We start from the raw sequence: 112,295 nt of genomic DNA, 5'->3' as shown, positions 1-112,295 counted from the left end.
TGCATACATGGCCGTACCATTGCCCTTGATTTCGCTATCCAGACGACGCACCTGCGGATTGCCGATCAGACGCCATTGCTCAGGAGTCTTGAGCACCGGTTCCGCCGGGGCCTCAAGCTGCGCTGCCGCTGCGACAAAGTCGCCCAGAGGCGCGGATTGCCCGCCGCCAGTGACCATGCCGTCAACAATGTCCAAGCTTCCTGCCTCAACGCCCCAGGCTTGGGCCGCGGCCTCAAGGATCACGGTACGAGCCGCCGCTCCGGCCTGGCGGTATTGCATGAAGGAGTTCGCCATGGCGGTCGACCCGCCGGTGCCCTGGAACCCGCCAAAGAACAGGTTGGCATATAGCTCGGCATTGGAAGGGGCGAACTCGTAATCGATCTGATCCATGGTCACGCCGATTTCTTCGGCAATCAGGGTGCTCAGACCGGTTGCAGGGCCCTGGCCCTTTTCGAAATGCTTAATGATGGCAACGACGCGGCCCTGATCGTTGATCTTCACAAACGGGTTCAACTGGGCGGTCTCAGACCCGGCAGCCAAAGCGCCATCGGGGCGCAGCCCCACCATCAGAACGGCACCAGCAGCGGCGGCGGATTTCAGGAAACCACGGCGAGATGTTTTGAGTGTCATGATCAAGCCTCCAGGATTTCGGATGCGCGCTGAATACCGGCGCGGATGCGTTGATAGGTGGCACAGCGGCAGGCATTGCCATTCATATAATCGTTGATCTCTTCAACCGATGGCTTTGGGTTTTCCTGCAAAAGACCAACGGCGGACATGATCTGACCGGACTGGCAATAGCCACATTGTACGACGTCCAGCTCTTTCCAGGCTTGCTGAATCGCGGCCCCTTCGGGTGTATCGCCAATGGTTTCGATGGTGGTGATTTCGGCCCCTTCGACATCTTCGATAAAGGTCTGGCAAGAGCGAGCCGGTTCGCCGTCAACATGGACGGTGCACGCGCCACAAGACGCAACACCGCAGCCAAATTTGGTGCCGGTCAGTTTCAGTTCGTCCCGGATAACCCACAAAAGCGGGGTCCCTGGCTCGGCGTCGACGGAATGCTCGACGCCATTTAGCTTGAGATTAATTGTCATGAGTGATGCCCTGTTAGATTAGCGCGCGTTTGGCGGTGTAAACCATGTAGTTTACACTAAGCGGTAATCAAGCGGGGTGTAAACCCTTGCGTTTACCCCAGCATGACCCATATTAAGGTGTTTGACAAAATCCAAGAGCAGAACCCGGACCCGTGTCGGAAAAGAGAGAAGACATATACAGGGCGGCTGTTGCCGAATTTCAGGAGCGCGGATTTCATGCCACCAGCATGGATGGGATTTCTGCGCGCGCCGGTGCATCCAAAAGAACGGTCTATAAGCACTTTGAAAGCAAAGAGAATTTGTTTCGTGAATTGATGCGCCGTCACTGGGCGCGTTTCGTCGAAGTCTATGACGTGCGCTATGATCCCAGCCGCGATATTCGCGATCAATTGCGGGAATTTGGCCGCGAAGAAGGGCGGCTTTTGACCTCACCCGAAGTGATGGCGACGACTCGGCTGGTGATGAGCGAAGTGTTGCGCAGCCCGGAACTGGTCGAGCAGAACGAAGAAAAAACCAACTACCGCGCGGGGATCGAAGCCATGCTGCGCGCGGCCAGTGCGGATGGAAAGTTGCAGGTTGTCGATGCCGAACAGGCAGCGGAAGAGTTCATTTCACTGATCAAGGGCAAAGCGTTTTGGCCTGTTGTTTTCGGCGCGCCTGTTTTGTCTCAGGACGACATGAGCGCGCTGATTGAAAGCAGTGTCGAGATGATCATGGCGCGCTATGGGGTTTGACCCAGGGTCTAGGCCCTAGTCTTCAAACTGCCGCGCTAGGGCGCAGAAGGCTTCCAATGGCACCTGTTCAGCGCGTTCGGTTGGTTTGATCCCGGCAGCGATCAGACGGTCTTCGACATCGGTGCCCAGCGGTTTCAACGCGGAACGCAGCATCTTGCGTCGTTGGTTGAATGCGGTGGCGACGACCTTTTCCAACAGATCTGCACGGGCCGGAAAGCGCGGTTCGAGCAGGGCGGTCAGATGCACAACGGCGGAGTGGATTTTAGGGGGCGGCGAAAACGCCTCGGGCGGTAGTGTGAGCGCGATGCGCGGGTTGGCGCGCCATTGCGACAGGATGGCAAGGCGACCATAGGCTTTGGAGCCGGGCTGCGCTGTGATGCGCTCGGCCACTTCTTTTTGGAACATCAGCGTGAGCGACGACCAGAAAGGCGGCCAGTCCTTTGGGGTCAACCAGCGCACCAGCAATTCGGTGCCGACATTATAGGGCAGGTTGGCGCAGATCGCGATTGGCGGTGTCAGATGGGCCAAAGGGTCAATCTGAAGAGCGTCGCCTTCGACAAAGGAAAACCGGTCAGGATAGAGGTCCTGGATTTGCTGGAGGGCCGGAAGGCAGCGGCTGTCTTTTTCGATGGCGAGCACTTTGCGCGCCCCTTCGGCCAGCAAGCCACGGGTAAGACCACCGGGGCCCGGGCCGACTTCGATCACATCGGTGTTGGAAAGATCACCGGCGATGCGGGCAATGCGTGAGGTCAGGTTCAGGTCGAGCAGAAAATTCTGCCCCAGCGCCTTTTTCGCCTTGAGCTGATGGGTTGCGATGACGTCGCGCAGAGGCGGCAGTGAATCGATTTGGCTCATGTCAGTCCCTTGCGGCGGTCGGTCCAAATTTCGTTGACGAAATTTGCAAATTCCAAGGATGGAATTTGGTCACGCTTCGTTCGACCCGTTTTGCGCCAGATGATGGGCCAGTTTCAAGGCCTCAACCGTTGAGGTTGGATTGGCCAGCCCTTTGCCTGCGATGTCAAAGGCGGTGCCATGGTCAGGCGAGGTGCGGATAAAGGGCAGGCCAAGCGTCACGTTTACACCGCGGTCAAAATCCAGCGTCTTGATCGGGATCAGCGCCTGATCGTGATACATGCAGATCGCCACATCGTAATTGGCACGGGCGCGGGCGTGGAACATCGTATCAGCGGGCAGGGGACCGGAGAGGTGCAGCCCCTCGGCCCGCAACCTGTCCACGACCGGAGAGATCAGGGTGGCGTCCTCGTGCCCCATACGGCCACCTTCGCCCGCATGCGGGTTCAGACCGGCCACGGCGATGCGCGGTGTGGCAATGCCGAATTGCTCTTTCAGAGCGGTGGCCGTGATACGAATGCGCTTTTCCAGCAACGCCTCGGTTAGTGCTTCGGGCACTTCGGAAATGGCAATGTGGATTGTGGCAGGCACAACGCGCAATTGCTCAGAGGCCAGCATCATCACAACCTCATCCGCCCCAGCCAGATGCGCCAGAAACTCGGTATGACCGGGAAAGCGGAAATTGGCCCCTTCGGCCAAAGCCTGTTTGTGGATGGGCAGGGTGCAGAGCGCTGAGGCCAAGCCGTGCATCACCAGATCGACACCGCTTTCGATCGACGCGATCACCCCTTGGGCATGGCGCGGCTGCGCCTGCCCAGCCACACGCGGGCCGTTGAAGGGCATGGGCAGGATTGGCAGGCCGGTTGCGCAGGCCTGGAGCGCGTCGCGGGGATCATCCAGGACGGCATGGGGCACGAAGCCCGGCAAATGCGCCGGGTCACCGATCCAGAAAAATGGCACATCCTGCCCTACAGCCTGCCAGGCGGCTTCGATCAGTTCCGGTCCAATGCCTGCCGGTTCGCCGCAGCTGACGGCGACCGGCAAAACAGGTGTTTTCTGGATCATTTCTCGATGATGCGTGCATCAGCGCGCAATTGCGCGAGGTAACCATCCGCCAGATTGGCCACGCGTTTGTTGCGCAAGCCAAGTGTGACCTGATCGCGATCCGCATCCTCGGAAATTGTGTTGGTGCGTCCGCAGAGCATCAGGAAAACCAAAGTCTGACCATCGGCGCGTGTCAAAGCGGTAGACACCTCGCCGGGATCGAGTTTGGACAATTCATATGCCACATCAGTGGGAATTTCCGATGGGGGCAGGGTGTCGCGTTGCAGAACCTCTTCTGGCTGGCCTTTGGCAATGCCGTAGAGATCATCGCAGCGATCCACCTTGCTTTTCAGCACACGCGCCTTGGCCAATGTGTCATCCGAGCGACCGCCGGGCATGTAATAGGCCGCATATTCGACCGAGGCGATTTCTGGCGCGGAATAGGACCCTTCTTCGATATCACGCAGTTGGAACAAGGCAATCGCGCCCTGCAATGGGATTGGGTCGGTGACTTCACCCGGTTTCAGCCCCAGAAGCAAAGGGCGCAGGGGCGCGGGGAGTTCAGACAGGTCGCGCCAGGGCATCCGACCGCCATTGCCACGGGTCGAAGTCGCCGAAAAACGCCGCGCTTGCGCCGAAAAGGCTGACGGCGAAGTCAGTTCCGAAATACGACGTGCACGTTCCTGAATCTGCGCCTCTTGCCGGGGGGGCACAGGCATGATGATTTCGGAAATCAACACTCGCACATTGTTCGATCCGCCTGAGGACAAGGCGCGATCCACTTCGGCCTCGGACACGGTGGAACGACCGGCAAAACGCTGTTGCACCAGCATCCGCCAGGACAACCCGGCCAAAACAAAATCACGGAATGTCTGCTCTTCGACACCGGCGGACCCGAGGGCTTGAATAAACTCTTCGCGGCTGAGATTGGCGCGCCCGGCGAATTCTTCCATACCGTCGAGTATTTCCTCACGGGTTGGACGGATCCCGGCGTCGCTGGCTGCTTGCAGGCGCAGGCGGTCGTCAATCAATTGTTCACGCGCCAGTTTCTGCGGGTCACCGGGCGCGCGCAGCAGCTTCAGCATCGTGGCGCGCTGCTGGAGTTCGTAGCCGGTCACCACTTGCTCATTCACGATAATCGCGGGGGAAAACAATCCTTGTGCAGGCAAAGTGGCCGGTGTCAGGGACATGGCCGCTGCAAAGGCAATAGGGGCAAAAGAGCTGAGAAAACGGGTCAATGGGCGCATGTGCGTCGATACTCCTTGGCGCTGCCGCCGGTGCTGAACCCTTTCAGCGCGACAGTCAGGTCGAAATCGGTTGACGGTTCCAGGTTGGTTGCCGAAGCATATTTCCGCGTGGCCTTGAAATCCACCTGAACACATTCATTCCGGTATTGCAGCCCAAGCCCGAGACGGTCAAGCCGTTGATCGGCAAGATCATACCGAGCCTCATAGGAACTGCTCCAGTGTTGGGTCATGCGAATGGTGCTGTCAAAGGTCCATTCGGACTGGGCGCGGTCGCGTTCTTCGGCGGAATCCGCGACCAGCAACAGGTAGGAGGCGGTCAGGTCGAGGCGGTCATTGCTCCAGGCGGCGCTGGCTTCGGCCTTGTTGGTGCGCCCGGTATCGTCCAGCAATCCTCGCGCGCTGAGCGTCAGCCCGGAGGGATGGGTAAATTGCCCAGAAACCAACCAATCGGAATCCTTGCCCTGCAAGCCAGAGGAGCGGCTGAAATCAGGGTCTTGGTCCTGTCGCCAAACCCGGCCCAAGGTCAACGCCGCGTCCCATCCCTGGGGCGAAATGTGTCGCCAACGCAGACCAGCAGCCAGTTGATGGCCGTGTTCACGCCGATCTGCCGCCGGAAAGCGCGACAGGGAGAGCAAATTACCCTCGTCAAATTCGACACGAGTGCTTTCGTCATTCGGGTTTTTCGGGCGATCACCGCCAACCCAGCCATATTGCACAATGGGTTCCAGCAAGGTGCGGCCGCCATTGCCGGATCGGCTTTGGAAGGGCCACCGCAGATCAACCGCGACACCGGGGGTCAGACGAGTGACGTTGTCGTCGGACGTATTGTCCTGGCGGGTGACATAGTGGTCCAGCCAGAGATGCGTTGAAACGCCTGCCTGAAGCCCAAAGCCTGAGGTCCAACGGTCACGCCAACTGATCTCGCCATTGAAACGCGCGACATCGCGGCCATCGACGACCAGATCGAGATCGGCGCTGTCAATCGGGATGGAGGAATAGCGGTAATGGCCATGCACCTCAGCGCCGACGCGAAGCTCGCCGCCCAACATGCTGGGAAAGAAACGCTTTTCCCGACCAAAGCTAAGCGCAATCGCCGGTTGGGTGTCGTTATCCTCCAGCGCACGGAGCGTTTCGAAATGCGTGAGCTCGGCCCAGCTATATTCCAACGGTTTCACGCGTTCGACGCCAATTCGGCTTTGGAGCCTGTCCTGATCGGAGATGTTATAATCATTCAGGTAAGATGCATCGAGAACGGCATTGGCGCTAAAGGAGAGTTTATAATCTTTGGGCAGGTTGAATTGCCCATCGGCAAACACATAGCCGCGCAAAACATTGGAAATCAGCGTGTCATAAGACGCGGCACCGGCAATATTGATGTCGCCATTGGCAAAGGCCTGGCGATAGCGAAATTCCAAAGTCCGGGTTTTGGGCGACAGGTAGGGCGTCAGCGTCAGGTCTTTGTGATCGCCAAATGGAATGAAATAGGGGACGCGGATACCAGCGCCAAGCAATGTGGAACTGCGCAAAGAGGGGACAAGAAAGCCGCGCGCGCGTTTCAGGGTTGGATCAGGCAAGCGCAGGTGTGGCAGATACATGATCGGCACATCCAGCACACGCAATTGCGCCTCGTCAAAATAGAGCTGACGTTCTTGTTGATCATGGACAACCTGCTTGGCGCGAATTTGCCAAAGCGGTACGGCCTGATCCCCGCAGACCTGGCATGAGGTCACGGCGACCTTGCTCAGCTGGGTATAGCGACCGTTGGCGCGCCGCGCTTCGACGGCAGCCAGTTGCAACTGCTGGTCCAGCACCATGCGCGCGCCTTTCAGCAGTCCGTTTTTGAACTCCTGATCCAGAGTGGCGTAATCCGCAACAAGGATCGTGCCCTGGGGATCGACGATGCGAATGGGGCCGATGATTTCTAAGGTATCCGTGGCGCGATCATAGATGATCTGCGTTGCCGTCAGATGGGTGCCGTCATGCAGAGCTTCGACATTGCCCGTGGCGACAAGCCTGTCCTGGCTTTCCACAAACACACTATCGGCCACCAAAAGCGCAGGCGCGGCGGTGCTTGCCTCTTGCGCGTTAGGCAGCGAAGGCAAGGCCAACAGGGCACAAAGGGCGAGGGTGGAAAGGCGCATCATCCGTCCTCCATATGCAGGACCAGCCCGAGCGCAAGCAATATCGACGCGATAGGGGGAACCCAAGCCGCCAGAATTGGCGATAACTGACCACTTTCACCCATGATCTGAGCGAAATTTCGAACATAATACAGGCCAAAGCCCAAAAGAACCGCTGACAAAACCGCCAGGCCGGTGCGCCCCAATCGGGCTGGGCGCATGGTAAAGGCGGCTCCGACAAGCACCATAGCCACAAGAAACAGCGGGCGAGCCAGCTCCATATTGAACCAGACCACATGGCGGCGCGCCGAGAAACCTGCCTGATCCAGATCCGAGATAAAGCTGGGCAAATCCCAAATGGCAACCGAAGAGGGTTTGCCAAATCGGTCGCGAATGCTGTCGCGGGTCAGGGTGGATGTCAGCTCAAGAGTCTCATGCTGGCGCGCTCCGGCCTCTGGGTTCAGCCCGGCGGATAGCGGCCAGGCCTTGGCACCGCGCAAATGCCAGGCCCCTTCGCGCAGGCTGGCGGATTTGGCGCTGATCCGCTGCATTGGCCCACCTTCCGGCGCATAGGCCACGATGGAAACGTCATAAAGCTCGGTTGCTTCGGGATTGGCACGGGCGGCGCGGATGACCGCTTGGCCCTGTGGTCCGCCTTGGCGCAGCCACAGTCCCTCGGGGCCGATGGAAATCGCCGAGGTGCCACCATTTTCAAAGGACTCGGCCATATCGACATAGCGCTTGCCCGTGGCAGCCACGATTGGGTTCATCACGGCGACGATCAGCGCACCGATCAACAGCGCCACGATCAATGGCGCTACCAACAGCGACAACCCTGACCGCCCCACAGCCCGCGTTACCACCAGCTCTGAGGATCGGGACATGCTGACAAACATCGCAATGGTGGACAGGATCACCACCAGCGGCATGATTTGATACATGCCGTCAGGCAGTTTCAGCCCGACCATTTGCACGACCTGGGCAAAGTTGGCCCCCTTGTCGAGAAAGCGAAGCTGCTCGATCAGATCCAGCAGCGCCTGAAACAGCGCCAGAACGGCCAGAACCGACAGGAAGATCACCAAAAACCGCCGCGCATAGTAGAGGTGAAGCGTCATGCCGGCACCTCCTGTCCTTTGGGGCGACGGGGACGAAACGGCCTTGCCGCGCGCCACAGCATGAACAGAACCATGGCAAGGCCGACCAGGCTGGGCAGGTAGACCAGCGGCCACAGCGCAGTGTCATTGCGGGCGGGTTCGGTGATCCCGCTTTCGACCAGTTTGACGACCACAAGCAAGAGGATGGCCATGATGATCTGACGGGTCACCCCAAAGCGCGAAAACCCGCCAACAATCAGGGCAGAAAACCCGATCAATGAGGCCACAAGGGCCAACAAAGGTTGCTGAAAGCGCGAATGGCCTTTTTCGAGGACTTCGGCGCGTGGTTTTCCAGTTTCCTGCGCGACCGCTTCGCTGTCAAAAAGCAGCTCTTGAGTTGGAACAAAATTCAATTTGCGTCTTTTGGCTGACGCGCCGCTGATCAAACCGGAGATATCATAGGTCAGGTCGCTGAAATTGGTGGTGGACAGACGTTGTTCTACCAGATCCATTGTTTGCGCCATACCCGACAGCATCACCAGTTTGGGACCTGCATCATCACGCACCAAATAGGCCGTGTCGGCGGTGTAAATGGTTTCGCTGCCCGCCTGACGGCGGTCTGACAAAAACACATCGCGCAGCTCTCCATCAGGAGAAATGTCGCGAATATAGAAGGTTACGCCCTTGGAGGGGTGCAGAAAGCTGCCCTCGCGCAGCAGGCGCGCGGTGACCGAGCTTGAGATCTCTTGCTGGCGCAATTGCAGCTGTTCTAGGGAACGCGGCACCAGGAAATTTGTCAGCACACCCATCATCAGACAGACGATCAGCCCAAAGAAAAAGAACGGGCGCACCAAACGCCAGGGCGAATAGCCGGTGGATTGAACTACGGTCAATTCACTATCGCCCGACATGCGATTGGTGACATAAACCGCCGCCGCAAAGGCGGACATAGGCAGGACCAGGGCGATCACAGCAGGTAGGCTGAGTGCGGAAAATTCCAGGAAAATACCGGCGGAATGACCGTCAGCAATAAGCTGGTCAAACAGATCCACTGCCTTATTGACCCAGTAAACTGACACCAGCACTAGGGCAAAAAAGCCGAACAACACCATAAGTTGCGACAGGACATATCTGTCGAATCTCTGCAAGCTCGCCATACCCCCACGATGTGACACTTGCGAACACTCTAGTGGGGATTGGCCTCGGGGGAAAGGTGGCTCTGGTCAATCGGGGCGCACAAGGCTAGGTCATAAGCAAGGTTTAGCCAAAGGATATGATGATGACCGAGCTGCGCGCTTTTTCTTTCGCTTCTGTTGATCTGGACGCATTGGCCGAGGCCGAGGGCCGGGTGGCGGTTTTGATCCCGTCCGAAGGCACGATGAGCCCCGGTGCGCGCCGTTTGAATCGCCTGACCAAGGGGGCCGTGGCACGTGTGGTCGAGGATGAGGCCTGGGGTGACAAGAAGTCCGGCGATGTGGTGAGCTTGGCCTATCCCGTTGGCATGAAGGCTGAGGCGGTTGATATCATCTGTCTGGAACGCCGCCCCTCAACGGTCGAGGCGCGCAAGGCGGGGGCCAAGCTGGCCAAGGCAGCGGGCAAAGCGGCGCTGACCGTGCTGGCCGAGAATGTGAAACACCCGGCAGAGTTTGCCATGGGATTGGCGCTGCGCGGCTATGCTTTTGACGCACGCAAGACCGCCGAAAAGAAAGAGAGCAAGCCTGCGCTGGTGATGTGCAAAGAGCCCGAGGCCGCAGAAGAGGCCGCCGTGGCAACCCGCGCTGTGGCCGAAGGCGTGACATTCACCCGCGATCTCGTGTCCGAGCCTGCCAATGTGCTGAGCACAACAGAATTTGCAGATCGTCTTGTGGCGTTGAAAGAGCTTGGCGTTGAGGTCGAGGTTCTCGAAGAGGACAAGCTGACCGAACTGGGCATGGGCGCATTGCTGGGCGTTGGGCAGGGCTCGGCCATGCCGTCCAAGGTTGTGGTCATGCGCTGGAAAGGCGGCGAGGGCGCGCCTTTGGCCCTGATCGGCAAGGGTGTTGTGTTTGACACGGGGGGAATCAGCCTGAAACCGGCCCCCGGCATGGAAGACATGACCATGGATATGGGCGGGGCTGGCGTGGTGTCTGGTGTGATGAAAACTCTGGCCCTGCGCAAGGCCAAGGCCAATGTGGTTGGTCTGGTCGGCCTCGTTGAAAACATGCCCTCCAGCACCGCGCAGCGCCCCGGCGATATCGTCACATCGATGAAGGGCGACACGATTGAGGTTCTCAACACCGATGCCGAAGGGCGTTTGGTGCTGGCTGATGTCATGTGGCACGCGCAACTCTCCGAGGAACCGGCGGCGATGATCGACCTCGCCACTCTGACCGGTGCGATCATCATTGCGCTGGGTCATGACAATGCCGGCGTGTTTTCCAATGATGACAGCTTTGCCAATGACTTCCTCAAGGCCGCCAAGGCCGAAGGCGAGGGCGCGTGGCAAATGCCGCTGGCCCCGGTTTATGACAAGCTGCTGGATGGCGGCAAAGCTGATATCAAGAATATCGGTGGCCGCGCGGCGGGTTCGATCACAGCGGCGCAGTTCCTGCAACGTTTTGTCAAAGACGGGCTGCCTTGGATCCATCTCGACATTGCGGGCGTGGCCCAGGACACCAAAGAGACCGCGCTGGCCCCCAAGGGCGCGACCGGCTGGGGCGTCATGGCGCTTGACCGCCTTGTGCGCGACAAGTTCGAAACCGAGTAAACCGCTATGGGGGCCGTCTTTTTCTACCATCTGACCCGCGCCTCGCTTGAGGACACCTTGCCCATGTTGCTGGGCAAGGCTTTGGGGGCAGGGTGGAAAGTGGCTGTACGCGGAACCGATCCGGGTCGCATGGACTGGCTGGATCAGAAACTTTGGCTGGGGCAGGAAGACGGATTTCTGCCCCATGGCCAAATCGGCGGGGCGCATGACGCGCTGCAACCGGTGCTTTTGACGTGCGGCCCGGAAAGCCCGAACAATCCCGCCTGCCTGATGAGCGTGGATGGAGCTGCGGTCACTGCGGACGAGGTTCAGGATCTGGAACGGGTCTGCATCCTGTTTGATGGCCATGACCAAGAGGCGGTGCAACACGCCCGCACGCAATGGAAATCCCTGACCGGAGCGGGCTGTTCAGCCCAATATTGGTCCGAGGAATCCGGGCGTTGGGAAAAGAAAGCCGAAGCGTGAGCCATCCAGGGTGTTTTTGGGCAAGGTTTCTTTGGGCTAAAAGTATCCCGGGGAGTCCCAAGCAAGCTTGGGACGGGGCAGCGCCCCTAATCCCCTTACCTCTCAAGCACCATCTTTTGTCCTGAAATCTGAATGCTCTCAAAGCGATCCAGATAGGTCATCCCCAGTAAAGACGTGTCCATCTCGCCGCCATTCACATAGGCGGGCAGGTTTTTGTCAGTGAATGGCCCCAACTCCACAATGTCCAGAGAAACAGGGGCTGTATCCACTGCGCCATTGGCGGTCATTGCCTGCGTGAGAAACACCAGATTGTTCAAATCCAGCCCGATACGCGCTGCGTCGCGCTGTGTCAGCACAACCGATGTTGCCCCGGTGTCCACGACGAAAGGCACCGTCCGACCATTGATCTCAAGGTCAACATAGTAATGCCCATCTTCGGCGCGAGGCAGTTCTACACGGCCCTGATCCTCGAAAACGGTTTGGCGGGGCATGAGATCGTGTTTCAGATCCCCCCAAAGCCCGATGGCCGCCATGACAGCAATGAAAATGAACACCCAAGCGGCGGCGTCGCGCACCAGTTTGCTCAACCCGCCATGGTTTTGTACCACATACCAGCTGACCAGCACCGCACCGAGTGCGCCAAGATAGATCATATTGCCGAGATCATCGCCCTGCATGGCAAACTCCTACTCAATCACATATTACATAGGGAGCCCCGGCATGCGATGACAGGGTTCAGGACAACCCAATGCCAAAATCGCGCAGCCCGTCCAACACGAATTGCACCGACAAAGCCGCCAACAACATGCCCAAAAGCCGCGTTGTCACGACAATGCCCGTGCGGCCCAAGGCGCGCTCAATACTGCCCGCCAAAAGAAAGAACACGAGGCCAATCACCAATACGCCGACCATGATCGCAAGAATGCCTGCCATTTCCGCAGCGCCATTGGCCTGCCCGGCCAAAAGGATCATCGTCGCGATAGACCCCGGGCCTGCCAGCAAAGGGATCGCGATGGGAAAGACAGACGGGTCGGGAAACTCTTCTTCGTCGGCGCGGTCTTCGCGGCGTTTGGTGCGGCGTTCGAACAACATATCGAGCGCGGTCAGAAACAACAGGATGCCACCGGAAATGCGAAAGGCCGGCATGGAAATGCCAATAAAGCCCAGCACGTTTTCGCCCAGAAACGCAAACAACGTCAGGATCGCCGCCGCCACCAGACAGGCGCGAATGGCCACTGAACGGCGGTGAGCGACACTCGTACCTTGGGTCAGCGCAATAAATACCGTCGTCAACCCAATCGGGTCGATCACCACAAACAGTGTGGCAAAGACGGTGATGAGAAAGGTGGTGTCCATTGGGTCAGCCTAGAAGAATACGCATCACGATCAAGTCTTTAACCGGCCTCAGCCGTCTCAAGCTTTTCCACGGCCTTTTCCCAAAGCTCCTCGGCACGGGACAAGCCGTCGCGAACTTCGGCATATTTCTTGTTCCAAACCGCCAGATCCCCGGCGCGACCGTCTTCATAGAGTTCCGGATCGGCCAGTTTCGCGGACAGCTTTTCGGCCATCTCCTCAAGCTTGCCGATACGGTCCTCGCATTTGCGCACGTCAGACCGCAGCGCGAGGAGTTCATCGCGAGAGGCGCGTTTGGGTTTGGGTGTCTCTTTCTTATTGGGCTTCGCAGGCTTGTCCTGGGTCAGCAGCAGGCTGCGATAGGCATCCAGATCATCCTCATAGGGTTTCACTGTGCCATCGCCAACCAGCCACAGCCGGTCTGCCACCATGCCGAGCAGGTGCATATCGTGGCTGACCAGGATCACCGCGCCGCAATAGGCGGTGAGCGCCTCGACCAGTGCTTCGCGGCTTTCGATATCGAGGTGGTTGGTCGGTTCGTCCAGGATCAGCAGATGTGGCGCGTCCAAGGTGGCGAGCAACAGAGACAGGCGGGCCTTTTGCCCCCCCGACAGGCGGGCGACTTCGGTGTCTGCCTGATCCGCGCCAAGGCCAAACCCGGCCAGAAGCGCACGCAATTTGGGGGGCAATGTATCGGGGCGTTCGCGCTGAACATGCTGTAACGGGGTTTCGTCCAGATGCAGTTCATCCACCTGATGTTGGGCAAAATAGCCGATGCGCAGCTTGGAGCTTTTGCTCATCCGACCCGCTTGCAGGGGCAGGCGGTCGGAAAGCAGCTTTGACAGGGTCGATTTGCCCTGACCATTGCGCCCCAGCAGCGCGATACGGTCATCCTGGTCAATGCGCAGGTTGAGCTTTTTAAGGATAGTGACGTCTCCGTAACCGGTCGCGCCGTTTTCAATATTGATGATCGGCGGCGATAGCTCATCCGGTTGTGGGAAATTGAACACGCGCTTGGCCGCCTCTTCGGGGGCGGCGATCATGTCCATGCGTTCGATCATTTTCAGACGTGATTGTGCCTGTTTGGCCTTGGTAGCCTTGGCGCGGAAACGGTCGACAAAGCTTTGCAGATGGGCGCGGCGTTCTTCTTGTTTCTTGGCCTGCGCGGCGGCCTGGGCACGCTTTTCGGCCCGCAGCTTAGTGAAACCGTCATAGGGCGTGCCGTAATAGGTGAGCCGCTTGTCTTCGAGATGCAGGATCGAGCCGACCGCGCGGTTCAACAGCCCACGGTCATGGCTGATGACGATGACCGTATGGGGATATTTGGTCAGGTAGGATTCCAGCCAAAGCGCGCCTTCGAGGTCGAGATAGTTGGTCGGTTCGTCCAGCAGCAGCAGGTCGGGCTGGGCAAAGAGCACACCCGCCAAGGCAACGCGCATCCGCCAACCGCCGGAGAAATCGGAGCAGGGGCGTTTTTGGGCCTCAGCGTCAAATCCAAGGCCTTTGAGGATAGAAGAGGCGCGGCTCTCGGCGCTCCATGCATCAATATCGGCCAGTCGGGTTTGGATTTCAGCAATGCGGTTGCTGTCCGTAGCAGTCTCAGATTCGGCCATGAGCGCGGCGCGTTCGGTATCGGCCTCAAGCACGGTGTCGATTAGGGAGGTGTCGGATGAGGGCACTTCCTGCGCGATGCCGCCAATGCGCGCGCGGGGTGGCAAAGAGATGTCGCCATTGTCCAGCGTCAGCTCGCCCTTGATCAGGCGAAACAGGGTGGTTTTCCCGGCACCATTGGGCCCGACCAGACCAACTTTGTGGCCCGCAGGAATGGTGGCGCTGGCCCCTTCGAAAAGAGGGCGACCTTCGACGGAATAGGCGATATCTTGGATACGTAACATGAGGGCCGCAGTGCCAGTGCGCGTGCATGGTGTCAATCGGGAGTGATTGGGTTGAGAGTAATATTGACGTCGCAACATCTGAGCAAAACTGTTTTGACCGGTGAATGGCCAGATCTCAATGTGTTTTGTTTTCTGGACGATCTGAGCACAGGGCCGGTTTCAAAATGGGATAAAGCACGCGGCTTTGCTGAGCAACGTCACACCCATTGGGCCGCACTATGGGGAGAGGAACTGGATATGGAGGTCGAGTTCACCGGCTTATGGGCAACGCCGTTTCCAGTGTTCCGTTTGGAAGAGTTGTCAAATGTGTCAGAGGCCGACCTACCGGAGATTCCAGAGTTTGAGGAGGCGGTAACCCGAGCTGAGCGCGTTTCAATTTGGTTTGATGACAGCGTTCAGAGCCAGATTTGGCGACATTTCGCTGTGATGGAATTGCAGAGGCTTGGCGTTGATAAAAGGCGCGTCTTTCAAAGACGTTTTGATGTGTTTGAGATCATGTCACTGCAGAAGCGAGCGTTTAGATCCGCGATTTCTGAAGCTGTCGTGACCAAGTTAGAGCACCGCGTTGACGTAGCGCGTTCAACCGAACTTTGGCAGGCGCGGGTCTCGCTGCCAACTTGGATTGAGGGGATTGCGCTGGAACCAGAAATGGAAAAGGTTTTCCGGACAATCTGCGGACGATTTCCCGATGCACAAACAGGTTTGTCCAATTTGCAGGCGAGAGTGCTTTGCGAGATTGGCGAGGTGTGGATCCCAATGGCGAGGCCGGTGGGGAACGCTATGGCTGCAGGTCTAGAAGAGAATGATCATGTCGGCGACATGGTATTGAAAGCAGAGTTGGTCCAGATGGCAAATCACCCTACAGCTTTGGTACAGATAACCGGCACGAGCCCAAAATGAGTGACTGCAAGGTTCGACTGACCGAGGCAGGCAAGGAAATGAAGGCGCGGTTGGTTTGAGGGGTTTTCAAAAAATCCGGCCCGTGCTAACGCCCGCGCAATAGAAACAGCCGGGCAGGGTGCCCGGAATTTGACGGAGCAAGACAATGGCCCTTGAGCGCACATTTTCGATCATCAAACCTGATGCCACCCGCCGCAACCTGACTGGCGCGATCAACGCCAAGTTCGAAGAAGCTGGCCTGCGCATCGTTGCGCAAAAGCGTATCCACCTGACCAAAGCGCAAGCGGGTGAGTTCTATGCAGTGCACAAAGAGCGTCCTTTCTATGACGAACTGTGCGAATTCATGGCTTCCGCGCCAATCGTTGCTCAGGTCTTGGAAGGCGAAGGTGCCATCCTGAAAAACCGCGAAGTTATGGGCGCAACCAACCCAGCCGACGCCGCACCGGGCACCATCCGCGCTGAGTTTGCTGAATCTGTTGGCGAAAACTCTGTCCACGGTTCCGACGCACCGGAAACCGCAGCCGTAGAAATCGCATATTTCTTCTCGGGTCTGGAACTGGTGGGCTAAGCCCATTCGGTTTCATGAGACGTGAAAAGGGGCCGTTGGGCCCCTTTTTGTTTTTTTAAGCGACGTTTTGCATTGGGGCGTTTTGTTTTTGCCCAGCACGATCACCCAGCTCAAATTCGTCCAACAGGCTGGTGAGGCGTTTCGCCATGGTCGCCATATCTCCGCTAACCGTGCGACCGTCTGAGACCATATGCGTGTTGGCGTCGGTCAGGTCCCGCAGCAGCGACATGGATTGATTGACCTGGGTCAGGTCATCAGCCTGACGTTGGGCTGAGCGAGAGACCGATTGCAGAGCATCATCCACGGATTGCACGCGGGTGATGATATCTTCGAGCGCGGAGCCAGCGCTGTGGACGAGCTTGACGCCCTCATCTACTTGCTGGCCGCTTTCATTGATCAGCGATTTGATGTCCATGGCGGCCTGCGAGGATCGTTTGGCCAATTCGCGCACCTCTTGCGCGACCACGGCAAAGCCACGGCCGCTTTCACCTGCGCGCGCGGCTTCTACCCGCGCGTTGAGCGCCAGGAGATTGGTTTGGAATGAAATTTCTTCGATCATGGAGATGATTTGTGAGATTTCATCCGAGCTTTGCGCGATGCGATCCATGGCGGACACGGCCTGGCTGACGATTTCACCAGAGCGGTCCGCGGTGTGGCGCGCCGATTGCGCCGCTTCATTTGCTGTAACCAATTGGTCGAGATCGTCGACAACATGCTGCGCGACCTGTCCGACACTGTTTGCCGTAGACAGGATCGTGTCGCTTTGCTGCTCGGTGCGCGAGGCAAGATTGTCAGAGGCGGTGGCCATGTCGCTGGCCTTTTCCGTCATGGTTTGAACGGTCGTGGCCAATTCCCGCAAGACACCGCGCAGCCTGCTAGAGGCGGTGTTGAAATCCTCGCGTAGCTGATCATATTCGGGGTCCAGCGCGTCCTCGAAACGCAGGGACAGATCGGCCTGAGCCAAGGCGCTGAGCCCCTCAGTGATCAAGGCAACCGCGGCAGAGGCCTTGGATTGAAGGGCGGCTTCGTCTTCGGCTTTGATGCGCCTGTTTTCTTCTTGCATGGAAAGGGTTTGCTGTTTGAAGCGATAGATTGAATCTGCCATCACATTGATTTCAGCCTTGCCCTTGATAAAGGGGACATGCACGTCGAAATCGCCATCCCGGAACTGCGCCATGATTTTAATCAGGGCGCGGAATTTTGAAATCATGCGTTCGAAAACAAAGAGCGACACGAGGACGGAACTGACGACAATGAGCCCGACAACCGTTATCAACGTGTTCAACTGCTGCGCGGTAGCGCTCAATTGAGATTGAGCGATTTCGCGAATGCTCTGGGCGAACTCCAGCTCTTTCTCCCTCAGGAAATCAATCCATTGGGTCGACGCGGCGAACCATTCCGGTCCGCTAAACCTAGGCTTGGCACCACCATATCCCCAAGCTGTTAAGTCCAACCGCATTTTGGCAACGCCAATATCTGTCGCGGCCTGTTCAACCTTTTGCATCATCTCGGGAAGATGCGCCGTTTTGGCCGCGAGACCCAGTAGGGTGAATTGCCCGCTTCCTAATTCCAGAAATCGCTCATGAACCTTTGGTTTGGCGGCCCCACTGCCCAGCATGACTGCCCCGGTTGCACGTTCTAACCCAGCGTTTTCTTTGGCATATCCAGTGAGGATGCGGGATTCGACCAGATGAATAATGCCGTTGTCAGCCCTTTGACCGTCAATGCTTGCCGTGGCATCCAGAAGGTTCGTAATGATGCCGGTATACCATCCGGCGAGCTCTGGCACAGTGAGGTTCAAGGCGGTGATGTTCTGCCTGGTTTCTTGCAACTCTTTGAGGGTGCGCTGCGCTTGTATCGCGGTCTCTGGTACGGATTGGCCTGAGAAATAATGTTCCTCTAACTGGGCCAATGCTGCGTCAGTAGATTTGCGTAATTCGGGCAGCGATGCGGCGAAGTTAGCACCCTTGGATGCCGTGTAACCGGCTGATTGTCCTCGCTCTTTTTGCAATTCGTGAACGGCGTCATTAACAAGATCAGACAGATAAAGCTCGTGAATGCTTGTTTCAATCTGGCGTTTTTGTGCGCGCAGGTTGTCGATTTCCACGTAAGAAAAGAAACCAATCAGCAAAATCATCGGCAGCAAAATAACCACCATATTCATGCGAAGTGTCATGTGGCGAACCTCAAATGTAGATTGAGGCGACCATGGCGCAGGGTGACCTAAAGAGCGGTTAAGGAGACTGTGGTCTGCGACGCGGAATCACGCCAATTAAATCCAATTCTCTTTCAATTCCGACAAGAACGTCTGGCTCGACTTCGGATTTCAGAGCGTCGAATTTCTTGCGTAAATCGGATTTTTCCTTGCCTTTACAATCGTTCCAAGGGCGACCTTGAAGTCCCATATGCAGGACGTAGTACCCGATAAAATGCGGTTTCGTTCCGGTTTTCAGCAAACGGCGATAGGCTTCATGTGCGCCAATATCGCGCAGGGTTTCGGCATCCGGAATGCCCGCCCGGTGCAAGGCTTGCTCCACGGCGGGGCCGAGATTGCGAATGCTGGTGATTGGCGTTCCGGTCATTTGGTCAACAAGGCGTCGATGACATCCCCTGAAATGCCCTTGGTTAGAGACGAGAAATCACCGTCGGTGAACATTTGTGTTGCGGTGTCGTGAATGACCTTATGAGTGGCACGGGCGAGGGCAGAGCCCAAGGATATCCGCGCCACGCCGGATTTGGCAAACTCGGCCCGGCTATGCGCGGCAAATTGGCCAGCGGCCAACGCGTTGACCGGGAGAGATGTGGCGGCGCAAATGGTTGCGAGGTCGCCGAAATTAGGCGGGAGGGGAATATAAACGCAGTCAGCTCCGGCGGCCTCGTAGGCCTGGATGCGTTTGATTGCTTCTGCCAGGTCGTATTGCCCGTTCATGACACCATCGGCACGCGCAACGAGGACGAAATCGCGGGGTAAGGCGCGCGCCGCGGCAGCGGCGGCGCGAATGCGGTCGACTGAAAGGTCAAATTCGTACGGGGTTTCGTCTGGTAGAGCGGTGTCTTCGATGGAGATCCCTGCCAAGCCTGCCTCGCAAGACAGGCGGACTGTTTCTGCGCATGTTTCCGGGGCTTCGCCAAAGCCGTTTTCGAAATCGCCCGATACTGGCACGGAGACGGCTGCAACCAGATCTGAGGCGTGGGATAGCGCTTCGTCGCGGGTGACGGTGCCCATATCCGGGCGGCCAAGCGTAAAGGCGTGGGCGGCAGACGAGGTTGCGATGGCTTGTGCGCCGAGGGCAGCCAGCATTTTGGCGGAACCGATATCCCAGGCATTAGCCAGGATGAACGGATCGCCGGGGATATGCAGGGCGCGAAAGGCGGGGCCGGGATCATGAGGCACAGGAAGTCTCCTTGGATAGATCATGCGCAAACTGACAGAGGGTCCTGACGGAATCTGACAGTTTGTCATCAGCGACGGTCAAGGCAACGCGCACATGGCCCGCAGCTGAATTGCCAAAGCTCTCGCCCGGCATTACGGCGATTTTGTGTTTGGTCAAAAGTGCTTGGGCGAAGTCGAGACCAGAGAGGCCCGTCGCGCGCACGTCCAGCATCGTATACATGGCTCCGTTGGACGGGATCGCTTTGACCGCGCTTTGCTCGGCGAGGATCTCGCGCATGAGATCGCGGCGACGCCGGAAGGGGGCGGCGATTTTCTCTTCAAGCGGCTCGCCCTGTTGCAATGCGAAAAGCGCAGCGTCCTGGATATAGCCGGGCACGCCATAGGTGGTGGAGGTCGCCAGGTCGATGAGTTTTGTGATGACCTCTTCGGGCGCGGCAATCCATCCGATCCGAGAGCCGGTCATCGCATGGCTTTTGGAAAAGGACCCGATCATCAACGTGCGTTCAACCATACTAGGCAGGGCGCGCGGGCTGAGATGGTCGCCTTGCCAGATTTGCGTGTCGTAAACCTCGTCCGAAATCAGCCACATGTCATTGTCGATACAGGCCTTGGCGATGCCTTCTAATGTGGTGCGGGGGTAGACGGTGCCGGTTGGGTTATTGGGGGAGTTGATCAGAAGCGAGCGCGCCTTATGGGCGCGTGCGGTTTCGGAAACAAGTTCTGGATCTGGGAGGAACGCATCGCGCGAGCGGGTTTCAATCGCATGTGGAATCGCGGAGGCGGCGCGGATGGTGCCGGGGTAAGTGGCGTAATACGGATCAACATAAAGCGCAGTGTCGCCGGGGTTGCAAACCGCCATATGGGCCGAAAACAGAGCCGATTGACCGCCGGGCGTGATCAGGATGTTGTCAGGTTTGGTTGGGACGCCAGTGCGTTTGGTGAGCCGATCGGCAACGGCCTGACGAAGCGCAGCAACGCCAGGCACCATGGCGTATCCGGTGTGTCCGCCTTTGGCGGAGCGATGCATGGCGTCGAGGATTGTTTCATCGGTCAGAACGTCATGTTCACCAATGGTGAGTTCGGTCACGGTCTCGCCAGCTGCAACCATGCGGCGGGCGCGGTAAAACACCTCCCATCCATCGGAACCGCCGCCAGTGATGGAGGTGATACGGTCTGACAATTTCGCCATCAGGCTCTCCGTTTTTCAGATACAGGTAGGGTCAGGATGCATTGATTTAACGCCGGTGACGGTAAATCAATGCATCCTGTCCTAGTGATGGCAGAGCATTGGTTCCCGGCGCAAGCATCGTATTGTATTGGTTACACTTTGTTTACGGATATGAAGACTGTGAGGGGGCAGCGTTCGGTGCCCCGATTGACCCAGCGAACGGTCCAAAGTAGTGTTTATGACATGCTGGACGAGGTATGACAGCGGCCCCGGTCAAAAGCCGGTGGCCGTTTTTTCATGCCCTGCACCCTGGAGGGGGCAACCTTACAGGCAAGAAAGGTGTCGAGCATGGAAAATGAAAAAGACGATCCGGTGCTTATCCGGGCCAGAGCAGAGATTGAGCGGCTCAAACAACAACGCGATGAAATCGCGGCAACGCTCAATGACCTGACCACCGAGCTGCACGAGCTCAGGGCCAGAGTCAGGGAAGGAGACCCAGATAGGAAAGGCGACTCCGGCAAGGTGCTGGGGGATGTGAAATATTGGCTCAGGGCAGCCCGTGAAACGGAGTGTGAAATTGAAGCGATCAGGCGAAAGGAAAGCGAAATCACAGGCGAGTACGGACTCGACCTTGATGCCGCAAGACATGAAATCGGGTGCCGTCTGGCTCGCCTCCGCCCCTGTGGATGTGAGGAAGAGGTTTCTGAATGAGCTATCGATCGGGGAGCGCATTGCGCTCCCCTTTTTGTTTGAGTTCTGGGCGCATGAGCATCAATTGCCGCCTGAGGGGGATTGGCGATCCTGGGTCATTCTAGGCGGGCGCGGCGCTGGCAAGACGCGCGCCGGGGCGGAATGGGTGCGCAGCATGGTCGAGGGATCGCGGCCTTTAAGCAAAGGCAAATGTCGGCGATTGGCGCTGGTGGGGGAGACCTTTGATCAGGTGCGCGAGGTGATGATCTATGGCGATAGCGGGATCATGGCCTGTACGCCGCCGGATCGGAAACCGAAATGGGTGGCCTCCCGCCGGTGCCTGGTCTGGCCCAATGGGGCGGAGACCATGGCGTTTTCGGCCCATGACGCCGAAGGGTTGCGCGGGCCGCAATTTGATGGGGCCTGGGTGGATGAGCTGGCAAAGTGGAAGAAGGCGCGGGAAACCTGGGACATGCTGCAATTTGGTTTGCGGTTGGGGGAGCATCCTCAGGTTTGCGTGACCACGACCCCGAGGAATGTCGAGGTGTTGAAGGAGTTGCTGGAGCTGCCTTCAACCGTGGTGACACGCGCGGCGACAGAGGCCAATGCGGCCAATCTGGCCAAGTCTTTCCTAGAAGAGGTGCGCGCGCGCTATGCCGGGTCCGCCATGGGGCTGCAGGAATTGGACGGTATCCTTGTGGAAGAGATTGATGGCGCGTTGTGGACCCGTGAGATGTTTGACGAAGCGCGCATGGGCAAGACGCCCGAGATGACGCGTATCATTGTGGCGGTCGACCCGCCGGCGAAATCCAGCAAGAGCAGCGATGAATGCGGGATTGTTGTGGCTGGCGTCGTGCAGGATGGCCCACCCAAGGATTGGCGCGCCTATGTGTTGGAGGATGCCAGTGTTCAGGGAGCCTCGCCCTTGCAATGGGCGCAGGCGGTGGTTGATGCGGCCAAGCTTTGGGAGGCGGACCGGGTGGTCGCGGAGGTCAATCAGGGCGGTGACATGGTTGCAGAGATGCTGCGCCAGGTTGATCCGATGCTTCCGGTGAAATCGGTTCATGCATCGCGCGGCAAGGTCGCACGGGCGGAGCCCATTGCTGCGCTTTATGAACAGGGGCGGGTGAGGCATGCGCGCGGCTTGGACCAGCTTGAGGCGCAGATGTGCTTGATGACCCATGCCGGTTTTGAAGGCTCGGGCAGCCCGGACCGGGTGGATGCCTGCGTTTGGGCGCTGAGCGAGCTGATGCTGGAGGGGTCTAAACAGAAAGAGCCAAAGATTCGGGCCATTCGGTTTTGATGTTCACCGAAAAGCCTTTTGAAACAACGCTCTGAGCGTTGCGTTAGCTGCGCACGGTATTGTCAGAAGGCTTTAAACCTAAAAACCTAAGTTGCTTTTCAAGACGAAGGGCAACCTTTGAAACGAGATTCACTGGACGTGACACCGGGCAATGACCGGGCACAGGGCGGCGCGAGGCGTTTTCCTGAACAAAGACGGCTTGCCCGGCCCATGTCCGCCAAGGAAAAGGAGCTAACAGCATGGTATTCGATTTTCTGCGGCGGGCGCAGGCCCCGAATGCGGCTCAGACTGCGGCACCAGAAGCCAAGGCTTCGGCCACAGGTCGTCTGGTTGCACAGATGAGCGGCGGGCGCGTGGCCTGGTCGCCTCGGGATACGGCATCGCTGACCAAGCAGGCCTTTGCCGGGAACCCGGTCGGGTTTCGCGCGGTCAAGCTGATTGCCGAAGCCGCGGCTGCTCTGCCTTTGGTGTTGCAGGATGCGGATATGCGCTATGCGGAGCATCCGGTGCTCAAACTGATTGCCGGGCCGAACCCCGCTCAGGGGCGCGCGGATTTCTTTGAGGCGCTCTATGGTCAGATGTTGCTGTCGGGTGATGGCTATGTCGAGGCGGTATCGGGCGAGCAAGGTGTTCCCTTTGAGCTGCATGTACTGCGTTCTGATCGGATGCGCGTGGTGCCGGGGGCAGATGGCTGGCCGGTCGCTTATGAATACAGTGTTGGCGGGCGCAAACATCGTTTCAATGTGACTGGGCCGGTGTCTCAGGTCTGTCATATCAAGAATTTCCACCCACAGGATGATCATTACGGTTTGTCCCCGCTTCAGGCGGCGGCCCAGGCGGTGGATGTGCACAATTCTGCCAGCCGCTGGACCAAGGGGTTGCTGGACAATGCTGCGCGTCCGAGCGGGGCGATTGTCTGGAAAGGGGCAGAAGGGCAGGGTCAGTTGAGCCCGGAACAGTTCGACCGCCTGACCCATGAAATGGAAAGCATGCATCAAGGCGCGCGCAATGCGGGACGTCCCATGTTGCTGGAAGGTGGGCTGGATTGGAAGCCCATGGGCTTTTCGCCTAGCGATATGGAATTCCTGAAAACCAAGGAAGCTGCCGCGCGCGAGATCGCGACTGCCTTTGGTGTGCCGCCAATGCTGCTTGGTATTCCCGGTGAGGCGACCTTTGCCAATTATGCCGAGGCACAGCGGGCGTTTTATCGCCAGACCGTCCTGCCATTGGCGAGCAAGGTTTCGGCGTCGGTCGGGCGTTGGCTGTCCAGCTTTGTTGGTGAAGAATTGCAGCTGAAACCAGATATGGACCAGGTTCCCGCACTTGCCAGTGAGCGCGATGCACAATGGAACCGTGTGGCTGCGGCTGAGTTCCTCACACATGCAGAGAAACGCCAGTTGTTGGGTCTGCCAGCGCTGCCCGAGGGCGATGCGGGTGAGTGAGATGCGCGTAAAGGAGCCCTTTGCCTGTGCACCGGCCATGCGGCTGGAGGCGCATGAGCGGGTCAGCAAGCTACAGATCGATGCGATGAACGACAAATTCGCCCGGATCGAGCTGCTGATGGAGCGGTTGGAAAAGCGGCTTTGGTTGACGGTTTACGGCGTTGCCGGGGTGATCCTGGCCGAGGCTTTCCAGAGTTTGATCAATACGGCGCCCTGAGCGCGAGATGAAAGGACAGAACATGGATTTGGAACACAAGTTCTGCCGCTTTGACGCGGATATCACCGTGGTCGAGGGCACCAAGATCGAGGGCTATGCCTCGTTGTTTGGCACCTGTGATCAGGGGGGCGATGTGGTGAGCAAAGGGGCCTATACGCGGTCCTTGAAAAAGCTCGAAGCGGACAATCGCGCGGTGAAAATGCTGTGGCAGCATGACCCGGCCCAACCCATCGGGATCTGGGACGAAGTGCGCGAAGATGAGCGCGGGCTGTATGTCAAAGGCCGTTTGCTGGACAGCGTTGAAAAGGGCCGCGAGGCGGCTGCGCTGATCGAAGCGGGCGCAATTGATGGGCTGTCCATCGGTTATCGCACCGTGAAGGCGAGCAAGAATGACAAGGGCCAGCGGCTCTTGAACGAACTGGAGCTTTGGGAAGTGTCGCTGGTGACCTTTCCGATGCTGCCCAGTGCCCGAGTGGCGGCCAAGGCCGAAGAGCCGGACGCCGATCATTGGGGAGAGTTGGCGGATGTCCTTGAGGATGCCCGTCGTAACCTGGCGGGCGGTTGAGCCGCGCCACTCATGAGGATGAAACACATGAGTACAGCCGAGACCAAGTCTCGGACCGGGGAAGATATGCCTCCGGTCGCCCGGGTGAGTGCCGCGATGGCGGGACTGATTGGGGATTTCAAGGCCTTGCAGGCCGACCTTCAAGAGAAGCTTCACAAACAGGAAGAGCGACTGACCATGCTTGATCACAAATCTGCCGTTGCGGCACGTCCCGTATTGTCGACCCATGCAGAGGTTGACGCCCCCCATCAGAAGGCTTTCGACGCCTATCTGCGTTCTGGCGAAGATGACGGCCTGCGTGGCCTGGAGCTGGAAGGCAAGGCCATGTCCACGGCCGTGAATTCCGATGGTGGTTATCTGGTTGATCCGGTGACTTCGGAAACCATCAAATCCACTCTGGACGCCACCGCGTCGATCCGTGCAATCTCAAACGTTGTGAATGTCGAGGCGACATCCTTTGACGTTCTGATCGACCAGAATGACACCGGCGCTGGCTGGGCTGATGAAGTGTCGTCGACCGCCGAAACCGGCACGCCGACCATCGAGCGTATCTCGATCCCGCTCTATGAGCTGAACGCGATGCCCAAGATATCTCAGCGTCTGCTGGACGATTCCGCCTTTGACGTGGAAACCTGGCTGGCCGGTCGTGTCGCTGACAAATTCGCCCGCGCCGAAGCGGCTGCGTTTGTGAATGGTGACGGTGTCGACAAGCCGCGCGGTTTCCTGAACCACACCATTGTTGCTGATGACAGCTGGGCCTGGGGCAATCTGGGTTACGTGGTCTCTGGCGTTGCAGACACCATTGGTGATGGCGATGCGCTGATTGACCTGGTCTATGCGCTGGGTGCGGAATACCGCGCCGGTGCGAGCTTTGTCCTGAACTCCAAGACCGCGGGCGCGCTGCGCAAGCTGAAGGATGCGGATGGCCGCCACCTGTGGGCCGATGGCCTGGCTGCTCAGGAACCGGCGCGTCTGCTGGGTTACCCTGTGCTGATTTCCGAGGACATGCCTGACATTGGCACCGACACCACGCCTGTTGCCTTTGGTGACTTTGGTGCCGGTTACACCATTGCTGAGCGTCCTGATCTGCGCGTGCTGCGCGATCCGTTCAGCGCCAAGCCGCATGTGCTGTTCTATGCCTCCAAGCGCGTTGGTGGCGATGTCAGCGACTTTGCAGCGATCAAGCTGCTGCGTTGCGCGGTCTGAGCGTAGCCACGAGATGAGCGGCGGGGTCGCCCCGCCGTTCACAGGGCGCGCGCAGCCGATGGTGTCCAGCAGTCCCCCTCCGCCCGTGCAGCGTGGGCGGCGCGCGCCCGTCACATGCGGGGGGCTTGGGCAAAGGGTTGGGAATAGCCTAGCGATTTCGGAGAAGAAACATGATGTTGGTGGAAGAAACTCAGGTCGCCGAAGCGGCGTTGCCAATTGACGCCCTGAAACGGCATTTGCGTCTGGGCAGCGGCTTTGCCGAAGACGATGTGCAAGACGCCGTGTTGGGCTCGTTCCTGCGGGCGGCCATGGCTGCGATTGAATCCCAGACGGGCAAGTCTTTGATCACCCGGGCCTACACGGCCAAGTATCCACGTTGGCAGAACCCCGAAGGGCAGATCCTTCCGCTGGCACCTGTCACCCACATTTCCGATGTTCTGCTGGTTGATCGGCTGGGCAATGTCGAGATCGTTCCGGTCGAAGATTACCACCTGGAGCAAGACAATTTTGACCCGCGTCTGATGCCGACTGCCGTGGCTTTGCCGCGCATTCCGACAAACGGATCGGTGCATGTGCGCTTTGATGCGGGCTATGGTCCGACCTTTGAAAGCATTCCGAGCGATTTGGCCCAAGCGGTGTTTCTGTTAGCGGCCCATTACTATGAATATCGCGACGAAACCGCGTTGGCCCAGGGATGCATGCCCTTTGGCGTGTCCAGCCTGATTGCCCGCTACCGTCCGGTGCGCGTGGGGATCGGCGGATGAGACGGCCGCATTTGAACAGACAGCTGGTGCTGGAAACCATTGTGCGGGTCGATGATGGCTCGGGCGGTTTCGAGGAAACCTGGCAGCCGGTCGGCACGCTTTGGGGGCAGATCAAACCCCGTACCGGTCGGGTGCGCGAAGGCGAAGCGGGGGCGGTCTCGGTCCATGCCTTTGTCATCAAGGTGCGCGGTGCGCCGCAGGGGCAATCCAACCGTCCCGCCGCTGGTCAAAGGTTCCGCTCGGGCGCGCGGGTGTTTCGCATCGAAGCGGTGACCGAAGACGAACCCAAGGGTTTCTACCTGATTTGTCATTGTGAAGAGGAACTAGCCACATGAGTTACGCAGTATCTGGGGCTTTGCAGACAGCTGTTTATGCAGCGCTGCAGGCTGATACGACCCTGGAGACCCTGGTCGGCGACAATATCTTTGACGCGCTGCCCACTGGGACCTTGCCACAGACCTATGTGGCGCTTGGCCCGGAAACGGCGACAGAGGCCGGGGATGGGACGGATGCCGGGGCCTGGCATGAATTCGTCATCTCGGTGGTGACTGAAATTGCCGGCTTTCTCACGGCCAAACAGGCGGCCGGTGCGATCAGTGATGTTCTGCATGAAGCGGAACTGACCCTGACCCGTGGCCAGCTGGTCGGGATGTGGTTCCGCAAGGCCAAGGCAACACGCGAGACCGGCGGGCTGCGCCGGATCGACCTCACTTTCCGCGCCCGCGTGGAAGACAATTGACCCTTTTCAAAACGGAGTAGTGCAATGGGTGCTCAAAACGGCAAGGACCTTTTGGTCAAAGTGGATCTGACCGGTGACGGTTCGTTCGAAACAATGGCGGGGCTGCGTGCCACCCGCGTCAGTTTTAACGCTGAGCAGGTTGATGTGACCACGCTGGAAAGCCAAGGCGGCTGGCGTGAACTGCTGGCAGGCGCCGGTGTCAAATCTGCCAATATCTCTGGCTCTGGCGTCTTCAAGGATGCCCAAACCGACGAGCGTGCGCGCCAGATCTTCTTTGACGGTGAAACGCCGGATTTCCAGGTGATCATTCCTGATTTTGGCACGGTTGAAGGCGCGTTCCAGGTGACCAGCATCGAATATGCCGGCTCGCATAACGGTGAAGCGACCTACGAGGTCTCCCTGGCCTCGGCCGGCGAGCTGAACTTTATCGCGGTGCCTGTGGTCTGATGGGCAATCCGTGGAGGGGGGAGGTGGCGCTGACCATAGATGGCGAGCGTCACCTCATGCGGCTGACACTGGGGGCTTTGGCTGAGCTCGAAGCCCAGCTGGAGAGCGGATCTTTGGTGGATCTGGTGCAGCGGTTTGAACAAGGCGGCTTTAGCACGCGCGACGTGCTGGCGCTGATCGTGGCCGGATTGCGCGGTGGTGGTTGGCAGGGGCAGGCCAGAGATCTCGTCAATGCCGAGATCGCTGGTGGGCCTATGGCAGCCACCAAAGCAGCGGCAGAGCTGCTCGCGCGGGCCTTCATGATGCCGGAGCAGGCGGATGAAGGGGTTTGATTGGCCTGTATTGATGCGTGCTGGGATGCGCGGGCTTGGCCTGCGCCCCCGAGAGTTTTGGGACCTGACCCCGGCGGAGTTGCAAATGTTGCTGGGTGAGGGCGAGGGCGGACAACCGATGGGGCGGTCACAGCTGAACAAGCTGATGGATGCGTTCCCGGATGTGACAGCGCCGCAGGAAAAGGAGATGCTCCGAAATGAGCGAGATTGAGATGATCGATGGCTTGCAGGAACAGGTCGATGCCTTGGAAAACTCGCTTGGCGGGGCGATTGGCGTCGCGGCGCAGTTTGATCAGGAGCTGCGTCGGGTTCAAAACAGCTTTGGGCAAGTGGGGCAGGGTGCTGCCAAGCTTGAACGCTCGTTGAGTTCTGGCGTTGCCAAGGCGATTGACGGGGTTGTGCTGGATGGGATGAAACTGTCTGACGCGCTGCGTGTGGTTGCCAATTCCATGATTGACGCGGCCTGGAAAGCGGCTGTGCGCCCGGTCTCTGATCACATCGGCGGGATGATTGCCCAAGGCGCGTCGGCCTTGTTTGGCACCTATTCGCCCTTTGCAGATGGCGGCAGCTTTGCGCAGGGGCGCGTTATGCCCTTTGCCAATGGAGGTATTGTCAGCGGTCCGGTGACCTTTCCGATGCGGGGTGGCATAGGGCTGATGGGCGAAGCCGGGCCAGAGGCGATTATGCCGCTGACACGTGGTGCTGATGGCAAACTGGGCGTGCGCGCGCAGGGCGGTGGTCAGCCGGTCAGCATCGTTATGAATATTCAAACCCCGGATGTGCAGGGGTTCCAACGCAGCCAAAGCCAGATCGCTGCCCAGATGGGTCGCGCGCTGAGTCATGGCGCTCGCAATCGCTGATTGGAGGGTAAAATGTCGTTTCATGAAATTCGTTTTCCGGCGGATCTGAGCTTTGGGTCCATTGGCGGACCGGAACGCCGCACGGATATCGTTCAACTGACCAGCGGTCACGAAGAGCGCAACACCCCCTGGGCGCATTCGCGCCGTCGCTATGACGCGGGTCTGGGGCTGCGGTCCTTGGATGATGTCGAAGCGCTGATCGCCTTTTTTGAAGCGCGTCAGGGGCAGGTCTATGGCTTTCGTTGGAAAGACTGGGCGGATTACAAATCCTCGGCTCCGTCGCGCCCTGTTGCGATGGGGGATCAGGTGATCGCCTATGGCGACGGTGTCTCGCGCAGCTTTCAGCTGATCAAGAACTATACCTCGGGTGGCGTGACCTATGCGCGCCCGATCACGAAACCCGTTGCCGGTTCGGTGATTGCCGCTGTGCAAGATGTAGAGCGTCGCGAAGGCGTTCATTTCGAGATCGATGTGGATACCGGGATCATCACCTTTGACGAGGTTCCGCTGGACGGTGTCGAAATTTCTGCCGGATTCGAATTCGACGTGCCTGTGCGTTTTGACACGGACCGGATCAATGTCTCGGTCGCCAGCTTCAAAGCGGGTCAGGTGCCGGATGTGCCGGTTGTGGAGGTGCGGGTCTGATGTCTGGCGCTGATGCACTTCATGATCATTTGCAAACCGGGGTCGGCTCTGTCTGCCGAACCTGGGCGGTGATCCGCAAAGATGGCACGATCTTTGGCTTTACAGATCATGACCGGGATCTCTCCTTTGAAGGCTATACCTTCAAGGCGGATACCGGCCTGTCCGCCAAGGCGTTGCAACAGGCGACCGGTCTGTCCGTGGACAATACCGAGGCCATGGGTGGCCTGAGCGATGCCGCCATCAAGGAAGAGGATATTGCGGCTGGCCGGTTCGACGGGGCCGAGGTCATAGCCTGGCTGGTCAACTGGGCGGATGTTTCGGCGCGTCGCATCATGTTTCGCGGAGAGATCGGTGAGATCCGGCGCGGAAGCGGTGCCTTTCATGCCGAATTGCGCGGGTTGACCGAAGCCCTGGGCCGTCCGATTGGTCGCAGCTACCAAAAACCGTGTTCTGCCGTTTTGGGCGGTAAGGGGTGTGCCTTTGACCTGGATACGCCGGGCTATTTCTTTGAGGGAGCCCTGGTCTCAAGCGAGGACAACCGCGTCTTTGCCCTTGAGGGTATGACGGGTTTTGAAGCGAACTGGTTTCAGCGCGGTCGGATCGAGATCCTCACAGGTGAGGCTGCTGGTTTGAGCGGTTCGATCAAGCGCGATCGGCAGGTCGGGGATCAACGTATGCTCGACATTTGGGAGCCGCTGCGCCTTGCTGTCAGTGTCGGTGATACGGTGCGGATCTCGGCCGGGTGCGACAAGCGCATGGAGACTTGTCGCCTCAAGTTCAACAACCTGCTGAACTATCAGGGGTTTCCGGACATTCCCGAAGAGGACTGGATCACTGTTCATCCAACAGTCGCCAAAAACACGGCCGGTGGGAGCAGACGATGAACAAGATCGTGGCGACTGCCAGAGAATGGATTGGAACCCCTTATGTTCACCAAGCCTCGTGCAAGGGGGCGGGCAGCGATTGCCTGGGTCTTTTGCGCGGTGTTTGGCGAGATGTCATTGGGGACGAGCCGGAACAGGTTCCCGCCTATTCCATGGATTGGTCGGAGCCACAGGGCGAAGAGCGGCTTTGGCAGGCCGCCCTGCGCCATTTGAAACCCAAGCACAAACAGGATGCTGCACCCGGTGATATTTTGCTGTTTCGCATGCGCGAAGGCAGCGTGGCCAAACATGTTGGCATTCAGGCCGATGTGAAAACCGAGAGCAGCGACCGTGCCTCATTTATCCATGCCTATAGCGGGCATGGGGTGGTTGAAAGCGCCCTTGGCGCATCCTGGGAAAGGCGCATTGTTGCGCGCTTTGCCCTACCTACGGAGATCGAGTAATGGCGACAATTCTTCTCTCTGCCGCAGGCGCGGCAATTGGCAGCTCAATCGGTGGCTCTGTTCTGGGGCTGTCCATGACGGCGGTTGGTCGCTTTCTCGGGGCCTCTATCGGGCGTCGCATTGACCAACGGCTGTTGGGGCAGGGGTCTGAAGCCATTGAAATGGGGCGGATTGAACGATTCCGTCTTAGCGGTGCGGGTGATGGCGCTCCGATTGCACAGGTCTATGGCCGGATGCGGGTTGGCGGTCATGTGATCTGGTCAACCGAGTTCAAAGAGAATGTCAAGAAATCCGGTGGCGGCGGTAAAGGCGCGCCTCCTCAGCCTGAGGTCAAGGAATATAGCTATTCCCTGAGCCTGGCCGTCGCGCTGTGCGAGGGTGAGATTACCGGTGTTAACCGCGTTTGGGCGGACGGCACTGAGGTTGCCCTCAAGGATCTGAATATGCAGGTCTATACCGGGTCCGATGATCAAATGCCGGACCCGACCATGGAGGCCGTTGAAGGCGCGGGGCGGGTGCCCGCCTATCGCGGCACCGCCTATGTCGTGTTCCAGGATCTGCAGCTGAGCCGCTTCGGCAACCGCGTTCCCCAATTCAGTTTTGAGGTCACTCGTCCAGAATTGCAGGACGAGGCGGATGTGCCTTTGGCGATCAAGGGCGTTGCCATGATTCCGGGAACCGGTGAATACGCTTTGGCCACCGATCCGGTTTATTTGACCTATTGGGAAGGTGGCTCCGGACCATTTGGAGGTTTGCCGGCTCCTTCTTCCAAGGGGGTGGTGAATGTGAATTCGCCATCCGACGAGCCGGATTTCAATACTGCCTTGGCACAGCTTGAGGATGACCTCCCCAATTGCGGAGCCGCGTCTTTGGTGGTGAGCTGGTTTGGCAGCGACTTGCGTTGTGGCCAATGTGAAATCCAGCCCAAGGTTGAACAGAACGAGTTTGATTCCGAGGACATGCCGTGGCGTGTCAGCGGGGCCACCCGTGCGTCGGCGCAGCTGGTGCCGCAAGTCGATGACAAAGTCGTCTATGGCGGCACACCAACCGATCAATCGGTTATTCAATCCATTCGACGCATGGCGGCTCAGGGCCAAAAGGTGATGTATTATCCATTTATCCTGATGGATCAGTTGGCAGGCAATGGTCTGCCTGACCCTTGGTCTGATGCGGATGATCAGGCCGTTCTGCCTTGGCGCGGGCGGATCACGCTGTCCAAGGCACCGGGTCAAGATGGCTCACCGGATCAGACAGCTGTGGCAGATTCTGAGGTGGCGGCATTCTTTGGCACGGCCAGCGCGTCTGATTTTGGGACCGATGGTGAAACCATCACTTACTCCGGCCCTGCGGAGTGGAGCTACCGCCGCTTTATCCTGCATCAGGCAATGCTGTGTCAGGTGGCGGGCAATGTGGAGTCTTTCTGTATTGGTTCCGAAATGCGTGGGCTGACACAGATCCGCGGCGCGAGCGGTTTCCCTGCGGTTGCGCAGCTGATTTCGTTGGTGGCAGAATGTCGTGCTATCCTGGGGCCAGAGGTGAAAATCGGCTATGCAGCGGATTGGTCCGAGTATTTCGGCTACCATCCACAGGATGGGTCGGGCGATCTGTATTTCCATCTTGATCCGCTTTGGGCGGATGTGAACATCGATTTTATCGGCATCGACAACTACATGCCAATCGCGGATTGGCGCGAGGGTGATGATCACGCGGACGCGGATTGGGGAACCACCTATAACCTTGACTACTTGCGCGCCAATATCGAAGGCGGCGAAGGTTATGACTGGTACTACGACTCGCCCGAAGCGCGCGAGGTGCAGCGGCGTGCACCCATTACCGATGGCGCATATGGTGAGCCTTGGGTCTGGCGCTACAAGGATATTCGCAACTGGTGGGGTAATGCCCATCACGAGCGTGTCGGTGGCGTGCGCAATGCGACACCCACCGCGTGGTTGCCGCAATCAAAACCGATCTGGTTCACCGAACTGGGCTGCGCTGCGATAGACAAGGGCACCAACCAGCCCAACAAGTTCCTTGATCCGAAGTCGTCGGAATCCTCATTGCCGCATTATTCCAATGGGTTGCGGGACGAATATATCCAGCGCCAATACCTGAAGGCGATGATCGGCTATTGGTCCGAGACCGATAATAACCCGGTCTCCGAGGTCTATGACGCGCCCATGTTGGATATGGATCATGCCTTTGTCTGGGCATGGGATGCACGCCCGTTCCCCTGGTTCCCTGGCAATAGCGAGCTGTGGAGCGACGGGCCAAACTATCGCCGTGGCCACTGGCTTAACGGTCGTATGGCAGCGCGGTCTTTGGCCTCGGTCGTTGCGGAAATCTGTGCCCGAGCGGATCTGTATCGTATTGATACAACCGAACTTCACGGCGTCGTGCGCGGCTTTGTAGAACCGAACGTGACGGATGCGCGGCGGTCGCTGCAATCCTTAATGCTGTCCCATGGTTTCGACGCGATTGAGCGCGATGGTGTTCTGGTGTTCCGGATGCGCAATGGGTTGAAGCCGGTCGATATCGATTATTCCGATCTGGTGATCAGTTCGGAAATCGAAGGTGACCTGAGCGAAACTCGCGCAGGCGAAGCCGAAATGTCCGGTCGTGTTCGTGTCCGCTTTATCGAAACCGATGGAGATCACCAGGTTGCGACCGAAGAGGCGATCTTGCCGGATGATGAAACCCATGCTGTTGCAGAGACGGAGCTGGCGCAGGCCATGACGCGGGGCGAAGGTTTGCGCACTGCCGAACGCTGGTTGTCTGAGGCGCGGGTCGCCCGCGATACGCTGCGTTTTGCTCTGCCACCTTCCAAGCTGGAACTAGGGGCCGGTGACATTGTGCGCTTGCCATCCAAGTCTGGCCCGACCCTGGCACGGATTGACCGCGTTGATGTGATGGATCATCAAATCGTCGATGCGGTTCGGATCGAGCCAGACATTTACGAGCCTGCGGATTACACCGATGAAAGCTCAGGTCTGCGACCCTACACGGCGGTTGGTCCGGTCACGCCTGTGTTCCTGGATCTGCCTTTGCTGTCCGGTAATGAGGTCGACCATGCGCCTCATCTGGCCGCAACCGCGCAGAATTGGCCGGGATCCGTGGCGGTTTATGACAGCTCCATCGATGCCGATTATGGTTTGAACAGCATTCTGGCGGCCCAGTCGATCATTGGCGTGACCGAAACGCCTTTGACCGCCGCGCAGGCCGGTGTGATCGATCGTGGTGCACCTTTGGACATCCGATTGATCTCGGGCGAATTGCAATCTGTCACCGATGAGGCGCTCCTTTCCGGGGCCAACCTGATGGCAATCGGGGATGGCAGTTCGGGCAACTGGGAAGTTATTCAGTTCCGCGATGTGGCCTTGCTGGACGAGAACCGGTGGCAAATTTCGCACCGTTTACGGGGGCAAGCCGGGTCTGACGGCATCATGCCAAGCGAATGGCCCGCCGGCTCGATTGTTGTCATGCTGGACGGAGCACCTTCGCAGATCGAATTGGCTGCGGCGCAGCGGCGTGTCTCGCGTCACTACCGCATTGGACCTGCTCAGCGGTCATTGGACGACTCGACCTATGTGCACACGGAACAAGCCTTTGATGGCATCGGCTTGCGCCCCTATAGCCCTGTCCATCTGGCCGTGCAGGACGCAGCTGGCGATGTCGCGCTGTCCTGGATCCGCCGCAGCCGCATTGACGGCGATGATTGGGACGGGTTGGAAATCCCGTTGGGCGAAGACAGCGAGGCTTATCTGGTGCGCGTCCAGCAAGGCGAGACCGTTTTACGCGAAACACAGGTTCCGCAGCCGGAATGGCTGTACACGGCGGAAATGCAAATCGAGGATGGCCTTTCAGGTGCTTACAGCCTTCACGTCGCACAACTCTCGGCGCGTTTCGGGCCAGGGCCTTTTGCTCAGATTGGTCACACCGCATGAGACCGGTTCTTCCCGGAGATATAAGCGCGGCGGCGCGGGCCTTGTTGCCCCTGCCGCCGGGCAGCCGAAAATCAGTGGCTTTGCGCCTCATCAAAGAGGCGCAGGCCGCCGATCGCTACCGCAAAAGGTTTCGCAAAGCCCATGCCTTGTTCGGCAATGGCACCCTCATGGCGGCGGCAATGATGCGTCCTTTGGCACGCGAACCGCGTCTGGACGACCCTGATTTTCTGGACTGCCGGTTCCACATTTTTCAGGCGCTGATGGATCAGCGCCGCCCGGTTTCCTGAACAGATTTAAATTCTTGAACGGTTTAATCACGGATTTGCGTTTCGCATCAGAAACACTATCTGCTATCTTACCAAGATCAAAGGAGATCTGTGATGGCAGAGACACGTGCAAAACTGAGAGAGATCGACCCGGTCTGGGCGCGCATTCTGACCGAAGCTGAGGATGCCGTGCGCGAGGAACCCCTGCTGGGCGGGTTGGTTCATTATTCGATCCTGCACCACCCCAACCTGGAACGCGCGCTAAGCTATCGCGTGTCGCTCAAGCTTGCCAATGGCGAGATGTCCGAGCAGATCCTGCGTGAAATCTGTGACGAGGCACATGGGGCTGACCCGGATTTGGCCATGGCGGCGCGCGCGGATATCACGGCGACGTATGAACGCGATCCGGCCTGCCACCGTTTCCTGCAACCTTTGCTGTTTTTCAAAGGGTTCCAAGCCATTCAGGCGCACCGCGTGGCGCATTGGCTGTGGAACCAGGACCGCAAGGATCTGGCCTATTTCTTTCAGATGCGCAGCTCTGAAGTCTTTGGCATCGACATTCATCCGGCCGCGCGGATCGGCCGTGGCATCATGATCGACCACGCCCATTCCATCGTGATTGGTGAAACGGCGGTTGTTGGTGACAACGTGTCGATGCTGCATTCCGTAACCTTGGGCGGCACCGGCAAAGAGGAAGAGGATCGCCATCCGAAAATCGGCAATGGTGTGCTGATTGGGGCCGGGGCCAAGGTGCTTGGCAATATCAGCGTGGGCCATTGTTCTCGCGTGGCCGCAGGCTCTGTTGTTTTGGAAGAAGTCCCGCCCTGCACAACAGTCGCGGGCGTTCCGGCACGGATCGTCGGGAAGGCCGGCTGCGACCAACCCTCAATCGAGATGGATCAGTTGCTGCATGGCAAGGCCTGATTGTTCGAACATTGCAAAAAAGAAACCCCCGCGCCAGATTTGGCCGGGGGTTATTCTTTGCCGTGGTCAATCTTTGACTTGAAGCTCTCTGAGGCAGGCATGTCCTGAGAGAGCCGACCAAGGGCTATTTATCCCTAGTGAATGGCCAACGGTTTTAGGCCAACATCACCATCGGGTTTTCCAGATTATCGACAATAGCTTGTAACAACTCGGCCCCCAAAGCCCCGTCGATCACCCGGTGATCCACACTGAGGGTCACAGACATGACTGTGGCCACGGAGAGCTCGCCTTTTTCGTCAACCACCGGTTTTTTCACACCCGCGCCGACCGCAAGGATCGCGCCATGGGGCGGATTGATGACCGCGTCGAAATTGTCGATCCCGAACATGCCAAGGTTGGATATGGCGAAACTGCCGCCCTGATATTCATGCGGCGCAAGTTTGCGATCTCGTGCGCGGCTGGCCAGATCTTTCATCTCAGCAGACAGGGCTGACAAGGTTTTATTATGGGCGTCTTGCAAAACCGGGGTGAACAGCCCGCCCTCGATGGCCACAGCAACGGCGACATCAGACGGGGTCAGTTGCAAAACACGATCGCCCGCCCAGACGGCATTGGCTGCTGGGACTGATTGGAGGGCGTTGGCGCAGGCTTTGATGATGAAATCATTGACGCTGAGCTTGATCTCACGGGCCGCCAATTGCTTGTTCAACTGGCTGCGGAAAGCCAGAAGCGCGTCGAGTTTGATGTCGCGGCGCAGGTAGAAATGCGGGATGCTTTGTTTGGCTTCGGTCAGGCGCGCGGCGATGGTCTTGCGCATGCCATCAAGCGGCACCTCGACATGTTCGCGCCCTTCATACATGCGCGCAATGGCGTCTGCCGATGGCGCGGGTGCCGTTGCTGGGGCAGGGGCCGAAGGTGCTGCTGCTGGCGTAGGGGCTGGTGCCCGAGGGGTGGCTGTCGAAGCGGCCGTGGCAGATTCAACATCGGACTTTACGATGCGCCCACGTGGGCCAGAGCCGGTGATCTGGTTGAGATCGAGCCCTTTTTGCGCGGCAATGCGGCGGGCCAGTGGTGAGGCGAAGACACGCGTTCCGTCCTGTGCGACCGGGGCAGGGGCGGGTTTATCGGAGCCCCCTGAGGGGGCCGCCTCTGCACCCGCGGCAGATGGCGGGGCCACTGCCGGAGCCTGGGGCGCGCTGGCGGTGATATCATCCGCGCTTTCGCCGTCTTCGAGCAGAACCGCGATGGGGGTGTTGACTTTGACATCGGCGCTGGCTTCTTCGATCAGGATCTTGCCGATCACCCCTTCATCGACCGCCTCGAATTCCATCGTCGCCTTGTCGGTTTCGATCTCGGCGATGACATCGCCCGATTGCACGGTGTCACCCTCTTTGACCAACCATTTGGCGAGCGTGCCTTCCTCCATTGTCGGGGAGAGGGCGGGCATCAGGATTTCAATCGGCATGGTGAGCTCCTTTGGGCGAAGCACGTTTGGAAATGGTGTGGTGCGAGGGGCTGGCCCCTCGCGCTCTCCAGGATATTTCTAGCCCAGAGAAATTAGCGGTAGGTCACCTGTTTGACCGCGGCGACGACCTCATCAGCGGTGATCAGCGCGTGTTTTTCCAGATTGGCGGCATAGGGCATCGGGACATCCTTGCCGGTGCAATTGATTACGGGCGCATCAAGGTAGTCAAAGGCCTGTTCCATCAGAACCGCGCTGATATGGTTGCCGATAGAGGCGGTTGGGAAGCCCTCTTCGACGGTGACGCAGCGATTGGTCTTTTGCACCGAGGCGATGATTGCGTCGGTGTCCATGGGGCGCAGGGTGCGCAGGTCGATGACTTCGGCGCTGATGCCCTCTTCGGCGAGTTTATCGGCGGCCTCGAGCGTGTGGGCCATGCCGATGCCAAAGGATACGAGCGTGACATCCGAGCCTTCGCGCCAGATCCGAGCCTTGCCGAAAGGGATGTTGTAATCGTCGAGATCAGGCACGTCGAAACTGCGGCCATAGAGGATCTCGTTTTCCAGGAAGATCACCGGGTTGGGATCGCGGATCGCGGTTTTGAGCAGGCCTTTGGCGTCTGAGGCGCTGTAGGGCATGACGACCTTGAGACCGGGAATATGCGTATACCACGCAGCATAGTCCTGAGAGTGTTGCGCACCGACCCGTGCCGCCGCGCCATTGGGGCCGCGAAAGACGATGGGGCAGCCCATTTGTCCGCCGGACATATAGAGCGTTTTGGCGGCGGAATTGATAATTTGGTCAATGGCTTGCATGGCGAAGTTAAACGTCATGAATTCCACGATGGGTTTCAACCCGCCAAATGCTGCGCCAACACCAATCCCGGCGAAGCCATGTTCGGTGATTGGGGTGTCGATCACACGTTTGCTGCCGAATTCATCAAGCAAGCCTTGGGAAATTTTGTAGGCCCCTTGGTATTCGGCGACCTCTTCCCCCATTAGGAAGACCTCTTCGGAACTGCGCATTTCTTCGGCCATGGCGTCGCGCAGGGCTTCTCGCACGGTTTGCTTTTTGGTCTTGGTGCCCTCGGGCCAGGGCGCTTCGGCTTTGACCGGAGGAAGGGGGGCGGTTTTGTCGGAGCCCCCGGAAGGGGCCGCATCCGCAACCGCGGCGACCGGTTGCGTCACAGGCGATGCCGGGGCTGCGGCCGCCGGGACATCCTCGCCCTCTTCGACCAGAATGGCGATGGCAGTGTTGACTTTGACGTCGGCAGTGCCCTCGGCGATCAGGATCTTGCCGATCACGCCCTCATCCACCGCCTCAAATTCCATCGTCGCCTTGTCGGTTTCGATTTCGGCGAGGATGTCGCCGGATTGCACGCTATCGCCCTCTTTGACCAGCCATTTGGCCAAAGTGCCTTCTTCCATTGTCGGAGAAAGGGCGGGCATCAGGATTTCAGTTGCCATTTATTTGTCCTCCGAAAGGGGGGTAATCATGCCGACAATATTGCCCTGGCCGTCTTCGACATAAGCGCAGCGACCGATGCCAGGGTAATCTGTCGGAGGAAGGGCTTCTGCTCCGCCATTTGCCAGCGCCCAGGCATAGCTGGCATCGCAATCGGCCACGTTGAATGTCATCGTGCCGCCGCGGACCGGGCTGCCGGGTGCCGGTACCGGGCCCATGCGTGTCATCAGGCCGCCGGTCACGCCTTTGGACATGCCGATATCGCGGCCTTCGACCAGGTGATAATTGACTTCTTCGCCGCCCGGCATCGCGCTGAATTGCCAGCCGAACAAACCAGCATAGAAGCCTTTGGCAGCTTCGACATCGGCGGCATGTATTTCAAAATGCGGCATGTCAGGCCTCTGCGTAGATGTCGGTCCACAGCTCTTCGAGCGGCGGTTCCGGGCTTTCGCGGCTGAAATCGGCGGCCGCTGAGACCACGGCTTTGATCTCTTTGTCGATGGCCTTCAGGTCATCTTCGGTGGCGTGTTTTCCAGTCAGCAAAAGGTCGCGCACGTGATCGATCGGGTCGCGTTCTTCGCGCATTTTCTGCACCTCTTCGCGGGTGCGATATTTGGCCGGGTCCGACATGGAATGGCCGCGGTAACGATAGGTCTTGATCTCAAGGATATAGGGGCCTTTGCCCGCGCGGCAGTGTTTCACCGCCTTTTCACCCGCCGCCTTGACCGCCAGCACATCCATTCCATCGACGACTTCACCTTTGATGCCAAAGGCTTCGCCGCGTGTGTACAGCTCGGGCGTTGAGGTGGAGCGTTTTTGCGCCGTGCCCATGGCGTATTGGTTGTTTTCAATGACAAAGACCACTGGCAGGTCCCAGAGGGCGGCCATGTTAAAGGTCTCGTAAACCTGGCCCTGATTGGCAGCTCCATCGCCAAAATAGGTAAAGGTCACGCGGCCATTGCCCTTGTATTTGTCGGAAAAGGCGAGGCCTGCGCCCAATGGCACCTGAGCGCCGACAATGCCGTGACCGCCATAAAAATGCTTCTCTTTCGAGAACATATGCATGGAGCCACCTTTGCCCTTGGACAGGCCACCAATGCGCCCGGTCAATTCGGCCATGACACCGCCGGGATCCATGCCGCAAGTCAGCATATGCCCGTGATCGCGGTAAGAGGTGATGCGTTTGTCGCCCTCTTCTGAGGCGGCCTCAAGCCCGACAACAACGGCCTCTTGACCAATATAGAGGTGACAGAAGCCGCCAATCAGCCCCATACCGTAAAGCTGACCGGCTTTTTCCTCGAAACGGCGGATCAGCAGCATGTCCTTGTAATAGCTTTTCAGCTCATCAGCGGACACATTGGGCTTGGCAGTCGTTTTGCGCGCGGCCATGGCCGTCTCCTCCCCAACAATTGTTTAACGCTAAACCATCTTGTGGTTTGCGTCAGCGTAGCGCGCAGATTGAGGTTCGTAAAGTGCGCGCGCAATAATAATGCGCGCGGAATAGGCACAGTTTAAAGCTTATGTTTTCTGGAGCGCTTGGGATGGTCTGACTGTCCAGAGGCCCTAGTTCACGACGATTTCGTCGGCGCGCAGCAGGCCCAGAACATCACGTGCCTGTTGATCAAGCAGGTCAAGATCGAGGAATTCGTCAGACAGGCGCAGGGTCAAATTCTCCATCCGCGCAACCTCGGCGCGCAACTCTTCAACCTCTTGTTCCAGCTTTTCACCTTCGACGATAATCTCGGCGCGACGAAACAGGCCAAAATCCCCCTGCACAGCGGCAAAGGTGAAATAAGCCGACAGGCTCAGCGTCACAGCGAAAAAGATCAAAACGCCCAAAGAGGGGCGCGATGCGCGAAGAGTCATACAGAACTGCCCTAAATCGCATCTCTTGAATGGATGCGTGTGTTGGTTGTGACATATGGCGCGCAAGGGGAAAAGAGCGTGCAAAGGATCGCTGCGAATCGGTTTGAAAACCGTTGCATTCCTGCCAAACTTTGGGCTTGGACTGGGCTTTCACGGCGGGCGCGTTTGGATGCGATTGATACTTTGTTTAACGATCACAGTGTTTCTGACGGCCTGCACGCCGCGCGGGGTGATCCAGTTTGCCAGCGATCTGGCTGGCATTGAAAGCGCGGTTCAGCCGGTCTTTATTGCCACCAACCGGGTGCGCGCCGAGGCTGAAAACCGCAGCTTGTTTTCACAGGAATTTGGTGAGGTTCGCCATCCCAAGCTGCAATTCGCGCGCATGGACGTCTCGATCCCGCCCAGCCATGAATTGGGTGAAATCGAATGGCCGGGGCAGGGGGTGGTGAAACCCTCTGAGCATTTTGTCGTCAAGGATGAGGTGCTGTTTTCCGGGCCATCCTCATTCTTGGATAATCTCAATGACAGCAGCCCGAGCCGCGATGTGTTTGTCTTTGTGCATGGGTTCAACGTCAATAATGCCGAAGCCGTCTACCGCCTGGCCCAGATTGCGCATGATTACGAAGCGCGCCTGCCGGTTATCGCCTTTTCATGGCCCTCTGCGGGCAATCCGCGCGGCTATGTCTATGACCGTGACAGCGTGATTTTTTCACGCGACGGGTTGGAAAAACTGCTGAGCGTGCTGATCCAGGACAACCGCAAAGTCTTCATCGTCGCCCATTCCATGGGCAGTCAACTTGTGATGGAAACGCTGCGCCAAATGTCGATTTCGGGCAAGCAAAAATCACTGAACCAACTGGCTGGCGTGGCTTTGATCAGCCCGGATATCGACGAGGATGTGTTCCTGCAACAGGCGCAGCGGATCAAACCGTTCCCGCAACCCTTTACCCTGATGGTCAACACCCGTGACCGGGCTTTGGGCCTCTCGGCGTTTTTGACCGGTAAGCAAGCGCGGCTTGGTTCGATCAGTGATCCGGCGCGGGTCAGCGAAAACCTACCTGTTGAGGTGATTGATCTCAGCGACGTGGAAGGCGGGGATCGGGCAGGGCATGCCACGGCCTTTACCGCGCCCGCCGCCATTCGCCTGCTGCGGCGCCTGCAATAAAAAAGAGGCCGCCCAGTCCGGCAGCCCCTGTCTCTAAAAATTCTGGCAAAGTTACCCCAGCGCGGCGACACCAGGCAGTTCTTTGCCTTCCATCCATTCCAGGAAGGCACCGCCAGCAGTTGAGATATAAGTGAAATCAGCGGCGGCTTCGGCTTTGTTCAGAGCGGCGACCGTGTCACCACCACCGGCAACCGAAACCAACTGGCCACCCTCGCTACGCTCAGCAGCGTATTTCGCGGCGGCATTTGTGGCCGTGTCAAAGGGTGCGATTTCAAACGCCCCCAGCGGGCCGTTCCAGATCAAGGTCTTGGCCGATTCAATGGCCGCTTGCACTGCTTTGACCGCCTCGGGCCCAGCATCGAGGATCATCGCATCTGCCGGGCAGGCATTGGCGGCGACTGTTTCGTTGTCGGCCCCTTCTTTAAACTCCCGCGCCACAACAACGTCGCTGGGCAGGATAATCTCGCAACCTGCCTCTTTGGCCTTGCCGAGGATCTCGCTTGCGGTGTCGGTCATGTCATGTTCGCACAAGGATTTACCCACATCGATACCCTGCGCGGCCAAGAAGGTGTTGGCCATGCCGCCGCCGATCACCAGCATGTCTACCTTGCTGACCAGATTGCCGAGCAGCTCCAGCTTGGTCGAGACTTTGGCCCCACCAACAACCGCCAGAACCGGGCGTTCCGGTGTGCCTAGCGCGCTTTCCAAAGCGGAGAGTTCGGCCTGCATCAAACGACCGGCACAGGCGGGCAGCAAACGCGCAAGCCCTTCGGTCGAGGCATGGGCGCGGTGCGCCGCCGAGAAAGCGTCGTTGCAATAAATGTCACCCAGCTTGGCCATCTCAGCGGCCAAATCAGCATCATTCTTGGTCTCTCCTGCATGAAAACGGGTGTTTTCCAGTAGGGCGACCTGACCCTCTTGCAGCGCATCGACAACCGCCGCCGCCGCCGGGCCGACGCAATCGGCTGCGAAAACAACGGATGCGCCAAATACGGCCTCAAGCGCCGGGATCAGCGGTTGCAGGCTCATATCCGGGTTGCGCTCGCCCTTGGGGCGGCCAAAATGTGCCAGCAGAACCGGCTTGCCGCCGCGATCCAGGATGTCCTGAACGGTGGCTGCGATGCGCTCGATACGGGTTGTGTCTGTGACTTTGCCATTCTCGACGGGGACGTTGATATCAACGCGCGTCAAAACGCGTTTGCCCGCCAGGTCCATGTCATCAAGGGTTTTCCAGGCCATGTTTTGCTCCCAAACCAATTGGCCTTGGTCTGCCCCTTTCTGCCCATAAGGTCAACGCCTGCTTGGCATTGGCGCGCAACCGGGCTAGGTCAATGTCAGGAAATTTCACGGAGTGAGAAACATGGCCGATATCAAGGACCCGGAAAACACCATCCTGATGGAGCTTAAAGGTGGCACCGTCACCATCGAATTGCTGCCCGATGTGGCCCCGAAACATGTGGAGCGCATGAAGGAACTGGCGCGCTCCGGTGCTTATAATGGCGTGGCCTTTCACCGTGTGATCGACGGGTTCATGGCCCAGACCGGTGACGTTGCGCATGGCAATATGGACGGTGAGAATTACGAACCGCGCCGTTGTGGCACCGGTGGCTCTGACCTGCCCGATCTGCCTGCCGAATTCTCCAAGATCCCGCATGCGCGCGGCTCTTTGGGCGCGGCTCGCTCAGCCAACCCGAACTCGGCCAACTCGCAATTCTTCATCAATTTCAAAGACAACGACTTCCTCAACGGTCAATACACCGTTTACGGCCAGGTCACGTCGGGCATGGAGCATGTGGATGCGATCGTCAAAGGTGAACCGCCCGCGAACCCTGACAAAATGATCAGCGTCAAGGTGGCCGCAGATGCGTAAGCTTGTTTTGGCCCTGACCCTGCTGGGCAGCCCGGCCTTGGCGTCGGGTATCGAGATTGAGGTTGCAGGTGAAGCCAAAGGGGTGATCAAGATCGACCTGTTGGAAGACATCGCCCCCAATCACGTGGCCCAAATCACCGCGCTCGCTTCTGAGGGCAAATATGACGGGGTGGTGTTCCACCGCGTGATCGAAGGCTTCATGGCGCAGACCGGTGACGTACAGTTCGGCAATTCCACCGCCGATAAGTTCGATATGCGCATGGCTGGCATGGGCGGCTCGGATCTGTCGGATCTGGACGCGGAATTCTCCGATGTCAGCTTTGAACGCGGCATCGTTGGCATGGCCCGGTCGCAAAACCCGAACTCGGCCAATTCGCAATTCTTTATCATGTTTGCGCCCGGCACTTTTCTGGATGGCCAATACACGGTTGTGGGCAAGGTCACCGAAGGGCTGGACGTGTTGGACATGATCAAACGTGGCGAAGGTCGCAATGGCTCGGTCCTGGGTGAGCCTGATCGCATGGTCAAGGTCACCGTGACCGACTAATCCTGCCTATAGGATCTTAAACGCGGGATCTCGCTACAGGGGCGCGCCGATTGGCGCGCTCACTTTGTTTTACGTTCAGGCCACGTAGGCCCTGGGGCAGGCCCCAGACCCCGGCAAGACCTGCTGACAGGGGATCACATCTGCGTAAGGTCTCTGGGCAGGGCTGGGTTTCTTCGTCATGGTAAAGGCAGGAGGATGGCTCATGCGTTTCTTATCTGTCTTGGCGGCCTGTTTTCTGGCGACAGCAGCTGTGGCTGACCCGAGTTTCTGGCGCCACGAATGGCCGGATACGGATTTCAAGAACACCAGTATCACAAATTGGGTCGAGATCATGTCAGGCGGCCCGCCCAAAGATGGCATCCCGGCGCTGAGTGATCCGCAATTTTTGCGCGTTGCCGATGAAAGCAAGATCGACGGGATTGAGCCGGTGATCACCGTCGAATTGCCCGGAGCCAAGCCGCGGGCCTATCCGATCCGCTATCTGACCTGGCATGAGATTGTGAATGACAAGATCGGCAATGTGCCCGTCGCCGTCACCTTTTGCCCGCTCTGCAATTCCGGTCTGACCTTTGATCGTCGCGTCAAGGGCAAGGTGCTGAGTTTTGGCGTATCGGGCAAGCTGCGCAATTCCGATATGGTCATGTATGACCGCGAAACCCAAAGCTGGTGGCAACAGGCCATTGGCACCGGGATTGTCGGGGAAATGAATGGGGTTGAGCTGAAACAGGTGGCCAGCTGGATGGAAAGCTGGGACCAGTTCAAGGCGCGTAACCCGGACGGGATCGTCATGGCGGAACCGCCTTGGAATCGCTCATATGGCCGCAATCCTTACCGCGGCTATGACAGCTCGCACCGGCCATTCCTTTACTCCGGGGAAATGCCGCCCCATGGTATTCCGCCCTTGATGCGCGTGGTGCGGGTGGGGGACAGGGCCTGGCCGATGGATCGGCTGGCCCAAGAGCGCAAGATCACAGAGGCGGGCGTGACGCTGACCTGGGAAGAAGGTCAGGCATCAGCGCTGGATCATGGTGTGATATCGAAAGGGCGCGATGTTGGATCGGTTCGGGTCAAGGATCAGCAGGGGCGCGATTTGGTGCATGATGTGATGTTTGCCTTTGCCTTCCACGCCTTTTGGCCCGACGGCAAATGGATGCGCGGCGGCTGATTACGCCGCCAGCCCCAAAGGCAGACGTTTGGCCAAGGGGGCAAGCGCCCCTTGATGTAGCCAGGTGCCGCTTTGCGCGCGCGCCTCGGCCCCGGTGCCCAGTTTGAAATGTGTGAGCCCGCGCGCGTCATCGCGGTTTAATATTCCCAGGTCGAGCTCCTGATGCCCGTTTTGCGACAGGTAAACCATGGCGCGCCAGAGCAGCAGGTTCATGGCGTTCAACTTGCGCCCGGTCTCATTCGAATGCCCCATCTGCCATGTTGCCATCAGCCCGTGCCGCAGGATCAAGGCCGCCGCAATGGGGGTGTTGCGATGCCGGGCTTCGAAAACCACGGCCCGACCGGGATTGGCAGTGGAAAAAGCGGCTGAAAAGGCCGGGGGCAGACCGCGATAGCCCTTGGTGCGTGCCTGTTCCAGTTCCGCCCTTAACAGCCAGTGACCGCGCGACAGCACATGCCGGGTCACCTTGATCCTTTCGCTTTCGGCGCGGTTCAGACGGTTACGCCATTTCTGTTTCAACCCGGCGCGCATCTCCGGTTCGGACCCAAGGGGCAGCATCGCCAGAGTGGCCGGTGTCATCAGCGGCCAAAACCCGGCGCGGCGCAAATCAGACGCCTCCATCCCCTCGGCATTCAACAGCAATGGCCGTCCATCATGCCAGTTTTGCCAACGCTCCAGCCAAGTTTGGCGATCCGCATCACTGGCGGCAACCGGGCCGCGAGACACCATATCAACCCGCCCAAAAGGTCCAAATTTCCGAGATTGAATCTGCCATGACAGCCGAACCTCGCCCTTGGTCTCGCGGGTGCACAGCCGCGTTGGACGGCCAAGGGCCGCGCAGGTCTTGGCGTATTCCGGAGATTGGGGCAGGGGCAATCGCAACGCAGACATGGGCTGAGTTAACGATATAGAAAGTTTCGAACACGTTAATACCGGCCATGAAACATGATTCTGCGCAATTTCCGCCGGGTGCCGGGCGAAAATCTCAGGCCTCGGCCCTGTCGCGACCCAGACCAACGGCGGCAGCAGCGCTGCTTTTGGCAACGCTGCTTTCGGTTCCATTCATGGTTTTGGCCGTGGTGCAGCTCAGCCTTTAGGCCAGCTTTACCAGCGCATGGCGCTTTTTGCCCGCGCTTAGCTTGATCGGCGTGCTGAGCGCTGCGGCGTCGAGCACCAGACCTGCCTCGCTCAGCGGGGCGTCATCCATCTTGGCCCCGTTTTCGGCAATCAGGCGTTTGGCCTCTTTACCGGATTTCGCTAGGCCAGAGCGCACGATCAACTGAACGATGGAAATGCCATCGCCAATCTCATCCGCCGTTAACTCCAGGGTGGGCAGATCATCACCAACGCCCCCTTTTTCAAACACCTCGCGCGCGGTGGCTTCGGCTGCTGCTGCTGCTTCGGCCCCGTGGCACAGGGTTGTCACCTCATTGGCGAGGACGATCTTGGCGTCGTTGACTTCTGAGCCTTCCAAAGCGGCCAAACGCTCGCATTCCTCAATCGGCAGCTCGGTATAGAGCTTGAGGAAACGGCCCACATCGGCATCCGTGGTGTTGCGCCAGAATTGCCAGAACTCATAAGGCGCGCACATATCGCCATTCAGCCAAACCGCGCCATTCTGCGATTTGCCCATTTTCTTGCCATCCGAGGTGGTCAACAAAGGCGAGGTTAGACCGTAAATCTCGTGATCCAGCACACGGCGGGTCAGGTCGATCCCGTTGACGATATTGCCCCACTGATCAGAGCCGCCCATTTGCAGCAGACAGCCATAGCGGCGGTTCAGCTCAAGGAAGTCATAGGCCTGCAGTATCATGTAGTTGAATTCGAGGAAGGACAGCGATTGCTCGCGATCCAGGCGCGATTTCACCGATTCAAAGCTCAGCATCCGGTTGACGCTGAAATGGCGGCCAATGTCGCGCAGGAAATCAAGGTAATTCAACCCGTCCAGCCATTCGGCATTGTTCAGCATCAGGGCTTTATTATTTTGTCCTACCGCTTCGCTACTTGAGGACCGGTTGGTCTCATCCCCGTAATCGAGGTATTTGGCAAAGACCTGCTTGATGCCGTCAATATTGGCGTCAATCGCCTCGGGTGTCAGCAGCGGGCGTTCATCGGCGCGGAAAGACGGGTCACCCACTTTGGTGGTTCCGCCGCCCATCAGGGTGATCGGCTGGTGACCGGTCTTTTGCAGCCAGCGCAGCATCATGATCTGGATCAGGCTGCCCACATGCAGGGACTTGGCCGTGGCATCAAAGCCGATATAGGCCGGCACAACCCCTTCGACCAAAGCTTCGTCGAGCGATTGATAGTCGGTGCAGTCGGCCAGAAAGCCGCGCTCGATCATCACACGCATGAAGTCCGATTTGGGATGGTAGGTCATGTCTCAGCCTCTTAATATTGCGCGCAAAGCTATAAGTAAGGTTTGAGCCGAGGGAAAGAGCATGTTGGCGGCAAAAGCGGTGAAAGCGCTGGGGGCAATGTCGGGAACATCCCTGGATGGGGTGGATGCAGCGGTTTTGCTGACCGATGGCGAACAGATTCTGGAATTTGGTACGACAGGGTATCGTGCCTATTCCGATGCGGAACGAGATGTTCTGCGGGCCGCTTTGGGCAAATGGCAGGAAGACGATTGTTCCGCCGCGCATGAGGTTGTCATCAAGGCGCATCACGAAGCCCTGTCGGGGTTCCAAGATATTGAACTGGTTGGTTTTCATGGTCAGACCCTGGCCCATGATCCAAAGGGGCGCGGCACACATCAACTGGGTGACGGGGCGGCCTTGGCCGAGGCTCTGGGCCTGCCGGTGGTTTGGGATTTCCGCTCAGCCGATGTTGCCATGGGCGGCGAGGGGGCCCCTTTGGCACCGTTCTTTCACTTTGCTTGCGCCAAATGGATCGGTGCATCCGAACCCATTGCCTTTCTCAACCTCGGCGGCGTCGGTAATCTGACTTGGGTGGATCCTGGCAAAGCCAAACCAGAGGAAGATGGCGCTTTGCTGGCTTTTGACACGGGCCCGGCCAATGCGCCGATCAATGATCTGGTCGCCCAGCGTCTTGGCCAGGATTGCGACCGTGACGGCAAACTGGCCGCACGCGGACAGGTTGAAGATGGCGCGTTGGAACTGTTCCTGGAAGAGGCGTTTTTTCGGCGTATACCTCCAAAATCATTGGATCGAGACGATTTTTCTCTGATGCTGGATCTGGTGCGCGAATTAGGCGATGCCGATGCTGCAGCCACCATGACCGGCATGGCGGCGACTGCCGTGATGCTCGGGATGGAGCATTGCCCGAAACCACCTTCCAAGGTTCTGGTTACTGGCGGCGGGCGCAAAAACCCGGTGATGATGAAGATGCTGCGCGCCAGTCTCGATTGCCCGGTCGAGCCTGTCGAATCTGTCGGCCTGGATGGCGATATGCTTGAGGCGCAGGCCTTTGCCTATCTCGCGGTGCGTGTCGCGCGGGGCTTGCCAACCTCTGCGCCGATGACGACAGGCGTGGCCGCACCGGTTGGAGGTGGGCAAATCAGCCGTCCAGAAGAGCTCGGGGCCTGATCATGTTCTGCTTGCAATGGGCCGTAACACACACCACCTGTTGAGCGTTGAGTGAGGGAGGGTCTTGTGCCGGACAATGTGAACCGAAAGAAAAAGTTTCAGCGGATCATCATCGTTTACCCGTTTGCATTGATCGTGATTGGGCTTCTTATCAACTTTCTGGCTTTTGGCATTGCACCTGCTGAAATTGCCTTGCCCGACCAGATCGGTGTTGCGGCATTGGCCATGAGCGCGGTGCTTTTGCTTGGAAATCACACCTGGCTGATGACCAGCACTGAACTGGCACGTTTGCAACATGATCTGCACGCCACACCTGAGGAATGGCACGAGGCCGGGTTGGACAAAGAAAAGGCATCTCAGATTGGGCTGCAAGAGTTGGAAAGACGGCACAACGCCCATCGCAATGCGACCGAAAACACGGTTTATTTTGCGATATTTGCCGGGCTGTTGAGCCTGATCTCACCCGCACCTCTGGCCGCTGCATTTTGGATGCTGGCATTTGCGATTGGGCGCTTGGGGCACACGTTTTCTTACCTGACCGGGCGCGATTCATTGCGAGGCATTTTCATGAGCCTGAGCTTAACCTCGCTCTATGGAATGGCGAGCTACGCGCTATTGGCTATTGGGATCGCCAACCTCTAACCCGACCGCGCCGCTCCACAAACGGTCACCCGCCTGTATGGCTCATATGGCGTGACATTTGCCCGTCGATCTTTTGGCGGGAATAGTCAAAATCATGCCCTTTGGGCTTGAGCCGGATTGCAGCGCGGATCGCTTCCTCTAGCGGTTCTTCGCTATCTGGATGATTGCGCAGGGCGGCACGCAGGTCTGCGTTGTCTTCCTGACCCAGGCACATGAACAATTCACCGGTACAGGTCAGGCGCACCCGGTTGCAGCTTTCGCAGAAATTATGCGTCAGAGGGGTGATAAAGCCGATCCGCTGACCGGTTTCCTCAAGACGCACATAGCGCGCCGGGCCGCCGGTGCTGTCGGGCAGATCGGTCACGGTATATTGCTCGCGCAGACGGTCACGCAGGTCGCTCAGCTTCCAATATTGATCCAGCCGGTTCTCATTGCCGATATCGCCCATGGGCATGACCTCGATCCAGGTCAGATCCATATCGCGTTCCGCGCACCATTCGGTCATCGCGAAAAGCTCGTCTTCGTTGAAGCCCTTGAGCGCAACTGCATTGATCTTGACCCGCAGCCCAGCCTTTTGCGCGGCATCGATCCCTTCCATGACCTGTTTCAACCGACCCCACCGGGTGATGTCGGCGAATTTCTGATCATCCATCGTATCAAGCGAGACATTCACCCGGCGCACACCCGCCGCATAAAGCCCATCGGCAAAGCGCGCCAGTTGTGATCCGTTGGTGGTCAGCGTCAGTTCTTTCAGCGCGCCACTGTCCAAATGCCGTGTCATGCTTTGGAAGAAGGTCATGATATCGCGGCGCACCAGCGGTTCTCCGCCTGTGATCCGCAGCTTTTCCACGCCCAGCCGAATAAAGGTCGAACACATGCGATCCAGCTCTTCCAGCGTCAAAAGCTCCTTTTTCGGCAGGAAATTCATGTTTTCAGACATGCAATAGACACATCTGAAGTCACATCGGTCGGTGACCGAAACGCGAAGATAAGAGATCGGGCGGTGAAACGGGTCGATTAGCGGCTGGCTCATGAAAAACAGATAGCCTTCGGCGGGGATTTGGGCAAGTCTGCGCATCGAATTGTCAGCACCGGACCAAAGTCGTAGGGTATCTGTATGAAAGTCACCGTTCCTCTCTGTTTTGCTTTGATCTTGTCGGGCTGTGCGTCTTTGCCGTTTGCCCAAAAGCCTGTAGAGGCCAAGCGCCCCGAGGCCCCGGCGGGGGCCGATTTGACTCAGCAGGTACGGCCCAAGGCCCGCCCTGGTGAGCTGGATGTCTCGGCCACTGTCGCACCCGAACGCAAACCTCCCGCAGGCGCGCGCACGGTTGAGCAATTCGACACCACCACGCCCGAAGAACGCGAAGCGGCAGCAGTTGCCCCAGTCGAGACCGGGGGCGAGAAATTCCTGGGCGAGACCGTGGCGAGCCTGGGGGATCCGACAAAACCGGGGTTTTGGTTGGAAACGCCCTTGGTGTCCGCGACTAAACAAGGGCGCGTCATGTATACAGGTTCGGGCAAATCCGCCCAGGTGGACCTGATCCCGATCGAAGGCCCGGACACGGCCGGCAGCCGCATCTCATTGGCCGCCATGCGCCTGATTGAGGCCCCTTTGACCGATTTGCCAACCATCGAAGTCTACAGCAATGACTAAACTGGGCGTTTTTGCCTTATGCGCCTTGGGGACGGTCGCGCAGGCCGAAGAACCTTTCGTTGAATCCAACCTGCTTGGCATCTTTTACCACGAGCTTGGCCATGCCCTGATCGACACCGAAGGGTTGCAGGTCTTGGGACAGGAAGAAGACGCTGCCGATGTGTTTTCGATCCTGCTGATTGACGCGCTTTACGAAGAAGACAGTGCTTTGGCCCTGGCTTATGATGTTTCGGATGGGTTCTGGGGCGAGGCTTTGGCGCGGGATCGGGATGATATTGATGTCGCCTGGTGGGATGTGCACGGGCCCGATGAACAGAGATTTTACAACACGGTCTGCCTGTTTTATGGTGCCGATCCCGATCAACGCGGCGGGTTTGCCGCTGATATGGAATTGCCGCAAGAGCGCGCTGATTACTGCCCGGAAGAGTTTGATCAGGCCTATGGCAGCTGGGGCCCGGTATTGGACAAGATGGCCGCGCGCAATGATGGCGTATCGCTGGAATTCGTCGCGGATGAGGACAGTCTGACCGCGCAGCTCATTCTGTCAGAGGTTGAGGCGCTGAATGGTGAGTTTCAGTTTGCTCAACCCCTGCGCATTATTGTTGAACCTTGTGGCGAGGCGAATGCGTTCTACGACCCCGAGGCCTCGGAAATTGTGATGTGTCGCGAGTTTGAGGATCACTTGCGCGATTTGCGGGCCTTGTTGGAACAATAACTCAGCGTAGATACTTACCAGCCTCTTTGCGTGCAAAGGCTTTCAGGTCGTCGCCATGCGCCTCTAGAAAGGCGCGGCTGCGGTCTGGGTCATGTTTGGACAGATCGCGCACCCACCAGGCAATAGCTTTCTGAATGAACCAATCTCGGTCGGGCACATAGCTGGCAGCCCAGCCCAGAACGCGGTCGCGGATCTCCAGATCTTGGTCGCGGGGAAAGTTCTGTTTGGTCCAGGGCAGGGTGATCACCAGCGCGGCGCGGCGGGTCCACATATGTTCGCTGTGCGTCCAGATCTCGACCTCGTCCAGGCGCGACGGATCGGCAATCAGGCGCTTTGAGCCGGCGGAACAGGCATGATCCGCAATCGCCCAGGCATCAAACTCCGGAACCCAAGAGGCGATCAAAGCCCAAACCTGATCATCCGGGCGAATGCGCGCTTGGGCCAGCAATTTCGCCGCCGCAACGCGCGCCTCATGAATGTTGCTCGCCCACAGGGAATTGGCCAGTTCCAGGCGTTCATCCAAATCCAGACTGCGCCGCCAGTCCCGCGTCAGATCATTGATTGCCGGGTTTGGCGTGCCGAGATAGGTACGATCGACCTTGTGGTACTTGGCGCTGCCCTCAGCCCGACCGGGAACCGTCGCCGCGCGCAGCGCTTCAAGGGCGTCATCAAGCGTCATCGGCAATCACATGTGTCGGGAAGCCGTCCAAGGTTTCCTGATTGCGGTCGCGCCAATAGTCGCCAACGCCGTCGCGCCCCTTGCCCTCGGCCCATTTGTCCAAAACCTTGCGATCCTCACGATAGTCATAGAAGGGCACAGCATAGCCGCAAGAGGTTTGCACCATGTCCACGGTCATATCATAGATCTGGCGTGCCCCGACATGTTCATCAAAGACGCCGTTCAAGTCATCAAACTCCGGGTCGCGGGCGTGAAACACCTTGGCCGTGCCATAGCAGCGCAGGATCATCGGGCGAGTTTCAAAGCCACACCACATCAAGGTCATACGATTGACCCGCGCTAGATGCCCGGCGGTTTCATTGCCCGAGCCGGTCAGATTGCGCCAGATGATCCGGTTATCGCCCAGGACTCGCAGACTGTCGCCACCCTTGGGTGAGATATTGACCTTGCCGGTTTCCGCCGCCGATCCCACGAAAAAGATCTTCTGCTCGGCAATGAAATTGCGGTGATCGTCGCTTAGGCTGTCAAACTGCTTTCCCATATCGGCCGCGGCCTCCTTTGGCTTTGAGGGTCGTTATTCCACAGTCACGGATTTCGCCAGGTTGCGCGGTTGGTCCACATCTGTGCCCTTGGCGACAGCGGTGTGATAGGCGAGCAATTGCGCGGGCAGAGCGTAGAGCAGAGGCGTCAGGATCTCAGGCACTTGTGGCATGGTGATTGTGCGCCAGGCCTCAGCCCCGGCAGCCTCGGCACCGGCACTGTCCGTCACTAGCAAGACCCGACCGCCGCGCGCCATGACCTCTTGCATATTGGAGACGGTTTTTTCAAACAGGCTGTCCTTGGGGGCGAACACCACGACAGGAACGTGTTTATCGATCAAGGCAATGGGGCCATGTTTTAGCTCACCTGATGCATAAGCTTCGGCATGGATATAGCTGATTTCTTTTAGTTTTAATGCGCCTTCGTGGGCGAGCGGGTACATCAGCCCACGCCCAAGGAACAGAACATCACGAGCTTCGGACAGCTTCTTGGAAACATTGGCAAAATCCGCATCGCGATCCATGGCCGCGTTCAATGTTCCGGGCAGGGAACGCAGGTCGGACAGGATCTGTTCCAGCTCTTCTTGGGACAGGGTCCCACGTTCGACGGCTGCCTTAAGGGCCAGCAAAAGCAAAACGTTAAGCTGACAGGTGAAAGCTTTGGTCGAAGCAACGCCAATCTCAGCCCCGGCATGAATGGGCAGGGCCAGATCGCTTTCACGTGCGATGCTGCTTTCCTGAACGTTCACAACGGAATAGATCTTGTCCGCCTTGCCCTCGCAATAGCGCAGCGCAGCCAGAGTATCGGCAGTTTCGCCGGATTGGCTGACAAACAGAGCTGCGGTTCCCTTGGAAATCGGCGGTTCGCGATAGCGGAATTCCGAGGCGATATCGACCTCTACCGGCAATTTCGCCAGCCGCTCAAACCAGTATTTGGCGGTGAAACAGGCGTAGTAGGCGGTGCCGCAGGCCACCATGACCAGCCGGTCAATCTTGGTAAAGTCAATGCCGGGATCGGGCAGGGCGATGCCATGTTCGGTGACATAGGCGGACAGCGCATTGGACAGAACAGATGGTTGTTCGGCAATTTCCTTGGCCATGAAATGCTTGTAACCGCCCTTGTCCACGCGGGCCGCGTCAACCTGAATGGTCTTTTTCTCACGATTGACCAGACGCCCGGCCTCGTCGCGAATTTCGACGCTGGTGCGGGTCAAAACAGCGCTGTCGCCTTCTTCGAGATAGGTGATCTGATCGGTCATCGGAGCCAGCGCAAAGGCGTCCGAGCCGACATACATCTCATCATCGCCATGACCGATTGCCAAGGGCGAACCCTTGCGCGCCGCGATCATCAGATCCTCTTCGCCATCAAAAAGAAAGGCCAGCGCAAAGGCCCCATCCAAGCGCTCAAGCGTGGCATATGCCGCCTCGACCGGGGTTTTTCCCTGCGACAGCAAATGCTGGGTCAGCAGGGCAATGGTTTCTGTGTCGGTTTCGGTTTGCGGTTCAATCCCGGCCTCGGCCAGTTCGGCGCGCAGCGCTTTGTAGTTTTCGATGATGCCGTTATGGACCACCGCCACGTCTCCGGCACGATGGGGATGGGCGTTATCGGTGGTTGGCGCGCCATGGGTGGCCCAACGGGTGTGACCAATGCCGGACTTGCCCGGCAGCGGGTCATGCACCAGCAGGTCCGACAGATTGACCAGCTTCCCTACCGCACGACGGCGGGCCAGCTTGCCATTGTTTACTGTCGCGATCCCGGCACTGTCATAGCCGCGATACTCCAACCGGCGCAGCGCATCCACAAGGATTGGTGCGACTTCATGCTGTCCCAACACGCCTACAATTCCACACATGGGCTCTTCCTCTCACATCCTCGATCCGCCGCCCTTGGGCGGGGCACTTTTGTCCAATCAGGCCTGCTTGCGGGCCTTTTGTGCACGAAGTTTGGCAAATAGTTTCTGCGCCAAATTCGGTTTGTTGACTTGTTTGCTACGCCCCAGCGCCAGCGCCCCGTCGGGCACATCTTCGGTCACGACCGAACCGCTGGCGGTCATGGCTTCGTCACCAATGGTCACAGGGGCCACCAGCATTGTGTTTGACCCAATAAAGGCCTGCTTGCCAATGGTGGTCTTGTGTTTAAAGACCCCATCATAGTTACAAGTGATTGTTCCTGCGCCGATATTGGTCTTTTCGCCCACCTCTGCATCACCGATATAGGTCAGGTGATTGGCCTTGGCCCCTTCATGCAGGACGGCATTCTTGATCTCAACAAAATTGCCCACATGGGTGTTTTCCGCCAGTTCCGCGCCTGGGCGTAAGCGGGCATAGGGGCCAATGATGGCTCCACGGCTGACATGCGCGCCTTCAAGATGGGAAAAGGCCCGGATACGTGCGCCGGACTCTACGGTCACGCCGGGGGCAAAGACGACGTTTTGCTCAACCTCAGCATCGCGGCCAATCACCGTGTCCCAGGACAGGAAAACCGTGTCAGGTGCCAGCAGAGTGACACCGTTTTCGATCAGCGCCTCGCGGGCTTTGGTTTGAAACAGAGCCTCGGCAGCAGCCAATTCCGGACGAGAGTTCACACCCAGTGTTTCAGCTTCGTCACAGCGCACAACCGTGGCGGACAACCCACGTTCACGGGCAATGCCCACGATGTCGGTCAGGTAATACTCACCAGAGGCATTGTTGTTGTCGACCGCATCAATCAAATCAAACAACACATCCGCCTTGGCCGCGACAACGCCAGAGTTACACAGCGTGATGGCGCGCTCGGTCTCATTGGCGTCTTTGAACTCAACAATGCGCAGCAAAGTCTCGTTTTCGGTCACCAAACGCCCATAGCGCCCGGGATCTGCCGCCTCAAAGCCCAGAACCACCACGTCATGGGTCTGACGTGCTTCGGTCATGCGTTGCAGGGTGTTTTCGTCGATAAACGGCGTATCGCCATACAAAACCAGAGCGTCACCTTCAAAACCGGCCAGTGCTTCGCGGGCTTGTGCCACCGCATGACCCGTGCCCAGCTGTTCGGTCTGCAAGGCAATCTCGATCTCAGGATCGTAGTCTTTGCATGACGCCTCGACCAGATCCGCCCCATGCCCGGCCACTACGACTGTCTTTTCAGGTTCCAGAACCTGCCCGGCGCGCAGGGCGTGCCACAGCATCGGGGCATGGGCGATCGGGTGCAGCACCTTTGGCAAATCCGACTGCATACGGGTTCCCTTGCCGGCGGCAAGAACAATCAAAGCAACGCTCAAGAACTCAATCCCATTTGTCTTTTTCTTGCGGTCGTTTTATCGCTTTGACCAAATAGGGCAAGCGCAGACTGGTCACGCTTGGTTTCCGGTTATGACAAAAGGGGCGGGGCATGAAGCGTTGTGTAATCTTTGATCTGGATGGCACTTTGGCCGATACCAGTGGCGATTTGATCGCTGCGGCCAATCATTGTTTTGAGGCAATGGGAATTGACGAACGTCTTGATCCGGCTGCGGATGCAGGCACTGCGGTGCGCGGTGGTCGGGCGATGTTGACCCTGGGGTTGACCCGCGCCGGATTGATGTCCGAAGAGCGCGTGACCAAGTGGTATCCCGAGCTGCTTTCCGCCTATGACGCGGCAATTGATGTGAATACAACCATGTATCCCGGTGCGGTTTCGGCGGTCGAGGCCCTGTTGCGCGACGATTACGCGGTGGGGATTTGCACCAACAAGCCCGAGGCCCTGGCCGAAAAACTGCTGCGCAGCCTAGGGGTGCGCGATTTGTTTGGCTCGATGATTGGTGCGGACACCACCGCTGCACGAAAGCCGGATGTGTTGCCCTATTGGACGGCGGTGGATCAGGCGGGCGGGCGGCGCGATGCCTCTTTGCTGGTAGGCGATTCCGTGACGGATCGCAAAACCTCGGCTGCGGCGGGCGTTCCGTCGATCCTTGTGACCTTTGCGGTCGGGGGGGAGGATGTACATGTCTTGCAACCCGAAGCCGTTATTGATCATTTTGATGAGCTGCAGCCCAAAATCGTGCAGCTAATTGGGTAGAAATCGCAGTTTGCGTCCTGAAAGGACCGTAATCGTGCAGCAAAGACCATTCGTCGGGGGCGAAACATGACAGAGATCTTCACCGGAAGCTTCACTCAACAGGAGCCGATCCCCCAGGATGGCATCGACGCGGCCATGGCGGTTTTGCAGCACGGGCGGCTGCATCGCTACAATGTTGTCGAAGGCGAATTGTCGGAAACGGCCTTATTGGAACAGGAATTCGCCGCGCAGATGGGGGCGAAATACTGTTTGGCGGTTGCTTCTGGCGGATACGCTCTGGCAACGGCTTTACGTGCGGTTGGGGTCAAACCCGGCGATGCGGTGTTGACCAATGCCTTTACCCTTGCGCCGGTTCCGGGCGCCATTGCCAGTATGGGGGCGACACCGGTTTTTGTCGGAGTGACCGAGGATCTGGTGATCGATCTTGACGATCTCGAAACCAAACTGCCCCAATCCAAGGTGCTGATGCTGTCCCATATGCGCGGGCATCTATGTGACATGGATCGCCTGATCGCCATGTGTGACGCGGCCGGAGTCAAGGTGATTGAGGATTGCGCCCATACGATGGGGGCGATGTGGAACGGTGTGCCCTCGGGGCGACAGGGGATTATCGGCTGCTATTCGACGCAAACTTATAAACATGTCAATTCCGGTGAAGGCGGGCTGTTCATCACCGATGACGAAGAGATCGCTGCCCGTGCGACGATCTTGTCCGGCTCATATATGTTGTACGAACGCCATCTGGCCGCCCCCGGGCCAGAGGTGTTTGAGCGGGTGAAATATGTCACGCCCAATGTTTCGGGCCGTATGGACAATCTGCGCGCCGCCATTCTGCGCCCGCAATTGCGCGACCTTGAGGCTCAGGCCATACGCTGGAACCAACGCTATGACACGGTTGAGGCGGGCTTGCACGACACGCCCGGCCTGACCCAGATCACCCGCCCTGACAAGGCGCGCCCGGTCGGGTCGTCGATTCAGTTTCTGCTCTTGGATTGGAGCGCCAAGGCCGTCCAAGAGGTCATCTCCCGCTGCGCCGCACGCGGGGTCGAACTGAAGTGGTTTGGCGGGGCCGAGCCGGCCGGCTTTACCTCGCGCTATGACAGTTGGCGCTATGCTGCCAGTACAGCTATGCCCAAGAGTGACAGAATTCTGGCCGGGATTGTCGATATGCGTCTGCCGCTGACTTTTAATTTGGAGGATTGCGCGCTGATTGCCCGCATCATTCGGGCCGAAGTTGGGGCGGTCTGGCAATCTGGCGCGGCTTGCGACTAACGCCTGCCTGCCGCGCATTTAATCCGCAATTTCCGTCCAATCGGCCTGATCAAAAATGGCCTGCCCATCACCCGGCAGACCAACCCAGCTGGTCGCGGCGCTTAGGTCACTGAACAACCGCATGTCGAGTTTCGGTGCCCCCGCTGCATAGCCCATATACATGCGACAAATCCCAATGGTCATCGGGGTGTTCGCCACCAGGGCGTGTTTGACCGGGTGTTTGAGATTGGCCAGCAAGCTGTTGAAATCCTTGATCCGCGCGACGCGGTCCAGACTGGTCAGCGTGGTGGATGTGAGCTGTGTCAGGTCAGAAACGCTGTCCAACATCTGCCCCTTGCCAAAATCCCTGATGATCACTTTGCGCAACTTGTCCTGCTGGCGTTGCGTCGAGCGCCCGAAATAGCGGATCAGAACGACATGCGGCTCCGCAAGAAATGAATACTGAACGGACATAGGCGATCCAAAAGGGTTTGCACAAAATGACAGGCGGTGAGGCGTAGCCGCATTATTGATCATGGCCCGGGTGTGTTGCAACCGCTGAGGGAGAACTTGGCCACTTGGAAACGACGCGACGGCTTTTTCAACGGGTCGCTTGACCCGACTCGATTTATCTGCAAATGAAATGAACAGTTGTTCAATAAGCGTGAGGAGGCGCTCATCATGTTCACGGCCAGCATGGTTTTCGATTTGGGTGAAGATGTGAATGCCCTGCGCGATATGGTGCATAAATGGGCGCAAGAGCGGGTGAAGCCGATGGCGGCTGACATCGACAGCTCAAACAGTTTCCCAAATGAGCTTTGGACCGAAATGGGCGAACTTGGCCTGCTGGGCATCACCACGCCCGAGGAGTATGGCGGCGCGGGCATGTCCTATCTCGCGCATGTGATCGCGGTCGAAGAGATCGCGCGCGCCAGTGCCTCGGTCTCGCTGTCTTATGGCGCGCATTCCAACCTCTGCGTCAACCAGATCAAGCTGAATGGCAACGAGGAGCAAAAGCAGAAATACCTGCCGGGGCTGATTTCCGGTGAGCATGTCGGCGCTTTGGCCATGTCAGAGCCAGGGGCGGGATCAGACGTGGTGTCGATGAAGCTGCGCGCCGAAAAGCGCAATGATCGCTTTGTGTTGAATGGCAACAAATATTGGATCACCAATGGCCCCGACGCCGATACGCTGGTGGTCTATGCCAAGACCGACCCGGATGCCGGAGCCAAGGGGATCACGGCCTTTATCATCGAAAAAGACATGGCAGGTTTTTCCACCAGCCCGCATTTCGACAAGCTGGGCATGCGGGGGTCGAACACCGCTGAGCTGATTTTCGACAATGTCGAAGTGCCGTTCGAAAACATCCTCGGCGAAGAGGGCAAGGGCGTGCGCGTGTTGATGTCGGGCCTGGATTACGAACGCGTGGTTCTGGCCGGGATCGGCACCGGGATCATGGCCGCCTGTATGGATGAGGTCATGCCATACCTGGCCGAGCGCAAGCAATTTGGTCAACCGATTGGGAATTTCCAGCTGATGCAGGGCAAGATCGCTGACATGTATACGGCGATGAATTCGGCCCGCGCCTATGTCTACGAGGTCGCCAAGGCCTGCGACAGTGGCAAGGTCACGCGTCAGGATGCGGCGGCCTGCTGCCTTTATGCCTCGGAACAGGCCATGGTTCAGGCGCATCAGGCGGTTCAGGCGCTGGGTGGGGCCGGGTTCCTGGCGGATGCGCCGGTATCACGGCTGTTCCGTGATGCCAAGCTGATGGAAATTGGGGCTGGCACAAGCGAAATCCGTCGTATGTTGGTGGGGCGCGAATTGATGGGCAAAATGCTCTGATATCGCGCAGGCGGGCAGGGGCCCGCCGTCCTTTTCAACAATAGGAGCTTGGCCGATGCGCCTTTTAGCACTCTCATTTTCTCTGATCGCCTCGTCTGCGATGGCACAGGATTTGGTCTATTCCGACCGCGACACCGATCTGTGTTACCAAAGCGCGCAGGAGCCAATGGGCTGTATTGGCCTGTCGGCGGCGCAATGTATGGAAGATACCGGTTATGCGACCGTGGTCGAAGCCGGGTGTTATGATCGTGAGTTGCAATATTGGGATCGGCTCTTAAACGCCAATTATCGTGCCAAAATGGCCCAGGCCAAGGAAAATGACCGCCTGAACGAAGGGTTTGGGCCGTCGCAGGCGGAAGCCTTGAAAACGATGCAACGCGCATGGATTCCGTTTCGCGATGCCTCTTGTGACTACGAGCGTAGTTTGTGGGGCGGTGGCACCGGCGGCAGCCCGGCGCAGCTTAACTGCCTGATGACGGAAACCGCGCGTCAGGCGATCACCCTTGGCTATGGTGCTGGCGACTGATGTTGCCCCGGGTCGCCACATATGATGCTTTGCGCGCCGCGTTGCGCCATGAGGAGCCTGAACTGCTCAACATGGCGGTGCAAACCTGTTTTGATTGGGCGCGCAAAGACCCGGATCGTGTGGCGATCATCGACCTTGGCGGTGACACCCGGCAGGGTGTCACCTATGGGCAATTACAAGAGCTGGTCTGGCAGGTGCAGGCGGCTCTGCGTGAGCGTGGCGTGCGGCAGGGCGACCGGATTGGCGTTTTGCTGGGGCAATCGCCGCTTTGCGCCGCGGCCCATATCGCAGCTTGGGCAATGGGGGCGATTTCCGTCCCCTTGTTTAAGCTGTTCCGTCATGACGCGTTGGAATCTCGGCTGGCTGATAGCGGTGCCAAGATCGTCGTGACGGATGTTGATGGTGCCGACATGCTGGACGGGTTTGATTTGCGCTTGGTTCAAGCGGCGGATTTGAAAACACCGGTTCCGCAACCTGTCTTGCAGACCGAGCCCGAAGATCCGGCGGTCTTGATCTATACCTCTGGCACAACCGGCAAACCCAAAGGCGCGCTGCACGCGCATCGTGTGCTGATTGGTCATTTGCCGGGTGTCGAAATGAGCCATGATTTTCTGGGGCAAGACGGCGACGTGCTTTGGACGCCTGCGGATTGGGCCTGGATCGGGGGATTGTTTGACGTGCTGATGCCCGGGCTGGCCTTGGGCGTGCCAGTGGTCGCCGGGCGCATGGCCCGGTTTGACGTCGCGCAATGCATTGAAATCATCCGAGAAGCCACTGTTCAAAATGTGTTTTTCCCGCCAACCGCTTTGCGGATGCTCAAAGCGGAGCAGGCTAGGATCACCGGCCTGCGCAGCGTCGCATCCGGGGGCGAGCCGTTGGGGGCTGAGATGCTGGCCTGGGGGCAAGAGGCGCTTGGTGTCACGATCAACGAATTCTATGGCCAGACCGAATGCAATATGGTCGCGAGTTCCTGCGCGGCCCTTTTCAGCCCGAAACCGGGCTGCCTTGGCAAGGCTGTTCCGGGTTTCGAGGTTGCGGTGATCGATGGGGATGGCAAGGAAACGACCGGCGAGGGTGACATCGCTCTTCGGCGCGGTGCGCCCTCTATGATGTTGGAATATTGGCAAAACCCGTCGGAAACGGAACGCAAATTTCGCGGTGACTGGATGCTGACCGGGGATCGCGGCTGTATCGACGACGGCTATATCCGTTTTGTCGGGCGCGAGGATGATGTGATCACCTCCGCAGGCTATCGGATTGGTCCCGCCGAGATCGAGGATTGCCTGCTCACCCATCCCGGCGTCGCCACGGTGGGGGTTGTCGGTAAGCCTGATCCGCTGCGCACCGAGATTGTCAAAGCCTATGTCGTCACCAAACCGGGTGTTAAGGTTTCGGCAACGGATCTTCAGTCCTGGGTCAAGGAGCGACTGGCAAGCTATTCATACCCAAGGGAAATCGCCATTCTCGAAGCTTTGCCCATGACTGTCACGGGCAAAGTCATTCGCAAAGACCTCAAGGCTTTGGCCATTGCCGAAGCTGAACAAGACCCCTCGCAAGAGCAGGAGAGCACATGAAACTCCAAACGCAAGCCATTGCGTCCTCTGAACAATTCAAGGCCAACAAGGCGGCTCATCTCGACGCCTTGGCACAAATCGCTGAGGCTGCAAAGAGCGCAGCGGCGGGCGGTGGTGAAAGGTCGCGCGACCGCCATGTCAGCCGAGGCAAGATGTTGCCCCGAGAACGGGTTGCCAACCTGCTTGACCCTGGCTCTCCCTTCCTTGAGGTCGGGGCGACCGCGGCCCATGGCATGTATGATGGGGCCGCGCCTTGTGCCGGGGTCGTGGCTGGGATTGGTCTGGTGCAAGGGCGTCAGGTCATGGTGGTCTGCAATGATGCCACAGTCAAAGGTGGTACCTATTATCCGATGACGGTGAAAAAGCACCTGCGCGCCCAGGAAATCGCCGAGGAAAACCACCTGCCTTGTATCTATCTGGTCGATAGCGGCGGCGCGAACCTGCCCAATCAGGACGAAGTTTTTCCCGATCGAGATCACTTTGGCCGGATCTTTTACAATCAGGCCCGCATGTCCGCCAAAGGCATCGCGCAGATTGCCGTTGTCATGGGCTCTTGCACAGCGGGCGGGGCCTATGTGCCGGCCATGTCCGACGTGACCATCATCGTCAAAGAGCAAGGCACGATTTTTCTCGCCGGCCCACCCTTGGTCAAGGCCGCAACGGGTGAGGTCGTCAGCGCCGAGGATCTGGGCGGTGGCGACGTGCATACGCGCCTCTCAGGCGTCGCAGATTACCTGGCCGAAGATGACAGCCACGCCCTCGCGCTTGCGCGCCGCGCGGTTGGCTCCCTCGGCCCGGTCAAAGGCGCGCAGCTGAACCTGCAATCCCCCGAGGACCCGGCCTATGACCCAGCTGAGATCCTTGGCGTTGTTCCGGCGGATCTGCGCACGCCTTATGACATTCGCGAAGTCATCGCACGGCTGGTGGATGGGTCGCGTTTTGATGAATTCAAACCGCGTTTTGGCGAAACTCTGGTCACCGGCTTTGCCCATGTGATGGGCATGCCTGTCGGGATTATCGCCAATAATGGTGTGCTGTTCTCAGAGGCCGCGCAAAAGGGCGCGCATTTTGTGCAACTCTGCAGCCAGCGCCATATTCCGCTGGTTTTCCTCCAAAATATCACCGGATTCATGGTCGGGCGCAAATATGAAAACGAAGGCATTGCGCGCCACGGGGCCAAGATGGTGACCGCTGTGGCGACCACCAATGTCCCCAAGATCACCATGCTGGTTGGCGGCTCATTTGGGGCGGGCAATTACGGCATGTCTGGGCGGGCCTATCAGCCGCGTTTCCTGTGGACCTGGCCCAATAGCCGCATTTCCGTCATGGGCGGCGAACAGGCCGCTGGAGTCTTGGCCACGGTGAAACGCGACGGGATCGAGCGCAAGGGGGGCACTTGGTCGGCGGAAGAAGAGGCCGAGTTCAAGCGCCCCACGATTGAGATGTTCGAAGAGCAAGCCCATCCGCTTTATGCGTCGGCGCGGCTTTGGGATGACGGCATTATTGACCCGCGCAAATCACGTGACGTGCTGGCTCTGTCTCTGCGCGCGGCCTTGAATGCGCCAATCGAAGACACTCAGTTTGGCATCTTCCGCATGTAAGACCATCCCGGTGTTTCTTCTTGGTTCAAATACTCCCCTTGGGTGTCGCGATGACTGCGCCATTGCTCGGACGACACTGGCGACGGGCAGGCTGCCCGCGGCGCAACCGCTAAAAGGACAAAACAGATGATTGATACAATCCTGATCGCCAATCGCGGTGAAATCGCCTGCCGCGTCATTGAAACCGCCCGCAAAATGGGGATGCGCTGTGTTGCGGTGCATTCTGACGTGGATGCAGATGCCAAACATGTGGCCATGGCCGATGTCGCGGTTTGCATTGGCGAAGCGGCCCCGGCGCAAAGCTATCTTCGGGGTGATCGTATCATTGCGGCAGCTCAGCAGACCGGCGCGCAACTGATCCATCCGGGCTATGGCTTTCTTTCGGAAAACCCTGATTTCGTTGATCAAGTCGAAGAGGCAGGCCTGACCTTTGTCGGCCCTTCTGCCAAGGCGATCCGCGCCATGGGCCTTAAGGATGCCGCGAAAAAGCTGATGCAAGAGGCAGGCGTGCCCGTGGTTCCTGGCTATATGGGCGAAGATCAGGATCCCGGCCATCTCGAGGTCGAGGCGCAGGCGATCGGCTACCCGGTCTTGATCAAGGCGGTTGCGGGTGGGGGCGGCAAAGGTATGCGCCTTGTCGAGCGGCCCGAGGATTTTGCCGACGCCCTGGTCAGCGCGCAATCCGAGGCGCGCACCGCCTTTGGCAATGATCATGTGTTGATCGAGAAATACATTTCAAAACCGCGCCACATTGAGGTGCAGGTTTTTGGCGATGGCACCCAAGCGGTTCATTTGTTTGAACGCGATTGTTCCCTGCAGCGACGCCACCAAAAAGTGATCGAGGAAGCCCCGGCACCTGATATGCCCGAAACTGTGCGCGACGCGATGGGGGCTGCAGCCGTGCGCGCCGCGGAAGCGATTGGCTACAAAGGCGCTGGCACGGTGGAGTTCATCGTCGATGGCTCGCAAGGGCTGCGCGAGGATGGGTTCTGGTTCATGGAAATGAACACACGCCTTCAGGTGGAACACCCGGTTTCGGAACTGATCACAGGTGTCGATCTGGTCGAATGGCAAATCCGCGTGGCCTGTGGTGAACCACTGCCGGCGCAGCAATCCGATCTTTCGATCAATGGCCACGCCTTTGAGGCGCGCCTTTATGCCGAGGATGTGCCAGCAGGCTTTTTGCCTGCAACCGGTCGGCTGACGCATTTGCAGTTTCCGGCTGGTGTACGCGCTGATAGTGGCGTGCGCGCCGGAGATGAGATCAGCCCAAATTACGACCCGATGATTGCCAAGCTGATCGTACATGGCCCGACTCGCGCCGTGGCCCTGCGCCAATTGGCCAAAGGGCTGCGCGACACCGAGGTTGCAGGCACGGTAACCAACCTGTCTTTCCTTGGCGCTTTGGCCGAACATGAAGGTTTTGGGCGCGGTGATGTCGATACCGGGCTGATTGCCCGCGATCTCGACGCGTTGGTGACGGTGCCGCAGAGCATGGGGCAGGCACGCGCCATGGCGGCCTTGGTGGCGTCTGGGCTAATGGGCGAAATAGGCGCGGAGACTGGCTTTTCGCTTTGGGATGGATTGCTGCGCACGATCTGGATCGAAGAGGCCGGTGAGCGCCACGAGATCAAACTGCAGATGATGGGCGCGGATCGCTGTTCGATTTTGGACGGGGAACAGAAGGTTGAGGCTGTGCGGACCGCTTCGGGCTGGACCTTTGACGGACAAAAGGCCCCGAACTATGCGCAAACCGGCAATGTCATCACCATTTTCGCCGATTATGGCCGCAGCTTTCATGTGGTTGACCTGCTGGACCAAGCCGACCAATCCGCCGTGGATGCGACGCTGACCCTGGCCCCGATGCCGGGGCGTGTGGTCTCGGTACATGTGTCTTCGGGGCAGGAGGTTGCCGAAGGGGACAGGCTGGTTGTTCTTGAGGCGATGAAGATGGAACACACCATGGTCGCTGGCCGGGCCGGGCGCATTGCCGAGCTTTTGGTTGATGCGGGCGATCAGGTCGAAGCCGGCGCGCCTTTGGTGCGTCTGGAAGATGAGGAGTCGGCATGAACGTTTCCAGCGCGGCAGGCGGGTCAAAAGTTTTGCAAAACTTTTGCAAATTCCGTGGACGGAATTTGGATGCGCGTGCCGCTGATGTTGTGGGTCGTGTCGACATAGGTTTGCTTTGGGAGGGGCAGGGATGATCAAACTTCACCATGTGCAATATGGACGATCCTTTCGGATTCTGTGGCTGATCGAAGAGGCCGGGCTTGAAGCCAAGCTGGGGCCGCTAGAGATCGTCGAATACCAGATTGGGTCCAAATCCATGCGCGAAGGCGCGCTGCCTCAGCTCTCACCGGCCATGCGCATTCCAGCGATTGAGATTGACGGTTTGGAAATGGCGGAATCCGGTGCGATCATGGAATATTTGATCGAAACTGAAGCCCCTGAATTTGGCCGCGCGCCGGGGCATGCGGAGCGTGCCGATTACCTGCAATGGATTCACTATTCCGAAACCATGGCCAGCCTGATCGAAAACCTGAACCTGCAAATGGTGTTCCTGCGCCCGCCTGCCAAACCCAGCCCCGTTGTTGTCAAACTGACCGTGGCGCGATTGCGCGGGGCCTTGGCCGGGATGGAGGCGCGCATGGGCGATCATGAGTGGTTGCTTCCCAGCGGCTTCAGCGGGGCCGACATGATGATGGGCTTCAACCTGTTTGCCGCCCCTTATTACGTTCCTCTTGATGAGTTTCCAAAACTGCAAGCCTACAAAGCCCGGATGGAAGCGCGGGCCGCTTACCAACGGGCCTGCGCGCGCGAGGGGGAGCAACGCTTTTACGCCCAGGATTTCTATCCGGTGCCCGAGGTCTGATCATGAGCAACTATGTTGAGATTTTTGAGGTTGGGCCGCGCGACGGATTACAAAACGAAAAGCGTCAGATCCCGACGGCTGAGAAAATCGCGCTGGTCGACTGCCTGAGCACGGCCGGATTCAAACGCATTGAATGCGCTAGTTTTGTCAGCCCGAAATGGGTGCCGCAAATGGGCGACAGCGCCGATGTTTTGGCCGGGATTGCGCGCAAGACCGGGGTTTCCTGTGCCGCGTTGACGCCGAATATGCGCGGGCTTGATGGCGCGATTGCGGCCAAAGCTGATGAGGTGGCAATTTTTGGCTCCGCCTCCGAAGGGTTCAGCAAGGCCAATATCAACGCCACAATTGCCGAAAGCCTTGAACGCTTTGCGCCCGTCGCCAAAGCCGCGCAAGAGGCTGGCTTGCCAGTGCGCGGCTATGTGTCCTGCGTGGTAGAATGCCCCTATGACGGGGCGGTGGACCCGTCTCAGGTCGCCAAGGTCGTCGCGGCTTTGCGGGATATGGGCTGTTACGAGATTTCCTTGGGCGACACCATTGGACGGGGCAGCCCAGCCATGGTCGATACGATGCTGAAAGCCATTGTGCAGGAGATGCCCGCCGAAAAGCTTGCTGGTCATTTCCATGATACGGGCGGTTTGGCATTGGACAATATCGAAGTGGCTTTGTCGCATGGCCTTCGTGTCTTTGACGCGGCGGTTGGTGGGCTTGGCGGTTGCCCCTATGCGCCGGGCGCGGCGGGCAATGTGGCGACCGAGGCTGTGCATGATCGCTTGATTGCCCTGGGATATCAGACGGGCCTTGACCGAGATGTGTTGGAACAGGCCGCCGATATGGCGCGCGCCATGCGGTTGGCATGAGCGGGGAAAAGGGACAGAGCGATGTTTGAGACGTTGGTTATCGAAACGGATACGCGCGGGGTCGCCACGCTGACCCTGAACCGGGCTGAGAAACATAATGCGCTTTCGGCGCAGATGATTGCAGACCTGACTGAGGCGGCACAGGTCTTGGGTCAGGATGAGAACGTGCGCGTTGTCATCCTGACCGGGGCAGGGCGCAGCTTTTGCGCGGGTGGGGATCTGCGCTGGATGCAGGACCAGATGGCCGCCGATGCCGCGACCCGCTTTGTCGAGGCCAAAAAGCTGGCCATGATGCTCAAGGCCTTGAATGAGATGCCAAAACCCTTGATCGGACGGATTCAGGGGCAGGCCTTTGGTGGTGGAGTTGGCATGGCCTCGGTCTGTGATGTGGCGATTGGCGTTGATAGCGCGAAGTTTGGGCTAACCGAGACGCGCCTTGGCCTGATTCCAGCCACCATCGGACCTTATGTTCTGGCGCGGTTGGGTGAGGCGATGGCGCGCCGTGTCTTTATGTCGGCGCGGATCTTTGACGCGGATGAGGCGGTGACACTTGGGCTGTTGGCAAAATCAGTGGCTGCAGACGCGTTGGACAGCGCCGTTGAGGCCGAGGTTGCCCCCTATCTGAGTTGCGCGCCGGGCGCCGTGGCCGAGGCCAAGCGCTTTACCCGCTGGTTGGGCATGCCGATCACCGAGGAGGTGATTGATCAGACCATCCAAGGCCTTGTGGAGCGTTGGGAAAGCGCAGAATCGCAAGAGGGAATCGCTGCGTTTTTCGACAAGCGCAAACCGAGCTGGTCCTGACCCAAGGGGGCGCTGCCCCCCTTGCTCGTGAACGAGCAATTCCCCCCGGGATATTTTCAGCCCAGAGAAGAGTGGGTCAGAGGGCATGTATTGAGCGGCATCTTCGAATGTTTCTGCCTGCGGTTCTTGCAGGGGATTTGAGCTGGTCGACCAAGTGTTTTGGGTGTTGCTACGGTTGACAGGGCCTACGACATAACGTTTTGAATTGGGTCATTCCAAAGAAGGTTTGAGGGGACGTTATGACTGTTCAAATCGCGCATTTGTTTGCGCTCGGCTGCGTCGCTATTGTTTTCTTTCAGATCGCTTTGATTGTTGGGCTGCCATTGGGGGAATACACCCAAGGAGGGCAGCACAAAGGGGCTTTGCCGCCTTCGGGGCGGGTGATCGCGGCGATTTCGATTCCCATTTTGTTGTTTTGTGGTCTGTCGATCCTGTCCGCTGCCGGGTTTCCCGGCTTGGACTGGCCGCGCTGGACCGGATGGGTTGGCCTTGGCGTTATGATCATCAGCGCGATTTTGAATTGGATCACCCCATCCGCCACGGAGCGGGCGGTTTGGGGGCCGATTATGCTGGTTATGGCAGGTTTTGCCGCCCATGTGATGATCGCCACCCTCGGGCAGAGTTGAACGCAACAGGTTTTCCCGCGACCCATGCGCGCGGCTTTGTTGGGGGCTCGTGCAAAACTTGGCGCTCAGCCGCTTGAAAACCATGGAAAATTCGCCGAGTATCAAACCTGTTTACGGTTGATTTCCTTCTCTTGAATATCTACCGGCTGTGTTGACCCTGCCTGCCCATAGGGCTAAGGCATGCCTGAACCTATCTGCGCGCCCCGGCGCGCCTCAGAAGGAGCCACCTCGTGGAAGAGATGCTGCGGGAATACCTTCCCATCCTCGTCTTCGTGGCCATTGCAACTGCGATTGGTCTCGTTTTCCTCTTGGCCGCCATCCTGATTGCCGTGCGCAATCCGGACCCTGAAAAGGTCTCGGCCTATGAATGCGGGTTCAACGCATTCGATGATGCCCGGATGAAATTCGACGTGCGTTTCTACCTCGTCGCCATCCTGTTCATCATTTTTGACCTCGAAATCGCTTTCCTCTTCCCCTGGGCCGTTGCGTTCAAGGATGTGAGCATGGTGGGTTTCTGGTCGATGATGGTTTTCCTGGCAGTGCTGACAATCGGCTTTGCCTATGAATGGAAGAAAGGGGCGCTCGAATGGGAGTGATGACGGGTGCAAACACCGCTGGGAGTGACAAAGAGGTCGTGACCCAGGCCATCAATCGCGAGCTGCAGGATAAGGGTTTCCTGCTCACCTCTACCGAAGACATCATCAACTGGGCGCGCACCGGGTCTTTGCACTGGATGACCTTTGGTCTGGCCTGCTGCGCGGTTGAGATGATGCACACCTCGATGCCACGCTATGATGCGGAACGGTTCGGGATTGCGCCGCGCGCCTCCCCACGTCAGTCCGACCTTATGATCGTTGCGGGCACCCTGACCAACAAAATGGCCCCGGCTTTGCGCAAGGTTTATGACCAGATGCCAGAGCCGCGCTATGTGATTTCCATGGGCTCCTGTGCCAATGGCGGTGGCTATTACCACTACAGCTATTCGGTTGTGCGTGGCTGTGACCGCATCGTGCCGGTTGATGTCTATGTACCGGGCTGCCCTCCGACCGCTGAGGCGCTGCTTTATGGTCTGATGGCGCTGCAACGCAAAATCCGCCGCACCGGGACACTCGTGCGTTAAGCGCGAAAGGGAGATGCCAGCATGAGTGAAGCATTGAACGAACTTGGCACCATCATCGCCACCAAACGCCCCGATTGCGTGCTGGGCTGGGATGTTGCCTATGACGAGCTGAACATTGATGTCGCACCAGCGAATATCAAAGGCTTTGTCGAGTTTCTGAAAACCGATCCGAACTGCAAATTCTCGACCCTGGTGGATCTCTCCGGCGTCGACTACCCCGAGCGGGCCAAGCGGTTTGACGTGGTCTATCATTTCCTGTCGATGTATCAGAACCAGCGCATTCGCCTGCGGGTTTCGGTACGCGAAGACGAAATGGTGCCCTCGATTGTTGATATCCACCCCTCGGCCAATTGGTTCGAGCGTGAGACATTTGACATGTATGGGATCCTGTTCTCGGGCCACCCGGATCTGCGCCGTTTGCTGACGGATTATGGTTTCCGCGGCCACCCGCTGCGCAAGGATTTCCCGACCACCGGTTACACCGAAGTGCGCTATGACGAAGAGTTGAAGCGCGTGGTTTACGAACCCGTGTCGCTGGTTCAGGAATACCGCCAGTTTGATTTCATGTCCCCATGGGAAGGCGCGCAATATGTGCTGCCCGGGGATGAGAAACAGGAAGAGGCTGCGAAGTGACGCATGTTCTGGGAAGACTTTCTCATAGAACTGTTGGCGATTGCTTTGACGCTTCCGCCTTTTGTCGTTTTACTGCCGAAATTCGGGCTTTCCCGTTGGTGGGCTCTCGTGGTTGCGACTGGACTTGGAATGATAGTGCTATTGTGGGTCATGGCCTACAAAGCATTGCCCCGTAAGGAGGAATCTTAATAATGGATGGTTCCAAAGGTTTCGATGACGCCCTGACAGGCGAACAGAAAATCCGCAATTTCAACATCAACTTCGGGCCTCAGCACCCGGCGGCGCACGGCGTGTTGCGCATGGTGCTGGAACTGGACGGTGAGATTGTCGAACGTGCAGACCCGCATATCGGGCTGCTGCATCGCGGCACGGAAAAGCTCATGGAGAGCCGGACTTACCTGCAAAACCTGCCTTATCTCGACCGGCTCGATTACGTCGCCCCGATGAACCAGGAACATGCCTGGTGTCTGGCGATTGAAAAGCTGACCGGAGTTGAGGTGCCACGCCGTGGCTCTTTGATCCGGGTACTGTTCTCGGAAATTGGCCGCGTGCTGAACCATTTGCTCAACGTCACCACCCAGGCGATGGATGTGGGCGCGCTGACCCCGCCGCTTTGGGGCTTTGAAGAGCGTGAAAAGCTCATGATCTTTTACGAGCGCGCTTGTGGTGCCCGCCTGCACGCCAACTATTTCCGCCCCGGTGGTGTCCATCAGGACCTGCCCGAGGCGCTGCTGGATGATATCATCGAATGGGCCGAGCATTTCCCGAATGTTCTGGACGATATCGACGGGCTGCTGACCGAAAACCGGATCTTTAAGCAGCGTAACTGCGATATCGGTGTAATCTCCGAGGAAGAGATCCTTGACTGGGGCTATTCCGGTGTCATGGTCCGTGGCTCGGGCCTCGCCTGGGATTTGCGCCGTGCGCAACCCTATGAATGCTATGACGAATTCGACTTCCAGATCCCGGTTGGCAAGAATGGCGATTGCTATGATCGCTATCTCGTCCGCATGGAAGAAATGCGTCAATCGACCAGCATCATCCTGCAAGCCATCGAGAAACTGCGCGCCCCAGAGGGGCAGGGTGATGTTCTGGCCCGTGGCAAGCTGACCCCGCCGAAACGCTCGGAGATGAAGACCTCGATGGAGGGGCTGATCCACCACTTCAAGCTTTACACCGAAGGGTTCAAAGTCCCCGAGGGTGAGGTTTATGCCGCGGTCGAAGCGCCCAAAGGCGAATTTGGCGTTTACATGGTGGCGGATGGCTCTAACAAGCCCTACCGCGCCAAGCTGCGCGCGCCGGGTTTCCTGCATCTGCAAAGCATGGATCACGTCGCCAAAGGACACCAACTGGCCGATGTCGCCGCGATCATCGGCACCATGGACATCGTGTTCGGAGAAATCGACCGATGATCCGACACTCTGCGCTGATTGCTGTTTTCTGCTCTGCGGGCGTCTGTGTTCAAGCCGCCCCGGCGAGCGAGGATGCATTTGTCGCAGAGCTGGAAAAGCTTCCGAACACGGCCTTTACCGCATCGATCGAAGCGGCGTTCAAAGAGAGCGGTTGCGTCTATGATTTCAGCGCGGGCGAAGATCCTTTGATCAAGTCCGTCGCGACTCATCTGGCGGCAACACTTGGCTACACAGGCGCAATCAGCCAAAAATCCATCGATGTGGTGGATGATCTCGGCGAGGATGCCATCGACGCCATGATGGAGAATGGCTATGTGATCGTGGACCGGGCGGCCAGAACGGCTCGGTTGAAGGATTGTAAGTGACGGGGCGGGCGCGCTCCCTATGGTATGACCTGCCCAGAAAGGCTTGAAGATGACAAAACTGTTTATTGCAATGGCTGCCGCGGCCGCGCTTCCCACCGCTTGTGTGATGAAGCCCAAGGACATTACCGACGAAGATCTGGTTTCGTTTGATGCGGCTGTTGCCTCGATCGGCTGTGATCTGGTCAATGAGCGCCATTACCTGCCGGTCGAGCTGCAAACTGGCCTGACACGTGAGAAAATCCAGGAAGTGGCCGGTTTCCGCATCCAACGTGAAGAGGCGGTTGCCTTGGAAGGTGGCGGGATGCGTCTGTTGACCGGGGCTTGCACGCCAAAAGAAGACGCCTGATAGGGCTTAAAAACATGCCTGGCCACGCACGGCCGGGACCTAGATAACAGTGACCGGGCGGGCGTGCCTTTCCGGTTAGCCAACCGAAAGAGCGAAGATATGCTGCGTCGTTTGCACTCTGAGCAACCTGAAAGCTTTGAATTCGCGCCGGCCAACCTGGCCTGGGCGCAAAATCAGATCAGCAAATACCCAGAGGGTCGTCAGGCCAGCGCGATCATCCCGCTGCTGTGGCGCGCGCAGGAGCAAGAGGGCTGGCTGACCCGCCCGGCAATTGAATATGTCGCCGATATGCTGGGCATGGCCTATATTCGCGCTTTGGAAGTGGCGTCGTTCTACTTTATGTTTCAGCTGCAACCGGTTGGTTCTGTTGCGCATATTCAGATTTGCGGCACCACATCCTGCATGATTTGCGGGGCCGAAGACCTGATCAAGGTTTGCCGCGAAAAGATCGCGGACAAGCCGCATGCGCTTTCTGCAGATGGTAAGTTTTCTTGGGAAGAGGTCGAATGCCTCGGCGCCTGCACCAACGCGCCTATGGCTCAGATCGGCAAGGATTACTATGAGGATCTGACCGAAGAGAAACTGGCTCAGATGCTGGATGACATGGCGGCGGGCAAGGTGCCTCAGGTTGGTCCGCAGAACGGGCGTTTTGCCTCTGAGCCTAAGTCGGGCATTTCCTCTTTGACCGATTTCGTCAACGGCGCGATCAAGCTCAATGCCTCGGCGCAATTGGCGGATGAGATTGGCGATACGATCAAACGCATCGACGGCACCGAAGTGCCGCTGGTTCAGGGCTGGGAAGATCAGTCAAATGGCGGGGCGGCCAAGGCCACGGGCGTTGCAGCCAATGATGACAAAACCCCGGCGGCCAAGCCCGCCGCAGCGGCCCAAACGCCGGTTGAAACCCCTGCAAAACCTGAAAAAGCCGAAGATACGACCAATGTCTCAGACGAGATCGAAGTGTCGGATGAGGACAAGCCAGCGGCGTTGGAAGCGGCCCGAAACAACCAGCCGGATGATCTGAAAAAGATCAAAGGCGTGGGCCCGAAACTTGAAAAGCTTTTGAATTCTATGGGTTTCTTCCATTTTGACCAGGTTGCGGCCTGGACGGATAAGGAACTGGCCTGGGTTGACCAGAATCTGGAAGGGTTCAAAGGTCGCGCCACACGGGACGAATGGGTTGCACAAGCCAAAACTCTTGCTTCTGGGGAAGAATCCTAATTTGCTACCCCTGAAATAAGGGGACGGGCGTTGTAGATTACAGCGACCCGATAAGCGAATAGGGAGTTTTGGGAATGAACAACGCAAGTGACGGGCAGGGCTGCCGCATAAAATGCTGGACAGTTGCCGGGGCAATTGGCCTCTTTGTTGCTCTGATGGCCATTGCGGTGGCGGGCAAAGGGATCATTGCAGGGATCTTTCTTGGCCTCCTGGCCGCGATCCTGTTGGGGCTTCTTTTCATTTGGTTGTTCTGTGCAGATGTGCCTGCAATCGGCGCGAGCGGATCCAAGGATGATGGCGCTGCAAGCGCGAGGGCGGGCGGTGCTGGAACCTCATCGGCTCCGGTCGCGGCTGGAGCTGCTGCGGGTGTTGCAGCTGGTGCGGCGGCAAGTGCGGCGAAACCTTCTGGCGCTGAAGCAAAAGCGGCGGAGAGTGACGCCGCCGCTGTAGATACAACGGCCGAGGACGCTGTTGCTTCCACAGATGCTGCGGCCGAAGACGGTGCCGCCGATGCGGATGCGGTCGTCAAACCTTCCACTGTTCTAGAGGGCGAGGCTGAGCTGGCCGAGCGCAAAGGCAGTTGGAAATATGAACGTGACGCCGCTGATGCCGACGGTTCTGGTACTGCAGATGCGGGCGGGAATGACAGCGCCGGGGATGCAGGTGTTGCGGATGCTGGCGGTGATGACGCCGCTGCCGATGCGCCTTCTGCAGAGGCTGGTCAGGCCGCAGCAGATGCTGCCACGGCTGGCGGTACAGATGATGCCGAGGCCAGTGATACAGCCAGCGCCGAGCCAGTGATCAAACCATCTACCGCCCTGGCAGGTGAGGCCGAATTGGCGGAGCGCAAGGGCACTTGGAAATACGAAGCCCCGGCAGCCGAGGCGGATACGCAATCTGCCGCTTCTGACAGCAAAGATGCCTCTGATTCCAGCAGCGACTCCGCTGCAGCGGATGCACCCACTGAAGAAGCAGCAGCAGAGGCCGTCGTAGCCGCCGCTCCGGTCTCCGAAGATGCACCAAAGGCGGCTGCTTCTGACGATCTGGGCGAAGATTATGATCGCGACGGTGTCAAGGAAGGCACGGAGGAGGGATCACGCCCATCCCTGCTCGAAGCTCCGCGCGAGGGCGGCCCGGATAATCTGAAAGAAATCAAAGGCATCGGACCCAAACTGGAAAAGGTCTGCCACAGCCTTGGTATCTATCACTTTGACCAGATCGCCGCCTGGAGCGAGGACGAAGTAGCTTGGGCCAATGCCAACCTGGTTGGTTTCAAGGGCCGTGTTTCGCGCGATAATTGGGTGGAGCAGGCCAAAATCTTGGCAGCGGGCGGGGAAACCGAATTCTCCAAACGCGTCGACAAGGGCGGGGTCTACTAGGCCCTGCGACACCAGTTGGTCTTGCATGCTGCAGCGCAGTATGCGAGGCCTGACGTGGCAACGTTGGGGAGGAACGGGGCTGAAACCGCGCGGGCTGTTCCGCGCACTGCCGATTTCGGTGCCTATTTTGGAGCGATGACGTGACCAAGACGACCCCACTTTTTCCCCTAACCCCTGATTTTACGCCGGTTGTTCGCATGATGGCGATGCAAACACGCCTTGCGACACAGTCGAGCGAGGCGATGATGCGCCTGGCCTATTTGCCGTGGAAAAGCTTTAGCGCAAGCTGTGGTTCTTTGAACCTGGCCGCTGGCGAAGAGACCAAAGTCGACAAGAAAGTGGTCGCCAAGGCGAAAGCGCCTAAGTCCGCCGCGAAAGTGGTGCCTGTGACCAAAGCCAAGGTCGAGCCCCCCAAAGCAGCTCCCGCTGCGGCCAAGGTGAAACCGGTTGAGGTCAAAAAGACAGCGGTGAAAAAGACGGAGGCCAAGGCGGCTCCGGTCGCCAAAAAGGCCGAAGCGAAACCGGCCCCGGTTGAAAAGAAACCTGCTGCTCCGAAAGCCGTTGAGAAGAAAGCAGTCGCGGCTCCTGCGGCCAAACCGGCTGCGAAAACCGCCGAGAAACCTGCTGCACCCGTCAAAGAGGCGGCCAAACCGGCCCCTGCGGCCAAGGTTGCGGCCAAAGCGCCTGCTGCTCCGGCAAAACCTGCCACAAAGCCCGCTTCGAAGCCTGAGGCGGCTGCCAAGGCTGAGGTCAAGGTCAGCGCTCCGGTAAAAGCCCCGCAGAAAGCGGCTGCACCCAAGCCCGTCGAGAAAAAGCCGGAGGCCAAAAAAGCCGAGCCCGTCAAGGCAGCCCCGGCAGCCAAAGCCGCGCCTAAGGCACCAGAGGCTGCAAAGCCAGCCAGCAAGCCAGCACAGGTCAAGCCTGAGCTGCTCAAGGCGGCGCGCGGCGGTAAAGCGGATGACCTAACCAAATTGCAAGGAGTTGGCCCGAAATTGGCCGTGGCCTTGCAGGAGGCAGGGATTTATCATTACGACCAAGTCGCGGCATGGTCAGCGGACCAGACCGCTTGGGTTGACGAAAATATCGCTGGTGTGCGGGGCCGGGCGTCTCGTGATGGTTGGGTGAAACAAGCCCAATCGCTGGCGAAAAAATAAGGTCTGAGGTTTGGTGATGCGCAATGAACAGGATCAGGCACGGCAGGGACGGGTGATTTCGCTTGTCATTGCCGGTGTCGCTTTGGCTTGGATTGCGCTCACGGCCCTTGGATCTGCGCTGGAATGGAGCCAGCGCACACGACTGTTGTTTGACCTGCTCGCGCTGGTCGGGTTTGCAATGGCCGTCTGGATGATTTACGGGCTCTGGCGGGACCGCCAGAAAAACAAGGACTAGGTAGGCATGCTAGCTGATCAGGATCGGATCTTTACCAACCTCTACGGAATGCACGACCGCACTCTGGCCGGTGCCAAGAAGCGCGGCCATTGGGATGGCACGGCGGGGATCATTCAAAAGGGGCGTGACTGGATCATCGACCAGATGAAGGCCTCGGGCCTGCGTGGTCGCGGTGGCGCGGGTTTTCCGACCGGGTTGAAGTGGTCCTTTATGCCCAAGGAAAGCGATGGCCGCCCGTCCTATTTGGTTGTGAATGCCGACGAATCAGAGCCGGGCACCTGTAAAGACCGCGAAATCATGCGCCACGATCCGCACACGCTGATCGAGGGCTGCTTGATCGCCTCTTTCGCCATGCAGGCCAACACCTGCTATATCTACATTCGCGGCGAATATATCCGCGAGCGTGAGGCGCTGCAGGCCGCGATTGACGAGGCTTATGATGCCGGGTTGCTGGGGCGCAATGCGGCTGGTTCGGGCTGGGATTTCGATCTGTTCCTGCATCATGGGGCCGGGGCCTATATCTGCGGCGAGGAAACTGCGCTGCTCGAAAGCCTTGAGGGCAAAAAGGGCATGCCGCGCATGAAGCCGCCATTCCCGGCGGGCGCGGGCCTTTATGGCTGCCCGACCACTGTGAACAATGTCGAATCGATTGCCGTTGTGCCGACCATCTTGCGTCGCGGCCCGGAATGGTTCGCGGGCTTTGGCCGTCAGAACAATGCCGGCACCAAGCTGTTTGCGGTCTCGGGCCATGTCAACAACCCCTGTGTCGTCGAAGAGGCGATGTCGATCTCCTTCGAAGAGCTGATCGAAAAGCATTGCGGCGGCATTCGCGGCGGCTGGGACAATCTACTGGCAGTGATTCCGGGTGGGTCCTCTGTTCCCTGCGTGCGCGGTGAGAACATGAAAGACGCCATTATGGATTTCGACTATCTGCGCGGTGAACTGGGTTCGGGCCTTGGCACGGCGGCGGTGATCGTCATGGACAAGCAGACCGATATCATCAAGGCAATCTGGCGGCTGTCGAAATTCTACAAGCATGAAAGCTGTGGCCAATGCACCCCATGCCGCGAAGGCACCGGTTGGATGATGCGCGTTATGGATCGTCTGGTGCGCGGCGAGGCTGAAATCGAAGAGATCGACATGCTATGGGACGTGACCAAGCAGGTCGAAGGCCACACCATTTGCGCCCTTGGCGACGCGGCAGCCTGGCCGATCCAGGGCCTGATCCGCAATTTCCGCGACGAGATCGAAGATCGCATCAAGGCGCAGAAATCCGGCAAGATGAGTGCGATTGCGGCTGAGTGATCAGACGATCATAAGCTAGAATTGGGGCCTTCGGGCCCTTTTTTGTTGGAGAAAGACAAGTGTTCCATCCCCGCTTCCGCGCGCCGCTTCATCCCAATCTCTGTCCCAAATGTGGGCGCAAGCCTTATCCCGCGGGCTGGGAATGCAAGTGTGGATATACCGGGGCTGGGCCGAAACGAGTGCCACCGCAATTCAAAGGCTTTTCTTGGATCGTCAAGACGATTTGGGGTTTGATCGCCTTTCTGGCTATTCTTTGGGGCCTGCGGGTTCTCTGGCAACAGCTCGTGACTTGACCTGTTCGGCGGCACGGGCGAAACTGAAACAAATGACTAATTCTTTGTTTGAATGAATTTTGTCACAGTGTTTTCAAGCCCTGCCCGGCCAAGCTGCGGGTCAGGCAAGCGGGGAAAAGCCCCGAACAGGAGGTCAAAATGGGACGTATTGCGGTTTTGCTGATGGTGGCAGTGGCGGTCACTGGGTGTTCTAAACTTGGGTTCGCGCGCGCCTCTGACCCGGTGTTTGACGGCGAACGGTTTCGCGGCGGGGTAAAGGCCGCGCGTAGCGATCGCCAGCATTTTGTCGCCACGGTGCGCAATGTCTCCAAATCCAAAGCTGGTGCCATCGAGGCCGCCGAGCATGAGGGCATTCGCCATTGCATCGAGTATTTTGGCACCTCTGATATCGATTGGGAGGTTGGGCCTGAAACCAACCCCGATGCCCTGGTTGTTGAAAACGATACGCTGACATTCATGGGGTCTTGCCGCGACGAAGGTTAGGGCAGGGGATCGAAACGCGGTGGAAAACTGCCGATTCTCAAGGGATTAGGCGGGTGATATTGAATATCAGACGCGAAACCCCCCAAGTGTTTGGCAATGAGTAACCATGGAGGGCCATCTATGCGCCTGATTCCCGTAATCCTGATTTCCTTGTCGCTGACGCAGACAGCCTGGGCAAAAACACCGCTTAGCCAAGTGGCGGTTATTGACGATGCCTTGATGGAAATCGCCATTGCCGATGAAATTCGCAAAAGCTGTGACGGTATCCGGGCCCGCATGCTACGTGCGCTGTCACGTCTGGATGATTTGCAGGACAAGGCCAAGGCCATGGGCTATAGCAAGGACGAGATCGACGATTACGTGACCTCGAAATCCGAGAAACGCCGCATGCGCGCCAAGGCTGCTGCCTATCTGGAAAGCAAGGGTGTTGAGTCGGGCAATACCGACCAATTATGCGCCTTTGGCAAAGCCGAGATCAAACGAAAGAGTGGAATCGGCACACTGTTGCGCTGATCCCAGCATCTTAATGAAAAACCCGCTTTCGTTAACCATTCTTAAGAAAGCGGGTTTTTTTGTGAACACATTGGCGCGGCCCCCCTTTTCATTTCTGGAAAAACAAGGGGGCCGCGTCGATTTTTCCCGCAATTCCGTGCTCTAACGACTGGTACCGCGCGGCGACACACGCTAGAACGCGAACGACCGCGGTGTGCTACTAAGGTGCACTGTGCCAGCCAAGAACGTGGAAAGGCCGGGCATGTCCGATTTGCGCAAGATCATCATTGATGACCATGAAGTAGAAGTAGATGGGGCGTTGACGCTCATCCAGGCCTGTGAAGAGGCCGGGATCGAGGTGCCGCGATTCTGCTATCACGAACGTCTCTCCATCGCAGGCAACTGCCGGATGTGTCTGGTTGAGGTTGTCGGCGGCCCGCCCAAGCCTGCGGCCTCTTGTGCGATGCAGGTACGCGATTTGCGTCCTGGACCCGAAGGCCAGCCACCTGTGGTGAAAACCAATTCGCCCATGGTGAAAAAGGCGCGTGAAGGCGTGATGGAATTCATGCTGATCAACCACCCGCTAGATTGTCCGATCTGTGACCAGGGCGGCGAATGTGACTTGCAGGATCAGGCCATGGCCTATGGTCTGTCCGGATCGCGGTTCAACGAATCCAAACGCGCCGTGGATGATCTTGATCTTGGCCCGCTGGTTGAAACCCATATGACCCGCTGCATCAGCTGCACGCGCTGTGTCCGTTTCACCACCGAAGTGGCCGGTGTCAGCCAGATGGGCCAGACCGGGCGCGGCGAAGATGCCGAAATCACCTCTTATCTGAACCAGACGCTCGATTCGAACCTGCAGGGCAATATCATTGACCTCTGCCCGGTTGGCGCGCTGGTGTCGAAACCCTACGCCTTTACCGCCCGCCCTTGGGAACTGACCAAGACCGAAACCATCGATGTGATGGATGCGCTTGGCTCGAACATTCGCGTCGACACCAAGGGGCGCGAAGTCAAACGCATCATGCCGCGCAACCATGACGGTGTGAACGAAGAATGGCTGAGCGATAAATCGCGCTTTGTCTGGGACGGGCTGCGGCGACAGCGGCTGGACAGGCCTTATATCCGGGAAGACGGAAAACTCCGTCCCGCCACCTGGCCCGAAGCTCTGGGCAAGGCAGCAAGTGCGATCAAAGGTGCGACCAAGCTTGGCGCTCTGGTCGGTGACCTGGCTTCCACTGAGGCGGCATTCAGCCTGAAACAACTGGTTGAGGCCCAAGAGGGTGTCATCGAATGCCGCACCGACGGCGCGCGTCTGCCCATTGGCAATCGGTCTGCCTATGTCGGCACTGCCAAGATCGAAGATATCGACAGCGCCAAAGCAATCATGCTGATCGGCACCAACCCACGCGACGAAGCCCCCGTTCTGAACGCCCGCCTGCGCAAGGCCTGGGCAGCCGGGGCAACAATCGGCCTTGTTGGCGAAGCGGTTGACCTGACATACGACTACACCCATCTCGGCACCGACCGCGCGGCGTTGGAAAAGCTGCTTGCGGGTGGTCATGAGGGTGCGCTTGGCAAAGAGACGCTTGTGATCATCGGTCAGGGGGCGATTTCCGAAGCCGATGGTGAAGCCGTTCTGGCTGCTGCTCAGAAATTTGCCGAAGCCACCGAAAGCAAGCTGCTTGTCCTGCACACTGCCGCGGGTCGCGTGGGTGCCATGGATGTGGGCGCAGTCAACGAAGGCGGCCGCAACGCGGTGTCTGAATGTGACGTGATCTACAATCTCGGCTCGGACGAGGTGGAAATCGGCGAAGGCCCGTTTGTGATCTATCAGGGCTCGCATGGGGATCGTGGTGCCAACCGCGCTGATGTGATCCTGCCGGGGGCCGCCTATACCGAAGAAAACGGGTTGTTTGTCAACACCGAAGGCCGTCCTCAACTGGCCATGCGCGCCGGGTTTGCACCGGGCGAGGCCAAGGAAAACTGGGCGATCTTGCGGGCGCTGAGCGCCGAGCTGGACGCGACCCAACCTTGGGACAGCCTGGCCGATCTGCGTCAGGCCATGGTTGCGGCAGTACCGCATCTGGCCAATATCGACGAGGTTCCGGAAAACGACTGGGTTGCGCTTGAGGCGGGCAAGCTGGGCAGTGCCACCTTCCGCAACGCCTTCCGCTATTTCTACCTGACCAACCCGATTGCACGGGCTTCTTCGCTGATGGGCGAACTTGCCCGCGCCGCGAAAGAGCGCGCCGACGCGCCGATGGCTGCCGAATAAGCGTGCGTCGCTTCGCCCTCATATCTCTGCTTGGCCTGGCCAGCGGTCTCAGCGCCTGCACGGAGCAATCCGCGCAGGCCGACGCGCCATTTGCACCGGAGTATAAGGGTGTTGAAACCCGCCTGTTGGATGGGGATCTGGTGAATTTTCACGTGGCAATGCGCGGGGCGCGCTTTGCCGCGGATGTGGACGATTACGCCGAATGCGCGGCAGCACAATATGCGCTGATCCGTGGCTATGGCTTTGCGCGTCATTTGCGCACGACAATAAACGAAGAGGGTGGCCTCTGGCAGGGAGATGCGGTTTACACCATCTCGCCGGCGCTGCCCCGTGGGTTGAAAACGATTGACGCCGAAGTCGTCGTTTCCGCCTGCGCTGAGAACGGAATACCGATGGTGTGAGGACCCGATGGCTGACTTCTTTTCCAACACCTACCTAGGCATCGGCCTGGTTGTTGTGGCCCAGATTCTGGCGGTTCTTGTGCCGCTGCTGGTGGCCCTGGCCTTTCTGATGTGGGGCGACCGCAAAATCTGGGCGGCTGTCCAGATGCGCAAGGGCCCCAATGTGGTGGGTTTCTTTGGCCTTGCCCAGAGTTTCGCGGATTTCCTGAAATACCTGGTCAAAGAGGTTGTGGTTCCCGCCGGTGCCGACCGCTTTGTTTATTTCCTGGCTCCGATGATCTCACTCATCATGGCGTTCATCGCCTGGGCGGTGATCCCGTTCAATGATGGTTGGGTGATCTCCGATATCAACGTCGCGATCCTTTACGTCTTTGCGATTTCCTCGCTCGAGGTTTACGGCGTGATCATGGGCGGCTGGGCGTCGAACTCGAAATACCCGTTCCTTGGCTCGCTGCGCTCGGCGGCGCAGATGGTGTCATATGAGGTGTCCATCGGCTTGATCATCATTGGTGTGGTCATTTCTTCAGGCTCGCTGAATTTTGGTGAAATCGTTGCCGCCCAAGAGGGCATGGGCATGCTGAGCTGGTACTGGATCCCGCATTTCCCAATGCTGATCCTGTTCTTTGTCTCGGCTCTGGCGGAAACCAACCGCCCACCGTTTGACTTGCCCGAGGCGGAATCGGAACTGGTGGCCGGGTATCAGGTTGAATACAGCTCGACCCCGTTCCTGCTGTTCATGATCGGCGAATTGACAGCCGTTGTGCTGATGTGCGCGCTGATCTCGCTGATGTTCTTTGGTGGCTGGTTGTCCCCGATCGAAGCGCTGCCAGACGGATTGTTCTGGATGGTCATCAAGATGATCATTGTCTTCTTCTTCTTCTCGATGGTGAAGGCAATCACCCCGCGCTACCGCTACGACCAGTTGATGCGCCTGGGGTGGAAAGTCTTCCTGCCAATGTCGCTGGTATGGGTCGTGTTCGTGGCCTTTGCGGCCAAGTTTGGCTGGTTCTGGGGCCTTTATGCCCGCTGGACCGTGGGGGGCTGATTGGTGCTGATCTGGAAACACACTGTTTCAATGGTTAATCAGGGGCGACTTGTCACCTCTGATCAGCCGGGACGTGTTAGTTTCCACGGCGAGTTGCGCGCGTTGCGCAATCCTATGCCAATGGGAGGTACTTATGAGTGATTTGAAACAAGCCCTGCTGGACGCGAAATATATCGACATGGTCTCGCTTGCGGATTTTGTCGTGCGCGATTGCGGTTTGCCGGATGCGGATGAAGACGGGAACCTGCTGCCCCAGGCGAATGAGATCGCCGCAGCCTTGTTCCGCTGGGCCGCCGGGGCCGAGGCCATGGATGCGCCGGTTGTCGGCGAAGAAACAGATGAAGGTGCGGGCGAGGCTGAGGAAGCCGATGACCCGAGCTTTGAAGAATATGATGAAAACGGCGATCCGCAGGTCTCTGTGGAAGAAGCCGAACAGCGAGAGGCCGAGATACAGGCCCAAGCCGAGGAGACCAGTTGATGGCAAACATCGATTATGGCCGCGCTGCCAAGTATTTCTTGTTGGCGGATTTCGTGAAGGGGTTCCAGCTGGGGTTCAAATACTTTTTTGCGCCCAAAGCGACCGTGAACTACCCGCATGAAAAGGGCCCGTTGAGCCCGCGTTTCCGCGGTGAGCACGCCCTTCGCCGGTATCCCAACGGCGAAGAGCGCTGCATCGCCTGCAAGCTCTGCGAAGCGATCTGCCCGGCCCAGGCCATCACAATCGATGCCGAACCACGCGAAGACGGCTCGCGCCGCACCACGCGCTATGACATCGACATGACCAAATGCATCTATTGCGGTTTCTGCCAAGAGGCCTGCCCAGTGGATGCGATTGTCGAAGGGCCGAACTTCGAATTCGCCACCGAATCCCGCGAAGAACTGTTCTATGACAAGGCAAAACTGCTTGAGAACGGCGATCGCTGGGAGGCGGAAATTGCCCGCAACCTCGAACTGGACGCCCCGTACCGTTAAGTGATCTGAACAGGCCTGACTGATGCTCTTTCGTTCCACCCTTATTGCCCTTGTGACCGTGGCGCTGCATGCGCCGTCGGTCAATTCGGCTGTGGCGGCGAACGGGGCCAGCGAGGAAAAGGGCAGCGCCGCCTGGTTGGCCATGCGCGCGCAGATCTTTTCTCAGGTCTGCATGGGCAGCGCGCCGTCTTTTGCAGATGTGGATGCCAAGGCGGCTAAGGCCGGTCTGAGCGAAACCGACAATGGTTGGCACATGGCCCCGGAAATTCTGGTCGATGTGTTGGACCATGACGGGTTTTGCAGCTGTTTCATGACCATGCAGGCCCCCGATAGCGATGCAATGATCGGCACCATCCATGATCGGTTGATGCAAGATCATGGTGCTGCTTTCAGCGGCCCCAATACCGGGCTTTCTGCCGTCGCGCCGTTTCAGTTTGGTGACCAAGAGGTGGTGTCGATCCTCGAACCACGCGTTTTCAATGATGAGAACTGGCTCGCCGCGCGCGTGTCTGTCTTTGGCCCCTGTCAAACAGGGGTTATTCAAGGGGAGGGTAGTGAATGACCAGTAAAACCCCGTTTGAATTGATGATGGAACAAGCCCAGGAGATGACCAAGGCCTTTAACCCGGCCATGTCTTCCTTTGATCCCAGCGGTTTTGAAAAGCTTTGGCCAACCATGGGCAAAGACGCGATGGAGATGTTCTTTGGCAAGGGCATGTCCAAGAACGGGCTCGATGCCAAAACGCGTCTTTTGCTGACCCTGGCGGGCCTGACCATGCAAGGTGCCCAGGCCGAAGCGCCGATCCGCTTGACCGTGCGCCACGCTTTGGAAGCGGGCGCCACCGAAGAAGAAATTGCCGAAACCATCGCACAAATGTCGATGTTCGCAGGAATTCCCGCCATGACACGGGCCATGGAACTGGCCAAATCCGTCATGGCTGAAAATAAGGATGATGAAACATGATCGCCTTTGCTTTTTATCTGTTTGCTCTTGGTGCCATTGCGGGCGGGCTGTTCACCGTGATCAGCCGCAACCCGGTGCATTCGGTGCTTTGGCTGATCCTGGCCTTTATCTCTTCGGCGGGGCTGTTCGTGCTGATGGGCGCTGAATTTGTCGCGATGCTGCTGATCATCGTTTATGTGGGCGCGGTCGCGGTGCTGTTCCTGTTTGTGGTGATGATGCTGGACATCGATTTTGCCGAGCTTAAGGCCGAGATGGCGAAATACCTGCCTTTGGCGCTGCTCATTGGTTTGATGATCCTGATGCAGCTGGCCATGGCCTTTGGTGCCTGGGATTTCGCCGAGGTCGCCAAATCGCAACTCGCCGCGCCAACTCCAAACGCGGATGAGATCCACAATACCCAAGCACTTGGCCTGATCCTCTATGATCAATACTTCCTGGCCTTCCAACTGGCTGGCCTGATCCTGCTGGTCGCGATGATCGGCGCGATTGTTCTGACCCTGCGCCACCGCAAGGACGTCAAACGCCAAGACATCCTGGCCCAGATCTACCGCGATCCGGCCGCCGCGATGGAGCTCAAGGATGTGAAACCGGGGCAGGGCCTTTGATCAACAAGTCGATCATAACGGTTGTTGCAACCCTGATTCCGATGGCGGCACTGTCTTGTCCGCCCTTGACTTGGGGGCAAAGGTTGCATGATCCAGCGGTTCGGACGAACCCGGATTGCAGTTTTCGAGAAGCTGGCAATTTGAATGCTCGGCTTTTGACCGGCGGTAAAATTGTTGATCTAGGAGACGGGCTTGTCGCTCAGGCATGGGCTGACAGCGCTGGTTGCGCGATAAAGGAAAGCCTTTTTATGGCCGATTGCAACTCATCGGAGACTGTCGAGATTAAGGGTGTTCCAGATCCGGATGCGCCTGTGGAGGTCTTGGGGGGCGAACTGGTGACTGAGGTCCAAAACCTCTATGCACCGGTTGGCGCACTGAGCTTGAATAGAATTACCTCATTGTCAGAGGCAATCGAGGTTTCAAAATCGGCCGGTTACCAATATTCGACAAACGCTGCCGAAGAGATGAATGCCATGGCCAAGAGAAACCGTGTCGATCTCATGTGTGGTTGCAAGCTGCACTACCCGGATAGCCGCGGGGCGGCGTCATGACCGAACTTTGGGACATCATCCTGTCGCCCTATGGGCTGGCGCTTTATGTGGGGTTCTGGGTTTTGAAACTGATGTTTGGTGGCTGGGTGATTGGCAAGATGATTGCGTTTTTGCCGGTGAAGGCCCGGCGTAAGACGCAAGTGACATTGGCCCGGCTGGGCCTGCGCGGACGCAACCGCGCTGCTTGAAAACAGGCCCTGAAAGCGGGGCCAAATGGTACGAAGCGACGGGCCTCTTTGGCCCGCTACGGAATTGGACGAGGCGGCAAATGCTGCAAAAAGGACGAGGGATATGATCGGATTGGAACATTACCTGACGGTGGCAGCGGTGCTGTTCGTCATCGGGATTTTCGGGCTCTTCCTAAACCGTAAGAACGTCATCATCCTGTTGATGTCGATCGAACTTATGTTGCTTGCGGTGAATATCAACCTCGTGGCCTTTTCGACCCATCTGGGCGATCTGGTCGGGCAGGTGTTCACGCTCTTTGTTCTCACCGTTGCGGCGGCTGAGGCGGCGATTGGCCTGGCGATCCTGGTCTGCTTCTTCCGCAACCGCGGCACCATTGCCGTGGAAGACGTTAACGTGATGAAAGGCTGAACCGGATGTCGAGCGAAAACTACATCATGATTGCACTGCTCGGAGCCGTCGTCGGAGCCATCGTGGTTTGGCTGCAACGAAGCAAGCGCAATGAATCCGGGAAAGGGCGGTAACTCATGGAAAGCATCATCCTATTCGCCCCGCTTGTCGGGTCCCTGATTGCCGGGTTCGGGTGGAAGTTCATCTCCATCCGTGGCGCACAATGGGTCACAACCGGCTTGTTGTTCCTGGCCTGTGCGCTCAGCTGGATCGTCTTTCTGACCCATGGGCCGGAAACTCAGCATATCCAGATCCTGCGCTGGATTGAATCCGGCACGCTCAGCACCGATTGGTCGATCCGGCTGGACCGTCTGACCTCGATCATGCTCATCGTTGTGACCACGGTGTCGGCTCTGGTTCACCTTTATAGCTTTGGCTACATGGCGCATGACGAACAGTTCGGCGGCGAGGGCGAGGAAAGCTATCGCGCCCGCTTCTTTGCTTATCTGAGCTTCTTCACCTTCGCGATGCTTATGCTGGTGACATCGGACAACCTGGTTCAAATGTTCTTTGGCTGGGAAGGTGTGGGCGTTGCCTCTTACTTGCTGATCGGTTTCTACTACAAAAAGCCAAGCGCCAATGCCGCGGCGATCAAGGCCTTTGTGGTCAACCGTGTCGGTGACTTTGGCTTTGCGCTTGGGATCTTTGCGCTGTTCTTCCTGACCAAGGAAATTGATCCCAACGGCAATGGCTCGATCAACTTTGACGACATTTTTGCTGTTGTGCCTTATCTGGCAGAAACACAGATTTCCTTCCTCTGGGGCAGCTGGAATGCGGCCGAGGTTTGCGCGGTTCTGCTCTTTGTCGGTGCCATGGGTAAATCGGCGCAGCTGATCCTGCACACCTGGTTGCCCGACGCGATGGAAGGTCCGACACCTGTGTCCGCCCTGATCCACGCCGCGACCATGGTGACGGCGGGTGTTTTCCTGGTCTGCCGCATGTCGCCGCTGATGGAGTTTGCGCCCAACGCCACCGCGTTCATTACCTTCCTCGGTGCGACAACGGCCTTCTTTGCTGCCACCGTTGGTCTGGTCCAGAATGACATCAAGCGCGTGATCGCTTATTCGACCTGTTCTCAGCTCGGCTACATGTTCGTGGCCGCTGGTGTTGGCGTCTATTCGGTTGCGATGTTCCACCTGTTCACCCACGCCTTCTTTAAGGCGATGCTGTTTCTCGGAGCCGGGTCGGTGATCCATGGCATGCATCACGAACAGGACATGCGCAATTATGGCGGTCTGCGTAAGAAACTGCCGCTGACTTTCTGGGCGATGATGATCGGCACGCTGGCCATCACCGGTGTTGGCATTCCGCTGACCGGCTGGATCGGCTTTGCTGGGTTCGCGTCCAAAGATGCGGTGATCGAAAGCGCCTTTGTCGGCAGCCAGGGCGGTTATGCCTTCTGGATGCTGGTCATTGCCGCGCTGTTCACCAGCTTCTACAGCTGGCGCCTGATGTTCCTGACCTTCTACGGCAAGCCACGCGGTGACAAACACACCCATGAGCACGCCCATGAAAGCCCGAATGTCATGCTGATCCCACTGGGTGTGCTGGCGGTCGGCGCGGTCTTTGCCGGGGCACTCTGGTATGGCTCCTTCTTTGGCAAAACCAACCAGGTTGTGAAGTTCTTTGGCGGCCACTACGAAGAGCCTGCGAAAGAGCTGGCCGAACGTGTTGCCGAAGACAATCCGAAAGCCTCCAAGCTGAAATATGTCATGGCTGGCGAACCGGGCGAGGCGGCGATTTACATCAAGCCTGAAAACACCGTGCTGCATGAGGCGCATTATGTCCCGACCTGGGTCAAGTTGAGCCCGTTCATCGCGATGATCATCGGTTTTGTGACCGCTTACTGGTTCTACATCGTCAACCCGTCGCTGCCGGTCAAACTGGCCGAAACCCAGCGCCCGCTTTACAACTTCCTGCTGAACAAATGGTACTTTGACGAGATCTACGATTTCCTCTTTGTGCAACCTGCCAAATGGCTTGGCCGCTTCCTGTGGAAACAGGGCGACGAGGCTGTGATCAAAGGCGGTTTGAACGGTTTGGCCATGGGCGTTGTGCCTTTCTTCACCAAGCTGGCCGGTAAGGCCCAGTCTGGCTACATCTTCACCTATGCCTTTGCCATGGTGATCGGCATGGCTGTTCTCATCACCTGGATGACGTTCTCCGGAGGAGCGCACTAATGGGTAACTTGCTCTCCATTGTAACCTTCCTGCCGCTGCTGGCGGCGCTGATCATGGCCGTGTTCCTGCGCGGGCAGGGCGAGGCGGTTGACCGCAATGCCAAATGGCTGGCGCTGATTGCGACATCGGTCACCTTCCTGATCTCGCTCTTTATCCTGTTCCAGTTTGACGCGTCCGATACTGGCTTTCAGATGGTCGAGGAACGCGACTGGCTGCTGGGCCTGAAATACAAGATGGGCGTTGACGGGATCTCGGTCCTGTTTGTGATGCTGACCACCTTCATGATGCCACTGGTGATTGCGGCGTCCTGGGATGTCAGCCACCGCGTCAAGGAATACATGATCGCCTTCCTGCTGCTGGAAACGCTGATGCTGGGCGTGTTCATGGCGCTGGATCTGGTGCTGTTCTACCTCTTCTTTGAGGCAGGTCTGATCCCGATGTTCCTGATCATCGGCATTTGGGGCGGCAAAGATCGTATCTATGCCTCCTTCAAGTTCTTCCTCTACACCTTCTTTGGCTCGGTGCTGATGCTGGTGGCGATGGTGGCGATGTATGCAGATGCGGGCACAACGGATATCACCGCGCTGCTCAAGCATAACTTTGCTTCGGAAAGCTTCTCGATCCTCGGCATACAGGTCATTGGTGGTTTGCAGACCATGTTGTTCCTGGCCTTCTTTGCCAGCTTTGCGGTCAAGATGCCGATGTGGCCGGTGCATACCTGGCTGCCCGAAGCCCACGTTCAGGCCCCAACGGCGGGGTCTGTTGTTCTGGCGGCGATCCTGCTGAAAATGGGCGGCTATGGCTTCTTGCGCTTTAGCCTGCCGATGTTCCCGGTTGGCTCCGAAGTCCTGTCGACGCTGGTTTTCACCCTCTCTGTGGTGGCGATCATCTACACCTCTTTGGTGGCGCTGGTGCAGGAAGACATGAAAAAGCTGATCGCTTATTCCTCGGTCGCCCATATGGGCTATGTGACCATGGGGATCTTTGCAGCCAACCAACAGGGTGTGGATGGCGCGATCTTCCAGATGATCAGCCACGGCTTTATCTCTGGTGCACTGTTCCTCTGTGTCGGCGTGATCTATGACCGGATGCATACTCGCGAGATTGACGCCTATGGCGGCCTCGTGAACCGGATGCCGGCCTATGCGCTGATCTTCATGCTCTTCACCATGGCCAATGTTGGCCTGCCGGGTACGTCGGGCTTTATCGGTGAATTCCTGGTTCTGATGGGCATCTTCCAGAGAAACACTTGGGTCGCCGCTGGCGCAACCACAGGTGTGATCCTGTCGGCGGCCTATGCGCTTTGGCTTTATCGTCGCGTGGTCATGGGCCAGCTGATCAAGGAAAGCTTGAAGACCATCACCGACATGACCACCCGCGAAAAGGCGATCTTTGCGCCGCTGGTGGTCATGACCATCTGGATGGGCGTCTATCCGGCTCCGATCCTGGATCGTATCGGCCCGTCGGTGGCGGCGCTGGTTGAACATTATGACACGGCAGTTGCAGCGGCGGATTTTAATGCGCCGGTGAAAACCGCCGAAGCAGACCATCATTAAGGGGGCGGGGGAATGAACTCGGCTGATCTCAATATCATCCTGCCGGAAATCCTGCTTTCGGTATTCGCCATGGGCGCACTGGTTGGCGCGGTCTATACCGGCAAGGACAAGCTCGCCTCGACCCTGACTTGGGCCACGGCAGCGGTGTTCCTGGTGCTGGCGCTGTGGATCGGAACCACCGGTGAGGGCACGAATGTCGCCTTTGGCGGTTTGCTGGTTGTCGACGGCTTTGCCCGCTTTGCCAAAGTGGTGATCCTCGCCTCGGCGGCTTGTGTGCTGCTGATGAGCGAAGGCTATATGAGTCGTCGCGGCATGTTGATCTTTGAATTCCCGATGCTGGTGGCACTGTCGGTTGTCGGCATGATGGTCATGGTGTCTGCAGCGGATCTGATCACGCTCTATATGGGGCTCGAACTGCAGTCGCTGTCGCTTTACGTTGTGGCGTCTCTGCGCCGTGACAGTGTGAAATCCACCGAAGCAGGCATGAAATATTTCGTGCTCGGCGCGCTCAGCTCGGGCCTGCTGCTTTACGGGGCCTCGCTGACCTATGGCTTTGCCGGGACCACCAGCTTTGAGGGTATCATCGCAGCCGCGCAACATGGTCACGTGACCGTGGGCCTGCTGATCGGTCTGGTGCTGCTGATTGCCGGTCTGGCGTTCAAGGTCTCTGCTGTGCCGTTCCACATGTGGACCCCGGACGTTTATGAAGGCTCGCCGACACCGGTCACCGCCTTTTTTGCCACTGCGCCCAAGGTTGCCGCCATGGCGATGTTTGCCCGGGTGATGTTTGACGCCTTTGGTCAGGCGATTGCGGATTGGAGCCAGGTTGTGGCGCTGCTCTCGCTGCTGTCGATGTTCCTCGGTGCGATTGCTGCGATTGGTCAGAAAGACATCAAACGCCTGATGGCCTATTCCTCGATTGCTCATATGGGCTATGCGCTGATGGGTCTGGCCGCGGGCACACATCTGGGTGTGCAGGCGATGCTGATCTATATGGCGATCTATGTGACCATGAATATCGGCACCTTTGCCTTTATCATGTCGATGGAACGTGATGGCCAGCCAGTGACCGACATCAACAGCCTTGGCATGTTGTCGACCCGCGCGCCGGGCAAGGCGCTGGCGATGCTGGTTCTGCTCTTCTCGCTGGCCGGTGTGCCGCCGCTTGTGGGCTTCTTTGGCAAGTTTTATGTGCTGCGCGCTGCCTATGAGGCTGGGCTGGTCTGGCTGGCGGTTGCTGGCGTGATCGCGTCGGTGATCGGGGCCTTCTACTACCTGCGCATCGTGTTCTTTATGTATTTCGGCGAGGAGCAGGAAGAAGGGCTGGAGACCGGCAAATCCGCGATCCTGTCCGGTTTCCTCATGGCCTCGGCTGTGATCATGGTCGCCGGCGTGATCAACCTCTTTGGGGTTGAGAGCATTGCCGCGATGGCCGCCGAGACATTGGTTCAGTGATCTTAAACTGACCTGAAAATCGAGGTGACGCGTCCAATCGGGCGCGTCATTTTGCATGAAGGGGGAGGGGGCGCTGCCCCCGTCTGCACGCAGACTCCCCCGGGATATTTAGAGCCCAAAGAAGCAAAAGGGCAGTCGGTTAGGGAGAGGCGCATGGCTTGGCCGGAGGGATATGGAAAGCGGGTTTTGGCTGAGGTTGACAGCACCAATGCCGAAGCGGCCCGCATTGCGGCGGATCTGAGCGGGCCAGAATGGATCCTTGGACTGACGCAAACTGCTGCCCGTGGGCGGCGCGGCCGGGCTTGGGTGAATCCGCTTGGCAACTTTGCCGGAACGCTTGTCATGCGCCCGAGTGAGACGCCGGATGTTGTGGCGCTGCGCAGCTTTGTGGCCGCCTTGGCCCTGTATGACGCGTTTGAAAAATTGACGGGTACCAGCGCCGGGTTGGCGCTGAAATGGCCCAATGATGTGCTGCTGAATGGTGGCAAGGTGGCCGGTATTCTGCTTGAGGGGATTGGCGGGCCGGGCGGGCATTTGGCCATTGGCATTGGTATCAACCTGATTGCCGCCCCTGAAGTAAGCCAGGTAGAAGCCGGGGCCGTTGCGCCGGTTTCCCTGCTGGCCGAAACCGGAAAAAGGGTCAGCCCGGAGCAGATGCTTGAGGCTTTGGCGCAGGCCTATGCGGAACGCGAGGCCAGCTTTGTCACCTATGGGTTTGCTCCGATCCGCCAGGCCTGGATGGAGCGCGCTGCGCGTTTGGGCGAGGCGGTGACGGCGCGGATGCCCGGACGTGAGGTCACAGGCACCTTTGAGGAGGTGGACGCGCAGGGCAATCTTGTCCTAAAGACCGCCAAGGGCCGCGAGGAGATCGCGGCAGCAGATGTGTTCTTTTGAAAGGCGCAGCGATGCTTTTGACAATTGATTGCGGCAACACCAATACGGTTTTCTCGATCTGGGATGGGGAAAAGTTCCTGTGCACGCTGCGCACCTCGACCCACCATTCCCGCACGGCGGACGCCTATTTCACTTGGTATTCGACATTGGTGAAACATTACGGGCTGGATGTGGACATCACCGATGTGATCATCAGCTCCACCGTGCCGCGGGTGGTGTTCAATCTTCGGGTCTTTGCCGATCGTTTCTTTGACTGTCGTCCATACGTGGTGGGCAAACCGGGCTGTGATCTGCCGATCCTGCCGCGCGTTGACGCCGGGACCGGTGTTGGGCCGGATCGTTTGGCCAATGCGGCCGGGGCCTTTGATCGGCACGGTGGTGATGTGGTTGTGGTCGATTTTGGCACAGCGACCAATTTCGATGTGGTGGCCGAGGATGGTGCCTATGTTGGTGGGGTGATCGCGCCGGGGGTGAACCTGAGCCTTGAGGCCCTGCACCAGGGGGCCGCTGCTTTGCCGCATGTGGACATCACCCAACCTGATAAGGTGATCGGCACCAATACGGTGGGCTGCATTCAATCCGGTGTGTTCTGGGGCTATGTCGGGCTAATCCAGGGCATCATCGCCCGGATCAAAGACGAATATGGCCGCCCGATGAAAGTGGTTGGAACCGGCGGGCTTGCCCCCTTGTTTGCCACGGGCGACATGCTATTTGACACTATCGAAGATGATCTGACCATGCATGGGCTCACTGTCATCTACAATTATAACAAGAACAGGGGCTAAACGCGCATGAGTACCGAGCGGTTGATCTATCTACCTTTGGGCGGTGCCGGTGAAATCGGCATGAATTGCTATGTCTATGGCTATGGCAAACCGGGTGAGGAGCGTTTGATCGTTGTCGATCTGGGCGTGACCTTTCCGGATATGGACAGCACGCCGGGGGTGGATATCATCATGCCCGACATCACCTGGCTCAAGGAAAATCGCAACCGTATTGAAGCGGTGTTTATCACCCATGCGCATGAGGATCACATTGGTGCGGTGGGTCATTTGTTCAACGATCTTGGGGCCAAGATTTATGCGCGCGCGTTTACATCGAACATCGCGCGGCACAAGCTGAATGAATACGGGATTGAGGGCAATGCGGTGCAAACCTGCTCTAAATGGCCCGAAACCGTGCAAGTTGGGCCCTTTACCATCGGGTTCCTGCCGATCTCTCATTCGATCCCAGAAAGCAGCGCGCTGGTGATCGATAGCCCCAAGGGCCGCGTGATCCATACTGGTGATTTCAAACTGGACACCACGCCGCTGGTGGGGGAGCCTTGGGATCCGGAGCTTTGGGCGGAGGTCTCCAAGGATGGGGTCAAGGCGCTGGTGGTGGATTCCACCAATGTGTTTGCCAAACATCCCGGTCGCTCCGAGGCGATTGTGACCCCGGCAGTAGAAAAGCTGGTCGCCGAAGCCGAGAATATGGTTGTGGCGACAACCTTTGCCTCAAACGTGGCGCGAGTGCGGTCCTTGGCCGAAGCGGGTGCCAAGGCTGGTCGCTCGATCTGCCTGTTGGGACGGGCCATGCGTCGGATGATCGAGGCTTCGGTGGAAACCGGTGTGCTCAAGGATTTCCCGCCGGTGATCGGCGCGGAGGATGCGGTGAACATGCCGCGTGACAACGTCATGCTGCTGGTCACCGGGTCGCAGGGCGAACGCCGCGCCGCCAGCGCCCAATTGGCACGGGGCAAGTATAATGGCATCACCCTGAAAGAGGGCGATCTGTTCCTGTTTTCCTCCAAGACCATTCCTGGCAATGAGCGCGGAGTGATCCGCATCATGAACCAGTTCTCCGAGATTGGTGTGGATATTGTTGATGATGGTGATGGCGATTACCACGTGTCCGGCCATGCCAACCGACCCGACCTACAGACCATGCAAGATATTGTAAAACCTCAGATTGTTGTGCCGATGCACGGCGAACATCGCCACCTGCGCGAGCATGTGAAACTGTCCGAGAGCCTGGGTCGCAAGGGTGTCTTGGCTGTGAATGGCATGATGATCGACCTGTCTGGCAATGAGCCCAAGGTCTGTGAATATGTGGAAACCGGGCGCACTTACCTCGACGGGTCGGTCCAGATTGGTGCGCTGGACGGGGTGGTGCGTGATCGTATCCGCATGGCGCTGAACGGGCATGTTCTGGTCACGGTCATTCTCGATGAAGATGACGAAATGTTGGGTGATCCCTGGTGCGAGGTCATGGGGCTGCCGGAACAGGGCCGCAGCCATGCGCCGCTGGTGGATGTGCTTGAGGAAGATCTGTCGCAATTCATTGGCCGCGCGGGTGCCAAGACCTTGACGGATGATGCCAAGCTTGAAGAAGGGTTGCGGCGGGTGACGCGGCAATCGGCGCTGAACGAGATTGGCAAGAAGCCGGAAGTGACGATTGTGGTGTCGCGCCTGTCTTGACGTTAGGGAGAGGGGCGCTGCCCCTCTTGGCGCAAGCGCCAATTCACCCCGGGATATTTGGGGCCTAAAGAAACCATTGGGATTGAGAACAGAAAAACGCCTGCCGATATTTTGGCAGGCGTTTTTTTGTTTTGGATTTTTTTGGTTTAGCTCGCCCGGCGTTCTTCAAAGCTGAGGGCGATGAATTCCGGCAGGTGGTCGCCCATGCCGACAACATTGTGGTCACGCCCACCGCCTGAGCGGCGACCCCGATCCTCGTTGCGGTTGCGGCCACGCGGTTTGCTGTCGCGCTTTTCCTCACCTTTGGGACGCTCCTGCGAACGAGAAGGGCGTTCCTCAGTTGGCTTTTCGGCACGTTTTGGCTTTTCCACCGGTTTTACCGGGTTTTCGATGCGCGGAATTTCCTTTTGGATCAGGGCTTCCACCGCGTCGAAGTACTTTTCATCGCGCGGCACCACGATGGTAAATGCCTTGCCTTCACGACCGGCACGCCCGGTGCGGCCAATCCGATGAACATAGTCTTCGGCATGGCTGGGCACGTCGAAATTGAACACATGACTGACCGAAGGCACATCAAGCCCGCGCGCCGCCACGTCAGAGGCCACGAGAATGCGCAGGGTGCCTTCGCGGAAGGAATCCAACGTGGCCATGCGTTGTTTCTGATCCAGGTCACCATGGATCGCGGCAGCGTTATAGCCGTATTTTTTCAAGGACTTGGCGCAAATATCCACATCAACCTTGCGGTTGCAAAAGATAATGGCGTTTGTGCATTTCTCGCCCTCCGCATCGATCAGGGCGCGCAACACTTTGCGTTTTTCGCTGCCTTCACGATCGCGACGCGAGGCTTTGAAGATCACGGCACCCTGTTCAATGGTCTCCGAGGCGGTGGCCTGGCGGGCGACTTCGATCCGTGCCGGGGCAGAGAGGAAGGTGTTGGTGATCCGCTCGATCTCAGGCGCCATGGTGGCGGAGAAGAACAGGGTCTGACGGGTAAAAGGGGTCAAGCTGAAAATGCGTTCGATATCAGGGATAAAGCCCATATCGAGCATGCGATCTGCCTCGTCGACCACCATGACCTGCACACCGGTCAAAAGCAGTTTGCCGCGCTCGAAATGGTCCAGCAAACGGCCCGGCGTGGCGATCAGCACATCGACGCCTTTGTCGATCAGGGCGTCTTGTTCTTTGAATGACACGCCACCGATCAGCAGGGCCTTGGTCAGTTTGACATGTTTGGAATAGGTGTCGAAATTTTCCGCCACCTGTGCTGCCAATTCGCGGGTCGGGCAAAGCACCAGAGAGCGCGGCATACGCGCCCGGGCACGGCCACGGGCCAGCATGGAAATCATCGGCAGGGTGAAACTGGCGGTTTTGCCGGTGCCAGTCTGTGCGATGCCCAAAACATCTTTGCCCTCAAGGGCAGGGGGAATGGCCCCCGCCTGGATTGGCGTCGGGCTTTCATAGCCCGCCTCATCCACGGCTTTCAAAACTTTAGGGCTCAGGTTCAGGTCACTGAATTTTGTCATACGGGTCCGTATCTGATGCGGACACGATCTTGGCCCGCGCGTCTTGTCTGGGAACAGGCCCTTGCGGCCCGGCGTTCATGTCGCGTCTTTCCCTTGACGCCCCCATAAGCAAGAAACCTGCAAAGGTCAACAAACCGCTGGGATAGGTCAGGCGAGTGTTGCCTTTATTGTCTCCTAAAAACGCGCAAACCGAGGATTTTCCCCGGTTTGTTTCCGATTTTGCCAAAGCGGGCGTTATTCCGTCGCACAGGTCTCAATGATCGTGATGGGTTCGGCATCCGGCGGCAGGACAAATGTATCAATCAAGACCGCGTCTTGGGTCCCGAGATTGGCGGCTGTCATCGGGGTGTTTGCGGGCATGTAATAGCAACTGTCGGCGGGGAACAGGCCGGGGTCATGCCCTTCGACAAAATCGGTTATGCTGCCGGACATGACACAGGTATGGCCGCCATATTCGTGAATATGGATACCAACGCGGGTCCCGGCGCGCCGGGTTCCTTTGGTGACGAGCATACGGTTGCCATCTGGCAGTATGGTGTCCAGCATCACGGTAACATCGACCAACGAGGCGACTTTGCCCGGGGGAACATGGCCGTTGATCTGCGTCACCATGTCGTGCCCGCCATGGTCACAATGCTGGGCAGATGCCGCGTTGGCCAGAACCGCCGCAGCGATCATCAGGGATTTGGAAAACAACTTTTGGCTCATTATTACTCACCTTTTGATTGTGCAATCTTAAGTGGCCTCACTGTCCTTTTTCAGTCAAGTATAAGTTGTTTTTGTTATGTGCTTTTCAGTTGTGGTGGGTCCAAGGAAAATGCTGCTGGACCAAAGCGTCGGTGTTCAGAGTATGTCGTCTTAGTAAGCCTTGCGATTTCAGACGCAGGCACAATTCCATATCGGCCACGCAAACCTCGTCAAAAAACGCCCGCAAGGCCGGTTCTCCACCCTCAGCTTCGATGGTTTGAAACAAGTCATGCAGGTTGAGCGCGCCGGGCTGGCGGGCCTGGGGTTTCAACTCAGATCGATAGGATCCTTTCGACAGGCGAAAACGATAGGCCCGCATGAAATGATCCCAGCTATCGGCATGGAAATGGCCCAACTCTATATCCGAAAGTTCAACCTGACCCGGGTTTTGAAGGCCGTCCCAGGTGATGTTGTGGATTTTGATGTCGAGATGTTTCAGCCCGGTGCGAAAGAACAGTTTGCCCGCGACATGGGACAGAAATCCACCCGATAATTGCGTGCCCCAGATTGGAAAGCAGTATTGCGCGGCGGCCTGACGCTCCTTTTGGTTCAGGTGAAACGCCTTGAACAGGGTTTCGCCCGGCTCATTGGCTTCGCCGGGGGCCAGCGCCTCGACCGGGCGCAGGCGGGCGCATTTGCAGTCCTGTGGCACAGCCGCCAGAATATCGGCGATCGGAGAGCTGGGCAGCAGGAACTCGTCTACGTCGATATGCGCCAGCCAGTCGACCTCGACTCGGCGGTTATTGGCATGACGGGCGTTTTTGCATTGGCGGACCTGATGTTTCGCCGGACGCCCATTGCGCTTTGCCCAATAGGTGTCATCGGTGTGCATCACCTTGATTTTCGGATGTGCAGACAGCGCGGCCAGGGTCTCAGGCGCATCTTCGTCGAGATAGATATAAAGCCGATGCGCGCCAAGCTGCAAATGCCAGGCAGCAAATTTCAGGATCTCGGACAGGGGGGCCTTGATGGTTGAGACGAGGCCCCATTTTACCGCTTCGCTCATGGTAATCTCCCAAAGACGCGTTGGACTGATGCGTCAAAGTCAAAATCATGGCGAATCAACATCTTGCGTGCCGCTAGACGCTGTCGAAGCTCGGGCGTATCGGCGCAAACCTCGTCAAAGAACGCGCGCAGGCCATCGTCTCCGTCCTCGTCTGACAGGAACGTCAACAGCTCTGCCTGACCCAGTTCAGGGCGGTCAGAGCGAGGGCGATAGCTGCCTTTGGTCTGGCGGAAATCCAGATGGGCGCGGAAATGGTCCCAGCTGCGGGCGTGGAAATGCGCCAGATAGAACCCGTCGGGTTTTTCACGATTGGTGGCGTCCTCTCCTTTGTGCTTCAACGTATGGATGCCGAGCCGCGTGTCGGGAATGCCGGTACGGGCAAAGACCTTGCCCGTGGTATGCGACAGGAACCCACCATAAAGGTGCAGGCCAAAGGTGGGATAGATCTCTTGCAGATCGGATTTTTTCACCCCGGCCTGTTTGTGGGTCAGCTTGAAATGCTGCGGCTCGCCAGTGTAATTGGCCAGCGCCTCGGCCGGGGGAATCCGGGCCATAGCGCAGGCCGGCCCGACCGAGGCCAGTTTCTGCGCCACAGGGGCGTCGGTCAGAATGAATTCATCCACATCGATATGGCCAAGCCAGTCCAGATCCCCCTCGACCATGCGCAGGCAGCGTGTGGCGTTAAAGGCCTGGCGCATCTGATGCGCCTCCATCCGCTCCCGCCCCGAGGCCTGCCAATAGGCATCGTCACATAGGGTCATATGGATCTTGGGGTGACGCGACAGATATGCCGCCGTTTCGGCGTCAGGCGCATCCAGATAGATGTGCAGCGCCTGTGCGCCAAGCTCAAGATGATGGGCGGCAAAGCGGGCAATCATGCGCAAAGGGGCCTTGATCGTGCTGACAAGACCCCAACGCAAAGTGTCAGCATCCAGTTGCAACCGATCCACCGGGACCGGGGCGATGTTGGACTTTGCCTTGGCTTTGCTCTTGGTCTGGCGTTCCTTGCGCTGGCGCATGGTGCGCAGGCGACGGAACAGGGTGCGATCATCATGGATCAGCAGATCCAGCAGGTGATGGGCAAGGGGGGCGATGACTGGGTCACTTTCGGCCTCTTGCCAGAGCCGCGCGATCAGGTTCACATCCAGCCCGCCGCCAACGATGGAATAGCTGTCCATCTGCAAAGGCAGCTTTTCCCGGATCTTGCCATCCAGCGCAAACGGCCTGTCCGGCGCATGCCCGGAATAAAGCCGTTCACTTTCATAAAGCTTCATCATGCCAAACAGCGCTGTCATCGACAGGCCCGTCGCGCGCTGCGTCACGTTGGAACCGTGATCACCAAAGGTGGTGATGGCTGATACCAGCCAGCGTTGATCCAGCTCGCGAAGCAATTGCGCGCCATGCTCGGCCCAAAGCCGTTGAAACAGGGCAGGGGCGTGATCTGGCCAGTCCCGCTTGCGCAGATGGGCGATCAGCATTCCGTTGAGATAGGCCAGTTCGGAAAGGCCCTTCAGCTCTTGGCGCAGTTGAAACCGCTTGCGATGAAAGGAGGAGCGAAACGGCCCGGTCTCTTCGGCCATCTCATTAGGATCGGGCACGGTCTGCGTGCTCATCGTCGCCAGATCGACATCCAGCGGCGGCAAGCCTTCGCCGGGCGCATAGTTAAACATATCGCGCCGCCCTTCATATTGGGCCAAAAGCGCGGGCATTCCGCCCTTATAGGTTGGTTCTCTGCTCATTGGCATATCATCACGATTGCAGATGGCAGGAACAAGGCGGGTTCGGCACTTTTCAGGGGAAAGCAGGGTAAAATGTGGCCCCGGGGTCGCGCGCGCAATTCAGGCCCGGATTTCGGGGCTTGGCAAGCGCGCAGCTTTGCGCCAAACCGGCGCAATGGCACAGACATCCTTTACCCTTCACGCCCAAGATGGGCAGGCCCGCACCGGTGTGATTTCAACCCCGCGCGGCGAGATCCGAACCCCCGCTTTCATGCCCGTCGGCACTGCCGCCACGGTCAAAGGCATGATGCCCGAAAGCGTGCGCGAAACCGGCGCGGATATCTTGCTGGGCAATACCTATCACCTGATGCTGCGCCCCGGGGCTGAACGGATTGACCGCCTGGGCGGCTTGCACAAATTCATGAATTGGGAACGCCCGATCCTGACCGATAGCGGCGGGTTTCAGGTGATGAGCCTGTCAGATCTGCGCAAGCTGACCGAAGAGGGCGTGACATTCAAATCCCATATTGACGGCTCCAAACACCATCTGACGCCGGAACGCTCGATGGAGATCCAGAAGCTGTTGGGATCTGACATTGTGATGGCTTTTGACGAATGCCCGGCTCTGCCTGCCGATCGCAAACGCATTGCCGACAGCATGCGTCTTTCGATGCGATGGGCGCAACGCTCGCGCGATTCCTTTGGGGATCGTCCCGGCCATATGTTGTTCGGGATCATGCAGGGTGGGCTTGAACAAGATCTGCGCGAAGAAAGCGCTACGGCTCTGATTGATATTGGCTTTGATGGTTATGCCGTTGGCGGCCTCGCGGTGGGCGAAGGGCAGGAGGCGATGTTTGGCTGCCTCGATTATGCGCCTGGTTTCCTGCCCGAGGACAAGCCGCGCTATTTGATGGGTGTTGGCAAACCCGATGACATTGTCGGTGCCGTGAAACGCGGCATCGATATGATGGATTGTGTGCTGCCATCGCGTTCGGGGCGTACCGGCCAAGCCTGGACGCGCCGCGGACAGATCAATATCAAGAATGCACGCCACGCCGAAGATCCGCGCCCGCTGGACGAAAACTGCACCTGCCCAGCCTGCCGCAATTACAGCCGCGCCTATCTGCATCATGTGTTCAAAAGCAACGAAATGATCGCCGGTATGCTGCTGACCTGGCACAATCTGCATTACTTCCAGCAGATCATGCAGGAAATGCGCGATGCCATCGCCGCAGGGACATTTGATGCATGGGAGGCCGAATTTCATGCTCAAAGGGCCCAGGGCGATATCGAGCCGCTGTGAGCACTAGGAGAGTTAAGATGCGTTTTATCCCCATTCTTGTCGCGCTGGTCTTGCCTGCATCTACCCTTGCCGAAGGGTTCTGTGATGTCACGGACAAGCAGGACGTTCTGACGCGCCTCGCGGGGGAGTGGCAGCGCGAGGGGACGATGGTGATCGACAATGCGGTGACGGAGATCGTGAAGCCCTCGTCAGACTATCTGGTTACCTTGAGCGCTGACGGCACCGGCACCAGCGATTTTGTCGACAACCTCTTGGGCGCGGCCCAGGACCTGACGCTTGCTGATCCGCGCCCCTATGATGTGGACAGGGTGGATGATGTGCTGGACAGCACCGACCGGTTTGATCTGGCTGATATCCTGTCTGACACAAAATGCGGCCCGGAAAACCTGCCGCAATTGGTGATGGATTTGCCTGAAACCAAAGGCATGAGCGCGACCGGCACCATCACCTATATCGCCTATTTTGACGACCGCATTCTGGAACTGTCTGAATTGACGCTAAAAAGTGATGAGACGGTTTTATTCCTGACGGAAACCGCGCTTTTGACGCGGGCGGACAGCGCCGCGAAAGCCAAAGAAGAGTAAGCGAATTCGCTCCAATCCGCGGCAAAACCCCACTTGCGCCTCGGCGGGCAGAGGTTCATTCTACCCCTCAAAGGTGGCGCATTGGGGGAGTCGCCAAAGGGCAATCGCCACAGCGCGCGCTTGAATTCCTTTGCCATTAACCCCAGATTAAGCCTCCGAGACCGGAGATGGACAAGCGTTGCCGCCGAGCGGGGCCAGTTCCGTCTTGCCAAAAACAGGAAACGAGCATGAAACAGCCTCTCAATCCCTCTTACCCCGTGCTGCCGCTGCGTGACATCGTGGTGTTCCCGCATATGATCGTGCCGCTTTTCGTTGGGCGCGACAAATCGGTGCGTGCACTCGAAGAGGTGATGAATGATGACAAGCAGATCCTGCTTGCCTCGCAGATCGACCCGTCGGTCGACGACCCCGATACAGATGGCATTTACAAGGCCGGTGTGCTGGCCAATGTGCTGCAACTGCTGAAACTGCCCGATGGCACCGTCAAGGTGCTGGTCGAGGGCCAGACGCGTGTGCGTATCACAGAATACCTTGAAAACGATAGCTTTTTCGAGGCGAGCTGTGACCACCTGACCGAAATGCCCGGCGATCCCGCCGCGCTTGAGGCGCTGGTTCACACCGTCGCCGAAGAGTTTGAGCGTTACGCTAAAGTCAAAAAGAACATCCCCGAAGAGGCGCTTTCGGCTGTTGGCGAAGCGACCGAACCGGCGCAGTTGGCGGATCTGGTTGCCGGCCATCTCGGCATCGAAGTGCCGCAGAAACAAGAGCTGCTGGAAACCCTGTCGATTTCTGAGCGTCTGGAAAAGGTCTATGGCCTGATGCAGGGCGAAATGTCCGTGCTGCAGGTCGAGAAAAAGATCAAGACCCGCGTCAAAACCCAGATGGAGAAAACTCAGCGCGAATACTATCTGAATGAGCAAATGAAGGCCATTCAGAAGGAGCTGGGCGATGGCGAGGATGGCAGCAATGAAATCGCCGAACTCGAAGAGAAAATCGGCGATACAAAGCTCAGCAAAGAGGCCAAGGAAAAGGCCGATGCCGAGCTGAAAAAGCTGAAAAACATGTCGCCCATGTCGGCCGAGGCCACCGTGGTGCGCAACTATCTCGATTGGATGTTGTCGATTCCGTGGGGCACCAAGTCGCGCGTGAAAAAGGACCTGAACAAAGCGCAGGAAATCCTTGATAAGGATCACTATTCTCTGGAAAAAGTCAAAGAGCGTATCGTTGAGTATCTCGCCGTTCAGGCGCGCTCGACCAAGCTCAAGGGCCCGATCCTGTGCCTTGTTGGCCCTCCCGGTGTTGGTAAAACATCGCTTGGCAAATCCATGGCCAAGGCGACCGGTCGTGAGTTCATTCGCATCTCGCTTGGTGGTGTGCGCGATGAATCCGAGATCCGCGGCCACCGCCGCACCTATATCGGCTCCATGCCCGGTAAGATCATTCAGGCGCTGAAAAAGGCGAAAACCACCAACCCGCTGATCTTGCTCGATGAAATCGACAAGATGGGGCAGGATTTCCGTGGTGACCCGGCTTCGGCCATGCTTGAGGTGTTGGACCCCGAACAGAACGCGACTTTTGTCGATCACTATTTGGAGGTCGAGTATGACCTTTCTAACGTGATGTTTGTGACCACGTCGAACAGCTACAACATGCCTGGGCCGCTGCTGGACCGGATGGAGATCATTCCGCTTTCTGGCTACACCGAGGATGAAAAGCTGGAAATCGCCAAACGTCACTTGCTGGACAAGCAGGTCAAGAACCACGGGCTCAAGAAAGGTGAGTTTGAGGTCAAGGATGACGCGCTGACCGCTATCGTTCGCTATTACACCCGCGAGGCAGGCGTGCGGAACCTTGAGCGTGAAGTGGCGAAACTGGCGCGTAAAGCGGTCACCAAAATCGTCAAGAAAGAGGATGAGAAAGTCACCGTAACTGCCGAGAATATCGACGATTTCCTCGGTGTGAAGAAGTATCGCTATGGCTTGGCCGAAGAGGAAAATCAGGTCGGTGTTGTCACCGGGTTGGCCTATACCTCGGTCGGTGGCGACCTCTTGCATATCGAAGCGTTGAAACTGCCCGGCAAAGGGCGGATGAAAACCACCGGTAAGCTTGGCGATGTGATGAAGGAATCCATCGAAGCCGCCAGCAGCTATGTGCGGTCGATCTCTCCGGAAATCGGGGTGAAGCCTCCGAAATTCGACAAGATCGACATTCACGTCCACGTGCCGGACGGGGCGACGCCCAAGGATGGCCCGTCAGCGGGTTTGGCTATGGTGACCTCGATCGTTTCGGTTCTGACCGGCATTCCGGTGCGCAATGACATCGCCATGACCGGCGAGGTCTCTTTGCGTGGCAATGCGATGCCGATCGGTGGCTTGAAAGAAAAACTCTTGGCCGCGCTGCGCGGTGGCATTTCGACGGTCTTTATTCCGCAAGAGAATGAAAAAGACTTGGCCGAACTGCCGGACAACGTCAAAGACGGGTTGAAAATTATCCCGGTCAAACATGTTTCCGAAGTGTTGGAGCAGGCCTTGGTAGCCAAACCCGACCCGATTGAATGGGACGAAGAGGCCGAAGAGGCCGCCGCCGCTGCCCTGAAAGCCGGAGAAGCGGCGACCGGTGCAGTCGCCCACTAAAGAGCTCCAGGTCCTGACCCCAAAAACAGAAAACCCCGCGAAAATCGCGGGGTTTTTTCTTGTCTCAGCGAAAGCTGTTAGTGAGACAAAGCTGCGCCAAATACCGTGATAACGGACAGGGCCATGATCAAGGATGCAGAAGGCGCGCTGCTGTCAGCGGTTTCTTGCACGATCACGGCTGGAGGTGTTTCAACGATAGGATCATTCAGGGCCCCTGCATTTGCTGCGCTTGCTGCAATCAAGAACGTGACACCGACGGCAATTTTTTTCATTTTTCTTCCCCAGAAAAGTACCAATCGCCAAAGACCCTGAAGCGTCACCCATATTGTGTCAAGCAATACTGGCATTGTTAACGAATTTGCGCTAACCTTGTTGCAGAGGGTAAACGCCCCAGCGCAACATAAGCGCGAGTCAAAGCGTATAACGCGCAAAACAATGAGCAGAGACAGGCACAATGGCTACAACGACCCGTAAGACGACCCGTACAACTACGGCGTCCAAAACCACGACCACAAAACGTAAAACCGCGCCAAAACCTGCGCCGGTGGAAGTTGCTGAGGAGACGAGCGCGCAGGATCTGCCGCTATCCTCTCGTGAAGAAATGAAAAAGAAAGAGCTGATCGACCTCGCGGTTGAGCGCAGTGGCGTTAAGAAACGCGATGCGAAACCGGCGATTGAGGCGGCTCTGGCTGTGCTGGGCGAAGCCCTGGCAGAAGGGCGCGAGATCAACATGCGTCCCATGGGCAAGATCAAGGTGTCGCGCATGAAAAAGGTCGTGAATGGCCAGGTGATCAATGCGCGTATCCGTCAGCCCGAAGCCGCCGAGCCCGGTGATGATCCTGATGGCACAATCGACACAGATCCGCTTGCACAGGCCGCCGAGTAAGGGTAAGACGCCCGAACCGGGTGATTAGCTCAGTGGTAGAGCGCTTCGTTCACATCGAAGATGTCAGGAGTTCAAATCTCTTATCACCCACCAGGTTTTTCGAAAACGCGCTCCACCTTGGGGCGCGTTTCCTTTTTAAGTCCATGTTTTCAAAGGGGTTTTCAAGTTTTTTGCGTTGCGGGGCAAAAAACATGAAAATCTTGCGACAAAGCTCTTGCACCCCTCCGCCAGCTTGGCTAAACAGCGCCTCACGGGTGATTAGCTCAGTTGGTAGAGCGCTTCGTTTACACCGAAGATGTCGGGAGTTCGAGTCTCTCATCACCCACCATTCCCCTTGAGACTCTGTTGTAGGTGGTGGTCAGTCGGCGATCACTGCGTGTGCGGTTCGTGCTGCAATGCATGGGGGCTCAACGTCCCAAAAGCCGCATGCCACGATCGATTCCGTCCAGTGTCATCGGCACCATACGATCATCAAAAATCTCGCGGATCATCTGGATGGATTGCGTGTATTGCCAATGGCGCTCGGGCACGGGGTTGATCCAGAGATGATCCGCCCATTGGTGGCGCATCCGTTCTAGCCAAACTTGGCCAGCTTCCTGATTCCAATGCTCATTGGCCCCGCCGGGATAGGCGATTTCATAGGGTGACATCGAGGCGTCACCGACAAAAATGCATTTGTAATCGGAACCATAGGTGTTCAGCACCTCCCAGGTCGGGGTTTGTGCATCCCAACGGCGGCGATTATCGCGCCACAGGCCCTCATAGACGCAATTGTGGAAATAGAAGTGTTCGAGATGTTTGAACTCGACCCGCGCGGCTGAAAACAGCTCTTCCACGATTTTTACATAAGGGTCCATCGACCCGCCCGCATCGAGGAACAGCAACACTTTGACCGCATTGCGCTTTTCAGGCCGGGTTTGGACGTCAAGATAACCATGTTCGGCGGTGGCGCGAATGGTGCCGTCGAGATCCAACTCATCATCGGCACCGTCACGCACCCAGCGGCGCAGGCGTTTCAGCGCGACCTTGATATTGCGCGTGCCCAGCTCAACCGAGTCATCCAGGTTTTTGAATTCGCGTTTGTCCCAGACCTTGACCGCCCGCTGATGGCGGGATTTGTCCTGCCCAATCCGCACGCCTTCGGGGTTATAGCCATAGGCCCCAAAGGGTGAAGTGCCCGCGGTGCCGATCCATTTATTGCCGCCCTGATGGCGACCCTGCTGTTCCTTGAGCCGCTCTTTCAGCGTCTCCATCAGCTTGTCAAATCCACCCAATGCCTCGATCTCGGCCCGTTCTTCGGGTGTCAGATGCTTTTCGGCCATTTTCTCCAGCCAATCAGCGGGCAGATCCACAGCCTCAAGCACCTGTTCGGGGCTGATGCTTTCCAACCCTTTGAAACTGGCGGAAAAGGCGCGGTCAAAGCGGTCAAGATGGCGTTCATCCTTGACCATGGCGCTGCGACCGAGAAAGTAAAAGCTTTCAACATCATAGGTCGCCAATCCGGCCTTCATACCTTCGAGAAAGGCAAGGTATTCACGAAGGGAAACCGGCACCCCGGCGCTGCGCAGATTTTCGAAGAAGGGTACAAACATGTGACCTGTCTAAGACGCGCGCGCACGGGGTGCAACGGGGCAGGGGCTTAGCCTGCGGTTTGCCGTTGCGACAACCAGCTATCCAGCCGCCACAAGCCCCAGGCCAGCGGGATTGCCGCCAGACCGCCGATGACATAGGCCAGCGGCTCGTCACCAAAGGTTTCGAACAATTGGGTATAGGCGTGGATGCCGGCAAAGGTCAGCGCGGTGTTGAACAACCCGCGACGGCCCGAGAATGCGGTCCAAGCGATGATCGCCACCAGGGCCAGCGCCCATAGGATGGAATAGAGCTCAGGCGTGATGAACACAGCGCTTTCCTGAAAGGCATCGCGCAGCGGCTTGAACTCGTCCCAGCTCAGATCGCCACGTTGCGGCCCCCAAAGCGTTTCGCCAATTCGATCCCCCCACAGGCTGCCGACCAGCGCACAGAGATTGGCAACAATGAACCCCATCAGCGACAGGATGCGGGCATGACGCGCGCCGCGCTCGGGCAGGCGGCTGGCCAACCACAGCATTGCGATAATCAACAGGCTCATCTGCAAGATAGAAAGCGTCGATTCCGGGGAGTAGAACGCATACATGGCGTGGAAATAGAATGTCCCGGTTTCAAGCGCTTGCGCGAATGGGAGGATCGCCAAAGCCGTGATGAAACGCACATCGGTGACCCATCCAGACAGGGCGATCAAGCCCGTGGCATAGAGGTAGAAAGCCGTGATCGCCGCGCCGGAAATGTCGTGTTCTGCCAGATAAAAGGCGAGGCCCGACAGGTGCAGGGCAACGCCCATGAGCAGGATGGACCCTTGTACAAAAGGCCCGGTCAACCCGCCCTTGACCAAGGCGCGGGCAGCGATAGCGGCGACGACGGCCCCAGCCGGACCCATGATGAACGCGGCGATGTCTGGGTATTTGTCGACCAGTTCCAAACCAGCCCCACCGATGATCATGCCAGAGCCGATCAGAATGGCCGAACTGCCGAACATGGCGGTTGATTCATAGCCCTTGAGACGTATCAAAAACCCCGCGCCCAACAGGAATCCGCCAACCAGAGCAACCGAAGCCGGGGAGGCCAGCCAAAAGATCAAGCCACCGGTGGCGCAAAGGATGCCAAAACACAGAATGACATTGATGGCCATGGACACCATCAGGCCGCGCGCCTGCTGGCGCATGACCTCGGCAATGTCCTGGGTGATATAGCCTTGGGCGATTAATTTGTCGGGATCGGTGAGAATTGCCATGTCAAATCCATTCCTGAACGATGTTCAAGAATATGGATAGGCCGCAACGTGATGCGCGTCAATAAAAATGAACGCCGTTCAAAAATGTCGTAACGTCAAAAAAAAGCTGCTCAGGCGAGCAGCTTTTCAAGAAGGATGGTCAGCACCATGCCCGCCAGGGCAAAGGCGATCGCAAAACCGGTCGCGTATTGTGCAATGTCAGCGGTGTTTCCATTGCGTTTCTTCGCTGTGAACCCGCCGATCAACGCGCCGATCACTGCGCCCAGGATAACTATCATAACCCGCCATTTCTCCGTCTGATGGGGTTGAGCGAGCCGATTTCGCGCAGTTTGGCGCGGACGGCCCAGTCAGAGCCGAACCCGTATCGCGCCCAGCCCAGCGAGTCCAGTCGCACTTGGCGTCCTTCGGTGGTGCGGCCCGTCATTTCCAGTGCTTCGGCGCGCAGCATCATCAGGGTTGCCAGCAGGGCGGCATTTTCATGGCGCATGGCCGTGTCCAGATGTGGCGTCAGCAGGTAAAGCGCATCATCGCCGCGCCCGGCACTGATCGCATAGGCCGAGAGCTGCGAGGCCACGTAGGCGCGGTGCAGGGCCGTGTCGCGGCTGCTGCCGAAATAGCGCTGCGACAGAACAAAGTGGTCCTGTGCGGATTCAGGATCAACCGCTTGCAACAGGCGACCCATGGCATAGTGGGAAAAGGCAAGGCGGTGATCACGCCAGCCCATGGCCTGCGCCACTTGCAAGGCTTCGGTGGCGGATTGGCGGCGTTGGGCCGGGTTGGCACCGGGGCCAAGCGCGGTTTGCACCGCATCGATCCAGACGCGCGGGGTCTTGTTCAAACGGCGCGGGGCGACGTTTTGGCCCTGCGGGTTGATCCGGGCCAGAATGCCCGGGATGCGATCCGCGACCTCGCTGCGGGTCATGCCGGTTTTCAGCGATGGATCATAATAGGCGCGCAGCACCGTCATGTCATAGCCGGTCAGAACCGTATGCACATTGTCATCGTTAAAAACGCTGTCAGGCAGGCGATAGAGATCGTTCAACGGGCCAAGAGCCTGAGCCAGCTCTTCGTGCAGGCAATCGCGGATTTCCTGGGCACTGGCATCATTCGGGATAAAGATTGCCAGTTTCTCGCGCTTCGTCAGGCGCGACCAGCTGGTCTTGGGCGTGCGGCGATGGGCCTTGTATTCCGCAAGCGACGACACATTGGGCACCACAAAGCACGCAGCTTGGGGCAGGTATTTGCGAATGTCGGCGCGGGTCACGGCCTGGATGGTGATATTGGCCGGCCCGCCGGATTTGGCGCTGATATTGATCCCGGCCTCATTGCGCAGCCGATGCAGCAAGCGCGTCAGATCCGAGCCTAGCGAGGGTGGAGGGGCACCGGTGACGGTCACGGTGATCGGCCCTTCGAACCGGGTCAGGGTGCTCAGCGTGCGGCCCGATTCCAGCGAAAACGCCAGGTCAAGGAAGTCACGCGCCATATCCGAATTGGACGCCACCGGGGCCTGCGGGCGCGGCACCGAAAACACCTTCATCGGGGGCAGGCCGCTTTCGATATTATTGGCGGCCCGGGTCGGTGTGTCCGAATGTGATACCGGCATACAAGCGCCCAGCATCAGGTAAAGCGGAAGGAGAAGACGACGAGTTCTGCGCATCACGACCTCTGGTATTTGACGAAGGGTGTGACAACGCCAATCCGGTCATAAAGCTGCCGGGCGGTGTCATTGAAGTCCTGAGTCAACCAGTAGACGCTTGGCGCACCATGCTCATCCGCGGCCTTGTAAACCGCTTCGATCAACGCGCGCCCGATCCCCATGCCACGCACGGATGGATCGGCGTAAAGGTCCTGCAGATAGCAGACCTCTTCGATTTTCCAGCCATGGCGATGGAACAGGTAATGCACCAAACCGACAAGCTTGCCATCGACCTCAGCCACGTACCCGTTGAAATCACGGGGATCGTCGCCCAACAGGCGCGCAAAAGTCGAGGTGTAGATCTCTTGCGGCAAAGAAGTCTCGTAGAAAGCGAGATACGCCTTCCACAACTCTTTCCACGCGGGACCGTCCTCGGCACGCAAAGCGCGCACGGTCAAAGCCTTCTTTTGGGACACTTTTAGAAGCCTGCCTGCTCGTTGTTGTACTCAGATGTTCAAGACATCCGATGTTTTTCTGTCCTCTGTAGGGAGACTATAGGGCAAAAACAGGGTTTGTGGACAGGGGGATAATTGCCTTGTGCCCAAATTTTTTCCCGGCAGCGGGAATTGGTTAATTTTCTATGAAATTAAGGGGTTTGCGCAGTGCAACCTTGCAACAATCGGCGCAACTATTGCGGGCAATGGGCGGTTCAAACATGTCGAAACCGCCTCTTTTGGGGTGGGTGACGTTAGGGCAGAACCTTGGTTTTGTCACAAAGGGAATAAAGGGCGCTAAGCGCCAGATTGATCCACCCACCAAATCCGGCAGTTGGATCAATTTTCAACCTCAGCGTTCGCGCCGCGCCATAAAGGCCAGGCGCTCAAACAGATGCACATCCTGTTCGTTTTTAAGCAAAGCGCCATGCAAGCGAGGCAGGGCATTGGCCCCGTCGCGTTTCAGGTCATCCGCTGTCAGGTCTTCGGCCAAAAGCAGTTTCAGCCAATCCAGCACTTCGGAGGTCGACGGCTTCTTTTTCAGCCCCGGCTGTTCGCGCAAATCATAGAATTGCGTCAGGGCAGTGGTCAGCAGGGCGTCTTTGATGCCGGGATGATGCACTTCGACAATCTGGCGCAGCGTGTCGTGATCGGGGAATTTGATATAGTGAAAGAAGCAGCGGCGCAGAAACGCGTCTGGCAGTTCCTTTTCATTATTCGAGGTGATGATCACGATCGGGCGGTTGACCGCCTTGATGGTTTCGCCGGTCTCGTAGACGTGAAATTCCATCTTATCGAGCTCTTGCAACAGGTCGTTTGGAAACTCGATATCAGCCTTGTCGATCTCATCGATCA

General features: G+C 58.1%; 118 protein-coding genes and 2 tRNA genes (2 of these 120 only partly in view). 80 read left to right on the top strand and 40 right to left on the bottom strand.

All coding sequences use genetic code 11. From position 1 onward, the window contains the following. Positions 1-630, bottom strand: partial view of a xanthine dehydrogenase family protein molybdopterin-binding subunit gene (locus CLV87_RS13465; RefSeq protein ID WP_099246106.1) — the 5' end (the start) only. Its footprint begins 1,533 nt before the window's first position; 630 of the gene's 2,163 nt are visible here — the first part of the coding sequence; its start codon is at positions 628-630; its stop codon lies beyond the left edge, outside the window. 2 nt (positions 631-632) lie between these two features. Continuing rightward, positions 633-1,097: a (2Fe-2S)-binding protein gene (locus CLV87_RS13460; protein ID WP_099246104.1), complete on the bottom strand. Its 465-nt coding sequence runs from the start codon at positions 1,095-1,097 to the stop codon at positions 633-635. A 152-nt stretch (positions 1,098-1,249) separates the two neighbouring features. On the opposite strand from CLV87_RS13460, the gene CLV87_RS13455 reads away from it, so the two are divergent. After that, on the top strand, positions 1,250-1,831 hold the full coding sequence (locus CLV87_RS13455) for a TetR/AcrR family transcriptional regulator (protein ID WP_099246102.1): 582 nt from the start codon (positions 1,250-1,252) through the stop codon (positions 1,829-1,831). 15 nt (positions 1,832-1,846) lie between these two features. On the opposite strand, the gene rsmA is transcribed toward CLV87_RS13455, so the two are convergent. The 6 genes from rsmA to lptF form a co-directional block, all read right to left on the bottom strand. After that, complete coding sequence (rsmA, locus tag CLV87_RS13450; RefSeq protein ID WP_099246100.1) at positions 1,847-2,686, bottom strand: 16S rRNA (adenine(1518)-N(6)/adenine(1519)-N(6))-dimethyltransferase RsmA; 840 nt, start codon at positions 2,684-2,686, stop codon at positions 1,847-1,849. 69 nt (positions 2,687-2,755) lie between these two features. After that, on the bottom strand, positions 2,756-3,748 hold the full coding sequence (pdxA, locus tag CLV87_RS13445; protein WP_099246098.1) for a 4-hydroxythreonine-4-phosphate dehydrogenase PdxA: 993 nt from the start codon (positions 3,746-3,748) through the stop codon (positions 2,756-2,758). After that, a complete protein-coding gene (locus tag CLV87_RS13440; protein WP_099246096.1) occupies positions 3,745-4,974 on the bottom strand; it encodes a peptidylprolyl isomerase in 1,230 nt (409 codons plus the stop codon). The genes pdxA and CLV87_RS13440 overlap by 4 nt, the downstream gene beginning before the upstream one ends. Next, positions 4,962-7,115, bottom strand: a complete 2,154-nt coding sequence (locus CLV87_RS13435; RefSeq protein WP_099247761.1) for an LPS-assembly protein LptD — start codon at positions 7,113-7,115, stop codon at positions 4,962-4,964. The genes CLV87_RS13440 and CLV87_RS13435 overlap by 13 nt, the downstream gene beginning before the upstream one ends. Next, positions 7,115-8,209: an LPS export ABC transporter permease LptG gene (gene lptG / locus CLV87_RS13430; RefSeq protein WP_099246094.1), complete on the bottom strand. Its 1,095-nt coding sequence runs from the start codon at positions 8,207-8,209 to the stop codon at positions 7,115-7,117. Before lptG ends, CLV87_RS13435 begins: the two co-directional genes overlap by 1 nt. After that, positions 8,206-9,345 (bottom strand): LPS export ABC transporter permease LptF, encoded by a 1,140-nt coding sequence (gene lptF, locus CLV87_RS13425; protein WP_099246092.1) that lies wholly within the window; start codon positions 9,343-9,345, stop codon positions 8,206-8,208. Before lptF ends, lptG begins: the two co-directional genes overlap by 4 nt. Before the next feature lie 122 nt (positions 9,346-9,467). Between lptF and CLV87_RS13420 the strand changes: the two genes are divergently transcribed. Next, complete coding sequence (locus CLV87_RS13420; protein WP_099247759.1) at positions 9,468-10,934, top strand: leucyl aminopeptidase; 1,467 nt, start codon at positions 9,468-9,470, stop codon at positions 10,932-10,934. Between the two features lie 6 nt (positions 10,935-10,940). Next, positions 10,941-11,399, top strand: coding sequence for a DNA polymerase III subunit chi (locus CLV87_RS13415; RefSeq protein WP_133840783.1), 459 nt, complete (start codon positions 10,941-10,943; stop codon positions 11,397-11,399). Positions 11,400-11,494: 95 nt separating this feature from the next. Here CLV87_RS13415 and CLV87_RS13410 read toward each other — a convergent pair whose 3' ends face one another. The 3 genes from CLV87_RS13410 to CLV87_RS13400 are packed head-to-tail and all read right to left on the bottom strand — an operon-like array spanning position 11,495 to position 14,647. Then, on the bottom strand, positions 11,495-12,076 hold the full coding sequence (locus CLV87_RS13410; protein ID WP_099246088.1) for a retropepsin-like aspartic protease family protein: 582 nt from the start codon (positions 12,074-12,076) through the stop codon (positions 11,495-11,497). A gap of 58 nt (positions 12,077-12,134) precedes the next feature. Beyond that, a complete protein-coding gene (locus CLV87_RS13405) occupies positions 12,135-12,755 on the bottom strand; it encodes a MarC family protein (RefSeq protein ID WP_099246086.1) in 621 nt (206 codons plus the stop codon). Between the two features lie 38 nt (positions 12,756-12,793). Beyond that, positions 12,794-14,647, bottom strand: coding sequence for an ABC-F family ATP-binding cassette domain-containing protein (locus CLV87_RS13400; RefSeq protein ID WP_099246084.1), 1,854 nt, complete (start codon positions 14,645-14,647; stop codon positions 12,794-12,796). 63 nt (positions 14,648-14,710) lie between these two features. Between CLV87_RS13400 and CLV87_RS13395 the strand changes: the two genes are divergently transcribed. Both CLV87_RS13395 and ndk read left to right on the top strand, forming a co-directional pair. Continuing rightward, positions 14,711-15,547 (top strand): DUF1835 domain-containing protein, encoded by an 837-nt coding sequence (locus CLV87_RS13395; RefSeq protein ID WP_133840782.1) that lies wholly within the window; start codon positions 14,711-14,713, stop codon positions 15,545-15,547. Between the two features lie 145 nt (positions 15,548-15,692). Continuing rightward, positions 15,693-16,115 carry a nucleoside-diphosphate kinase gene (gene ndk / locus CLV87_RS13390; protein WP_099246080.1) on the top strand — a complete coding sequence of 141 codons (423 nt, stop codon included), beginning with the start codon at positions 15,693-15,695 and terminating at the stop codon, positions 16,113-16,115. Between the two features lie 55 nt (positions 16,116-16,170). Here ndk and CLV87_RS13385 read toward each other — a convergent pair whose 3' ends face one another. From CLV87_RS13385 to CLV87_RS13370, 4 genes are read right to left on the bottom strand one after another with little or no spacing between them, the layout of a single operon-like run. Beyond that, a complete protein-coding gene (locus tag CLV87_RS13385) occupies positions 16,171-18,291 on the bottom strand; it encodes a methyl-accepting chemotaxis protein (protein WP_099246078.1) in 2,121 nt (706 codons plus the stop codon). Positions 18,292-18,349: 58 nt separating this feature from the next. Further along, the gene (locus tag CLV87_RS13380; protein ID WP_099246076.1) at positions 18,350-18,697 is read right to left on the bottom strand and encodes a TfoX/Sxy family protein; all 348 of its coding nucleotides are present in this window, start codon (positions 18,695-18,697) and stop codon (positions 18,350-18,352) included. Continuing rightward, on the bottom strand, positions 18,694-19,509 hold the full coding sequence (locus CLV87_RS13375) for an isocitrate lyase/PEP mutase family protein (RefSeq protein WP_235871926.1): 816 nt from the start codon (positions 19,507-19,509) through the stop codon (positions 18,694-18,696). Before CLV87_RS13375 ends, CLV87_RS13380 begins: the two co-directional genes overlap by 4 nt. Further along, positions 19,499-20,698 carry a pyridoxal phosphate-dependent aminotransferase gene (locus tag CLV87_RS13370; RefSeq protein ID WP_099246072.1) on the bottom strand — a complete coding sequence of 400 codons (1,200 nt, stop codon included), beginning with the start codon at positions 20,696-20,698 and terminating at the stop codon, positions 19,499-19,501. The genes CLV87_RS13375 and CLV87_RS13370 overlap by 11 nt, the downstream gene beginning before the upstream one ends. 327 nt (positions 20,699-21,025) lie before the next feature. Here CLV87_RS13370 and CLV87_RS13365 point away from each other — a divergent pair, with 327 nt between their 5' ends. From CLV87_RS13365 to cysE, 19 genes are all read left to right on the top strand, one after another. Beyond that, entirely contained in the window at positions 21,026-21,388 is a 363-nt protein-coding gene (locus CLV87_RS13365) for a hypothetical protein (RefSeq protein WP_133840781.1), read from the top strand. After that, positions 21,324-22,670: a DNA-packaging protein gene (locus tag CLV87_RS13360; RefSeq protein WP_099246068.1), complete on the top strand. Its 1,347-nt coding sequence runs from the start codon at positions 21,324-21,326 to the stop codon at positions 22,668-22,670. The genes CLV87_RS13365 and CLV87_RS13360 overlap by 65 nt, the downstream gene beginning before the upstream one ends. A gap of 239 nt (positions 22,671-22,909) precedes the next feature. After that, positions 22,910-24,112, top strand: a complete 1,203-nt coding sequence (locus CLV87_RS13355) for a phage portal protein (RefSeq protein WP_099246066.1) — start codon at positions 22,910-22,912, stop codon at positions 24,110-24,112. A 1-nt stretch (position 24,113) separates the two neighbouring features. Further along, positions 24,114-24,329 (top strand): GTA head formation protein, RCAP_rcc01685 family, encoded by a 216-nt coding sequence (locus CLV87_RS13350; protein WP_166652753.1) that lies wholly within the window; start codon positions 24,114-24,116, stop codon positions 24,327-24,329. A gap of 22 nt (positions 24,330-24,351) precedes the next feature. Next, a complete protein-coding gene (locus tag CLV87_RS13345; protein WP_099247755.1) occupies positions 24,352-24,894 on the top strand; it encodes an HK97 family phage prohead protease in 543 nt (180 codons plus the stop codon). Positions 24,895-24,921: 27 nt separating this feature from the next. Continuing rightward, positions 24,922-26,100: a phage major capsid protein gene (locus CLV87_RS13340; protein WP_099247757.1), complete on the top strand. Its 1,179-nt coding sequence runs from the start codon at positions 24,922-24,924 to the stop codon at positions 26,098-26,100. Between the two features lie 170 nt (positions 26,101-26,270). Continuing rightward, positions 26,271-26,864 carry a head-tail connector protein gene (locus CLV87_RS13335; protein ID WP_099246062.1) on the top strand — a complete coding sequence of 198 codons (594 nt, stop codon included), beginning with the start codon at positions 26,271-26,273 and terminating at the stop codon, positions 26,862-26,864. Continuing rightward, positions 26,861-27,199, top strand: coding sequence for a head-tail adaptor protein (locus CLV87_RS13330; RefSeq protein WP_099246059.1), 339 nt, complete (start codon positions 26,861-26,863; stop codon positions 27,197-27,199). The genes CLV87_RS13335 and CLV87_RS13330 overlap by 4 nt, the downstream gene beginning before the upstream one ends. Beyond that, complete coding sequence (locus CLV87_RS13325) at positions 27,196-27,603, top strand: DUF3168 domain-containing protein (protein WP_099246057.1); 408 nt, start codon at positions 27,196-27,198, stop codon at positions 27,601-27,603. Before CLV87_RS13330 ends, CLV87_RS13325 begins: the two co-directional genes overlap by 4 nt. 24 nt (positions 27,604-27,627) lie before the next feature. Next, on the top strand, positions 27,628-28,050 hold the full coding sequence (locus CLV87_RS13320) for a phage major tail protein, TP901-1 family (protein WP_099246055.1): 423 nt from the start codon (positions 27,628-27,630) through the stop codon (positions 28,048-28,050). Continuing rightward, positions 28,050-28,382, top strand: coding sequence for a gene transfer agent family protein (locus tag CLV87_RS13315; RefSeq protein ID WP_099246053.1), 333 nt, complete (start codon positions 28,050-28,052; stop codon positions 28,380-28,382). The genes CLV87_RS13320 and CLV87_RS13315 overlap by 1 nt, the downstream gene beginning before the upstream one ends. Further along, positions 28,369-28,593, top strand: coding sequence for a rcc01693 family protein (locus CLV87_RS13310; protein WP_099246051.1), 225 nt, complete (start codon positions 28,369-28,371; stop codon positions 28,591-28,593). Before CLV87_RS13315 ends, CLV87_RS13310 begins: the two co-directional genes overlap by 14 nt. Beyond that, the gene (locus CLV87_RS13305) at positions 28,580-29,242 is read left to right on the top strand and encodes a phage tail tape measure protein (RefSeq protein ID WP_099246049.1); all 663 of its coding nucleotides are present in this window, start codon (positions 28,580-28,582) and stop codon (positions 29,240-29,242) included. Before CLV87_RS13310 ends, CLV87_RS13305 begins: the two co-directional genes overlap by 14 nt. A gap of 12 nt (positions 29,243-29,254) precedes the next feature. Continuing rightward, on the top strand, positions 29,255-29,887 hold the full coding sequence (locus tag CLV87_RS13300) for a DUF2460 domain-containing protein (RefSeq protein ID WP_099246047.1): 633 nt from the start codon (positions 29,255-29,257) through the stop codon (positions 29,885-29,887). Continuing rightward, positions 29,887-30,771, top strand: coding sequence for a DUF2163 domain-containing protein (locus CLV87_RS13295; protein ID WP_099246045.1), 885 nt, complete (start codon positions 29,887-29,889; stop codon positions 30,769-30,771). The genes CLV87_RS13300 and CLV87_RS13295 overlap by 1 nt, the downstream gene beginning before the upstream one ends. Then, positions 30,768-31,214, top strand: coding sequence for an NlpC/P60 family protein (locus CLV87_RS13290; RefSeq protein WP_099246043.1), 447 nt, complete (start codon positions 30,768-30,770; stop codon positions 31,212-31,214). The genes CLV87_RS13295 and CLV87_RS13290 overlap by 4 nt, the downstream gene beginning before the upstream one ends. Further along, positions 31,214-35,155 (top strand): baseplate multidomain protein megatron, encoded by a 3,942-nt coding sequence (locus tag CLV87_RS13285; protein ID WP_099246041.1) that lies wholly within the window; start codon positions 31,214-31,216, stop codon positions 35,153-35,155. Before CLV87_RS13290 ends, CLV87_RS13285 begins: the two co-directional genes overlap by 1 nt. Next, positions 35,152-35,442, top strand: coding sequence for a DUF7742 family protein (locus CLV87_RS13280; protein ID WP_099246039.1), 291 nt, complete (start codon positions 35,152-35,154; stop codon positions 35,440-35,442). The genes CLV87_RS13285 and CLV87_RS13280 overlap by 4 nt, the downstream gene beginning before the upstream one ends. Before the next feature lie 93 nt (positions 35,443-35,535). After that, positions 35,536-36,345, top strand: a complete 810-nt coding sequence (gene cysE / locus CLV87_RS13275; protein WP_099246037.1) for a serine O-acetyltransferase — start codon at positions 35,536-35,538, stop codon at positions 36,343-36,345. A gap of 154 nt (positions 36,346-36,499) precedes the next feature. On the opposite strand, the gene CLV87_RS13270 is transcribed toward cysE, so the two are convergent. From CLV87_RS13270 to CLV87_RS13250, 5 genes are all read right to left on the bottom strand, one after another. Next, on the bottom strand, positions 36,500-37,810 hold the full coding sequence (locus tag CLV87_RS13270; protein WP_099246035.1) for a pyruvate dehydrogenase complex dihydrolipoamide acetyltransferase: 1,311 nt from the start codon (positions 37,808-37,810) through the stop codon (positions 36,500-36,502). Between the two features lie 92 nt (positions 37,811-37,902). Further along, a complete protein-coding gene (locus CLV87_RS13265; RefSeq protein WP_099246033.1) occupies positions 37,903-39,273 on the bottom strand; it encodes a pyruvate dehydrogenase complex E1 component subunit beta in 1,371 nt (456 codons plus the stop codon). After that, entirely contained in the window at positions 39,274-39,663 is a 390-nt protein-coding gene (locus CLV87_RS13260) for a VOC family protein (RefSeq protein WP_099246031.1), read from the bottom strand. A gap of 1 nt (position 39,664) precedes the next feature. Beyond that, the gene (gene pdhA / locus CLV87_RS13255) at positions 39,665-40,660 is read right to left on the bottom strand and encodes a pyruvate dehydrogenase (acetyl-transferring) E1 component subunit alpha (RefSeq protein ID WP_099246029.1); all 996 of its coding nucleotides are present in this window, start codon (positions 40,658-40,660) and stop codon (positions 39,665-39,667) included. A 174-nt stretch (positions 40,661-40,834) separates the two neighbouring features. After that, the gene (locus tag CLV87_RS13250; protein ID WP_099246027.1) at positions 40,835-41,137 is read right to left on the bottom strand and encodes an FtsB family cell division protein; all 303 of its coding nucleotides are present in this window, start codon (positions 41,135-41,137) and stop codon (positions 40,835-40,837) included. A gap of 169 nt (positions 41,138-41,306) precedes the next feature. On the opposite strand from CLV87_RS13250, the gene CLV87_RS13245 reads away from it, so the two are divergent. Next, entirely contained in the window at positions 41,307-42,302 is a 996-nt protein-coding gene (locus tag CLV87_RS13245; protein ID WP_176556033.1) for an alpha/beta hydrolase, read from the top strand. 51 nt (positions 42,303-42,353) lie between these two features. Here CLV87_RS13245 and CLV87_RS13240 read toward each other — a convergent pair whose 3' ends face one another. Next, a complete protein-coding gene (locus CLV87_RS13240; RefSeq protein WP_099246023.1) occupies positions 42,354-43,541 on the bottom strand; it encodes a phosphoglycerate kinase in 1,188 nt (395 codons plus the stop codon). Between the two features lie 121 nt (positions 43,542-43,662). Between CLV87_RS13240 and CLV87_RS13235 the strand changes: the two genes are divergently transcribed. The 3 genes from CLV87_RS13235 to CLV87_RS13225 all read left to right on the top strand — a co-directional run bounded on the left by CLV87_RS13235 (position 43,663) and on the right by CLV87_RS13225 (position 45,884). Continuing rightward, entirely contained in the window at positions 43,663-44,172 is a 510-nt protein-coding gene (locus CLV87_RS13235; protein ID WP_099246021.1) for a peptidylprolyl isomerase, read from the top strand. Continuing rightward, positions 44,165-44,719: a peptidylprolyl isomerase gene (locus CLV87_RS13230; RefSeq protein WP_099246019.1), complete on the top strand. Its 555-nt coding sequence runs from the start codon at positions 44,165-44,167 to the stop codon at positions 44,717-44,719. Before CLV87_RS13235 ends, CLV87_RS13230 begins: the two co-directional genes overlap by 8 nt. A gap of 202 nt (positions 44,720-44,921) precedes the next feature. Then, the gene (locus CLV87_RS13225; protein ID WP_099246017.1) at positions 44,922-45,884 is read left to right on the top strand and encodes a DUF3179 domain-containing protein; all 963 of its coding nucleotides are present in this window, start codon (positions 44,922-44,924) and stop codon (positions 45,882-45,884) included. Here CLV87_RS13225 and CLV87_RS13220 read toward each other — a convergent pair whose 3' ends face one another. Then, complete coding sequence (locus tag CLV87_RS13220; RefSeq protein ID WP_235871925.1) at positions 45,885-46,613, bottom strand: GNAT family N-acetyltransferase; 729 nt, start codon at positions 46,611-46,613, stop codon at positions 45,885-45,887. Between the two features lie 209 nt (positions 46,614-46,822). Between CLV87_RS13220 and CLV87_RS23895 the strand changes: the two genes are divergently transcribed. Then, positions 46,823-46,981: a hypothetical protein gene (locus CLV87_RS23895; protein ID WP_166652751.1), complete on the top strand. Its 159-nt coding sequence runs from the start codon at positions 46,823-46,825 to the stop codon at positions 46,979-46,981. Here CLV87_RS23895 and tyrS read toward each other — a convergent pair. Beyond that, positions 46,978-48,264 carry a tyrosine--tRNA ligase gene (gene tyrS, locus CLV87_RS13215; RefSeq protein ID WP_099246014.1) on the bottom strand — a complete coding sequence of 429 codons (1,287 nt, stop codon included), beginning with the start codon at positions 48,262-48,264 and terminating at the stop codon, positions 46,978-46,980. The two genes, CLV87_RS23895 and tyrS, sit on opposite strands and share 4 nt — an antisense overlap. A 61-nt stretch (positions 48,265-48,325) precedes the next feature. Between tyrS and CLV87_RS13210 the strand changes: the two genes are divergently transcribed. Together CLV87_RS13210 and CLV87_RS13205 are read left to right on the top strand one after the other, a co-directional pair. Continuing rightward, positions 48,326-49,432, top strand: a complete 1,107-nt coding sequence (locus CLV87_RS13210; RefSeq protein ID WP_099246012.1) for an anhydro-N-acetylmuramic acid kinase — start codon at positions 48,326-48,328, stop codon at positions 49,430-49,432. Positions 49,433-49,483: 51 nt separating this feature from the next. Continuing rightward, positions 49,484-50,074 carry an MAPEG family protein gene (locus CLV87_RS13205; protein ID WP_218012919.1) on the top strand — a complete coding sequence of 197 codons (591 nt, stop codon included), beginning with the start codon at positions 49,484-49,486 and terminating at the stop codon, positions 50,072-50,074. A gap of 25 nt (positions 50,075-50,099) precedes the next feature. Here CLV87_RS13205 and moaA read toward each other — a convergent pair whose 3' ends face one another. Then, positions 50,100-51,107 carry a GTP 3',8-cyclase MoaA gene (gene moaA / locus CLV87_RS13200; protein WP_099247751.1) on the bottom strand — a complete coding sequence of 336 codons (1,008 nt, stop codon included), beginning with the start codon at positions 51,105-51,107 and terminating at the stop codon, positions 50,100-50,102. A gap of 84 nt (positions 51,108-51,191) precedes the next feature. Here moaA and CLV87_RS13195 point away from each other — a divergent pair, with 84 nt between their 5' ends. Beyond that, on the top strand, positions 51,192-51,728 hold the full coding sequence (locus CLV87_RS13195; protein ID WP_099246010.1) for a hypothetical protein: 537 nt from the start codon (positions 51,192-51,194) through the stop codon (positions 51,726-51,728). Further along, positions 51,721-52,443 (top strand): DUF4344 domain-containing metallopeptidase, encoded by a 723-nt coding sequence (locus CLV87_RS13190; protein WP_099246008.1) that lies wholly within the window; start codon positions 51,721-51,723, stop codon positions 52,441-52,443. Before CLV87_RS13195 ends, CLV87_RS13190 begins: the two co-directional genes overlap by 8 nt. A gap of 1 nt (position 52,444) precedes the next feature. Here the strand turns inward: CLV87_RS13190 and CLV87_RS13185 are convergent, their stop codons facing one another. From CLV87_RS13185 to glmU, 4 genes are read right to left on the bottom strand one after another with little or no spacing between them, the layout of a single operon-like run. Next, positions 52,445-53,122 carry a DNA alkylation repair protein gene (locus CLV87_RS13185; protein ID WP_099246006.1) on the bottom strand — a complete coding sequence of 226 codons (678 nt, stop codon included), beginning with the start codon at positions 53,120-53,122 and terminating at the stop codon, positions 52,445-52,447. Next, positions 53,112-53,663, bottom strand: a complete 552-nt coding sequence (locus tag CLV87_RS13180) for a pyridoxamine 5'-phosphate oxidase family protein (protein ID WP_099246004.1) — start codon at positions 53,661-53,663, stop codon at positions 53,112-53,114. The genes CLV87_RS13185 and CLV87_RS13180 overlap by 11 nt, the downstream gene beginning before the upstream one ends. Positions 53,664-53,696: 33 nt before the next feature. Beyond that, positions 53,697-55,514: a glutamine--fructose-6-phosphate transaminase (isomerizing) gene (gene glmS, locus CLV87_RS13175; protein WP_099246002.1), complete on the bottom strand. Its 1,818-nt coding sequence runs from the start codon at positions 55,512-55,514 to the stop codon at positions 53,697-53,699. A 57-nt stretch (positions 55,515-55,571) separates the two neighbouring features. Next, a complete protein-coding gene (gene glmU / locus CLV87_RS13170; RefSeq protein WP_099246000.1) occupies positions 55,572-56,918 on the bottom strand; it encodes a bifunctional UDP-N-acetylglucosamine diphosphorylase/glucosamine-1-phosphate N-acetyltransferase GlmU in 1,347 nt (448 codons plus the stop codon). 110 nt (positions 56,919-57,028) lie between these two features. On the opposite strand from glmU, the gene CLV87_RS13165 reads away from it, so the two are divergent. Both CLV87_RS13165 and CLV87_RS13160 read left to right on the top strand, forming a co-directional pair. Then, positions 57,029-57,694, top strand: a complete 666-nt coding sequence (locus tag CLV87_RS13165; RefSeq protein ID WP_099245998.1) for an HAD hydrolase-like protein — start codon at positions 57,029-57,031, stop codon at positions 57,692-57,694. Between the two features lie 66 nt (positions 57,695-57,760). Continuing rightward, a complete protein-coding gene (locus CLV87_RS13160) occupies positions 57,761-58,966 on the top strand; it encodes a DegT/DnrJ/EryC1/StrS family aminotransferase (RefSeq protein WP_099245996.1) in 1,206 nt (401 codons plus the stop codon). An 18-nt stretch (positions 58,967-58,984) separates the two neighbouring features. On the opposite strand, the gene CLV87_RS13155 is transcribed toward CLV87_RS13160, so the two are convergent. Continuing rightward, entirely contained in the window at positions 58,985-59,419 is a 435-nt protein-coding gene (locus CLV87_RS13155) for a hypothetical protein (RefSeq protein ID WP_099245995.1), read from the bottom strand. Positions 59,420-59,626: 207 nt separating this feature from the next. On the opposite strand from CLV87_RS13155, the gene CLV87_RS13150 reads away from it, so the two are divergent. The 39 genes from CLV87_RS13150 to CLV87_RS12955 all read left to right on the top strand — a co-directional run bounded on the left by CLV87_RS13150 (position 59,627) and on the right by CLV87_RS12955 (position 96,083). Continuing rightward, positions 59,627-60,790, top strand: coding sequence for an isovaleryl-CoA dehydrogenase (locus CLV87_RS13150; protein ID WP_099247750.1), 1,164 nt, complete (start codon positions 59,627-59,629; stop codon positions 60,788-60,790). Positions 60,791-60,845: 55 nt separating this feature from the next. After that, entirely contained in the window at positions 60,846-61,316 is a 471-nt protein-coding gene (locus CLV87_RS13145) for a lysozyme inhibitor LprI family protein (RefSeq protein ID WP_099245993.1), read from the top strand. Then, positions 61,316-62,890 carry an AMP-binding protein gene (locus CLV87_RS13140; RefSeq protein WP_099245991.1) on the top strand — a complete coding sequence of 525 codons (1,575 nt, stop codon included), beginning with the start codon at positions 61,316-61,318 and terminating at the stop codon, positions 62,888-62,890. Before CLV87_RS13145 ends, CLV87_RS13140 begins: the two co-directional genes overlap by 1 nt. Further along, a complete protein-coding gene (locus CLV87_RS13135) occupies positions 62,887-64,491 on the top strand; it encodes a carboxyl transferase domain-containing protein (RefSeq protein ID WP_099245989.1) in 1,605 nt (534 codons plus the stop codon). Before CLV87_RS13140 ends, CLV87_RS13135 begins: the two co-directional genes overlap by 4 nt. Before the next feature lie 126 nt (positions 64,492-64,617). Further along, complete coding sequence (locus CLV87_RS13130; RefSeq protein ID WP_099245987.1) at positions 64,618-66,561, top strand: acetyl/propionyl/methylcrotonyl-CoA carboxylase subunit alpha; 1,944 nt, start codon at positions 64,618-64,620, stop codon at positions 66,559-66,561. A gap of 130 nt (positions 66,562-66,691) precedes the next feature. Further along, the gene (locus CLV87_RS13125) at positions 66,692-67,363 is read left to right on the top strand and encodes a glutathione S-transferase family protein (RefSeq protein ID WP_099245985.1); all 672 of its coding nucleotides are present in this window, start codon (positions 66,692-66,694) and stop codon (positions 67,361-67,363) included. Positions 67,364-67,365: 2 nt separating this feature from the next. Continuing rightward, the gene (locus tag CLV87_RS13120; protein ID WP_099245983.1) at positions 67,366-68,220 is read left to right on the top strand and encodes a hydroxymethylglutaryl-CoA lyase; all 855 of its coding nucleotides are present in this window, start codon (positions 67,366-67,368) and stop codon (positions 68,218-68,220) included. 21 nt (positions 68,221-68,241) lie between these two features. Next, positions 68,242-69,021, top strand: coding sequence for a crotonase/enoyl-CoA hydratase family protein (locus tag CLV87_RS13115; protein WP_099245981.1), 780 nt, complete (start codon positions 68,242-68,244; stop codon positions 69,019-69,021). A 239-nt stretch (positions 69,022-69,260) separates the two neighbouring features. Further along, positions 69,261-69,647, top strand: coding sequence for a hypothetical protein (locus CLV87_RS13110; RefSeq protein ID WP_099245979.1), 387 nt, complete (start codon positions 69,261-69,263; stop codon positions 69,645-69,647). Positions 69,648-69,877: 230 nt separating this feature from the next. After that, positions 69,878-70,243 carry an NADH-quinone oxidoreductase subunit A gene (locus CLV87_RS13105; protein WP_099245977.1) on the top strand — a complete coding sequence of 122 codons (366 nt, stop codon included), beginning with the start codon at positions 69,878-69,880 and terminating at the stop codon, positions 70,241-70,243. Then, on the top strand, positions 70,234-70,767 hold the full coding sequence (locus CLV87_RS13100) for a NuoB/complex I 20 kDa subunit family protein (RefSeq protein ID WP_099245975.1): 534 nt from the start codon (positions 70,234-70,236) through the stop codon (positions 70,765-70,767). The genes CLV87_RS13105 and CLV87_RS13100 overlap by 10 nt, the downstream gene beginning before the upstream one ends. Before the next feature lie 21 nt (positions 70,768-70,788). After that, positions 70,789-71,400, top strand: a complete 612-nt coding sequence (locus CLV87_RS13095) for an NADH-quinone oxidoreductase subunit C (RefSeq protein WP_099245973.1) — start codon at positions 70,789-70,791, stop codon at positions 71,398-71,400. A 191-nt stretch (positions 71,401-71,591) separates the two neighbouring features. After that, positions 71,592-72,812: an NADH-quinone oxidoreductase subunit D gene (locus CLV87_RS13085; RefSeq protein WP_099245970.1), complete on the top strand. Its 1,221-nt coding sequence runs from the start codon at positions 71,592-71,594 to the stop codon at positions 72,810-72,812. Then, positions 72,809-73,177 (top strand): hypothetical protein, encoded by a 369-nt coding sequence (locus CLV87_RS13080; protein ID WP_099245968.1) that lies wholly within the window; start codon positions 72,809-72,811, stop codon positions 73,175-73,177. Before CLV87_RS13085 ends, CLV87_RS13080 begins: the two co-directional genes overlap by 4 nt. 49 nt (positions 73,178-73,226) lie before the next feature. Continuing rightward, positions 73,227-73,523 (top strand): hypothetical protein, encoded by a 297-nt coding sequence (locus tag CLV87_RS13075; protein ID WP_099245966.1) that lies wholly within the window; start codon positions 73,227-73,229, stop codon positions 73,521-73,523. Between the two features lie 99 nt (positions 73,524-73,622). After that, positions 73,623-74,744, top strand: a complete 1,122-nt coding sequence (locus CLV87_RS13070) for an NADH-quinone oxidoreductase subunit E (RefSeq protein WP_099245964.1) — start codon at positions 73,623-73,625, stop codon at positions 74,742-74,744. A 74-nt stretch (positions 74,745-74,818) separates the two neighbouring features. After that, a complete protein-coding gene (locus CLV87_RS24150) occupies positions 74,819-76,123 on the top strand; it encodes a hypothetical protein (protein ID WP_235871924.1) in 1,305 nt (434 codons plus the stop codon). 140 nt (positions 76,124-76,263) lie between these two features. Beyond that, a complete protein-coding gene (locus CLV87_RS13060; protein WP_133840780.1) occupies positions 76,264-77,277 on the top strand; it encodes a hypothetical protein in 1,014 nt (337 codons plus the stop codon). A 16-nt stretch (positions 77,278-77,293) separates the two neighbouring features. Then, complete coding sequence (locus tag CLV87_RS13055; RefSeq protein WP_099245962.1) at positions 77,294-77,512, top strand: DUF5337 domain-containing protein; 219 nt, start codon at positions 77,294-77,296, stop codon at positions 77,510-77,512. A 6-nt stretch (positions 77,513-77,518) separates the two neighbouring features. Further along, on the top strand, positions 77,519-78,817 hold the full coding sequence (nuoF, locus tag CLV87_RS13050) for an NADH-quinone oxidoreductase subunit NuoF (RefSeq protein WP_099245960.1): 1,299 nt from the start codon (positions 77,519-77,521) through the stop codon (positions 78,815-78,817). A gap of 431 nt (positions 78,818-79,248) precedes the next feature. Continuing rightward, positions 79,249-79,593, top strand: a complete 345-nt coding sequence (locus CLV87_RS13045; protein ID WP_099247748.1) for a hypothetical protein — start codon at positions 79,249-79,251, stop codon at positions 79,591-79,593. Positions 79,594-79,713: 120 nt separating this feature from the next. Next, entirely contained in the window at positions 79,714-80,106 is a 393-nt protein-coding gene (locus tag CLV87_RS13040; protein WP_099245958.1) for a DUF5333 domain-containing protein, read from the top strand. Between the two features lie 241 nt (positions 80,107-80,347). Then, positions 80,348-82,366, top strand: a complete 2,019-nt coding sequence (gene nuoG, locus CLV87_RS13035; RefSeq protein ID WP_099245956.1) for an NADH-quinone oxidoreductase subunit NuoG — start codon at positions 80,348-80,350, stop codon at positions 82,364-82,366. Between the two features lie 2 nt (positions 82,367-82,368). Beyond that, positions 82,369-82,767 (top strand): hypothetical protein, encoded by a 399-nt coding sequence (locus CLV87_RS13030; protein WP_099245954.1) that lies wholly within the window; start codon positions 82,369-82,371, stop codon positions 82,765-82,767. A gap of 7 nt (positions 82,768-82,774) precedes the next feature. After that, positions 82,775-83,812, top strand: a complete 1,038-nt coding sequence (gene nuoH, locus CLV87_RS13025; protein ID WP_099245952.1) for an NADH-quinone oxidoreductase subunit NuoH — start codon at positions 82,775-82,777, stop codon at positions 83,810-83,812. Positions 83,813-83,945: 133 nt separating this feature from the next. Beyond that, complete coding sequence (locus tag CLV87_RS13020) at positions 83,946-84,290, top strand: hypothetical protein (protein ID WP_099245950.1); 345 nt, start codon at positions 83,946-83,948, stop codon at positions 84,288-84,290. Beyond that, on the top strand, positions 84,290-84,784 hold the full coding sequence (nuoI, locus tag CLV87_RS13015) for an NADH-quinone oxidoreductase subunit NuoI (protein ID WP_099245948.1): 495 nt from the start codon (positions 84,290-84,292) through the stop codon (positions 84,782-84,784). Before CLV87_RS13020 ends, nuoI begins: the two co-directional genes overlap by 1 nt. A gap of 22 nt (positions 84,785-84,806) precedes the next feature. Beyond that, positions 84,807-85,346, top strand: coding sequence for a hypothetical protein (locus CLV87_RS13010; protein WP_099245947.1), 540 nt, complete (start codon positions 84,807-84,809; stop codon positions 85,344-85,346). Further along, entirely contained in the window at positions 85,343-85,747 is a 405-nt protein-coding gene (locus CLV87_RS13005; protein WP_099245945.1) for a carboxymuconolactone decarboxylase family protein, read from the top strand. Before CLV87_RS13010 ends, CLV87_RS13005 begins: the two co-directional genes overlap by 4 nt. Continuing rightward, positions 85,744-86,352, top strand: a complete 609-nt coding sequence (locus CLV87_RS13000; RefSeq protein ID WP_099245943.1) for an NADH-quinone oxidoreductase subunit J — start codon at positions 85,744-85,746, stop codon at positions 86,350-86,352. Before CLV87_RS13005 ends, CLV87_RS13000 begins: the two co-directional genes overlap by 4 nt. 248 nt (positions 86,353-86,600) lie before the next feature. Next, positions 86,601-86,903: a hypothetical protein gene (locus CLV87_RS12995; protein ID WP_133840779.1), complete on the top strand. Its 303-nt coding sequence runs from the start codon at positions 86,601-86,603 to the stop codon at positions 86,901-86,903. Next, positions 86,900-87,091, top strand: coding sequence for a hypothetical protein (locus CLV87_RS12990; protein WP_099245939.1), 192 nt, complete (start codon positions 86,900-86,902; stop codon positions 87,089-87,091). Before CLV87_RS12995 ends, CLV87_RS12990 begins: the two co-directional genes overlap by 4 nt. A gap of 103 nt (positions 87,092-87,194) precedes the next feature. After that, the gene (gene nuoK / locus CLV87_RS12985) at positions 87,195-87,500 is read left to right on the top strand and encodes an NADH-quinone oxidoreductase subunit NuoK (RefSeq protein WP_023849383.1); all 306 of its coding nucleotides are present in this window, start codon (positions 87,195-87,197) and stop codon (positions 87,498-87,500) included. Positions 87,501-87,616: 116 nt separating this feature from the next. Next, the gene (nuoL, locus tag CLV87_RS12980) at positions 87,617-89,719 is read left to right on the top strand and encodes an NADH-quinone oxidoreductase subunit L (RefSeq protein WP_099245937.1); all 2,103 of its coding nucleotides are present in this window, start codon (positions 87,617-87,619) and stop codon (positions 89,717-89,719) included. Next, positions 89,719-91,275 carry an NADH-quinone oxidoreductase subunit M gene (locus CLV87_RS12975; protein WP_099245935.1) on the top strand — a complete coding sequence of 519 codons (1,557 nt, stop codon included), beginning with the start codon at positions 89,719-89,721 and terminating at the stop codon, positions 91,273-91,275. The genes nuoL and CLV87_RS12975 overlap by 1 nt, the downstream gene beginning before the upstream one ends. A gap of 12 nt (positions 91,276-91,287) precedes the next feature. After that, the gene (nuoN, locus tag CLV87_RS12970) at positions 91,288-92,730 is read left to right on the top strand and encodes an NADH-quinone oxidoreductase subunit NuoN (protein ID WP_099245933.1); all 1,443 of its coding nucleotides are present in this window, start codon (positions 91,288-91,290) and stop codon (positions 92,728-92,730) included. Positions 92,731-92,883: 153 nt separating this feature from the next. Further along, positions 92,884-93,624, top strand: a complete 741-nt coding sequence (locus CLV87_RS12965) for a biotin--[acetyl-CoA-carboxylase] ligase (RefSeq protein WP_099245931.1) — start codon at positions 92,884-92,886, stop codon at positions 93,622-93,624. Positions 93,625-93,635: 11 nt separating this feature from the next. Beyond that, positions 93,636-94,409, top strand: a complete 774-nt coding sequence (locus CLV87_RS12960) for a type III pantothenate kinase (RefSeq protein WP_099245929.1) — start codon at positions 93,636-93,638, stop codon at positions 94,407-94,409. Positions 94,410-94,415: 6 nt separating this feature from the next. Then, positions 94,416-96,083, top strand: coding sequence for a ribonuclease J (locus CLV87_RS12955; RefSeq protein WP_099245927.1), 1,668 nt, complete (start codon positions 94,416-94,418; stop codon positions 96,081-96,083). 146 nt (positions 96,084-96,229) lie between these two features. Here CLV87_RS12955 and CLV87_RS12950 read toward each other — a convergent pair whose 3' ends face one another. From CLV87_RS12950 to CLV87_RS12935, 4 genes are all read right to left on the bottom strand, one after another. Then, on the bottom strand, positions 96,230-97,606 hold the full coding sequence (locus CLV87_RS12950; RefSeq protein ID WP_099245925.1) for a DEAD/DEAH box helicase: 1,377 nt from the start codon (positions 97,604-97,606) through the stop codon (positions 96,230-96,232). A gap of 234 nt (positions 97,607-97,840) precedes the next feature. Beyond that, on the bottom strand, positions 97,841-98,314 hold the full coding sequence (locus CLV87_RS12945) for a cupin domain-containing protein (RefSeq protein ID WP_099245923.1): 474 nt from the start codon (positions 98,312-98,314) through the stop codon (positions 97,841-97,843). A gap of 85 nt (positions 98,315-98,399) precedes the next feature. Beyond that, complete coding sequence (locus CLV87_RS12940; RefSeq protein WP_099245921.1) at positions 98,400-99,359, bottom strand: glycosyltransferase family 2 protein; 960 nt, start codon at positions 99,357-99,359, stop codon at positions 98,400-98,402. After that, positions 99,356-101,098, bottom strand: a complete 1,743-nt coding sequence (locus CLV87_RS12935) for a glycosyltransferase family 2 protein (RefSeq protein WP_235871923.1) — start codon at positions 101,096-101,098, stop codon at positions 99,356-99,358. The genes CLV87_RS12940 and CLV87_RS12935 overlap by 4 nt, the downstream gene beginning before the upstream one ends. A 154-nt stretch (positions 101,099-101,252) precedes the next feature. Here CLV87_RS12935 and tgt point away from each other — a divergent pair, with 154 nt between their 5' ends. The 3 genes from tgt to lon all read left to right on the top strand — a co-directional run bounded on the left by tgt (position 101,253) and on the right by lon (position 105,597). Then, positions 101,253-102,380, top strand: coding sequence for a tRNA guanosine(34) transglycosylase Tgt (gene tgt, locus CLV87_RS12930; RefSeq protein WP_099245917.1), 1,128 nt, complete (start codon positions 101,253-101,255; stop codon positions 102,378-102,380). Between the two features lie 17 nt (positions 102,381-102,397). Further along, a complete protein-coding gene (locus CLV87_RS12925) occupies positions 102,398-102,964 on the top strand; it encodes a hypothetical protein (protein WP_099245915.1) in 567 nt (188 codons plus the stop codon). A 227-nt stretch (positions 102,965-103,191) separates the two neighbouring features. After that, positions 103,192-105,597 carry an endopeptidase La gene (gene lon / locus CLV87_RS12920; protein ID WP_099245913.1) on the top strand — a complete coding sequence of 802 codons (2,406 nt, stop codon included), beginning with the start codon at positions 103,192-103,194 and terminating at the stop codon, positions 105,595-105,597. Positions 105,598-105,674: 77 nt separating this feature from the next. Here lon and CLV87_RS12915 read toward each other — a convergent pair whose 3' ends face one another. Next, positions 105,675-105,869: a hypothetical protein gene (locus tag CLV87_RS12915; RefSeq protein ID WP_099245911.1), complete on the bottom strand. Its 195-nt coding sequence runs from the start codon at positions 105,867-105,869 to the stop codon at positions 105,675-105,677. Positions 105,870-106,051: 182 nt separating this feature from the next. On the opposite strand from CLV87_RS12915, the gene CLV87_RS12910 reads away from it, so the two are divergent. The 3 genes from CLV87_RS12910 to CLV87_RS12900 all read left to right on the top strand — a co-directional run bounded on the left by CLV87_RS12910 (position 106,052) and on the right by CLV87_RS12900 (position 106,811). Next, positions 106,052-106,483: an HU family DNA-binding protein gene (locus tag CLV87_RS12910; RefSeq protein ID WP_235871922.1), complete on the top strand. Its 432-nt coding sequence runs from the start codon at positions 106,052-106,054 to the stop codon at positions 106,481-106,483. Between the two features lie 18 nt (positions 106,484-106,501). Continuing rightward, positions 106,502-106,576: transfer RNA gene (locus CLV87_RS12905), tRNA-Val, on the top strand. Positions 106,577-106,735: 159 nt separating this feature from the next. Beyond that, positions 106,736-106,811: transfer RNA gene (locus CLV87_RS12900), tRNA-Val, on the top strand. A gap of 79 nt (positions 106,812-106,890) precedes the next feature. Here CLV87_RS12900 and CLV87_RS12895 read toward each other — a convergent pair. The 6 genes from CLV87_RS12895 to CLV87_RS12870 form a co-directional block, all read right to left on the bottom strand. Then, positions 106,891-108,075: a vWA domain-containing protein gene (locus tag CLV87_RS12895; RefSeq protein ID WP_099245907.1), complete on the bottom strand. Its 1,185-nt coding sequence runs from the start codon at positions 108,073-108,075 to the stop codon at positions 106,891-106,893. 47 nt (positions 108,076-108,122) lie between these two features. Then, positions 108,123-109,310 (bottom strand): hypothetical protein, encoded by a 1,188-nt coding sequence (locus CLV87_RS12890; RefSeq protein WP_099245905.1) that lies wholly within the window; start codon positions 109,308-109,310, stop codon positions 108,123-108,125. Between the two features lie 110 nt (positions 109,311-109,420). Then, positions 109,421-109,588, bottom strand: a complete 168-nt coding sequence (locus CLV87_RS12885) for an apolipoprotein acyltransferase (RefSeq protein WP_099245903.1) — start codon at positions 109,586-109,588, stop codon at positions 109,421-109,423. Further along, entirely contained in the window at positions 109,585-110,967 is a 1,383-nt protein-coding gene (locus CLV87_RS12880; RefSeq protein WP_099247746.1) for a DUF2927 domain-containing protein, read from the bottom strand. Before CLV87_RS12880 ends, CLV87_RS12885 begins: the two co-directional genes overlap by 4 nt. Beyond that, entirely contained in the window at positions 110,967-111,422 is a 456-nt protein-coding gene (locus tag CLV87_RS12875) for a GNAT family N-acetyltransferase (protein WP_099245901.1), read from the bottom strand. Before CLV87_RS12875 ends, CLV87_RS12880 begins: the two co-directional genes overlap by 1 nt. 370 nt (positions 111,423-111,792) lie before the next feature. Beyond that, positions 111,793-112,295, bottom strand: the 3' portion of a protein-coding gene (locus tag CLV87_RS12870) for an AAA family ATPase (RefSeq protein WP_099245897.1). 337 nt of this gene lie beyond the right edge of the window; the window shows 503 of its 840 coding nt (coding positions 338-840); its start codon lies beyond the right edge, outside the window; the stop codon is at positions 111,793-111,795.

This window comes from Pelagimonas phthalicica, assembly GCF_004364805.1.
GTDB classification, from domain to species: Bacteria; Pseudomonadota; Alphaproteobacteria; order Rhodobacterales; family Rhodobacteraceae; genus Pelagimonas; species Pelagimonas phthalicica.
The sequence above is the reverse complement of the archived record's forward strand: the minus strand, read 5'-3'. Positions and strand labels throughout refer to the sequence as shown.

Coding starts and splice junctions, on each gene's coding strand:
- CLV87_RS13460 (WP_099246104.1), bottom strand. CDS start 1,097: ATGACAATTAATCTCAAGCTAAATGGCGTCGAGCATTCCGTCGACGCC.
- rsmA (WP_099246100.1), bottom strand. CDS start 2,686: ATGAGCCAAATCGATTCACTGCCGCCTCTGCGCGACGTCATCGCAACC.
- pdxA (WP_099246098.1), bottom strand. CDS start 3,748: ATGATCCAGAAAACACCTGTTTTGCCGGTCGCCGTCAGCTGCGGCGAA.
- CLV87_RS13440 (WP_099246096.1), bottom strand. CDS start 4,974: ATGCGCCCATTGACCCGTTTTCTCAGCTCTTTTGCCCCTATTGCCTTT.
- CLV87_RS13435 (WP_099247761.1), bottom strand. CDS start 7,115: ATGCGCCTTTCCACCCTCGCCCTTTGTGCCCTGTTGGCCTTGCCTTCG.
- lptG (WP_099246094.1), bottom strand. CDS start 8,209: ATGACGCTTCACCTCTACTATGCGCGGCGGTTTTTGGTGATCTTCCTG.
- lptF (WP_099246092.1), bottom strand. CDS start 9,345: ATGGCGAGCTTGCAGAGATTCGACAGATATGTCCTGTCGCAACTTATG.
- CLV87_RS13420 (WP_099247759.1), top strand. CDS start 9,468: ATGACCGAGCTGCGCGCTTTTTCTTTCGCTTCTGTTGATCTGGACGCA.
- CLV87_RS13415 (WP_133840783.1), top strand. CDS start 10,941: ATGGGGGCCGTCTTTTTCTACCATCTGACCCGCGCCTCGCTTGAGGAC.
- CLV87_RS13410 (WP_099246088.1), bottom strand. CDS start 12,076: ATGCAGGGCGATGATCTCGGCAATATGATCTATCTTGGCGCACTCGGT.
- CLV87_RS13405 (WP_099246086.1), bottom strand. CDS start 12,755: ATGGACACCACCTTTCTCATCACCGTCTTTGCCACACTGTTTGTGGTG.
- CLV87_RS13400 (WP_099246084.1), bottom strand. CDS start 14,647: ATGTTACGTATCCAAGATATCGCCTATTCCGTCGAAGGTCGCCCTCTT.
- ndk (WP_099246080.1), top strand. CDS start 15,693: ATGGCCCTTGAGCGCACATTTTCGATCATCAAACCTGATGCCACCCGC.
- CLV87_RS13385 (WP_099246078.1), bottom strand. CDS start 18,291: ATGACACTTCGCATGAATATGGTGGTTATTTTGCTGCCGATGATTTTG.
- CLV87_RS13380 (WP_099246076.1), bottom strand. CDS start 18,697: ATGACCGGAACGCCAATCACCAGCATTCGCAATCTCGGCCCCGCCGTG.
- CLV87_RS13370 (WP_099246072.1), bottom strand. CDS start 20,698: ATGGCGAAATTGTCAGACCGTATCACCTCCATCACTGGCGGCGGTTCC.
- CLV87_RS13365 (WP_133840781.1), top strand. CDS start 21,026: ATGGAAAATGAAAAAGACGATCCGGTGCTTATCCGGGCCAGAGCAGAG.
- CLV87_RS13360 (WP_099246068.1), top strand. CDS start 21,324: ATGAAATCGGGTGCCGTCTGGCTCGCCTCCGCCCCTGTGGATGTGAGG.
- CLV87_RS13355 (WP_099246066.1), top strand. CDS start 22,910: ATGGTATTCGATTTTCTGCGGCGGGCGCAGGCCCCGAATGCGGCTCAG.
- CLV87_RS13350 (WP_166652753.1), top strand. CDS start 24,114: ATGCGCGTAAAGGAGCCCTTTGCCTGTGCACCGGCCATGCGGCTGGAG.
- CLV87_RS13345 (WP_099247755.1), top strand. CDS start 24,352: ATGGATTTGGAACACAAGTTCTGCCGCTTTGACGCGGATATCACCGTG.
- CLV87_RS13340 (WP_099247757.1), top strand. CDS start 24,922: ATGAGTACAGCCGAGACCAAGTCTCGGACCGGGGAAGATATGCCTCCG.
- CLV87_RS13335 (WP_099246062.1), top strand. CDS start 26,271: ATGATGTTGGTGGAAGAAACTCAGGTCGCCGAAGCGGCGTTGCCAATT.
- CLV87_RS13330 (WP_099246059.1), top strand. CDS start 26,861: ATGAGACGGCCGCATTTGAACAGACAGCTGGTGCTGGAAACCATTGTG.
- CLV87_RS13325 (WP_099246057.1), top strand. CDS start 27,196: ATGAGTTACGCAGTATCTGGGGCTTTGCAGACAGCTGTTTATGCAGCG.
- CLV87_RS13320 (WP_099246055.1), top strand. CDS start 27,628: ATGGGTGCTCAAAACGGCAAGGACCTTTTGGTCAAAGTGGATCTGACC.
- CLV87_RS13315 (WP_099246053.1), top strand. CDS start 28,050: ATGGGCAATCCGTGGAGGGGGGAGGTGGCGCTGACCATAGATGGCGAG.
- CLV87_RS13310 (WP_099246051.1), top strand. CDS start 28,369: ATGAAGGGGTTTGATTGGCCTGTATTGATGCGTGCTGGGATGCGCGGG.
- CLV87_RS13305 (WP_099246049.1), top strand. CDS start 28,580: ATGAGCGAGATTGAGATGATCGATGGCTTGCAGGAACAGGTCGATGCC.
- CLV87_RS13300 (WP_099246047.1), top strand. CDS start 29,255: ATGTCGTTTCATGAAATTCGTTTTCCGGCGGATCTGAGCTTTGGGTCC.
- CLV87_RS13295 (WP_099246045.1), top strand. CDS start 29,887: ATGTCTGGCGCTGATGCACTTCATGATCATTTGCAAACCGGGGTCGGC.
- CLV87_RS13290 (WP_099246043.1), top strand. CDS start 30,768: ATGAACAAGATCGTGGCGACTGCCAGAGAATGGATTGGAACCCCTTAT.
- CLV87_RS13285 (WP_099246041.1), top strand. CDS start 31,214: ATGGCGACAATTCTTCTCTCTGCCGCAGGCGCGGCAATTGGCAGCTCA.
- CLV87_RS13280 (WP_099246039.1), top strand. CDS start 35,152: ATGAGACCGGTTCTTCCCGGAGATATAAGCGCGGCGGCGCGGGCCTTG.
- cysE (WP_099246037.1), top strand. CDS start 35,536: ATGGCAGAGACACGTGCAAAACTGAGAGAGATCGACCCGGTCTGGGCG.
- CLV87_RS13270 (WP_099246035.1), bottom strand. CDS start 37,810: ATGCCGATTGAAATCCTGATGCCCGCCCTCTCCCCGACAATGGAGGAA.
- CLV87_RS13265 (WP_099246033.1), bottom strand. CDS start 39,273: ATGGCAACTGAAATCCTGATGCCCGCCCTTTCTCCGACAATGGAAGAA.
- CLV87_RS13260 (WP_099246031.1), bottom strand. CDS start 39,663: ATGCCGCATTTTGAAATACATGCCGCCGATGTCGAAGCTGCCAAAGGC.
- pdhA (WP_099246029.1), bottom strand. CDS start 40,660: ATGGCCGCGCGCAAAACGACTGCCAAGCCCAATGTGTCCGCTGATGAG.
- CLV87_RS13250 (WP_099246027.1), bottom strand. CDS start 41,137: ATGACTCTTCGCGCATCGCGCCCCTCTTTGGGCGTTTTGATCTTTTTC.
- CLV87_RS13245 (WP_176556033.1), top strand. CDS start 41,307: ATGCGATTGATACTTTGTTTAACGATCACAGTGTTTCTGACGGCCTGC.
- CLV87_RS13240 (WP_099246023.1), bottom strand. CDS start 43,541: ATGGCCTGGAAAACCCTTGATGACATGGACCTGGCGGGCAAACGCGTT.
- CLV87_RS13235 (WP_099246021.1), top strand. CDS start 43,663: ATGGCCGATATCAAGGACCCGGAAAACACCATCCTGATGGAGCTTAAA.
- CLV87_RS13230 (WP_099246019.1), top strand. CDS start 44,165: ATGCGTAAGCTTGTTTTGGCCCTGACCCTGCTGGGCAGCCCGGCCTTG.
- CLV87_RS13225 (WP_099246017.1), top strand. CDS start 44,922: ATGCGTTTCTTATCTGTCTTGGCGGCCTGTTTTCTGGCGACAGCAGCT.
- CLV87_RS13220 (WP_235871925.1), bottom strand. CDS start 46,613: ATGGTGTCTCGCGGCCCGGTTGCCGCCAGTGATGCGGATCGCCAAACT.
- CLV87_RS23895 (WP_166652751.1), top strand. CDS start 46,823: ATGAAACATGATTCTGCGCAATTTCCGCCGGGTGCCGGGCGAAAATCT.
- tyrS (WP_099246014.1), bottom strand. CDS start 48,264: ATGACCTACCATCCCAAATCGGACTTCATGCGTGTGATGATCGAGCGC.
- CLV87_RS13210 (WP_099246012.1), top strand. CDS start 48,326: ATGTTGGCGGCAAAAGCGGTGAAAGCGCTGGGGGCAATGTCGGGAACA.
- moaA (WP_099247751.1), bottom strand. CDS start 51,107: ATGAGCCAGCCGCTAATCGACCCGTTTCACCGCCCGATCTCTTATCTT.
- CLV87_RS13195 (WP_099246010.1), top strand. CDS start 51,192: ATGAAAGTCACCGTTCCTCTCTGTTTTGCTTTGATCTTGTCGGGCTGT.
- CLV87_RS13190 (WP_099246008.1), top strand. CDS start 51,721: ATGACTAAACTGGGCGTTTTTGCCTTATGCGCCTTGGGGACGGTCGCG.
- CLV87_RS13185 (WP_099246006.1), bottom strand. CDS start 53,122: ATGACGCTTGATGACGCCCTTGAAGCGCTGCGCGCGGCGACGGTTCCC.
- CLV87_RS13180 (WP_099246004.1), bottom strand. CDS start 53,663: ATGGGAAAGCAGTTTGACAGCCTAAGCGACGATCACCGCAATTTCATT.
- glmS (WP_099246002.1), bottom strand. CDS start 55,514: ATGTGTGGAATTGTAGGCGTGTTGGGACAGCATGAAGTCGCACCAATC.
- CLV87_RS13165 (WP_099245998.1), top strand. CDS start 57,029: ATGAAGCGTTGTGTAATCTTTGATCTGGATGGCACTTTGGCCGATACC.
- CLV87_RS13160 (WP_099245996.1), top strand. CDS start 57,761: ATGACAGAGATCTTCACCGGAAGCTTCACTCAACAGGAGCCGATCCCC.
- CLV87_RS13155 (WP_099245995.1), bottom strand. CDS start 59,419: ATGTCCGTTCAGTATTCATTTCTTGCGGAGCCGCATGTCGTTCTGATC.
- CLV87_RS13150 (WP_099247750.1), top strand. CDS start 59,627: ATGTTCACGGCCAGCATGGTTTTCGATTTGGGTGAAGATGTGAATGCC.
- CLV87_RS13145 (WP_099245993.1), top strand. CDS start 60,846: ATGCGCCTTTTAGCACTCTCATTTTCTCTGATCGCCTCGTCTGCGATG.
- CLV87_RS13140 (WP_099245991.1), top strand. CDS start 61,316: ATGTTGCCCCGGGTCGCCACATATGATGCTTTGCGCGCCGCGTTGCGC.
- CLV87_RS13135 (WP_099245989.1), top strand. CDS start 62,887: ATGAAACTCCAAACGCAAGCCATTGCGTCCTCTGAACAATTCAAGGCC.
- CLV87_RS13130 (WP_099245987.1), top strand. CDS start 64,618: ATGATTGATACAATCCTGATCGCCAATCGCGGTGAAATCGCCTGCCGC.
- CLV87_RS13125 (WP_099245985.1), top strand. CDS start 66,692: ATGATCAAACTTCACCATGTGCAATATGGACGATCCTTTCGGATTCTG.
- CLV87_RS13120 (WP_099245983.1), top strand. CDS start 67,366: ATGAGCAACTATGTTGAGATTTTTGAGGTTGGGCCGCGCGACGGATTA.
- CLV87_RS13115 (WP_099245981.1), top strand. CDS start 68,242: ATGTTTGAGACGTTGGTTATCGAAACGGATACGCGCGGGGTCGCCACG.
- CLV87_RS13110 (WP_099245979.1), top strand. CDS start 69,261: ATGACTGTTCAAATCGCGCATTTGTTTGCGCTCGGCTGCGTCGCTATT.
- CLV87_RS13100 (WP_099245975.1), top strand. CDS start 70,234: ATGGGAGTGATGACGGGTGCAAACACCGCTGGGAGTGACAAAGAGGTC.
- CLV87_RS13095 (WP_099245973.1), top strand. CDS start 70,789: ATGAGTGAAGCATTGAACGAACTTGGCACCATCATCGCCACCAAACGC.
- CLV87_RS13085 (WP_099245970.1), top strand. CDS start 71,592: ATGGATGGTTCCAAAGGTTTCGATGACGCCCTGACAGGCGAACAGAAA.
- CLV87_RS13080 (WP_099245968.1), top strand. CDS start 72,809: ATGATCCGACACTCTGCGCTGATTGCTGTTTTCTGCTCTGCGGGCGTC.
- CLV87_RS13075 (WP_099245966.1), top strand. CDS start 73,227: ATGACAAAACTGTTTATTGCAATGGCTGCCGCGGCCGCGCTTCCCACC.
- CLV87_RS13070 (WP_099245964.1), top strand. CDS start 73,623: ATGCTGCGTCGTTTGCACTCTGAGCAACCTGAAAGCTTTGAATTCGCG.
- CLV87_RS24150 (WP_235871924.1), top strand. CDS start 74,819: ATGAACAACGCAAGTGACGGGCAGGGCTGCCGCATAAAATGCTGGACA.
- CLV87_RS13055 (WP_099245962.1), top strand. CDS start 77,294: ATGCGCAATGAACAGGATCAGGCACGGCAGGGACGGGTGATTTCGCTT.
- nuoF (WP_099245960.1), top strand. CDS start 77,519: ATGCTAGCTGATCAGGATCGGATCTTTACCAACCTCTACGGAATGCAC.
- CLV87_RS13045 (WP_099247748.1), top strand. CDS start 79,249: ATGGGACGTATTGCGGTTTTGCTGATGGTGGCAGTGGCGGTCACTGGG.
- CLV87_RS13040 (WP_099245958.1), top strand. CDS start 79,714: ATGCGCCTGATTCCCGTAATCCTGATTTCCTTGTCGCTGACGCAGACA.
- nuoG (WP_099245956.1), top strand. CDS start 80,348: ATGTCCGATTTGCGCAAGATCATCATTGATGACCATGAAGTAGAAGTA.
- nuoH (WP_099245952.1), top strand. CDS start 82,775: ATGGCTGACTTCTTTTCCAACACCTACCTAGGCATCGGCCTGGTTGTT.
- CLV87_RS13020 (WP_099245950.1), top strand. CDS start 83,946: ATGAGTGATTTGAAACAAGCCCTGCTGGACGCGAAATATATCGACATG.
- nuoI (WP_099245948.1), top strand. CDS start 84,290: ATGGCAAACATCGATTATGGCCGCGCTGCCAAGTATTTCTTGTTGGCG.
- CLV87_RS13010 (WP_099245947.1), top strand. CDS start 84,807: ATGCTCTTTCGTTCCACCCTTATTGCCCTTGTGACCGTGGCGCTGCAT.
- CLV87_RS13005 (WP_099245945.1), top strand. CDS start 85,343: ATGACCAGTAAAACCCCGTTTGAATTGATGATGGAACAAGCCCAGGAG.
- CLV87_RS13000 (WP_099245943.1), top strand. CDS start 85,744: ATGATCGCCTTTGCTTTTTATCTGTTTGCTCTTGGTGCCATTGCGGGC.
- CLV87_RS12995 (WP_133840779.1), top strand. CDS start 86,601: ATGGCCGATTGCAACTCATCGGAGACTGTCGAGATTAAGGGTGTTCCA.
- CLV87_RS12990 (WP_099245939.1), top strand. CDS start 86,900: ATGACCGAACTTTGGGACATCATCCTGTCGCCCTATGGGCTGGCGCTT.
- nuoK (WP_023849383.1), top strand. CDS start 87,195: ATGATCGGATTGGAACATTACCTGACGGTGGCAGCGGTGCTGTTCGTC.
- nuoL (WP_099245937.1), top strand. CDS start 87,617: ATGGAAAGCATCATCCTATTCGCCCCGCTTGTCGGGTCCCTGATTGCC.
- CLV87_RS12975 (WP_099245935.1), top strand. CDS start 89,719: ATGGGTAACTTGCTCTCCATTGTAACCTTCCTGCCGCTGCTGGCGGCG.
- nuoN (WP_099245933.1), top strand. CDS start 91,288: ATGAACTCGGCTGATCTCAATATCATCCTGCCGGAAATCCTGCTTTCG.
- CLV87_RS12965 (WP_099245931.1), top strand. CDS start 92,884: ATGGCTTGGCCGGAGGGATATGGAAAGCGGGTTTTGGCTGAGGTTGAC.
- CLV87_RS12960 (WP_099245929.1), top strand. CDS start 93,636: ATGCTTTTGACAATTGATTGCGGCAACACCAATACGGTTTTCTCGATC.
- CLV87_RS12955 (WP_099245927.1), top strand. CDS start 94,416: ATGAGTACCGAGCGGTTGATCTATCTACCTTTGGGCGGTGCCGGTGAA.
- CLV87_RS12950 (WP_099245925.1), bottom strand. CDS start 97,606: ATGACAAAATTCAGTGACCTGAACCTGAGCCCTAAAGTTTTGAAAGCC.
- CLV87_RS12945 (WP_099245923.1), bottom strand. CDS start 98,314: ATGAGCCAAAAGTTGTTTTCCAAATCCCTGATGATCGCTGCGGCGGTT.
- CLV87_RS12940 (WP_099245921.1), bottom strand. CDS start 99,359: ATGAGCGAAGCGGTAAAATGGGGCCTCGTCTCAACCATCAAGGCCCCC.
- CLV87_RS12935 (WP_235871923.1), bottom strand. CDS start 101,098: ATGAGCAGAGAACCAACCTATAAGGGCGGAATGCCCGCGCTTTTGGCC.
- tgt (WP_099245917.1), top strand. CDS start 101,253: ATGGCACAGACATCCTTTACCCTTCACGCCCAAGATGGGCAGGCCCGC.
- CLV87_RS12925 (WP_099245915.1), top strand. CDS start 102,398: ATGCGTTTTATCCCCATTCTTGTCGCGCTGGTCTTGCCTGCATCTACC.
- lon (WP_099245913.1), top strand. CDS start 103,192: ATGAAACAGCCTCTCAATCCCTCTTACCCCGTGCTGCCGCTGCGTGAC.
- CLV87_RS12915 (WP_099245911.1), bottom strand. CDS start 105,869: ATGAAAAAAATTGCCGTCGGTGTCACGTTCTTGATTGCAGCAAGCGCA.
- CLV87_RS12910 (WP_235871922.1), top strand. CDS start 106,052: ATGGCTACAACGACCCGTAAGACGACCCGTACAACTACGGCGTCCAAA.
- CLV87_RS12895 (WP_099245907.1), bottom strand. CDS start 108,075: ATGTTTGTACCCTTCTTCGAAAATCTGCGCAGCGCCGGGGTGCCGGTT.
- CLV87_RS12890 (WP_099245905.1), bottom strand. CDS start 109,310: ATGGCAATTCTCACCGATCCCGACAAATTAATCGCCCAAGGCTATATC.
- CLV87_RS12885 (WP_099245903.1), bottom strand. CDS start 109,588: ATGATAGTTATCCTGGGCGCAGTGATCGGCGCGTTGATCGGCGGGTTC.
- CLV87_RS12880 (WP_099247746.1), bottom strand. CDS start 110,967: ATGCGCAGAACTCGTCGTCTTCTCCTTCCGCTTTACCTGATGCTGGGC.